Below are 112,927 nucleotides of genomic sequence, written 5' to 3' on the forward strand. Positions count from 1 at the left end.
TCCATAAGATCATAGGCGCCGATACGCTCAACGTGGTAGGTTACGCCATCATCGTCATCATCAACGGCAGACAGGTGACGCCAGCGGGTCGAGAAGGTCAGAGGACCATCGACGTAGCTTGCGCGGGCCGTCCACTTGAACGACGGAGTCGGCTCACCACAGGTGAGACCGAATTCGCCGGCACAAGTCGTGATGTTCGTCGGATCGGTTACGTCAGGAATGGTGTCCGAAGATTCGGTCCAGGTACCCAGGAACGACAGGTTCAGGTCAGAACCGCCATTGCCCAGTACGGAGAAGCCGAGGTCGATACCGTAGTTCACCTGAAGGTCGATGCCCGAAACAGAGAACTCAGCGATGTTCGCGCCACCGAGAACCGGCGGGTTGGCACGGCTGAAAGAACCTTGCGAGTCACGCGTACCAACGAAAGTGGCACAACGCGGATCGTTAAGGTCCTGGGCCTGATTGTAGCACAGATCCAGAGCCTGCTGCAGGCTGATCGTGGTGATGGCATCTTCAACGACGATGTCGAAGTAGTCGACCGTAACCGTCAGACCAGGGATGAACTGCGGCTGCAGAGCAACACCGAAAGTCCACGAGTCAGACGTTTCTTCCTGCAGGTTCGGGTTACCACCGAACAGTGCAGCGATCTGGCCGTCAGGCTGGATCACGGCATTGTTACCGATGTTGGCAGCCGGAACACCGTTGGCCTGGCAGAGCGCCAGCAACGCACCGGTCGGAACCGGACCGCCTCCAGCACCGTCACCGGCACACGGGTCGTTTGCACCCGGGAAGCCGATTGCGGTACCCTGGAACAGTTCACCAACGTTCGGAGCACGAACAGCGCGCTGATACTGCGCACGGAACGTGATGTCTTCAACCGGCTGGAACTGTGCACCAAGTGCGTAGGTCCAAACACCGCCAACCAGATCAAGCGAGTAATCCGAGTAACGGGCAGCACCGTTGAGTTCGAAGCGCATGCCGCTTTCGGTCTCGAACGGAACATTGAGCTCGGCGAACACTTCGTTGACGTTGTAGCCACCCGAGGTCGGCTGACCGGCGTTGAAGCCGGCAACGTCACCCGAAGCGAGGAACTCGTCAGGGATGAAGCGCGAGTTCACTTCACGGTACTCAGCACCGATAGCGAAACCGACAGGTTCTGCCGCACCAAGTGCGAAGTCACCGAAAGTACCCGACAGTGCGGCCGAAGCGACCTGCAGGTCAGAGATATCGCCGTTCTGCGCCTGGATGCGGAACACATCAACCATGTCAGGCGTCAGAGTGCCTTCACCGAAGATGTTGATCTGCGTGGCACCGGTACCATTGATGGCAGCGGTGAAGCGCGAAAGCGAGGCGTTACCCTGCTGGATGTTCGCATTACGCGTACGTGAGTACATGTAATAGGCATCGTAGCTCAGGAACTCGTTGATATCACCACGAGCACCGGCGAGAACACGGAACGAGTTACGCTCGTCCAGGTTACGACGGCCACCAGCTTCTTCCAGACGACGACGTACCTGCACCGGAACGAGGCCATCATTGGCATCTGTACCGGTTTCAGTGGCGTCAAGCTGTGCGAACTGGTCGAAAGTTGCCTGGTTGATGAAGCCATCAGCCAGCAGCTGGTTGTAGTCCAGCGTGGTGTTCACCAGGATCGGAGTCGGAGCAAGCTCGGAATCAACCTGATTGTTCACGTAAGCAACTTCAGCATAAAGCTCGAGAGCGTCAGCAACTTCGTAGCTACCATAACCACCAAGCATGTAACGTTCCTGCGGAAGCTGCAGGTAGTTTACAGGCGCGTAGTTATAAAGGTCGCCCGGAGTGCGATAGTCACGCAGGTCGCCAGGTGTACCGAAGATAGCGAGGTTGTTGTTCGCTTCGAAAGCCGTACCGGTCACATCACCGTCGCCACGATAGGTCAGGCGGGTCTGCGGCGGGAGCGAGGAGCCCAGCTGCTGCAGCGGCGAACCACCAAGCGCGAAGAACGAGAAGTCACGGTCGCCCTGGAAGATTTCGTCACGGTTGTAGTATTCACCGAAGACGGTCACGTTACCGCGACCACCGGCGAAGTCAGTGCCGATTGCACCGTGGACCTGATAGCGGTCGCCATCGCCACGCTCGGTGATCGAGTACTGGCCACCGACTTCAGCGCCGTCGAGATCACGCAGGCGGAAGTTCACAACACCCGAAAGAGCGTCCGAACCGTAAACGGCCGAAGCACCACCCGTCACAACGTCAACGTTGTCCAGCAGGAACTGCGGGATAGTGTTGAGGTCGACGATCTGGTTGGTATCGTAGAACATCCAGCGGCGGCCATTGACCAGCAGCATGGTACGGGTAGCACCAAGGCCACGCAGGTTGAGCGAGGCGGTACCGTTACCCGGGTTGTTCGAGAAGGACGTGATGCCCGGAACAACCTGCGGAAGGGTGTTGACGACGTTTTCAACGTTCACGGCGCCGGCCAGCGAGAATTCTTCGCTGTCGACAACTGCGATCGGAGCTGCGGTATCAACGTTCTGACGCTGAATGCGCGTGCCGGTGACGACGATACGCTCGTCGCTCTGGGCCTGCTCATCCGAGCCGTCCTGAGCCATCGCAGGCGTCGCGATCAGCGATCCGAAGATCACCGAGCTCGCGAGAAGCGATGCCTTGGTCTTACGATTAAACATTCAAGTACTCCTGGTAAGTGGGAGAAACTGCAATGGAAGAAGGCACCTGACACGCGGGTATTCCCGCTCAAAGCTGTCTGGCTACCTGAGTCCTCCTTCCTGGAATGGACCCAAAGCATTTCACGTGGCTACACACAATCGCTGTGAGCGCCGGTTTCACACGGAACGAAATCGTGTGACATTTTTGAAACATTTTACAAAAGCCCCATTAAGGAACCGAAGAGCAATGCCCGGCTCGTTTGTTATTAATGCATTCCAATGACTTGGCTCCATGTCGAGAAATGTGTGCAGTAATATTATTTCAAAGCCAAGCCAATGCGATTCCTGAATGTTACACTACCGATTGTGGTATCTTCGCACCGGAGCGCCCTCCCCCCCGGCAATCTATCAACAGTCTCAGGCGCATCATTCGGGTGCGTAAACGCGATATTTACCAAACCCCGGCATACCTCCTGCACGAAACAGGCAGTCTGGGGGACACGCCCGATGAAGAAGATATTTTGGAAGAAGCTCTCGCAAAACGAGATCGGCGGCACGGCCATCGAATACGGCGTCGTCGCCATGCTGATCGGTGTCGCGCTTGCCGGCGTGATGCTTTCGCTCGGAGACGAGGTCGAGACGCAGTACAACACCATCGAAAGCGAATACGCCGACGCCAACAAGGACGCGGGCGGCAACTAGACTGCTTCCGGCAGCGCGATGTAAACGGCACCCCATGGCCCCGCCATCGGGTGCCTTTCGCCGTGTCAAACGAAGCCTTAACCCAATGCGCCTATAACCTGCACCATCGCCCGATATCCTGTCGCGAGCGATCCGGAATAGGGACCGACATGGCACGCACTTTCACAAGCCTTTTCAAAGATGAAACGGGCGCCACCGCGATCGAGTATGGCCTCATCGCCACGCTTGTCAGCATCGCCGCGATCACCGCCATGCAGAACCTCGGCAATGAGCTTTCCACGACCTACAACAGCGTGGAAACCAAGGTCCAGGCAGCCAACCAGCGCAACCAGTAAAAATCCTTGCTTTGCGAACCTGCGTCCGCAGGTTCGTCCTCGCTAGACGCGCAGCAAGCTGCGCCCGCTGCGGGCGGCCGTTCGGCCTTGCCCTCGGCGAGCGCCGAGCGAGCTCCGCGACACGGTAGCTATCTGGCGCTGGAATCGGGCGCGACTAGCGCACGACAGAGCCCGAACGGGCGACCGCAGGTGCCGCGCAGCGAAGCGGAGCGAATAGCACCGAGGACGAACCCGCGGAGGCGGGTTCATGAGACAAACAATCCCCCTTTCCTACAGCCCCTCCCCCTCCGCATGCCGCAGCGCATGTCCTCTCCCCACAAACCCAAGACCACCCTCCCCGCCTTTACCCCCGTCCCGCGGAAGACAGACCGTTCGAACGGCTGGAAGCCCGAAGTCCAGCTCGCCTTTATCGAGGCGCTGGCAGAGACCGGCAGCGTCACCGCCGCCGCGCGCCGCGTGAACCGCGCAGCCGTTGGCGCCTACCTCCTGCGCCGCCATCCGGAGGCCAAGAGCTTCCGCAAGGCGTGGGAGGCCGCGCTCGATATCGGCATGCAGCGGGTGGAGGATGTCGCGATGGACCGCGCGCTCAACGGCGTGGAAGTGCCCGTGTACGCCTATGGCAAGATCATCGGCACGCGCACTGTCTACAACGATCGCCTGCTCATGTTCATGCTCCGCAACCGCGCCCCCAAACGCTTTGCCGCCGATGGAGCCAAGGGCATGAACGCGCTCGACAAGCACCGCCTCGCGCAGATGAAAAAGGAATGGCGCAAGGAATGGGACCGCGAACGCCTCGCCGCGAAGAAGAAGGATAGCGGAGAAACTCTTGACCGCCTCCACGCCAAGATCGACAAAATGCGCGAGCGCCGCGACGCGCTGATGAGTCCCGAAACCCGCCGCCTGCGCGAAGCCTACGAAGCGAGCTTCGAACGCGACAAGGCCGAACCCTACGCGTGGATGGACGAGGCGGACGCGTCACCCGGCGCGGATGCGCAGGTCGACAACGACATGGGCGTGCTCGGCCCGAGCGAGGAGATGAAAAAGCATCTGCCGGGCTGGCAGGAGGCGGAGCCGGAGGGTGAGGAGGATGGACCGAGGGTGCGGCGGGTGAAGGATGATGGTTGGTGAGCGAAGACACCCAGATCGCGTTCAGGCGCTTAGACCTCGTTTCAATGTCGAGGCTGCGCACTCAACTGGGCAATCTTCCCTCGGCGGAACGCCAGCGGTGTAGTCACCGGCAACTTGCAGTGGTGATAAGAAACGCTGCCTCGATTGCAGCGTGGACTCCACACCGGCTGCATCGCGCAAGAAATCAACCGCTGTCATGAGTCCAGCAAGAAACGAAACAAATGAAATAGTCGGAATTGGTCCGTCTTGTTCTTCATCGTGGGGATGCAAGCACCCTGCGCAACCTGACGTAGAAAAATGGACGGAGGACATTGCAGCGAAATGGGAGGTGGCGCCAACGCTCATCCATGAGGGCGCCGCCCGCGCGATCAACCAACGTATCGGAATGTCATCGACGCCGACAATCACCGATTGTGCAATGTCCTCGAGGTCTTGCTCCTGAAAGTGCCGAGCAACTGGCTCAATCTTCAGCCCATTCTCGAATGCCTTGAAGAGTTCCACCTTGGACAGGCCAAGAAAGCCGCACGTCAACAGCATGTTTCGATTTCGGTTTGTTTCGTCGGATACGTCTCGATCAAATACTCGCGCAACTCCCGAGACCTGTGGCAATCTCAAGAGCGCATACAAGGTCGCATTGGTTACAGCACCTGCGCTAATCACATCGAAGCGACCGAGTTGGCTGATCTTCGGCGTGTCCTCATGAGCGAGCCTAAGGACCGAGGACTGACTATCCTCAAAAAGTTCACGAAAATGGCCTGCATTTCTGGTTGCTAACGGAAGCATTCTGCGACCTGCGACCTTGATAGCTTCCGCGGCGACAAGCGTGGCAGCAATCATCCCACCAATAGGCCAATCAGATTTCTCCGCCTTGGCGACATAAGGATAGTCGCCGAGTTCCCCTGCCCAATCCGTCCATCCTACTGAAACGACTCTTTTTGCTTTTGCAAAGCGAGCCAAATCCCGACTGCCGAAGACAAAGGCAACATCCGGTTCAAACAACGGGCAACCAATCGCGATTTCGAGGCCGTCAACAATCTGCCCTCCTTCGGCTTGAAGAGCTTCGTAGAGAGTGCTTCCATTCATTGGAGGCTGGTCTCCAATCAGTGGCGCATCGGGCAGATCCAAAAAAACCCGATGACCGGATCTCGCCATCAAGAACGCTGATGTGGTAATCGCCACCTGCCCGGACAAAGTCGAAACGGTCGCCTCGTCCGCTACCAACAGAAAACTGGCGCCGGTTAAAGCACGAAGGACAGAATCCGCATCTTTGATCCCTAGATCATCTTGGAAAAGCTGAACTGTCCGAGCGAATTGTTGAGCGCTAACCATCGATCTGTATCCTCGCCTCTATATCAACCTGTTGCCAACTGCCATCCGACTGAATCTCGGTCAGGTAAGCTCTATCAAAACCGACAGGCCCCATTGCGAAATCCGGGATAACCAAGCTCAAGAAACCGGCCTCGGGCAGCAATGGGTAGGCGTCGTCTGTAGCGGAGTGAAAAGCTTCTGATGGGTGCGTATGCACTTGTACTCGGACGCCCATTCCCCTGTCGGCTAGATCATTCCAAAATTCATTGATCCACCCACTATCGATGCTGAGCGCATACGCGGACGACAAATGGCGGGGATGCACAACTTCAAGCAATTTTAGCGGGTCATTCCAGCTGCTCACCCAGTACAATTGGCACTCGCGGCGGTTGTCGCCGCATGATCGTAGAACATGGAATGTCTCTTCGATCATGCGGCGCGGAAGCGAAAACAAAGGCATCTCAGCCGGCCTTCACAGCGGACGGGCGGAGGAGAAGCGTGTCTTTTTTCTTGACCTTCGATTGCTTGACGGTTTCGGCGTCTTTCAGTTCGGAGCCCTCTTCATCGAACAGCGACAGGATGTGCTGGTTGGACGTGATGCCAAACGTACTGATCGCCTTCTGCAGCAGAGCGCTGATCAGCTCTGCATTCGACGTTTCGACCTGCTTCGTGAGGCCATTGTACTTCACACCGATTTCGAACGGCTTGTTCTGGCCGACATCGTCGGGCCGCTTGCTCGTCATTCCATTCTCGCTCGCCATGGTTATCTCCAAATTTGCGAATCAAACAATTGATTGCTAGGAAGCAATCGGCAGCTTGATGAAGGAGACTCGCCATGATTGCAAGATCGCAATTTATTTCATTTGTGGAATTTCGTCGGTGACCGCATGAGTCCCGGCTTTAACCAAGAGGCCTTTTACGCGGCACTCGATACCGAGCGCCTATCGAGACGAAAAACTTGGAAGCAGGTTGCGGAAGAAAGCACAGTCCCAGCTTCCTCGCTTTCAAGAATGAAAAAGGGAAAAAAGCCAGATGTAGACAGTCTAGCAAAATTGATCAGCTGGTCGAATTTAAAAACAGAATATTTCATCGATCAGTCCGGAGAGGAAAATGCGTCTTCAATTGCAAGAATTACAGCTCTCTTAAGAGCCGATCCGAAATTGGATCAAACCGCCAAAGATACTTTGGAGAAGGTAATTCTTTCTACTTATAACGTTTTGCTGCCAAAGGGATAAGACGTGAAGCACGGTTTCAAGGCTCAAGCCAATCGAATTGCCCTTGAAATGAGAAGAGAGTTCGGGCTCGCGCCCGAGGCTCCCATGTGCCCTTTCATTCTTTGCGAACATTTTGAAATCCGAGTGCTGCCTCTGTCGCAATTCAGCGACGAGGCAGCCTATTTCCTTTCGGAAGGATCAAGCGCATTCTCGGCCGTCACCGTCCAACGCGGAATTAACCGCGCGATTGTTCATAACGATAGTCATTCTGTAGTTCGGCAACATAGCAACCTGATGCATGAACTCGCTCATGCCTTTCTGGGGCATCCACCTTGCGAGGCTTTCGATGAGGATGGAGAGAGGGTATATAGTTCGGACATTGAGCAAGAAGCCAACTTTCTTGCTGGGTGTCTCAAAGTCACAAACGAAGCCGCGTGGCACATTGTAAAGAATGGGCTTCAAAGTACTGCGCCAGAAATCTACAAAGTTAGCAACGCGATGCTCAATTGGCGCCTTCAGGTATCTGGCGCAAATATCCGAGCTATGAGGAGCAAGAGTAAAAGGCGAGCTAGCTAGAGGTTTTCACTCCTCCCCATCCGCAGCGCAGCGACAAACGCCTCCTGCGAAATGCTCACATTCCCCACCGGCCTACGCCGGGGCAGGCCGCCCTGCGGGCGTTCCCTCATCTTCAGACTGAGAGACTCACTCCTCCCCCATCCGAAGAGCAGCAATGAACGCCTCCTGCGGGATAGACACATTCCCATATTCCCGCATCCTTGCCTTCCCCTTCTTCTGTTTTTCCAACAGCTTCTTCTTGCGCGAGATATCGCCGCCGTAGCATTTGGCGGTCACGTCTTTGCGCAGGGCGGCAATCGTCTCCCTCGCAATAATTTTCCCGCCGATCGCGGCCTGGATGGGGATCTTGAAGAGGTGGCGGGGGATGAGGTCTTTCAGGCGTTCGCACATGCCGCGGCCGCGTTCTTCGGCCACGCTGCGGTGGACGATCAGCGATAGCGCGTCGACCGGTTCGGCGTTCACCAGGATGTTCATTTTCACGAGGTCGCCTTCGCGCAGGCCAATCTGCTCGTAATCGAAGGAGGCATAGCCGCGGCTGATGCTTTTCAGGCGGTCGTAGAAGTCGAACACCACCTCGTTCAGCGGCAGCTCATAGCTCACCTGCGCGCGGCCGCCGACATAGGTGAGGTTCGTCTGCACGCCGCGCCGGTCCTGACACAGTTTGAGGATCGCGCCGAGGTATTCGTCGGGGGTGTAGATCGTCGCCTTGATCCACGGTTCCTCGATCATCTCGATGCGGTTGACGTCCGGCCAGTCGGCGGGATTGTGGATGTCGCGCGTTTCTTCGCCCTCGTTCTTGGTCTTTGCGAGGTGCACGCGGTAAACCACTGAAGGTGCGGTGGTAATCAGATCGAGATCGTATTCGCGGCTGAGGCGTTCCTGGATGATCTCAAGGTGCAGCAGGCCGAGGAAGCCGGCGCGGAAACCGAAGCCCAGCGCGGCGGAGGATTCCATTTCGTAGCTGAAGCTCGCATCGTTGAGGCGCAGCTTGCCGATGCTCTCACGCAGCTTTTCAAAGTCCGCCGCATCGACCGGGAAGAGGCCGCAGAACACCACGGGCTGGACTTCCTTGTAGCCTTTGAGCGCCTCGGGCGCTCCGCCCTTCACCGTGGTGATCGTGTCACCCACGCGGGCCTGTTCGACCTCTTTGATCTGCGCGGTGATAAAGCCGATTTCGCCGGGGCCGATTTCGGGCAGATCGGTGCGTTTGGGGCTGAAGCAGCCGACGCGGTCGATCAGGTGCTGGGTGCCGCCCTGCATGAATTTGACGTCCAGGCCCTTCTTGATGACGCCGTCCATCACACGCACGAGGATGACGACGCCGAGGTAGGGATCGTACCAGCTGTCCACCAGCATGGCCTTGAGCGGGGCGTCGCGGTCTCCGCCGGGTGCGGGGATTTTGGCGACGACGGCTTCGAGCACGTCCTCGATCCCGATGCCGGACTTGGCGGAGGTGAGGACGGCTTCGCTGGCGTCGAGGCCGATGACTTCCTCGATTTCCTCTTTGACGCGTTCGGGCTCTGCAGCGGGGAGATCGATCTTGTTGATGACGGGGACGATTTCGTGATCGTGCTCGATCGACTGGTAGACGTTGGCGAGTGTTTGCGCCTCGACACCCTGCGCCGCGTCCACCACCAGCAGCGCGCCTTCGCACGCGGCGAGGCTGCGCGAGACCTCGTAGGCGAAGTCGACATGGCCGGGAGTGTCCATGAGGTTGAGCTCATAGGTCTGCCCGTCCTTCGCGGTGTAATTGAGGCGCACCGTCTGCGCCTTGATGGTGATGCCGCGCTCACGCTCAATGTCCATATTATCAAGGACTTGCTCGGACATTTCGCGCTCGGTCAGGCCGCCGCAATGCTGGATCAGGCGATCCGCAAGAGTGCTTTTTCCGTGGTCAATGTGCGCAATAATCGAGAAATTGCGAATGAGGGACAGGTCAGTCATGCAGCGCCCATTAGCGCGCTCTTGTGCCCCTGTCAGCAGGATTGAAAGGCACCAAAGTGTACAGCTGCAATTATCTGGCCCGAGAGGAACCGGCGCTCACGTCAACTTGCATGAAACGCGGCGTGCTGTCGGGCCCGGAATCGCGTGTCGGCATCTTGTAATTGCCCGGCGGCAGAGCCTGCAACGGCATGCCGGCAGACGCGAGCATATACGGTGAGACGCGGTGACGTGTGCAAAGGCCGCCTGCGCCATCGGTAACCAATGACGTCTCGAATGAAAGTCCCTGTGTCGCATCCTGCGAGCGCATCACCGTGCAGACCACAAGTTGCCCCTCGCCCAGATCGAGCACCAGCTGCGTACCGACAGGCACATCCACAAGCCCTTCAATGCGTGCCCCGGTCCGCGAAAGATCACGCAGCATCACGGTATAGTGATGATTTTCATGAATTACGCTGATCCGGCGGAACAACGTGCGGCGATCCGCCCGGCTTTTGGCAGGTCCGATAGGCTCGTATTTTAGCTCACCCGCCTCAAGCTTGGCGAGCACATCGGCCTGCGGCACGGCTCGTGAGAAGATGAAGCCCTGAACCATGTCGGCGTCGAGCGCAGCAATCTTGTCGAGCTCATCGAGAGCTTCGACGCCTTCCGCGGTTGTCACCATGTCCATCGCCCGCGCTAGGCTGACGATCGCTGTAATGATGGCAGCGTTGGAATTGTCGTCTTCAGTGCAACCACGCACAAAGCTTTGGTCAATCTTGATCTTGTCGAACGGAGCGCGCCGGAGATAGGCCAGCGAAGAATAGCCCGTACCAAAGTCATCAAGCGCCAGCTTCACTCCAAGCTTGCTCAGCGTCTTGAACATGGCATCCGTCGCTTCGACATCACCCATGAAAACACTTTCGGTGATCTCCAGCTCGAGCTGATCCGGGTTGAGCCCCGAAGTCTGCAAGGCGCTTTGGACAACGGAAGGCAGGTTGTCGCTGACAAACTGCTGCGCGGACACATTGACCGAAACTGTCAGGTCACTGGGCCAGCTCCCGGCGTCTTCGCAAGCTTGTCGCAACGCCCATGCGCCCAGCTCGTCGATAAGGTTGCTGTCTTCCGCGATCGGGATGAATATGCCGGGGCTAACCGCGCCGTGCACGGGGTGTTCCCACCGCATGAGCGCTTCGAACCCACGCACAATATGCGTTTTGGCGTCGACAACGGGCTGGTAGTGCATTTCCAGCTCGCCGCGCACCAGCGCGTCTCGCAGATCCTCTTCGATCTCGCGGCGATCTTCCGCAGTTTCCTTGAGGTCATTGGAATAGAAACGAAACTGGCCACGACCGCCACCTTTGGCGGCATAAAGCGCAAGGTCGGTCGCCTTAATCAGTTCGTTAGGCTCAATCCCGTCGTACGGCGCGATAGCTACACCGATGGAGGTGCCGATAATCGCGCGGCTTCCCTCAATCGAATAAGGCTGCGAGATCATCGAGATAATGCGGTTTGAGAGTTCCCCCAGGTCACCGCGATCATCCATGTCGGGAATCATGATCTGAAACTCGTCACCGCCCAGGCGTCCGATTTCCGATCCTTCTGGCACGATGCGTTGCAAGCGCTGCGACACCTGGCGAAGCAGTTCGTCACCGGCCGGGTGGCCCAATGTATCGTTGACCTGCTTGAACCGGTCGAGATCGAGCATCAGCAATGCGCAGCTACGCTTTTCAACCTTGTAGGCATTAAGAATTGCGGTGAGCCTGCGGGTCATCCGGTGACGGTTTGCCAATCCGGTGAGCGAGTCATACTCTGCCATGCGCGAGGAATCGCGCTGGTCCTGATAGACTGCGGTTATATCTTTCGCAGAGCCACGATAGCCGAGGAAGTTCTCTTTGGCATCGTATTGCGGTTTGCCGGTCAAGGCCCACCAGGTTTCGCTATCTTCGGACGCGCGCCCCTCTTGAGGTTCGATGACACGGACCGGCTGTTCGACAAAGCTGGTCCGCGAGCTCAGCAAGAACGATAGAGGGCGGGTACGGCCTTCGCTTTCTGTCTCGCAAACCGTCTCGATCAGCTTGCCCAGCGGCTCGCCAATTACCGGTCGCTTGTCGTCGAAAGTCTCGACAGCAGAATCGGAAAGATAAATTAGATTGCCTTCAGGATCGGTTGCCCAAAGCCAGGCAATCCCGGCAGCTTCGAACGCATCGAGCATCTCGAGCCGTTCTTTGGCGTCAACCTTGGATATCTTGCGAGCAGCTGCTTCCGCGTCGGGCACGCTAATCGGTTCGGCACCCTGGCCGCCCAGATTCTTGAACATGCCTCGAACACCCATGTGCTCTGGCTCCCTTTACATTGCCTTGGTCAATCAACGAGTTCCCACCCGCTACGCGTTCCACCATAGGCCATTTAAACTTACTAAAGCGCTAAGCTCGTCTAACTTGCCTTCTTGAGTTCTTCCGGTTCCAGCTGTTTCGGAGGCGCCCCTTGAAGTGCCGTGATGTTGCCATCCTTGTCCTTCTGCAACGGATTGGCGAACTCCACACCCATACGATCATCAAGTGCCCAGATCACCCTGATGCCGACGGTAAAATCCTGCGCAAGCTGCAGCTGGAACTCGGTGCCCACGGGAACATTCCAGAGCCCTTCGATCATGGCTCCCGTTACCGAGAGGTTGCGGACCGTCCCGTTATAGATGTGACCACCGTGATCGAGAACGACCTTGCGCAGCATTTTCTGACGCGGCGAGCGCGAGCATTTGGGACCCTTGGCGATGGCAGTCAGATCGCCGGCAAGCCTGCTCGTGGCGACATCGAAGGTCAGGGCACGATCGTAGATAAAGCCCTGAACATGGCTGCAACCATGCGCACGGATCAGCTCCAGCTCATCATGCGTCTCAACACCCTCTGCCGTCGTATCCATGCCCAGTGATTGGGCAAGCGAAGTGATCGACGAGATGATGGCCGCGTTACGGCTCCCCTTCTCCGTCATTCCGCGCACAAAGCTCTGATCGATCTTGATCTTGTCGAACGGAGCCTTCTTCAGATAGCCGAGCGACGAATAGCCGGTCCCGAAGTCATCGAGCGCCAAGCGCACACCAATCGCCTTGAGGTTGGCGAACATGGCATCGGTGCCTTCATCATCACCCAGGAAAACGCTCTCGGTGATTTCCAGCTCTAGGCGCGATGAACGCACCCCGGCAGCGGCGATGGCATTGGCAACGATTGTCGGCAGCTGCGGGTTCGAAAACTGAACGGGTGACACGTTCACCGCCACACGCACTTCTTCCGGCCATTGTGCAAGATCGCGGCACGCCTGACGCAGGGCCCATTCGCCGATCTGCTGGATGAGCCCGCTGTCCTCGGCAATGCCGACAAAGCGTTCTGGCGAGATCCAGCCTTTGACCGGATGTTGCCAACGCAGCAGAGCCTCAAAGCCCGAAATCTTGTTCGTCGCCATGGCGACAACCGGCTGGTAGTGTAGCTCCAACTCGCCGTTGGCCACGGCGTCACGCAGGTCCTCCTCCAACTTCGCCTTCGCTTCAGCCTCGGCATGCAAGTCTTCGGAGTAGAAGTGATATCGGCCCCGGCCGCCATCTTTTGCGGCGTAAAGGGCAAGGTCGGCATTGCGGATCAGCTCTTCGGAACTGCGGCCATGATCTGGCGCAATGGCGATACCGACAGATGCGCCAATCACGACACGCTGGCCATCAATCGAATACGGTTGGGACAGCGAATGAATGATCTCGCGCCCGAGGCCAGCCAAGTCGCTTTCGGCAACCTTGGCGGGAACGATGACCTTGAATTCGTCTCCTCCCAGACGCCCAACTTGACCAAGCTTGCCAACCGCACGCTCCAGACGTTGGGCAACCTGCTTGAGCAAGGCATCACCAGCCGGGTGCCCCATCGTATCGTTGACCTGCTTGAAGCGGTCGAGGTCGAGAAGCAGAATGGCGCAGTTACGGCTGGCCTCGGAATAGGAGGTCAAGATCTTCTCGAGCGCCTGCGACATCTGCAGACGGTTAGCGAGGCCCGTAAGAGCGTCATACCGTGCCAGCCGGGTCGCCTGTTCCTGGCTCCGTTTCCGTTCGGTCAAATCGGTACCCGATCCGCGAAAACCGACGAAGTTTTCAAACTGATCGAAGATCGGACGACCCGAAACCGACCACCAGCGTTCCTCATTGTTGATCGCGGCGCGTACCGGTAGCTCTGCGAAAGCAGAACGCGCAGAAAGGTGGAACATCAGCGTGCGTTCACCTTCATCGCCGGTATCGTTCAGGTCAAAAAGACAGGTCAGTGGCTGACCGATCAACCGTTCCGGGTTGCGGCGGAGCGCCTTGGCGACCGGAGGGGAAACATAGGTGAGGAGTGAGCGCCGGTCGGTTTCCCAGAACCAGCCCTGCCCGGTTTCTTCATAGTCCGAAAGAATGTCCCGTGCACGCGTCTGGACGCGGTCCTGCGCCTCCAGCCGTTCGCGCTCCTCGCGCTGCTCGATCAGTTGTTCGCGGCTGACAAGTACTGCAATGGCAGACGCGACGAGGAGACCGATGACGCCAACTAGCGCACCCAATGCGAACACTGTTGCAGACCAGATCGCGAACTGTGCTGCAAAAATCGCTATTGGCTGGCGGCGCATGTAGGCGGTGGCAATCGCGCTTAGGCTGAGGATTCCCGCAAGCGCCACGTCCCAGCTTATCCCGCCGTTGCTTGCCCAATTGGAAATTCCGAGTCCAAGCGCGAAGAGCGGAAGCATCACGCCGATAGCAAGACCAACGCCCTGCGCCACGACACCTCGTTCCGCAACGTGATCGTAAACGCGGTGCAGTTGCATCGCCATCAACAGGGAGAACCCGAGCAAGGCCCATGTGGACATACTCGGCATTGCAACTGCGAATGCAGCACAAACGGCAACCGCTGCTACCATGCTCAGGATGAGGTAGTTCCAGCTCCTCGGAAAGAGGAGGGCCGGTTTATTTTCCTGCGTAGGTGCGTTCACAGCACGATCGACATGGGGCGTTCTGCGTGGGCCCTTGCGCCGTTCTTTTGCAAGATCGGGCCGTGCAACCTCACGCGGCACTTGGCGCGTAGCAGCATCCCCTCCCCCACGCGCGGACGTGGGAGACGGTGCGCTGGCCTTCGCGGCTTGGCGGGTCGCACGTGTCATAGGCAAAGCCATGCCATTTTCCGTTTGAAGAACGGTTAACTGCAGGCGAAATATTCTTGCGTGGTCGTAACAGGGTATAGCTGTCCACCGTGTATTGCCGCGCCTCTCAAAAAGGTTAATATCCAGCAAGCTTTCGACCATGCCACAGCTGGTGGGAGAGACCATGCGGCATATTGCTATTATCGGTTCGGGACCGGCGGGATATTACACCGCCGAAGCAGCGCAAAAGACATTTGGAGATAACGTCCGTGTGGACGTGTTCGATATGCTGCCCGTCCCCTATGGCCTGATCCGCACAGGCGTGGCTCCTGATCACCAGTCGATCAAAGGTGTTTCTCGTCGCTATGAAAAGACAGCACTGACGGAAAATGTCCGCTTTGTCGGCAACGTAGCTGTCGGGCGCGATGTGTCGGTTGCACAGTTGCAGGAACTCTACGACGCCGTGGTCCTGGCAACAGGTGCTCCCAAGGATCGGGCGCTCGGTCTTCCGGGAGAAGATCTGGACAATGTGATCGGCAGCGCGGCCTTTGTCGGCTGGTACAACGGGCATCCTGAATTCGCCGACCTTAATCCCGATCTCTCCGGCGATACCGCGGTGGTTATCGGGATGGGCAATGTTGCGCTGGATGTTGCCCGGATGCTCGCCAAGACGCCTGCCGAACTTGAAGGCAGCGATATCGTCGGCCACGCATGGGATGCGCTAAAAGCGAGCAATATCGAACGGATCGTCATCCTTGGTCGCCGCGGTCCGCACCAGATCATGATGACGCCCAAGGAGCTCGGCGAACTCGGTCAGCTGGATCGCGCCGCGCCGCATGTCGATGCCGATGACCTGCCGGAAGAAGGTGATGATGCCCTCCTGGAGCCGGGTCTGCGCAAATCGGTCACTCTTCTTCGCGAATATGCTGCCACGCCCGAACACATCCGTGCAGAAAAACCTGTGGCGATCGAGTTTGCTTTCTTCAGCCAACCCAATGCCTTACACGGAGACGGGAAGGTTTCATCGATCGAGATCGAGGAAACCGAACTGCAAAAAGGCCGTGCCGTTGGTACCGGTAAAACAACCACACTGCCTGCCAACATGGTGGTCAGTTGCATCGGCTATCGCACTGCGCCCATTCCCGGGATCCCGTTTGACGAACGGGCCGGGCGCTTTGCCAATGATGAAGGGCGCATCCTGCGTGGCCTCTATTGCGTCGGCTGGGCGCGGCGCGGTCCATCCGGAACGATCGGGACGAACAAGCCTGACGGAGTGGCCATAGTCGGCCATATCGCAGAAGATATCGAAAGCGGCACGCTTGGCCGCAGCGGCAAAAAAGGCCGTGCCGGATTTGATGCACTCGCTGCAGAAAGCGGCCTCGATGTGGTTACTTTCCAGGACTGGAAAAAAATCGAAGAGGCAGAGGAAGCCGCTGCTCGTGAAGGCGCCCCGCGCGAAAAATTCGTCGACATTGAAGCGATGATCAGAGCGGTGAACTAGCCGGAGGTAGCCTTACTTCCTGCTGCCGGCACCGCGCTCACTGTACTCGATCATTTCCGCGCCGAGACGTTGCAGACGACCGCCGAACGAATCCATCCGGTTGCCGCAAATCGTCGCGAACCGCTCCAGGTTGAGAACGACCTCTTCGGCTGCCTGCCCATTCCAGTCTTCATCAATCCCGCGCCCTGTAAGGCCTTCATATCGGCCCACAAAAAAGCCAAGCGCGACGTTGAAGCCGGTTTGCACTTCCGGGTCCTGTGCAAGCGGCGTGGACGCGATGATCGAAACCCACACAGCGCACTGGAAGTCTTCTGTCGCGCTGGCTTCGATCGAGCGATCCTGCGCAAGGACCGGCGTTGTAACCGCCATTGCTGTTGCAGCAACTAGCGAAGCAAGCGCTTTGCGCATCATCACACCCGCATCGGCATGAGAACGTAGAGCGCGGGGCTCTTTTCGTCTTCACGGATCAGCGTTGGCGCACCGGCGTCAGCGAAATGCAGTTCCACCGTATCACTGCCAAGCTGCGCCAGCACATCTTTGAGGTAGCCCGCGTTAAAGCCGATTTCTAGCGAGTCCGAACCATAACTGGAGCTGACCTCTTCCACGGCGTTCCCGTTATCGGGCGAAGTCACGGTCAGCGTCACCTTGTCGGTTTCCAGCCCCATCTTCACCGCGCGGGTCTTCTCCGTCGCGATGGTGGCTACACGATCGACACCGGCAAACAGGCTCTTCGGATCGACTTTCAGCAGCTTGTCATTCCCCGTCGGGATTACGCGGCTGTAATCGGGGAAAGTACCGTCGATCAGCTTGCTGGTGAGGACAACACCGCCCTCGCCGCCGATGGCGAAGCGGATCTTCGACGGACTGAGATCAATCTGCACATTGCCTTCGCTCGCCTCTTCCAGAAGCTTGCGCAGCTCTGCAATCGCTTTGCGCGGCACGATCACATCGGGCATGCCCTCTGCACCGGCCGGGCGGGCCAGCGTGAAGCGAGCGAGCCGGTGGCCGTCAGTGGCAGCAGCTTTCAGCACGCCGCCATCGTCATCCGCCACGTGGAAGAAGATGCCATTGAGATAGTAACGCGTTTCCTCTGTCGAGATCGCGAAACGCGTGCGGTCGATCATTTCCGCCAGGGTGGTGGCGGGAAGCTCGAAACTGGTCGGCAGGTCGCCTTCGACAATCACCGGGAAGTCATCGCGCGGCAGCGTCGGCAGCGAGAAGCGGCTGCGCCCTGCCTTGATCGTCATGCGGTTATCACCCGTCTCCAGGCTGACTTCGCTGCCATCGGGCAACTTGCGCGCGATATCGAACAGCAGGTGTGCCGAGACCGTGATCGAGCCTTCGCTCTCGACTGCATTGGCCTGCAGATTGTCGACCACCTGCAGGTCTAGGTCGGTCGCCATGATCCGCACATGTCCACCTGCCTCGGCCTCAATCAGGACGTTGGAGAGGATGGGGATCGTGTTGCGACGTTCCACCACGCTCTGCACGTGGGACAGAGAGCGAAGCAGCTCTGCGCGTTCAATGGTGACCTTCATGGACAATCATTCCCTTGTCGGGCGCTGCGGTATGCCGGGAAACCCGGAATCGCTCACCAGCGCCGGTAAATTGCTCCACTATCCTTAGCGGAGGCGCGGATACGGGCAAGCGAACCACCGCCATGAGGGCGATTCCTTGGGGAAAACTAAGAAATCATCGCCATGCCGCCATTCACGTGAATGGTCTGGCCGGTGACATAGCCTGCTTCCTTGCTTGAAAGGAACGCGACCGCGGCGCCAATATCGTCACCCTCGCCCATGCGGCCCATGGGGATGCGGCCGTTGATCGCGTCCTTCTGCTTGTCATCAAGCGCGTCGGTCATCGCGGTGCGGATGAAACCGGGCGCGACGCAATTGACGGTGATACCGCGGCTGGCGACTTCCTGTGCGAGGCTTTTGGACATGCCGACCAAGCCCGCTTTCGCCGCCGTGTAATTCATCTGACCCGGATTACCCGTCGCGCCCACTACGCTGGTGATATTCACGATGCGGCCAAAGCGCGCCTTCATCATCGGACGCACGCTGGCGCGCATCAGGCGGAAAGCGGCTTCCAGGTTGATGCTGATCACCTGCTCCCATTCCTCGTCCTTCATGCGCATCGCGAGGTTATCGCGCGTGATGCCCGCGTTATTGATGAGGATGTCGATCCCACCGAGCGTATCGACCGCTGCAGGCACCAGTTCCTCGACCTGCTGCGTGTCGGACAGGTTGCAGGTCACCTCGACATGCCCGTCATGATCGTGGTGCGCAAATTCGCTGTTCAGCTCTTCACGAAACGCCCGCAGCTTGTCACCGTTCGAACCGGACAAGGCCAGCCGTGCGCCCTGCGAAGCAAGCGCGCGGGCAATCGAAGACCCGATCCCGCCGCTGGCACCGGTAACAAGGGCGTTCATTCCTTCGAGTGAGAACATGGTCAAATCTCCTTGGACAGCGTTTCGATGTCGTCCATCGAGATAACGCTCGTGATCGTAGCATCGGGGGCAATCTTCTTGATCATCGGGCCGAGCACTTTGCCGCCCAGCTCGATAAAGTGGGTGATGCCCGCCGCATGCATCGCGGCAACGCTTTCGCGCCAGCGGACGCGGCCGGTGATTTGCTGAACCAGCAGGTCACGCTCGGTCGCAGCGTCGGTGACAGGTGCGGCGGTGACATTGGCATAGACCGGCAAGCGAAAAGTCTGAGGCTGCGTCTCGTTCAGCGCCACGTCCATGCGCTGCGCTGCCGGCTCCATCAGCGAGCAGTGGAATGGTGCTGACACCGGCAATTTGATTGCGCGCTTGATTCCGTGCTCTTTCGCAAGCTCGACTGCGCGGTCGATAGCTGAAAGGTGGCCCGACAGCACGACCTGTCCAGGGTCATTATCGTTGGCGACTTCGCAAACATCACCCTGCGCCGCCGCGTCTGCCAAAGCCTGTGCCTTCTCCAGATCGGCACCCAGCAACGCGCACATGCCGCCCACGCCAATTGGCACAGCCTCTTGCATGGCATTGCCACGAATGCGCAGCAGCCTTGCGGTATCGGCGAGCGAGAATGCACCAACTGCTGCCAGCGCCGAGTATTCACCGAGCGAGTGACCTGCAACCGCCTCGCCCTTTTCGGCGAGGCTTACGCCGCCGGCTTCGAGCACGCGAGCAACGGCGAGGGCATTGGCCATAATCGCTGGCTGCGCGTTGGCAGTGAGCGTCAGCTCGCTTTCCGGACCTTCGCTCATCAGCTGGAACAACTTCTGGTTAAGCGCGTCATCGACTTCTTCGAACACTTCGCGCGCGGCGGAGCTGGCCTCTGCCAGTTCTACGCCCATGCCGACCTTCTGGCTGCCCTGTCCGGGAAAAACGAAAGCAATCATGTGAATCTCCTTGATGGGCGCGGATTAGGCGCGCTGAAGCGTCCTCGCAACCGTCCTAGCGTGAACCGAAGGGGACAATCGCATTCTGCGCATCGTGCCCGATGTCGGCGCGGCCAAGGTAGGGGATGTCAGTCTTGTCGCACCAGAAACGGGCGATTTGCTCTTCGTCCATGCCGAAGGGGCGATCATTCTCCGGCACAGCGGAGACCCGGCCCAGCCGCAGTCCGGCGACGCCTTCTAGATGCGCGGTGACGTGGAAGAACAGCCGGTCGACAGCATAGAGATGCTCTGCCACTTCCTCGACCAGGACAACGTGATCGGTGAGATCGGGCATCATGTCGGTGCCCACCAGCATCGCGAGTGTCATCAGGTTGAACGCGACTGTCGGACGGTCATCGAGGCCCGCCTCTAGCGCAACCTCCTGACCCGAAAGGTAGCGCAGCACGCGGCGCACTGCGTCATCACCATCTTCGCGTTTGATATCGCCTGCCAGCGGGCCGTGGACAGGCTTGCCAATCTGGTTGCGATAGAGCGCACCCAGCAGCGTTCCAGCGTCCGAATAGCCGAGATAGGTCTTGCCCCGCGCGGTGTCTCCCATCGCGGCAATCGCATCGGCGGCAATGCGGTTTGAGCCGTATCCGCCCATCGCAAACCACACCGCATCCACCTCAGGATCATTGGCAGTTGTAACCAGTGCGTCGAGGCGTGTCGCGTCGTCTCCGGCGAAATGTCCATGCTCGAGGAAGCATTGTTGGTGGAAGGTCAGCTCGACCTTCGGAAACTCCGTCGCAACCAGTGCCAGCACCGCATCGGCCCGTTCACGCAGGATCGGCTTTCCGGGACAGAGACAGGTAATGCATGTTGTCATCCATTTCCCTCTAACATCCGCTTCACAAAGCGCCAGCGTGCGCATAGTCACATCCCCATGAATGATACTTCAAGCGTGACCGCCCAACCCTATTTCTTCTGTGGCATCGGCGGATCGGGCATGCTGCCGCTCGCACAGATCGTGAAGGGTCTGGGCGGCGAAGTGGCCGGGTCTGACCGCAGCTTTGACCAAGGCCGCACGCCCGAGAAGTTCGCGGCGCTCGAGGCGCAAGGCTTCACGCTCTTCCCTCAGGATGGCAGCGGAATCACCTCCGGCGAGCAGGTGCTTATTGCCTCCGCGGCGATCGAGGACACTGTTCCAGAAATCGCCAAGTCGAAAGAATTGGGCTGCGAACGGCTCACCCGTGCAGAACTGCTCGCGCGGCTGTTCAACGATGCCCCGCAATCGTTGGCTGTTGGCGGGACAAGCGGCAAGTCGACCACCACCGCGATGCTCGGCTGGATCATGGAGGCGACTGGCAATGCACCGACGATCATGAACGGTGCGGTGATGAAGAACTTCGTTTCCAAGGAACGCCCCTATGCCAGCGCGGTGGTGGGTGATGGAGGCACTTTCGTGAGCGAGGTCGACGAAAGCGACGGCTCGATCGCGCTCTACCACCCATCTGTCGCACTACTGCTCAATGTGAGTCTCGACCACAAGAGTATGGAAGAACTGCGCGAATTGTTTGGTAATTTCCTGAGCGCGGCGGATCGCGGCGTCGTGAATGCGGACGATGTCGAGGCGTTTCGGCTGGTCGCCCATGCGAATGAGCCCCTCACCTTTGGCATCGACAATTCCTGCGCCGCCTTGGGCATTGCCGAGGGCAGTATTGCCGACGGGCCGACCAAACAGGCTGCGCTGGTGGTGGACCGCCGCGATGGCAGCGAGCACGCGCTGCGCCTCGCCATGCCTGGACGGCACAACCTGTCGAACGCCCTCGCCGCGATTGCCGCTGCCAATGCCGCAGGTGTGCCGGTAGCGGATGCCGTGGCTGCACTGGCGGACTTTAAAGGCCTCGCCCGCCGCTTCGATATTGTCGGCACCAGCGCGAGCGGGATCACCGTGATCGACGATTTCGGGCACAACCCCGAGAAAGCCCGTGCGACGCTCAAGACCCTCAAGAGCCATGAAGGCCGCGTGATCGCCTTCTTCCAGCCGCACGGCTACGGCCCGCTACGCCAGATGGGGCATGAATTGGCCGAGACCTTTGCCGAGGAATTGGATGACACCGATCTTACCCTGCTATGCGACCCGGTCTACTTCGGCGGCACCGTGGATCGCAGCGTCGGCAGCGAGCGGATCATCGACATGATCCACGCTGCGGGCGGCAAAGCACTCCACATCAACACCCGCGAAGGCTGCGGCGATTTCATCGTGCAGAACGCCAAAGCCGGCGACCGCGTGGTCGTGATGGGCGCGCGTGATGACACGCTGACCGAATTCGCCGAAGACCTGCTGGCACGGCTGTGAGCACCTCAAAAATAAGCCTTTCGCAACACTTCGAGGGTTAAAGCGGGTTTCCCAATCGTCACCAGAAGGCTCCGAAAGTGCAGAAAAGTTATCGTGAAAGCGGCGTCGGCATGTTCGATGCCCATCCGGGCACCTACCTCATCTCCGCCTATTTTGACGATAATCAGGTGGATCTTGTCTACGCCAATGTTCTTGGCTGGCAGGTCGGCAAGGATCGCCGCCTAACGCCGATCACGCTCGATCCGCGCGCGGCTGACGAAAGCCCCTGGTTCGTGATGCATCCCGATGGCCGCGTTGAAAGCAGCGACGGCCGAGGGTGGGACAACAAGGACGCCTGGATAGCAGAAGAACGCAGAGTCCAACGCGCGGCCGCATAGACGCAGATTAGTGCGCGGCTGCTTCTTCGGCTTCCTCGGTATGACCCAGCCCCAGCACGTTGTGTAGCACAAACACGATCACCGCACCCAGCACCAGCCCGAGCAGCGCTGATAGCGACGCGAAGGTCAGCCAGCCGAGAACACCGCCAAGACCGCCGGCAATATGCTCGACCCAGTGCTGTGCAGAATGGATGACCTCTTCAGGGAAGAGAATGCCGAGTTCGTGCAGGCCGTGAATGATAATTCCGCCTCCGACCCAGAGCATGGCCACCGTCCCGATCAGCGAGAGCGCCGTGAGCAAATGCGGCATAGCATTGACCAGACCGGTACCGAACTTGCGCCCCGCTTCTGTCCGGCCCTCTTGCGCCAGATGCAGGCCCACATCGTCCATCTTCACGATTAGTGCCACAGCGCCATAGACGACCAGCGTGACGGCAATGCCCACCAGCGCCAGCACGCCAGCGCGGGTAATCAGCGTTTCGGTCGCCACCTCACTGAGCGTGATCGCCATGATCTCTGCCGATAGGATCAGATCGGTGCGGATGGCACCCGCCACGCGCTCTTTCTCGAACGCAACCGGGTCTTCGATTGGGCTGTCCAGGTTCTTTCCGTGCTTTGCCCCGCCCAGCTTCTCCATCACCTTTTCCGCGCCTTCATAGCAAAGGAAGGCGCCGCCCAGCATCAGGATAGGGATGATCAGCCACGGCAGGAACTCGCTCAGCAACAGAGCCGCCGGCAGCAGGATGATCAGCTTGTTGAACAGGCTGCCCTTGGTGATTTTCCAGATAATCGGCAGCTCGCGCGCTGGGGAAAGTCCCGTGACGTAGCTCGGCGTCACGGCCGCATCATCAATCACCACGCCTGCCGTCTTGGAGCCTGCACGGCCAGCGGCGGCCGCAATATCATCGACCGAAGCCGATGCCGTACGGGCGATGATGGAAACGTCGTCTAAAAGGGCGGCAAGGCCTGAAGGCATTGAAGGACACTCCCTGTTTCGTGCTTCATCCGCTGCCCTGCCTGTCAGTTTCCATTCCGGCAAGCCCCGGAGGGCCTGTTTTCGCCCCTTATTGCGCTTGCATTTCCCCCCAATCCCGCTATGTGCGCGCCTTCCCTGCGGTAATGCCGCACGGGAAACCCAAGAAAGCCGGAGGGGCACCAGCGGATTCGCCGCAGGATCGCCAGCGATCGGCATTGAAGTGAAAGGAAGCGTGCATGGCTCTTTACGAGCATGTTTTCCTCGCGCGTCAGGATCTGAGCCAGGCTCAGGTTGATGCGCTTGCTGCTGGCGCCACGGAAATCGTGGAAGGCAATGGCGGCAAGGTCGTGAAGACCGAGACCTGGGGCCTGAAGTCCCTCGCCTACAAGATTGACCGCAACCGCAAAGCCCACTTTGTGATGCTCAACATCGATGGCCCTGGTAGCCTCGTTGCCGAGCTGGAGCGTCAGAACCGCATCAACGAAGACATCATCCGTTGGCTGACCATCGCTGTTGAACAGCATGAAGACGGCCCGTCTGTGATGATGAAGAAGAACGACCGCGACAAGAAAAAGCGGTCCGACCGTGAGGAGCGTAACTGATGGCTCGTCCGTTCTACCGTCGTCGCAAGTCCTGCCCGTTTGCTGGCAAGGACGCACCGCAAATCGATTACAAAGACACGCGTCTGCTGCAGGGCTTCATGTCCGAACGTGGCAAGATCGTGCCCAGCCGTATCACTGCTGTTTCTGCCAAGAAGCAGCGTGAACTGGCCAAGGCCATCAAGCGTGCTCGCCATCTGGGCCTGCTGCCCTACATCGTGAAGTAAGGGAGAAAAGACCATGGATATCATTCTCCTCGAACGCGTTGGCGGTCTCGGCCAGATCGGTGACATTGTCACCGTGAAGGACGGCTACGCCCGCAACTTCCTGCTGCCGCAGAAGAAGGCTCTTCGCGCCAACGAAGCCAACAAGAAGGTTTTCGAAGCCAACCGCGACAAGCTGGAAGCTGAAAACGCCGAAAAGCGTACCGCTGCTGAAAAGCAGGGCAGCAAGGTCGAAGGCACCGAGATCGTTCTGATCCGCGCCGCTTCGAACGCTGGCCAGCTGTACGGCTCGGTCAACGTGCGTGACGTGGCTGCCGGTCTGACCGACAAGGGTCACGACATCGACAAGAAGCAGGTCATCATGGGCGCGCCGATCAAGACGATCGGCATGTTCGACGTGACCATTCGCCTCCACCCCGAGGTGGAAGTTCTGGTCAAGGCCAACGTCGCCCGTTCGGATGACGAAGCCGAACTGCAGAGCCAGGGCGTCGACGTCATCGCGCAGATGAACGAAGAAGAAGCTGCTGCCGACGCAGAAGCCGGCTTCCAGCACGAGCTCGACCCTGACCACGAACTGGGCGACCTGCCCGGTGCAGAGGGTGAAGAAGGTGAAGCAGCCGTTGCGGAAGAAGCTCCGGCTGAAGAAGCTGCCGAAGGTGAAGAAACCACCGAAGGCTGATCGCTTCTCACCGCGACACAGAAACAAGGGCGCTGCCAGCAATGGCGGCGCCCTTTTTCTATGGCTCCCAGCCCAGCACGCCATCCGGCTGCACAAACCCGCACCGCTCATAGAACGCAAAAGCACGCTCGCTAGGCCAGACGAGCATCAACTCTGCTTCGCCGTCAACGGCCCAAGACTTGATTTCCGACAACAGGGCTTCGCCTATCCCTCGATTGCGATGTTTCGGGAGAACATAACAATTGGTCAGGTAAAACCAGTGCCCGGATTCACCGTCCGGCGAGGGGACCTTCTGCACACGGATCACAGTCATTACTGCACCAATCTCACCGTCCAGTTCCGCAACCCAATGATGAGCCTCCTCCGGCGCACGTTCGGCACTTTCGAATCGGATAAAATGACTGACGAATTGATCAAATGCGATGCCAGTTGCGGCAGCCTCATCGCCCATTTTCAGGTGCCAGCGAAGCATAGCGACCTGGCGCAAGTCTTCACGACCTGCGACACGAATGTGAATTTCACCATTCATCACTCAGTCGATCACAGCAAGCCCATCGCCGCCCGGCCCCGTCGCAATGCGGCGGAGCACTTCGCCACTGGCGAAATCGACCTCGGCTATCGTGTCGGTTGCAGTTTCGGCTGCGTAGAGGCGCGATCCGTCCTCGCTGAACACGAGCGTCACCTGCACCGCATCGCTGCCGTCGGAAACGGGGATCGTGCGGACAACTTCGTTGGTCGCGGTGTCGATTACGGAGAGGTCTCCGGTGCCGTAATTGCTGCTCACCACGAAGTCGCCTGAGGGATGCATGGCCAAGCGGATTGGCACTGCACCCGTTGCGACCTCCGCCTGTACCTCCAGCGTCATGGCATCGAGGCGGTAGGCAGTGCTGTCGGCATTGGAGGAGACCCACAGAGTCTCGCCATCGGGAGAAAGTGCCAATGCCTCGATCTGGTCACCGATGCGAACACGGGTGGCCTCGCTTGCGCCTGAAAGATCATAGCGCACCACTTCGCCTGTCGGGATGATTGTACCCCAGGCCATCGAGCCATCGGCATTGACCGCGACGAGATGAGCGCCCGGCCCGCCGCCGCCGATTTCGGTCAGGGCAGGCGTCCCCGCGCTATCCTCGATCACGTAGAAAGAACCGCGCCCTTCCGCGCCCGCGATCACCCTGCCATCGTCAAGCCAAAGCGCGGCGTGAACACGTGCGCGTTCGCCCAGCTCAACCTCGTTGACTGGCACAAGATCATCGGTACCGTAGACCTGCACTGAACGCCCCGAATAGCATGCGACCATCACCATGCTCTCATCAGGTGACACGGTCAGCTCATGCGGGTTCTCACAGGTATCCGCCCTTTGCGTCTCCTCGCCTGTCGCCAGATCGATCCGCGAAAGACTCGCCCCGCGCTTGTTCGCGACAAACATTGTACCGGTCACACTGTCAGAGGGGACTGGCTCCTGCGGCGGAGACGCAGACGTACAGGCGGCCAGCACAACGGGTGCGACGATCAGGGTGGCAAGGCGCATGGAATTTCTCCGGCTTTATGTCCCGGAGCGCAATGTGCCGTATCAGTCTTCCAAAAGAAAGCGTGCGATTTCCACACCCAGCGGATCACCCAGAACACAGCTCATATGCGTGCCGGGAATTGTGCGTACCTGCGCATCGGGTATTGCCTCAGCCAACCGCTCTGGAGAGCCGTTGTCGCGGTCCTTATCGCCGATCAGCACGAGTGTCGGCATGGTGATTTTGGCCAGGTCCGCAACATCGATGTTGTCCACGCCGTTCACCAGAAGCTGGCGTGCAGCCACCGGGTCAATGCCCTGCGTTTTCATGAAGCTCTTGGCAATAAAGCGCGGATCGCCGTGCTTGATCTCGTCAAAATGGTCGATCATGTCGATGAAGAAAGCGGTACGCTTCTGCCAGTTGGTGAGGCCTTCCAGCCCCATACCCGTCACGATCAACTTGCGCGGTGTCAGTCCCGCAATCACGGCGCTGATCGCCGTACGCGACCCGAGCGAGAAGCCAACGAGATCGTAGTCGGTCAGACCCAGCTTCTCGACCACCGCGAAGGTGTCCTTCACCAGCACGCCAGCCGGAAATGCCGCAGCATCGGTCGGGGAGTCGCTTTGTCCATGCACACGCCAATCGGGCATAATGGCTTCAAAGCCCTGCTCTGCCAGATACGCAGCATGACCGTATTTGATCCAGTTCACATTGGCATCGGAGAACAGGCCGTGCAGCAACAGGACCGGGCGGCCACCCCCGCCCTTTGGCCCAATGCGGTGAATGGCCATGCGGGTGCCATCTGATGCGGAGATAAATTCTGGTTCTGCCATCTACTCCTCATGCCGCTCGATTAGATTGCGAGCAAGCCCAAACCAATGGGTGACCAAAGCATTGAAATTTCCAATATGCCTTGTTACGATTACATTTGTAGTCAATTGGAGTCAGGCATGAGAACGCTGGTTTGCTTCATCCTGTTGCTCACGATCGCCACTCCTGCAGCGGCAGAGCAATGGATCGTTCGCGCCGATATGTGGGGTGTTTCAGCCTACTACACGCTCAACGTCGAACGCACAGATAACAACTGGGTAGGCGATCTCGACGGCGGAGAAATTCGCGGAACCGCCGATGAGGATCGCATCACATTTTCCGTGCGGTCAGGACACGATAGCGGAGCCGTGTTTACGGGCCGGATAGTTGAGGACCGGATGAGCGGGTTTGCTACTTTCCCGGATAGGAATGGCGGTGAAGGCGCGACCACCCGCCACGAATTCTCGGCATGGCGAGTGCCCGAGCGCGCTCCAGGAGGGGTGCAAACTCACCGATATGATCCAAGTGACTTCTCCCATACATGGAATCCCGATCGCGAGCCCGTGTTGGTAATCTGGCCGGGCGATACGGTAATCACAGAAACCATCGACTCGGGCGGTATCGACAGCAACGGCAATACACAGAGCCTGTTCGGCAATCCGCAAACCGGCCCATTCTTCATCGCCGGAGCTGAGCCGGGCGATACGCTTGCTATCAGGATCATCTCTCTTACGCCCAATCGCGACTATGCCGACAGCCTCGACCACATCGTACAGCGTGTGCGCGGCCCTCAATTGACATCTGATTCCGAGCAGATCGGTCGGTTCGTCCGTTGGAATATTGATCGTGAGGCAGGTGTCGCGCGACCGGCCAATGTCAGTGATGCCCTGGCCGAACTCGAAGTCCCGCTGCGACCGATGCTGGGCGGTTTGGGCGTCGCTCCCAGTTTCGGATGGCCAGCAATTTCAACCGGCGACACCGGCCACTTCGGCGGCAACATGGATTTCTCTGAAGTGGTCGCAGGCAACACGGTTTATCTGCAAGTCCAGCGGCCGGGAGCATTGCTTTATCTCGGCGATGCTCATGCCGCACAAGGCGACGGGGAGACTACACAATTTGCGTTAGAAACGTCGATGGATGTTGTTTTTAGCGTATCTTTGATCAAGCAAAGCGCCACCCCGATGCCGCGTGTGGAGTCTCCCGATGCGATCATGGTGCTTGGTCAAGCCGGAACGATGGAAGACGCGCTCCAGATCGCTACTGGCGGTATGGTGTCATGGTTGCGCACAGACTACGGTCTCACCTTGTCTGATTCCGCCCAACTTATGGGCGCGGCAATCGAATATCGGATTGCGAACCTTGCCGGACGCAACATTGGTATTGCCGCGATTATCGACAAGTCCCTGCTCCCAGAGTCGCAAAACACACTTACCCTCGCGCCCGAGGATAGCAGGGAGGACTAGCCTCTCCCGTATAACGCCGCCTATCGCGCGATGCAGTTTTCGCCGGCCCAGAGCGCCTCGACAGCGGCTTCATCTTCGGCGCCTGCAAACACGCCGCCGATGCCTTCGCCTTGAGGGTCTCCGATCACGAATTCGTTTTCGATTGTGCTGTCTTCCAGCAGAGTGACACCCGCATCGCCGAGCATTTCGGCGCGAGGTATTTCCGGCACATAGGGTGCTTCCGCCATGTAACCGACGAAGGCATCCTCACGGAATTGCAGCGTCACGCCTGCGTAGGAGGTGTATTCCAGGCCGCAATCATTCGGCCCGCCTGTGTCGATGGCTTCACCCAGCACATTCGCGAGCGTTGCTTCGGTCGCAGAGCGGTTGGAGCCGAACGGCACATCGAGCCGCTCGAACCCGTTCTGCGGCGGCACGATCAAACCGGTTGCCTGTAGATCGAGCGATGCCTCTTCCATCACCTCAACTGGTGCCTCTGCATCACCATTTTCTGCGTCACCATCGGCCGGTTGGCAGGCTGCAAGCATCAACGGAATGGTGAGGAGAGCAGCATATTGACGCATGACGATTATCCCTTTTGCAAGTGGCGGCGGCCGAGCAGTTCGGCGATCTGCACCGCGTTCAATGCAGCACCCTTACGCAAATTGTCGCTGACACACCACAGGACGAGGCCGTTATCGACCGTCGGGTCCTCGCGCACGCGGCTGACATAGGTCGCACCGTCGCCCGCGCTTTCCACCGGAGTGACGTATCCGCCATCCTCGCGCTTATCGACCAGCATGATGCCGGGCGCTTCCCGAAGTATCTCCTGCGCTGCGTCAGCCGAAAGCTCGTTCTCGAATTCGATATTCACCGCTTCGGAATGACCGACAAACACCGGCACGCGCACACAGGTGGCGTTGAGCTTGATCCTGGGGTCGAGGATCTTCTTGGTCTCGACCACCATCTTCCACTCTTCCTTGGTGGCGCCATCATCCATGAACACGTCAATATGCGGGATGACATTGAAGGCGATCTGCTTGGTGAACTTGGCGGGCTCAACCGGATCGCCGACAAAGATCGCGCGGCTCTGATTGAACAGCTCGTCCATGCCATCCTTACCCGCGCCGGAAACCGACTGGTAAGTGCTAACCACCACACGCTTGATCTTGGCCGCATCGTGCAGCGGTTTGAGCGCCACTACCAGCTGCGCGGTAGAGCAGTTGGGATTGGCGATGATGTTCTTGGCCTTGTAGCCATCAATCGCATCGGGGTTCACTTCCGGCACGATCAGCGGCACGTCCGGATCCATACGGTAGAGCGAGCTGTTGTCGATCACCACGCAGCCGGCCTTGGCGGCCTTGGGTGCATATTCTTTCGTCGCAGCGCTGCCGCAAGCGAACAGGGCGATATCCCATCCGGCAAAGTCGAAGTGCTCGAGATTCTTGCACTTCACCATCTTGCCGGAATCGCCGATTTCGATCTCGGTCCCGGTCGAGCGACTGGAGGCAACTGCTGCCACCTCGTCCATCGGAAATTCGCGCTCAGCCAAAATGGCGAGCATCTCGCGCCCGACATTCCCCGTCGCCCCGACTACCGCAACCTTGTAACCCATCGAAACTCTGCTCCGTAAAGTGCTTGCGCGTCCCGCTGCCTATCATCACAACACTTGGCAAGGGGAAACCGATGAAAGTGGATGTGCAGGACTGGGCGAGCCGCGCCAGTCATTTTGATTTTCAGGGACACAAGATCGCCTATTGGACAGGTGGCAGCGGCCCTGCGCTGCTGCTGGTCCACGGCTTTCCGACATGCAGCTGGGACTGGTGCGAGGTGTGGGATGATCTCGCGCAGCACCACACGCTGATCGCCTGCGACATGCTGGGCTTCGGCCTGTCAGACAAACCCAAGGCGCCCTACTCGCTCTTCCGCCAAGCCGATTTGCAGGAGGCACTGCTATCGCACCTTGGCGTGACCGAGTGGGACGCGCTGGTGCACGATTATGGCGTGTCAGTCGGGCAGGAAATGCTCGCGCGGCAGCAAGAGGGATCGGGGGCCGCGAGACTCGGCTCCATGGTCTTCCTCAACGGCGGCATATTCCCGGGTGAGCACCGCCCTCGCCTGATCCAGAAGCTTGGTGCATCACCGCTCGGCCCGCTGGTGAGCCTGATGATGAACCGCAAGCGCTTCGACAAAAGCTTCGCGCCAATCTTCGGGCCTGACACCCAGCCTAGCGAGGCCGAGCTCGACGGGTTCTGGCAGATGATCGCTGCGCAGGACGGGCATCGCAACGCACACCGCCTTCTCGCCTATATGGCCGAACGCACGCGCAACAAGGCGCGTTGGGTCGGCGCGCTTGAGAAGGCGCAGGACAGGATCGGCCTGATCGATGGTGCGCTTGATCCCATCTCCGGCGAGCATGTCTATCACGTGTGGCGCAAGACGTTGCCAAACGCGTGGCACCACTTGCTGCGCCACGTCGGCCATTACCCCCAGGTTGAAGCGCCTGAGGAAGTCGCAAGGATCACGCTAGAGTGGCTGGCCGCCAAGTGCGGTTAACTTCATGCTAACCATACCTGTTAGGCTGGTCTTAACCAATGGAGCACAGTTTTGCCTTGTGTCCGCAGGCGAGTCATCCCTGGTAAACCGCCTTCGTCCACTTCATCTATGCCCTGATAAGAAGGGGCGGCTTCCCGGGTAAGGAAGCCGCCCCGATTTTCATTTCGCGGTCTGATTAGTCTTCTTCAGAAGCCTCATCAGACGGCGGCACAATCCCGTTGCGTTCAAGGAAGTTGAACACCGTGTTGTAGCGGTGCGGAGAGATTTGCTCGCCCGATACGCGGTGCGTGTACCCAGGATAGAGCATCATCTCGAACGGCACGTTGTTTTCCTGCATGACCGAAATGATCTCAGTCGCATTCTCGAACACCACGTTATCGTCCGCCATACCGTGGATGATCAGCAGTGGGTCGCTGATACCGGTCGCGTTAGGGATCGCGCTCGATGCCTCATAGGCCGCACCATCGGCCTGAGGCGTGCCCATGTAACGCTCGGTGTAGTGGGTATCGTAAAGCTCCCACCGCGTTACCGGCGCGCCGCTGATACCCGCGGCGTAAACGCCCGGTTCGGCCTGCAGGCGCTTCAGCGTCATGTACCCGCCGTAGGACCAGCCATCGATGGCGATCATTTCCGGATCGACGAAATCGAGCGTCTGGAGGAAGGCCGTGCCTGCCGCCTGGTCGCGCACTTCGACACCACCCATCGCGCGATAGATCGGCTGCTCGAAGGCGACCCCGCGATTGTTCGAACCGCGATTGTCGAGCGCGAACCAGATATAACCCCGATCAACGATGGCCTGCCGTAGTGCACCGTTCCAGCCGCGGTTGACGATCTGCGGTCCCGGTCCGCCGTAGTGGTAGAAATAGACCGGATAGCGCTGCCCTGGCTCCATCTCCGGCGTGACCATCTCCCAGTAAAGCGGTGTACCGTCTTCGGCTTCGATCGTGCCATATTGCGTAGGGCGATGGCTCGCGACGAAGGGCGCATAGGGATGGTCCGCATCCAGCGCGTTTTCCTCAACCCACGCCACGCGCTGGCCGGACTGGTCAGCAATGTAGATCTGCGGCGGTGTGTCATCGTTGGAGCGACTGATAAGCATCGTCTGACCCGATCCGTCCATGCTCGCACCGTAGGTGAAGCCCGGCTCGGTCAGCCGCTGCACTTCGCCGGGTAGCGCGAGGTCGAGGCTATAGACATGCTGTTCCAGCACATCATCGCGCGTGCCCTGGAAGAACACACGGCCGGCATCCTGATCCACACCGGCGAGTTTGGTTACGACCCACTCGCCTTCGGTCAGCTGCTGCCAGCCATCATTACCGAGCAGGTAGAGGTGCCCGAAACCATCGCGCTCGGACCACCAGATCAGGCGGCCATCATCCAGAAACTTGTAATTGTCACTGAGGTTGATCCAGTAATCCTCCACCGCAGCATTCTCGGTGAAGAACACCTCGCTTTCGCCCGTCGCCGGATCGACGCGCAACATATCGAGCACTGTCTGCTCGCGGTTCTGCCGCTGGACGTAGATCGCGCTTCCATCGGGTGCCCAATCGACACGGGCGAGATAGATGTCGGTCTCATCGCCCAGGTCCACTTCGACGCTGTTACCGCCATCGGGGTCCATCACGAAGAGCTGGACGATGGCATTGTCGCTGCCCGCGACCGGATAGCGTTGGTCGTAAACCTCGGTGCCCGTCGCGCCGATGGCCGCGCGGGTGACGATGCCGACAGGGCTTTCATCGGTGCGCTGCACAACCACGCGGCTGTCATCAGGTGACCACCAGTACCCGGTGAGACGGCTCATTTCCTCTTGCGCCACGAATTCGGCTTCACCCCAGCGGATGGTGTCAGCTTCTGCGGGCGTGATCGGCTGGGCTTCTGCGCCGACTTCACCCACCCACAGGCGGCGGTCACGCACGAAGGAAACATAGCCGCCATCGTCGCTGAGCGATGGGTTGAGCTCGCTCTCCTCGGTATCGGTCAGACGAACGACTTCGCCGCCGATGCGCGCGAGATAGAGGTCACCATCGAGCGGCACGAGCAGGCCCGTTCCGTCCGGCGTCCACTGGTAGGAGATGATACCGCGCAGGTTGCCCACGCGCGCGCGCTCACGCTGCATGCGCTCATCCTCACTCAGCTCGCGCCCGGTGCCGAGCGCCTCGCTATCGACCAGCATCGACCATTCGCCGGTCTCGCGGTCAAAGGCCCACAGGTCATACCGCTCGCGCTCGTCCTCGCGGTTGCGCAGCACGGTGAGATAGCGGCCATCGGGCGAAAGCTTTGCCTGGCGCGGTGTCGGGCCGTTGAGCGATGGGCTAGCGAAGACCCGCTCGAAAGTGAGTTCGGGCGCTGCTGCGGTAGTATCCTGAGCCATTACAGGCGTGGCCATTGTGGTTGCCGCAAGGGCGATAAGCAGGTTGCGCATGTCAGAAGGGAACCTCTCCATTTGTGTTTGGCGCCCTGCCTAAGGCGCGCACGGCCTGCTGGCAACATGGCCTATCGACATACGAAAAGGGCGGCTCTCCGCTTTAGAGAACCGCCCTTTGTTGTTTCGCTTGGAAGCGCGGCTTACGAAGCCACGTTTTCCCGACGCTCGGCGATACGAGCGCGCTTACCGGTACGGCCACGCAGATAGTACAGCTTGGCACGACGCACGACGCCGCGGCGAACCACGGTGATGCTGTCGACGATCGGCGAGTAGAGCGGGAACACACGTTCCACGCCTTCGCCGAAGCTGATCTTGCGCACGGTGAAGTTGCTACCCATGCCGCGGTTGGAGCGGGCGATGCACACGCCTTCGAAATTCTGGACGCGTTCGCGGTTGCCTTCCTTAACCTTCACGCCGACACGCAGGGTATCGCCGGGGCGGAAGTCCGGAACGTCTTTGCCGAGAGCTTCAATTGCTTCGGCTTCGAGAGTCTGGATCAGGTTCACTGGTCCGTTTCCTTCTTTTTTCGCTGCACGCCAGAGGCAGGCTGGACCGGAGCGCCACCGTGGCGTTCCCATAAATCCGGCCTGCGTAACCGAGTATCATCTTCCGCGCGGGCTTTCCTCCACGCGGCGATTTTCGCATGATCCCCTGATCGCAGCACTTCGGGGATCGTGCGCCCTTCCCATTCCTGAGGTCGGGTATATTGCGGGTATTCGAGCAAACCGTCCTCGAACGATTCCTCTGTCCCGCTGGATGGCGCGCCCATTACCCCCGGAAGCAGCCGAATGCAAGCGTCGAGTATGGCCAATGCAGCAGGCTCTCCGCCCGAGAGGACAATGTCGGCAAGGCTGACCTGCTCAATCTCCGGCCGCGCCTCGAACAGCCGCTCGTCGAAACCTTCGAAACGCCCGCACAACATTATGACGCCGGGGCCAGAGGCGATTGCGCGAATGCGATCCTGCGTGATGGGTTTCCCGCGCGGCGTCATGGCGAGAATCGGGCGTGTTACTTCCCCTCCCTTGAGGGAGGAGATCGAGGGGTAGGTGTTCGAGGTTTCTGGCGCAGAATCCCCATCACCTGCCGCACCCCCATCCCCAACCCCTTCCCCCATGGGAAGGGACTTTCCCGTGACTGAATCCAAAGCCCGCCCAAGCACATCCGCCTTCAACACCATTCCCGCTCCGCCCCCGGCAGGAGTATCATCGACATTGCGGTGCTTGTCGGTCGCGAAATCGCGGATCTGAACGGTCTCGCAAGACCACTTCGCTTCCTCTAGCGCACGCCCCGCAAGCGAGACACCCAGCGGCCCGGGAAACATCTCCGGATAGAGTGTAAGGATGGTGGCGGCGAAGGTCATCGATCAGTCGACTCAATAGTCACGAAAGTAAGTGCCATTCCGCTGGGCCTCGACTCGTCGAGCATCGAAATACGAGGCTCCAGCAGCAAACAAGCCGCCCGCGAAGAATGGCAGAGTATCGTAAAACAGATTGCGCAAAGCATAACCTGATGCGGATAGGATTCCGTCTGCCCATCCAGCGCCAGCCTGCCCAGAAAACCAGACAAACCAAAACAAAGGAACGGTCATCGCGACAACAACCAGCCGGGCAGAAATTGTATACTGGTCAAATTGCCGATGCACCCACATGCCCACAAGAAACCCCGGCGCAGCGAGAACTGCTGCAAACAAAAACGCATTCAGAAATGGCGCGATCGAGAATCCAGGATCTTCCACCGGACAGTCAAAACAAAAACTCGTCATCTCAACGGCAGCGATGGATGTAAAGCTCAAGAGTCCGCTCCCCAATTTACCCCATCCTTCGCCCGCGTTTCGACGCTCAGCTCAAACACATCGGGCCGCGAGTAGTGGCCGTCGGTGTCGAGGTTCGCCAGACCCTCGTCGCGCAGTGACAGGTCGAGCTCGGCGAACAAAGTCTCCTCGCCCTCGCCCGCTTGCGCGACTACACTCGCATCGGGTGCGGCGATCAGGGAGCCGCCGCGGTTGATCACATCGGCTTCGATGCTTTCGATGAGTTCACGGCCCTCTGCCGAGCCACCGGCACGCTCCAGCCCATCGAATACGTCGTCCTTCGTCTGCACCAATCCCGCCGCCAGCACGAAGCAGCGGCCTTCCATTGCGTAGTGGCGGCTGGCGATCGCGTAGCTTTCGCGCACGGTCGGCCATGCGGCGACGTGGACGCTTTCGCCGAGGTTGTGCATCGCCGCGCGCGCGAGCGGCATCCAGTGCTCCCAGCAGATCAGGCTCCCGACATTTCCCCATTCGGCCTGATGCACGCCGAGCGTCGAGCCGTCGCCGCGCATCCACACCAGCCGCTCGCCATGCGTTGGCACCAGCTTGCGATGGCCAAGCACTGGCAAGCCGGAGCGGAAGGTCATCTGGTTATTGTAGAGGCTCTGGCGCACTCGCTCGTGCGCACCGATGGAAATCACCGCGCCGCTTTCGTCAGCCAGTTCCTGCAAGGGCAGCAGCCGCTCGTCCCCCGGCACCACCGCCTGCTCCATCAGGATGCGGTGCAGCGCCTTGCTGCCCGGATGGTCCCACAGGGCAGCTCCCGGAGCCTCGTCCAGCCACAGCGGATAACCGCCAAGGAAGGTCTCCCCAAAGGCCACGACCTGCGCCCCGCCCTCGACAGCCTCGCGCGCCAGACGCACGGCCTTCTCGATCCCGTCCGAAATGGCGAGCGGCACAGGCGCGGCCTGACAAATGGCGACGTTGAGTTTGGTCATGGTGAGCGTTTAGGCGCGGAGTTTCGCCACGGCAACCGGCACAGATCAGCGGAACGTATCGCCTACAGGGTCTGACTTTGCGATCTTACGCGACATGATGAAGGCGCCGGGCAAAGAGGCCACTGCGCATACCGCGAAGAAAAAGAACATCGCGATAGTGCTTTCGAAAGCCGCGCTCATTCCGTCGACCGCAAGGGGACCAAGCATGGTTCCTGCGATCATCAGGCCCGAAACAGCTGAACCTGCGAGTGCGCGCTGCGTTGTGTTGCGGTTGTTCCGCCAGAAATAGAGGATCGAGACGATCCCCGCCGCCAAACCGTTGAGGATGGCAAGCCCGAAGACGAATACCGATGCGATAATGATGATGTCAGACATCGGCGAAGTCCGCATTGATCACCAGCCGTGCGGTATCCCATTCGGGCACGGCTTCCTTACGCATCGGCACCATGAATTTCTTGCCTGCCTTCGGGCCGCTGGTGCGCGCGATTTCGATCACGTCTCCCGCACCGAAATTGTGCACGGCAATGACCTCGCCAATGGCCTCTCCTGCATCGGACTCGGCAGCGAGACCGATCAGATCGGCATGGTAGTACTCGCCCTCACCCAGCTTGGGCAGAGCATCGCGCGTGACGGTAAGGACAGTGCCGCGCAGCTTTTCGGCGGCGGTGCGATCAGTGACTTCGGCAAAGCGCGCAATGGCGCCGCCCTTGTTATCGTCACGGACCTTCTTGAGGGTGAGATCACCCCCGTTGAAGCTCTTGTGCGGTTTGAAGGTCGCCAGACCCTCGCCAAACAGCTTCAGGCGGACTTCGCCCGTCACGCCGTGCGCGCCGGTGATGGCAGCAAGGGTGACGGGCTTGTCCCGAGACAAGAGGATCAGTCCTCTTTCTTCTCTTCTTCGGCTGCTTCTTCAGCCGGAGCTTCCTCTGCAGCGGCTTCCTCGGCGGGAGCTTCCTCAGCGGCAGCTTCTTCGGCCGGAGCTTCTTCAGCAGCGGGCTCTTCTGCAGGAGCCTTGGCTTCCTCTTCAGCAGCCTTCTTGGCTTCTTCTGCTTCGGCAGCCTTGGCAGCCTTTTCTTCAGCGCGTTCCTTGGCGGCTTCGCCCGGCTCGGCCTTCTGCGGGTTGTTGCGCGGCGTACGCTCCATGATACCGGCAGCATCGAGGAAGCGGAGGACGCGGTCGCTCGGCTGCGCGCCAACGCCGAGCCAGTACTTGATGCGATCTTCGATCAGCGTCACGCGCTTCTCGTCACCCTTCGGCAGCATCGGGTTGTAGGTGCCGAGCTGCTCAAGATACTTGCCGTCACGTGCACGGCGGCTGTCAGCAGCCACGATGCGGTAGTACGGGCGCTTCTTTGCGCCACCGCGCGAGAGGCGAATTGCGATTGCCATGATAGATTACCTTTCGAAATTAAACTTTTGAAATTGATATAAATTACTTCTTGTTCAACAAATTCTGGAGATCGGGCGGGAGACCTGCGCCACCACTACCGCCAGGCAGTCCGGGCATCCCGCCGGGAGCGCCGCCACCGGGCATTCCCGGCATGCCGCCCCCGCCGCCGAACATGGCGGCAAGGCCTTTCAGGCCGCCCATTTTCTTGATCTGCTTCATCGCGCGACCCATTTCCTGGTGCATCTTGAGGATCTTGTTGACCTCTTGCACGCTGGTGCCGCTGCCAGCCGCCACGCGCTTTTTGCGCTTGGCGTTGAGCAGCTGCGGATGGGTGCGTTCCTTCTTGGTCATGGAGCCGATGATGGCATCCATGTGAAGCAGAACCTTGTCGTCCATGTCGGCATTGGCCATCGCGGCCTTGGCCTTCTTCATGCCTGGCATCATGCCTGCCAGCATGCCGAGGCCGCCCATGTTCTGCATCTGCTGAAGCTGTTTGCGCAGGTCGTTCATATCGAACTTGCCTGCCATCATCTTCTTGGCGAGCTCTTCGGCGTCTTCCGCCTTGATCGTCTCCGCCGCCTTTTCGACTAGCGAAACGACATCGCCCATGCCGAGGATGCGATCGGCAACACGCGCCGGGTGGAAACGCTCGATCGCGTCGAGCTTTTCGCCAGTGCCTGCAAACTTGATCGGCTTGCCCGTGACAGCGCGCATCGAAAGCGCCGCGCCGCCGCGCGCATCGCCATCCATACGGGTGAGCACGACGCCGGTCAGCGGAACTTCATCGGTGAAGCTCTGCGCGACGTTCACCGCGTCCTGACCTGTCAGGCTGTCGACAACGAGCAGCACTTCTGCAGGATCGGATGCGCCCGCGACAGCCTTCATTTCGGCCATCAGCGCTTCGTCGACATGCAGGCGGCCTGCGGTGTCGAGCAGCAGCACGTCGATATTTTGCAGCTTTGCCGCGTTCAGCGCGCGCTTGGCGATGTCGACCGGCTGCTGGCCGGGAACGATGGGGAGCGTTGCGACGTCCGCCTGCTCGCCCAGAACAGCCAGCTGTTCCTGCGCTGCCGGACGGTTGACGTCGAGCGAGGCCATCATGGCCTTCTTGCCTTCTTTCTCCTTCAGCAGCTTGGCGATCTTGGCGGTGCTGGTGGTTTTACCCGAACCCTGCAGGCCGACCATCATGACCACGGCTGGCGGAGTGACGTTGAAGTTGAGCGGCGATGCTTCGCCGTCCGACTCTTCACCGCCGAGCATATCGATCAGCTCGTCATTGACAATCTTGATGACCTGCTGGCCCGGTGTGACCGATTTCAGGACTTCCTGACCAATGGCGCGCTCGGTTACGCGGTTGATAAATTCGCGGGCGACGGGAAGCGCGACATCGGCTTCGAGCAATGCCACGCGCACTTCGCGCATGGCATCGCGCACGTCCTGTTCGTTCAATGCCCCGCGACCGCGCAGGCGATCGAAAACATTGGTCAAACGATCAGACAGCGTATCAAACATGCGCGTCTCTACTCCTCAATTTGGACATCCCACCCGGCCCATATGGGTAGAGGGAAGCCAAATGCCAAAAACGCCGGCGGACGAGAACTCGTCGGCCAGCGTGAGCCCGAAACCTTGGGCCCGCTCAATAATCGTGCCGCAGAATACCACGGCGGTGTTCAGAACATCCATCGCGTCGGATTTCGGTTCAGGGTGGAAGCGAAAATGGTGGAGTGCGAGAACCGGAGCGCAGCGGGCATCAAGCCCGTGAGCACCGGAAGCGCAGCGATCCGCCATTTGCAGCCCGCCCTGGGCCGAAAGACGATGCGATGGTGGAGCCTAGCGGGATCGAACCGCTGACCTCAACACTGCCAGTGTTGCGCTCTCCCAGCTGAGCTAAGGCCCCGTATCCATCGATGTCTGCACCCCGTTAGGAGTGCGGAGTGGCCCTTTATGCCTGAGTGGCGTGAGAGGCAACCCCTTTTGTTTTTCGAAGCCGCCTCCGCGGCTTCGTCCTCGCTAGATGTATTGCTTGTTTAGCCTCAAGCGCCGGCGGTCGCGTCCGCTCCCTTAGGCTTCCGCCCTACCGGGCGGCGCGCAGTCGCGCGCTGTCGGTCGCTAGTCGCGCCCGATTCCAGCGCAGGACAGCTACCGTGTCGCGGAGCTCGCTCGGCGCCTAGCCGAGGGCAAGGGCGACTGCCCGCCCGCAGCGGGCGCGCAGCGAAGCGGAGCGCGTCTAGCGAGGACGCATCGACGGAGGTCGATGCGCAACACAAGTGGCCTTAATTATCATCTTCCTTGCCATCAGAGGCATCAGCGGTATCGACACCAAGGTCGTCATCGCCGCCAAGGTCAACGTCATTGTCCGGCGAATCGTCATCTTCATCGATATCGTCCAGATCATCATCGGCGAGATCGGAATCCTTCTCGTCGTCTTTCTTCTTCTTGTCGTCCTGTTCGTCGAACGGGATCGGCTGCTTGGACTTGAGCACAGGCTCCGGCGTCCATTCGTTGCCGCATTCGATGCAGGTGACCGGGTCTTCATTGCCCAGGTCATAAAAGCGTTCACCGCATTTGGGGCAGCTGCGCTTGGTACCCCATTCTGGCTTGACCATTTCGTTGTGTCCTTAATCCATCCGGAGAGCTTCTCCGGGAAATTCGTATGCGATTGCCGATAGTGCGGAATCACGAGCGGGCGCGCCTTGCCATAGGGCACACCCCCTGTCAAAGCGCCGATGAGAGACGCGATCAAATAGGTAGCCCGTTGAGCCATTCCAACACCCCCTCCCCCAAACGCTTTGCAAGCAGCGGCGCGCTGACCGGGCGGATCGCTGTGCCGGGCGACAAATCTATCAGCCACCGTTCGCTAATGCTGGGTGCGCTGGCGGTAGGCGAAACGCGGGTTTCCGGTCTGCTGGAAGGCGAAGACGTACTCGCTACTGCCGCCGCCATGCAAGCGATGGGGGCAACGATCAATCGCGGTAATGACGGCACATGGGGCATTCACGGCGTGGGTGTCGGATCGCTGCTCCAGCCCGAGCAGGCGCTCAACATGGGAAACAGCGGCACAAGCACGCGGCTGCTGATGGGCCTTGTCGCCAGCCACCCGATCCGCGCGGCCTTCACTGGCGATGCCAGCCTTTCCAATCGACCGATGGGCCGTGTGATTACTCCGCTCAGCCAAATGGGCGCGAGCTTCGAAGCAAGCCCCGGTGGCACCCTCCCGCTGATGCTGCGCGGTATCTCGCCCGCAGTACCGATCACTTACCGCCTCCCCGTTGCAAGTGCACAGGTGAAGAGCGCCGTTCTGCTCGCAGGTCTCAATACCGCTGGCATCACCCGCGTGATTGAGCCAGTGCCGACGCGCGACCACTCAGAGCGCATGCTGCGCGGCTTTGGTGCCAAGCTGGAAGTTGGCGAGGAGAACGGTGAGCGCGTTATCGAAATTCACGGTGAGGCTGATCTTCAGCCGCAGACCATTACTGTGCCGGGCGATCCTTCGTCCGCCGCCTTTTTCACCGTCGCCGCATTGCTGGTACCGGGCAGCGACCTTGTGATCGAAAATGTCGGTCTCAACCCCACACGCGCTGCGCTGTTCGATGTGCTGCGCGATATGGGCGGAAGCATCGAGGAGCTGGACCGGCGCGAGGTCGGAGGCGAGCCGGTCGCGGACTTGCGTGTGAAGCATTCAGCACTCACCGGGGTGGAAGTCGATCCCGCAGTCGTTCCCGCAATGGTCGACGAATTCCCGATCCTTTTCGTCGCTGCTTCGCTTGCCCAAGGCACCACAATCACTCGCGGCCTCGAAGAATTGCGCGTCAAGGAAAGCGACCGCCTTGCCGCGATGGCTGCCGCGCTGACTCTGGCAGGTGCGAAGGTGGAAGAGTACGGCGACGGACTGGTGATCGAAGGCACCGGAGGCGATCCGCTCCCTGGCACGGCAGACGACACCTGCGTGACCACCCATCTCGACCACCGCATCGCCATGAGCATGGCCGTGGCGGGTCTTGCCAGCGACAACGGTGTGGAAGTGGACGATACCGCGCCAATTGCGACCAGTTTTCCGACCTTTGAAACACTACTTGCAGACGCTACCTCTGGCTGAACCCCATTCAAACGGAGACCTAACCCATGATCCGCCGCTTTATCGCCCCCGCCTTGCTCACCCTCGCCGCGTGCTCCAGCGCGGTGCAGGCCGCAACATACGAGATGTTCCGAGATCCCAATTGCGGCTGCTGCGAGCAGTGGGCCGACCATGTCCGCAGCGAAAACGAAGTAACTGTCAGCGAAGTCGAGACTGCGCAGATAAACGCGGTCAAGACATCCAATGGCGTGCCGCAGGACCTTTGGAGCTGTCACACAGTGCTGGTCGATGGCTACGTAATCGAAGGCCACGTGCCCGCCGAACAGATCGCCCGACTGCTCGAAGAACGCCCCGCCGGCGTGCGCGGCCTCGCCGTTCCGGGCATGCCCGTCGGTTCTCCCGGCATGGAAATGGGTGACCGTGTGGACGCCTATGACGTGATTGCCTTCACCGATACCGGCGAGCGCTACGTTTTCGCGAGCTACGGCGCTTCGTGAACACACCGCTCGACATCTATTCGATCATCGGTTTCATCGGTACAGCCTGCATTATCGGGGCCTATTTCTACCTGACTGCGGTCGAGAAGCCGAACCCGTGGGTACTCCACGGCACCAACCTGACAGGCGCCGCTCTGCTCACCATTTCGCTGCTGGTGCACACCAATTGGCCGAGCCTTGTGCTTGAGGGTTTCTGGGCGGCGATTGCGCTGTGGGGGCTTTGGAAGGCGTGGTCCGCGCATCAAAAGCGCGCTGAGGAGAGCCAACCATGATCATCGCCGTCGACGGGCCTACCGCCTCGGGTAAAGGTACGATCGCCAAGGCGCTCGCCGCGCATTTTGGCCTGCCGCACCTCGACACGGGCCTGCTTTACCGCGCGGTGGGCAAGCAGGTTGCCATCAATGGCGGCGATCCGGATTCTCCCGATGACGCGCTGGCAGCAACCACCTTTCCCGATAGCCTGCTCGATGATCCCGAGCTGCGCAGCGAGGCGACCGGCGGCCTTGCGAGCCGTGTCTCGGTCCATCCGGCAGTGCGCCAGGCGCTATTCGAGCGGCAGCGCGCGTTCGCCATGCAGGATGGCGGCGCTGTGCTCGACGGTCGTGATATCGGCACCGTCGTTGCGACCGATGCCGATGTGAAGCTGTTCATCACCGCCAGCGTGCAAGCGAGGGCGAAGCGTCGCTGGCTGGAAATGCAGGGCAGGGAAATGGAAATCACGCTTGATGCAATCGAGCAGGACATTGCCGCCCGCGATGCGCGAGATACCACGCGCAAGGATGCGCCGTTGCGGATTGCCGAAGGTGCGCTGGTGATAGACACCACTGCTCTCGGCAAGGATGAGGCGATTGCGGCTGCGATTGCGGCTGTTGAGGCTGCCAAGGCCTCCTGACCAGACCTTACTCCGCCGGTTGCGGCTCCATCAGGCTGTGGACCTCTGCCTTGAGCCCCTTGGCCAGCCCAAGCGCCCACAAACCCTCAACCGCCATGAACAGTGGTCCGTGCAGCAATCCGCGCAGGTCATCGACGAAGGCAGGTTTGCGCCCTTCCCAGTGGTGACCGAGGAACTGGAACGCCCAGCCCACTACGAAGAGGCCGATACCTCCGCCAATCCACGCGGTGGTGGAGACTGCGGCAATTTGCACACCCACGGCATAGAACAGCGCCAGCAGAACGGTCATCATCAAACCGGCCTTGGTGTCGAGCTGGAGATACCAGACGGCGGCTAGCACATTCACGATAAGCGCCGGAGTGGCCGCCACGCCCAGCAACGGCACCATGAAAACCGGTCGCGCGAGCAATACATCAATCGCCAGCACGATCATGGGAACGCCGACGGCATGGGTCAGCACATTGCGACGGTCACGGTGATATTCGCCGTAATTGGCGAGAGTCTGTGCAAGTGTCATTTCACTTTCCTACACGCAAAATGCGCTGGCAGGAAATGCGCATATGGAAAAACCGCCCCGCCGCTGTCCTGTCAAAGTGTCAACTTCGCCCTTGACCGTGTGTCCCGCGCAATTCTGCCAATTATGCGGATTTGGCGGCATCGTCACGATGTCAACTTCGTCAATTTTGTGGCTGGCGAAAACGACCAGGCCGATTCCTTCGCCAAGACACTGTAACAGGTGTAACAGGTTAGCCTTGGTAAGATCCGCGGCACGCCTGCACGCCCCACCCCATTTCGCTTGCCTTTCCCCTCCGTATCGCCTAGGCGCGCGCCCGTCTCTTGCATCACTGGATGTACATGGACCCGGGCGGTGGCATTCGGCTTCGCACGGAATTCGGCCTCTTGCCCCGTACACCTTTGCAATGGTGCGAAGGAGACGGACCAAGACCCGGGGAAAACCCGTGGCCGGTAGCAAATGTGAACAGGAACTCTAACCTATGGCAACTTCTGCCAATCCAAGCCGCGACGATTTCGCGGCAATGCTCGACGAACAGCTCGGTGGAGCTGATGGCGGTTTCGAAGGCCGCGTCGTCAAGGGCACCGTGACCTCTATCGAAAATGGCATGGCCATCATCGATGTCGGCCTCAAGAGCGAAGGCCGCGTAAACCTCAAAGAATTCGAACGTGGCGATGACGCGCACGGCCTCGAAATCGGCAGCGAAGTCGAAGTCTTCGTTGACCGTGTCGAGAATGCCGACGGCGAAGCCATGCTCAGCCGCGACCGCGCGCGCCGCGAAGCCGCCTGGGACAAGCTGGAAAGCGAATTTGGCGAAAACTCCCGCGTGGAAGGCCGCATCTTCGGCCGCGTGAAGGGTGGCTTCACCGTCGATCTCGACGGCGCCGTGGCCTTCCTCCCCGGTTCGCAGGTCGATATCCGCCCTGTGCGCGACGTCACTCCGTTGATGGACATGCCGCAGCCGTTCCAGATCCTGAAGATGGACCGTCGCCGTGGCAACATCGTCGTTTCGCGTCGTGCAGTTCTCGAAGAGACGCGTGCGGAACAGCGCAGCGAACTGATCGACAAGCTGGCTGAAGGCCAGATCACCGATGGTGTCGTGAAAAACATCACCGATTACGGTGCCTTCGTCGACCTCGGCGGTATCGACGGCCTGCTGCATGTCACCGACATGAGCTACAAGCGCGTCAACCACCCGAGCGAAGTGATCGAGATCGGCCAGACCGTGACTGTCCAGATCATCCGCATCAATTCCGATACGCAGCGTATCTCGCTGGGCATGAAGCAGCTGGAAAGCGATCCGTGGGAAGGCGTTGGCGCCAAGTATCCGGTCGGCGCGAAGGTCACCGGCCAGGTCACCAACATCACCGAATACGGCGCATTCGTGGAACTGGAAGCCGGCATCGAAGGCCTCGTCCACGTTTCCGAAATGAGCTGGACGAAGAAAAACGTCCATCCGGGTAAGATCGTCTCGACCTCACAGGAAGTCGAAGTGATGGTTCTGGAAGTGGATGCCGAAAAGCGTCGCATCAGCCTTGGTCTCAAGCAGGCCCAGCGCAACCCGTGGGAAGAGTTCGCCGAAGCGAACCCGGTTGGCGCAACGGTTACCGGTGAAGTCAAGAACGCGACCGAATTCGGTCTGTTCATCGGCCTTCCGGGCGACGTCGACGGCATGGTCCACATGTCCGACATCGCATGGGGCATCTCGGGTGAAGACGCCCTCGCCCTGCACCGCAAGGGTGAAGAGGTTCAGGCCGTTGTTCTCGATGTCGACATCGAGAAGGAACGCATCAGCCTCGGCATGAAGCAGCTCGAAAAGGGCGCACCGGCAGAAGGCGGCGCTGGCGATGCCTTGCGTCGTGGCCAGGTTGTCACCGTCACTGTTCTCGAAGTTCGCGATGGCGGCCTCGAAGTTCAGGTTGGCGACGATGGTGCTACCGGCTTCATCAAGCGCTCGGATCTCGGCCGTGACCGTGACGAGCAGCGTCCGGACCGTTTCCAGACCGGCCAGAAGGTCGATGCCATGGTCACCGGTTTCGATCGTTCGAAGAAGCCGAACTTCTCGATCAAGGCACACCAGATCGCCGAAGAGAAGGAAGCAGTTGCACAGTTCGGTTCGGCCGACAGCGGCGCTTCGCTCGGCGACATCCTCGGCGCCGCTCTGAAGGGCGACGACGACAAGAAGTAAGAGCTCAGCTCTTCTTCCCGAAAGGGATCAGGAAAGGCCCGTCTGCGAAACCCGCAGGCGGGCCTTTCCTACATCTGCCGGATGTGTAAGCTTGGCGGCATGGCCCTTGAAATCCACCAGTTCCCCTGCCTGTCCGACAACTACGGCTTTCTCGTTCACGATAGCGAGAGCGGCGAGACGGCCTGTATCGATACGCCCGATGGCGAGGAATACTTGAAACAGGCCAAAGCCAAGGGCTGGACGATTACGGCGATCTGGAACACGCACTGGCATCCCGACCATGCGGGTGGAAATGAGGCGATCAAGGCCGCAACCGGCTGTACGATCATCGCGCCGCAGGAAGTCGAGCGGATCTCGACTATCGATCATGTCGTGAGCGACGGGGACACGGTGTCACTTGGAGCCCATGAAGCGCGCATCATCGATGTTGGGGGCCATACAAACGGCCATATCGCGTACCATATGCCTGATAGCTCACTCGCCTTCGTTGGCGACAGCGTGTTTGCCCTCGGCTGCGGTCGGATGTTTGAAGGCACGCCAGAGCAATTCTGGGCCAGCTTGGAGCGGCTCAAGGCGCTTCCTGCGGACACTGCCCTCTACTGCGCGCACGAGTACACACAGGCCAATGCGCGCTTCGCTCTACATGCCGATCCTGGCAACGATGAGCTGGTGGCTTACGGGCAGGAGATCGGCCGCAAGCGTGCGGCAGGAACACCCACGGTGCCGACAACGCTGGAGCGCGAGTTGGCTACCAACCCCTTCCTGCGTGCCGACGATCCCGACATGATGGCCCGCTGGGGCGGTGATGCCCCACACGAGACCTTTGCTGCTCTCAGAGCAGCAAAGGACGCGTTTTGACTTAGTCGTTCAGGACGAAAGTGATCTTGAGCGTACAGCGCCATTCGGTAATGGCATTGTCGTTCACCGTGCACTTGATGTCACTGACCCAGACGCCGGAAATGTTGTTGAGTGTCTTGGAAGCCCGGGCGACGCCCTGCTTGACGGCATCTTCGATCCCTACGGTCGAGGAACTGATAACTTCGGTAACTTTTGCAATAGACATAGCTTTTCTCCCTTGAGTTGATGGATATCAACTCAAGGGATAGCTCGCGGTAACGTTCCCGAAATTACAGCTTGTTACAGGCTGTCGATCACGTCGTCTGCCAGCGCCTTGTCGGCGTCGGCATCGTGGTTGGCAGCGATCAGCGCGGCAGCAGCAGCGGTCGAGGCATTGGCAGCTTTCGCCTTGAGCTCGTCCACTGCGGCACGCTCGGCCGCGGCAATCTTGTCCTGCGCCATACGCTCGCGGCGAGCGACCATTGCAGCGGTGTCTTCCTTCGCCTTCTTGACGATACCGTCCGCCTCTTTCTTGGCGTTATCGAGCATGGCCTCGGCGTCCTGTTCTGCACCGGCAATCTTGTCGGCATATTCCTGACGGAGTGCCTCGGCTTCGGCGCGCAGCTGCTTGGCTTCTTCAAGGTTGTCCTTGATCGCCTGGATCTTGCTGTCGAGTCCGCCAGCGATGGTCTTGTGAACCTTTGCCACAAAGAACACGAACAACAGCAGGACGGCCATGGAGATGGACACCCACTGGTAAGGTTCGAGGCCAAGCAGCGTCGGATCGACGTGGCCTGTGCTCTGCCCGTGTGCCGCTTCGATGAATACTTCCGCGGGCTCGGTCTCGAAGACTTCTGGCGTGCTGGTATTAGACACGGCTCATCGCCTCCTTCACGGCGGACTTGGCAGCCGCCTTGGTCGCTTTCACACCGGCGAGGCGCTTGGCGATATCCTGCGCAGCTTCGGTCGCCACAGCCTCGATCTCGGCACCAGCTTCCTTGCGGCTTGCTTCGATGCGCGCCTCGGCCTCTTCAAGCTGCGTATCAATCGCAGCCTGCACCTTGGCGAGCTTGGTGTCAGTGGACTTCTGCGCCTTGGCCTTGGCCTTGTTCACAAGATCCTGAGCCGCTTCGCGATTGGCGTTTTCACGCTGGCGCCAGGCTTCCTCAGCCTCATCCGCCGCATCGCGAGCTGCCTGCGCAGCTGCAAGGTCATCCGCGATCTGCTTGTCGCGCATGCCAACAGTATCCATCACCTTGGGGACCATGCCCCGACCGATGACGAAAAACACGAAGCCGAAAGTGATCAGCAGCCAGAACAGCTGGCTCGACCAGATTTCGAACATTTGATCTATCTGAGGCATGGACGGATTCCGCCTATTGGCAACAAGTCAGGTCAAAACCGGCCGGACGCGAACCGCTCGGCCAGTCAAAGTCGATTAGACGAAGAGGATGATCATCGCCACGACGAAAGCCAGCAGGCCGAGAAGTTCGGCTGCGGCGAAGCCGATGAACAGGCGACCCTGCTGGCCGTCTGCTGCACCCGGGTTACGCAGTGCGCTTTCGAGGAACGAGCCGAACACGTTACCCACACCGATGGCGGCCATGCCGGCACCGATAGCGGCGAGACCAGCACCGAGCATCTTTGCAGATTCGAGATCCATTTGAATTTCCTTTCAGAGGTAAACTTGTAAGCGATTAATTCGGGTTGAACTTAGTGCAGATGCTCTGCGTCATTTATGTAGAGCGACGAGAGCAGCGCAAAAACATAGGCCTGGATACCGGCAACGAGGATTTCCAGCGCGGAAATGCCGATCATCAGAACGAAACTTGGCACGCCCACCAGCACGCCGTATCCGGCGCCAGCATTCCAGCCGTTGATCACAAAGCCCGACAGCACCTTCAGAAGGATATGGCCGGCCATCATGGCAACGAACAGTCGCAGCGCGAGGCTGAACGGGCGGAACAGGAACGAGACGAACTCAATCGGCGCGATCACGAAGACCATCGGCAGCGGCGTACCTGCAGGTACGAACAGGCTGAAGAAGTGCAGCCCGTGCTTCCAGAAACCGACGATGAGGACGATCGCGAAGCTCATGATCGCGAACACGCCAGTCACGGTGAAGTGGCTGGTGAAGGTGAACGGGTGAACGCCGATAAGGCCGACCGGTAGCAGACCGAGCAGGTTAGCGAAGAGGATGAACATGAACAGGCTGAAGATGTAGGGCACGTATTTGCGCCCTTCCTTGCCGATGTTCGCATCCAGCATATCATCGATAAAGCCGGTAAAGGTCTCCACCATCATCTGCCAGCGACCGGGCACAAGCTCGCGCTTCATTCCACCAAGCATGAAGACGAACAGCACCACAGCGGTGATCGTCATCCACAGCGCGGAATTGGTGAAGGCAATGTTGTAACCCGCAATATTCCAGTCCTGGCCGAGCAGAGGCTCGACGGTGAACTGGTACATCGGGTCGACCTTGGCTGATTCAGCTGCCACGTCTGTCTTGTCCCTTGCGCTTCTTAACTGCCGCTGCCCGCAGAGGGGCCGCTGCCTGAATTACGAATAATGTTCCTGAAGGCGACCACGATCCCGAGGAACAGGCCAACCAACAGAGCCCAAGGATTGACATCGAAAAACCATCCAACGGTCCAGCCGACTACCAATCCACCGAAAACACCACCGACCAGATCTGCCAATGCCCGATTGCCGGCTTTCTCGCTGGCAGAGGCACCTTTGACCCGTGGCTGGTTGCGTTGATCTTCTCGCTCGCGTGCAGCTTTCAGCCGCTCTTCGAGCGCGTCAATCCGCGCATCCTCACCGATGGGTTCCCGTGCGGGTTTCTCGTCGCTCATGCCTTCTCCTTCGTGTAAGGGTTATGGCACGGGCAAAGAGGTGCCCGCCAAGGGCGCCGCCCCCTTAGAAGGGGGGTGTTGGCGAGTCAACACGTCCAAAGGTGGAAAAGGACCTTATCGGGGAAATAAAATTGTCATCGTGGCCGGTCGTAATCACTCGGCTACGGCGCCGTCCTGCGCAGCGTCGTCATCTTCGCTTTCGTTCGGCTCCCAGTTATCCTGCTCGCACAGATTTACAGCCTCGGGATTCCCGCTAGCGCGCGCTTGCAGACAGGCGCCTGCCGCCTGCGAGTAGAGACGTCCGTCGACCGGTTCGGTCGGCATGTCGCAGCCATTGGCCTCAAGCAGCGTGAGCATATTTGCCAGCCGCGCCTCGTAGTGGACGACCGAGAACTGCGCGAGTGCAGTCGGATCAATGTCTGGATTGTCAAGCGCACCCTGCGCGCGCATCTGGTTGAGCATCACGGCTTCACCCAACTCGCCTGAAGCCCGCTTTTGCAGACTGACAAGGTCTTCCTGCAGGGATTCGCACACAGCGATCTGCTCATCTGTCAGTGCAGGCTCACCAGCCTGGTTGCAGGCGGAAAGGACCAGCGCGGTGAGACCGAGGGCGGGAATGGCAAGAAGCGACGTGCGCATAGAAAATACCTTTGGGTGTCTGAAAAGTCACCCGCGGGCTACGCGTCATGCCAGTGGGTTTCAACCCCGGCTACGGACACCGCGGGTCGCGCAGCGGAGCACCCTGCCCGCGCTGCTGCCAGGTTCCGTCAGGAGCCTGATACATCTCGCCCGGTGTCGTGCGTGCGATGGCGAGACAGCCAGCGGTGAAGGCGTATTCTTCCAGCGTTGCATTCTCCGCCTGCGCACGCTCGGCATAGACCGCACGGCGGCGAATGTTGATGTCGTCCACCATCGCCTGCAGCGACGGGTTGGATGCGCCGACGATGCCAAGATAGCCATCCATCTTCTCGCCGACCTGCCCGTTATCGCGGGCAGCCTGATAGGCAGGATCGCGCTGCGCGGAGGCAGGTGAAGCCACAAGACCAATGGCAAGCGCCGCAGCGGTTGCGGCAATAAGGCTTTTGCGCGTCATCATCAGTCCAACTCCAAGTCGCCGATCAAAAAATATCGGCATTTTCGTCAATCGTGTTTTCGGCATCATCTGCCAAGCGGTAGATGACTTCCTGAGTTATATTGATGTTGAGCTCGATCACGATCGGCTCATCAGGTGCTTCAAGATTGATACACCCGCCGAGCGCCAATGCACCCAACATCGCTACCAGTCCCATGATCCGCTTTGCCCCGTTCATGGCGGGACTATGCGCATCCCGGGCGCAGGTCGTCAATTTCGCAAATGTCATCGCATGGCCTCGCTTTCGGGGGGCTGAATAGTCTCGTCTGGTGATTGTTCACGTCGGCGTTCGTCAGGTGGCACCAGCGCATCGCTTAGTTCGCGTGCGGCTTCCTCGGCGGCAGCCTCGTCCTGTGCGTCCACCGTCTCTTGATCCACGGCATCGCGAGCGCGGGTGCCATCGCTGAGTATCAAGCCGAGATCGCGCGGGTCGCGAACACTGGCAGGATCATAGAGCGCGCGCAGCGAACTCATGAGTTTGAAGAATGGTGCGCGGATATTGATCCGCAGCTCTATCGGCAGGTCCGCGATGGCGCGGCTGACGAAATTTCTGCTGGCACTCGGTCCCTGGCTGATCCCTTCGAAGCGGACCTGCGTCACCAGTTCCCCGGTTAGCGGGCCGTTCATGTCGATTTCCATGCGGTCGTAGGCGAGATCGCGCAAGGTCTGGAACGCGTAATTGGCGAAGAAGCCCATATCCTCGTAAGTCAGTTCACCAATGTAGGAGAGGTTGCCGCCGGGTTCTCTCGAAATGAGCTGACCGCCGACAAGATGGCCATTGCCTTCCGGGTCAAAAATGATGGGTATCGTGCCGTCGAACGTACCGCTCGCGGCAAGATTGCTCATCTCCATCCGCTCGATGAAGCGCGCAGCCTGCAAGCCTTCGATCTCCATTGTGTATGTGCGGTATTCCTCCACACCGATATTGATGTCGACGGGGTGCATCCGCAGCGTCCCGCCCATGAATGGCCAACTCCCGCCAGTCACGGCGAGCGTCTCTCCATTGATCAGCCGGAAGCCTACTTCCCCGTCATAGACCTCGATGCCCGGGTTGATGGCGGCGAGCCGGATACGCTGGTCAGGAGCGGTCGTGCGGCCCAGCAGATCGGTGAAGACGACCGCACCGCTCGCACCCTGAACCGGTCCGAATGGCGCCGCCAGATCGAGCGAATCCGTGGAAAATTCACCGGAGCTTGTTACCGCCTCGGGCGTCCACTCGATCCGCCCCTCGCCGGTAACTGTCCCCTCCATATTCGCCACCACGCCCAGCGCGAGCTGCGTAAGGTCGGTGATTTCGAGGCGTTCTCCAAAGGTGATGCCGGGTACAGCGAGCCTCGCGTTGCCCGTGGCGGTGGCAAGGTCGTGTGCGATGGTGACATCTGACACCACGCTGTCGCTACCCGGATGGCGCAGCAGTGCGTCTGCCGTGATGCGGTTGTCCGCCAACGTCAGGCTTGCACCGCGGGCATAGAGCGGCTGGAACCGGTCGACCTCTTCGCGGTCCTCCAGCATGAAGCGGACCTCGTCGATCTCCAGACGGCTGTCGGCGTAACGCCAGGTCCCGCTGGCCTCCAGAACATCGAGTGGTACTGCCCCGAGGAAAACATCCACTCCGGAGAACTCACCACCGATATCCTGTGCGAACAGATTCGCCCGCAGGTCCGAGATCACGAAATTCTGCCCGCTCTCCTGCGGTCCGAGACCGATCTGCATGTCCCGCGCTGCGAGAGCCCCCGGATAGGCAAAACCGATGGGGCCACTTGCAACCCGCAGAGGCGTTTCTGCCAACTCGCCAACCAGATTGAGCGCGTTGGTCCCCGCAGCCAGACGCAATCCGGAATTGTCATAGCGCAGGATCGGTTGACCCTGCGCGGGACAAAGCCGGAGCGCCTGTCGCGCAAGTGTAAGGTTGGAATAGGCCAGCCGGTCGAAACGCATGTCACGGCAACCGTTCCAAAGCGCAATCGCGCCATCGCCATTGACCGTTCCATCCACCGGCAGCCGCAGGTTGTCCGCAAAACCGCCCGGAAGAGGGCCGCTCGCGAGCACTTCCCCGTCCAGCACGAATCTATCACCGGTTCCTTGCGAAATCGCCATTCGGGGCACTGCAAGACGCGCCTCACCAGCCGCATATTCGCGCATGGTCATGCGGAAAACGAGCGCACCGCCACGTGCCTGCTCCATCCGGCCGGAAATCTGCGGCAAGCCTGTGCCACCGGTCAGCACATTGCCGGAGAATGCAGGCAGACCGCCTTCGCCTAGACTGACGGTGGTGCGTGAAAGGGCGAGAATGCTTGCGCCGCTCGATCCACGCAATCGCGCCTCGGGAACCACGACACTGGTCAACTCGCCCATTCGCCGCGCATCGAAACGTGCGCTCAGCTCGCTCCCGGCCAATTCGCGCCCAAGGTTGCGGCGCAACCGCGTGAGAAGCGGCGCAGCAAACGTGCCTTCGCTCGATACGGCAAGCCCTGCGAGCTGTGTGTCGAGCGCCTCGCCCAACTCGATGGCTTCTCCGGCAACATCTCCCTCTACGTCGACCCGAGCGAAGCTATCGGTCGCGCGCACTCTCCCGTCGACGGAAAGCAAGCCCGCACTGACCGCCCCCGTCGCGAGATCGCGCAGCCCAAGATCATAAAGCGCCACGAGCGCTCCATCCCGCCAGCTGAAACGCCCTTCTCCAGTGATCTCGCCCGAACGCGTATCGCCAACCGTTGCGCCGGCGAGAGCGAGGCCATAATCCCCTTCAAAGTCGACGAAGTTGCGATGGGTGAGCACATCCAGTTGCACTGCAGCGCCTTGCAGCGCCAATTCGGTGTCGGGACAATCAAGCGCATCAAACCGCAGCGGACCCACGAAATGTGGGCGTTCGGCATCGATAGAGGCGGTACCGTAAATGCTTGGCGCTTCGAGAAAGCAACCGCCTAACACGACATCTTCGCCAACCGCCGCAAGCTCTGCATTGAACCCGCCGCGCAAGTGACCGCCACCGTCCAGCCGGAAGCCGACCCGTCCGAAGTCGGCATCGAGCATTCCCCGACCGTCCTCGATGAACAGTTCCATGTTGGGAAATTCGCCTTGTGCCTCATCCTCGGTGAAGATCAGCGGATCGAGCGCCCCGAAACTCAGCGTGCCGTCACGATAGGTGCCGTAGAGGCGCGGCCGCACGATCCGTAGCTCGGCAATATCGGGCAGACCCCAACGCGGCGAAAGGCTGAGCTCAAGCCGCTCTATGGTCATGTCAGGTTCGTCAGGATCGCCAATCACAAGGTTGGTGAGCACTTGCCGCGTCGGTCCGATTTCTTCAATTTCGTATGTTGCCGGCAAGCCGCTTTCGGCCAGTGCGTCGGTAATCAGGCCATCGGCGATCTGCTCGCGTTGGAACCAGCCGATTGCAAGCGTAACGAGCAGCAAGAGCAACGCTCCGCGCAGACCATTGCGCAGCCAGCTGCGCTTGCGACCCTTCTTCGGAGACCCGGTTTCGTCTGCAGCATCCTGCGCCATTATGCATCAGGTCTTGCGCGAGCTTGCCCGTAAAGGCAATGCACCATTGCAAGGGGGCATGCGAAGAACATGGCGCAAGGTGCCGAAAATCCGCCGAAAAGCACTCCGCAGGGCGCAGCGGGCCACCGTGCGCGCCTGCGCGAACGGCTGCTTTCGGGCGGAGCAGAGGCGCTCGCGGACTACGAAGTGCTCGAATATCTGCTGTTCGGCGCGCTTGCTCGCGGCGACACCAAGCCGCAAGCGAAGGCACTGCTCGACCGCTTCGGGTCGCTCGCAGGCGTACTGAATGCCGATGCCGGCGCACTCAAGCAGGTAAAGGGCGTGTCCGATGCGAGCGTCGGTCAGATCAAAATCGCCGCGCTTGTTGCCCGGCGCATGGCCCGCAGCCAGGTGGCAGACAAACCCGTGCTGGGCAGCTGGCAAGCGCTGCTCGACTACCTCGCGATCGACATGGCGCACCTCAATGTGGAGCGCGTGCGCGTGCTTTACCTCAACACCAAGAATCGCCTTCTGCTCGATCACCTTGTGGGGGATGGCACGGTGGACGAAGCCGCTATCCACCCACGCGAAGTGATCAAACGCGGCCTCGATTGCGGCGCGAGCGCCCTCATCCTCGTCCACAACCACCCGAGCGGGAACCCGGAGCCCAGCCGAGCCGACATCCAGATCACCAAGGCGATTGCAGAGGCCGGACGTCACGTGGGCATCACCGTGCACGACCACGTGATCGTGGGCAGCGAGGGCCATGTGAGCCTTCGCGCGAAGGGCGTGATTTAGACCCGCCCCATTATCGCGGAGGAACAATTCCGTGACGACTGTAGATCGCCTCCAGCTCGGGAGCGATCAACAGGCCCGTCGCGATATCCTCTTCACCGCCTTCGTCGCCCGCATGCAGCCGCACGACGCCGCGCAGATAGTGCGATGCAGCCTGCCCCGGCTCCATCGCCAGCGCCTGATCGAGATCAGCAATAGCCTGGCCGAACTGACCAAGCCGGAAATAGATCAGCGCGCGGCTATCAATGGCGTTCGCCGGATTGGCCGCACGTTCGACAGCCTGCGTGCAGCGATCCAGCGCGGTGTCTAGCGCGAAGGCAAAAAGGCCGCGGAACCAGCAGTCGCCGTTCAGCGCGCTAGAATTCTGCGGGAAGGCGGCGATCATATCGACGATTATCGCATGGCCGCCCGCTACATTTCCGCCCATCGCAATGGCAGTGCCAATATCATCGTCGTGATAAGGCCGCTCATCCTCGCTCACCGGCAGGTAATCGAGCAGTTCGATCGCCTCATCGGTATTTCCTGCATAGGAAAGCAGGTCGGCCAGACCGCGCGTATTGCTGGCGTCGGGGTCAAGATCATAGGCAGCGCGCATGTCTGCAATGGCCTGATCCATATTACCAAGCCGGCGATGCAGCAGTGAACGCTGGCGATAGACCCACACTGACGGTTGTTCTTCCACCAGCATGTCGAAATCAACCAGTGCCGCATGGTAATCGAACATGCTCATCAGAAACATGGCGCGAGCGCGTTGTACCGAGTAATCGTCCTCGTCGGTAATGGAGATGGCATCGTTGTAGGCGTCAAGAATCGGCGCGGCGCGTTGCAAGCGCTGGTCTTCGGTCAGTTCCCATCGCCAGATTACGTTTTCCGGCACCGTGATTTCCGGAACTTCGCCCGCCAAGCGGCGCGCTTCACGCTTTAGGCGTGGCAGCTCGCTCGCAGGAATCTCTCCCAGCGTCGCAAAAATCTCGCTGTCGATCCTGATCGTATCGCCTTCGAGTGCGATCGTTTCGACATTCCGGACATTGGCAAGGTTGTATTCGCTGCGACCAGCATCTTCGACGATGAAGCCGGCCCCGTCCTGCGGCAGCCTGGTGACGATACTCGTCCGCACACGACCGGGACCGGACGTGGCGACGGGGATATCACGCCATTCTGGTCGGGCGCGATCGGGATTGAATGAAAACTGCTCCAGCGAATTGTCATCGGCCCAGCGCAGGCGGCCGTCCTGCCATTCGAAGCCGGTTTCGCCGATGCCTTCCACGCGGATTATCGCCGCAGCCAGATCCACATCGTAATCGATAGATATGTCACTTACCCGGGCAGATTGCGAACCGCTGAAAGATCGTGCGAGCCGTCGCATGTTTTCCGGATCGTTGGCATCGACCATCGCCTGAATAGACGCTGCCGCCGGGCCGGTTGCATGCATGTCGAGCGTAAATAGCGGCGGGAAGTCGACACCCGCCGAATGGTCCACCGTCATGGTCATCGTCATTTGCGGTTCTGCCAGATCGCGCTGGGTCATGGGAACGAGTTCCGACCCGCCTTCGCGCAGGGGCAAGGCATAGTGGAAGGGCGGAACATCGGCGAGGTTGGCAAGACGCGTCGCCGTGCTCGTCCCGTCGAGCCAGTATTCCACGCCATCGATCTCCGCCCGCACGATCATGTGATCGAATGCAGCGGGAAGCGGCAGCAATTCGGGTACGGCATCGCCAGCACGCGAACTTACCAAAACCACTTCGGAGGAAATGCCCATTTCGCGCAGCAGCGAGAGCAGGAGCACCGACTTTGCCTTGCAGTCGCCGTAGCGGATATCCCAAGTCTCATCGGCGCTTTGGGGCAGGTAATTGCCGCCATCAAGACCGTTGAGCAGGTAGCTGATTTCATCCTGCACAAGGCGCACGGCCATCGCGGTGCGGGCGCGCGGGTCATCTGTTGCGGCCATGATCTCGGCAGCGCGCTCTCGGATTGGCGAACCATCGGCGAGCTGTGCAGCCTGCTCGAAATGCGGCAGCATCACGCGGCTGAGCTCGCTCCAACTGTCGAAACTGCCGACGCGAAGGACAGGGGGACGACGGAACCGGAAGGGTGCGTCGCTTGGCATCTGGTCAGCCTCTGCCAAGGGGAGATTCACTGTCAGGTAGAGGAAACCGTCTTCCTCCACCGGATCAGTTAGCGCAACGCGATCTTCAGCACGCCAGTACATCTCCTCGTCCGCCGGCCAGCTCATCACTGTGCGCGAGAAGCCAACCTGCCAGGGTGCGCTGCGTAACCATTGGGTTGCCTGTACCTCGTCGCCAAGCGCCTGGTCATCAGTCGAAACCGAGTGTGCGATGCGCAACACGTCACCTTCGCGCAGACCGGGGACAGAAACGCTGGCCGTCAACTGGCCGTCGAGCAGGCGCTGTTCCAGCCCGCGTTCGCGGCGCAGTACATCGAATGCCACACCTTGCGCGACCAGATCAATTACCTCGCCGTCACGGTGAATTTCAAAGCGATGGACAGTCAGGTCACCCTTGTCCGGCAGCCAGGTGAGCGTCTGCGTGTTCTGCGCCATCAGAGCCTGCGGGTTGTCGATCCGGATCGCGGCATCGTGATAGGCAACGACCACACCGTCTTCGATGCGATACTGCCAGTCCCGCAGCAATTCGGCAGGCGCATCATCGTCTGCGAGCAGACCATCAAGGTCAGCTTCTTCCACCCATTCAGGCGTAGCGCCGTAGAGCGGATCTTCGCCTGCCTGCGCGGTGCTGCTCATAAGGACTGCCATAAGCGACATTGTCGCCAGCGAATTGCGCATTCAGATTTCCCCTGTCATCAGACGCTTAGTCGCCTACGCCATCTTTATGGCAGCGCCGTGTCCACAATTGCAATCCCTCACTATTACCCTATCCGACTTGCCAATCGCGCGCACCTGACCTAGCCGCGCTCGCAACCGCAAACATCACTTCCGGAGTCTTTCATGGTCCCCCGTTATGCCCGCCCGCAGATGACAGCGATCTGGGAGCCGGAATCGAAGTACGAAATCTGGTTCCTGATTGAAGCGCATGCGACGCAAAAGCTCGCCGAGCTGGGCGTGGTGCCCGAAAGCGGGGCGAAGGCGCTGTGGGACTGGTGGAAGACCAATCCCGGCATCGATGTCGCCGCGATTGATGCCAAGGAAGCAGTACTCAAGCACGACGTGATCGCCTTCCTCGACTGGGTGGCCGAGCAGGTTGGCCCCGAAGCGCGCTTCATGCACCAGGGCATGACCTCCTCCGACGTGCTCGATACAACGCTGGCAGTGCAGCTTGTCCGCGCTACCGACTTGCTGCTCGAAGACATGGATGCGTTGCTTGCCGCGATCAAACGCCGCGCGGAAGAACACAAGTACACCGCCACCATCGGCCGTAGCCACGGCATCCACGCCGAGCCGACCACCTTCGGCCTCAAGCTGGCCCAGGCCTATGCCGAGTTCGACCGCTGCCGCGAGCGTCTGGTCGCCGCGCGCGCCGAAATCGCGACCTGCGCCATCAGCGGCGCCGTGGGCACCTTCGCCAATATCGATCCTTCGGTTGAGGAATATGTCGCCGAGCAGCTTGGCCTGACGGTCGAGCCGGTGAGTACGCAGGTTATACCGCGCGATCGCCACGCGGCCTATTTCTCCACGCTCGCGGTGATCGCCTCCAGTATCGAGCGTCTCGCAGTGGAAGTACGTCACTTGCAGCGCACCGAAGTCCTTGAAGCGGAGGAGTATTTCTCCCCCGGCCAGAAGGGTTCATCGGCCATGCCGCACAAGCGCAACCCGATCCTGACCGAGAACCTGACCGGTCAGGCGCGCATGATCCGCAGCTACGCCATGCCTGCGCTTGAAAACGTGGCACTGTGGCACGAGCGCGATATCTCGCACTCTTCGGTCGAGCGGTTCATCGGACCGGATGCCACTATCACGCTCGACTTCGCCCTCGCCCGTCTTACCGGCGTGATCGACAAGCTATTGGTTTACCCTGACCGCATGCAGAAGAACCTCGACCGGATGGGCGGCCTCGTCCACTCACAGCGCGTGCTGCTGGCGCTCACGCAGGCCGGGATCACCCGCGACAACGCCTATCGTCTTGTCCAGCGCAACGCGATGAAGGTGTGGGAATCGGACGGCCAGCTTTCGCTCCTCGAGCTGCTGAAGGCAGATGAGGAAGTCGCGGCCGCGATGAGCGAGGAAGAGCTCGAGGACAAGTTCAACCTCGATTACCATTTCAAGCACGTGGACACGATTTTCGCGCGGGTGTTTGGCGAATAAGCGCCCCCTTCCCATAGCGGCGAGGCTCGCCTAGCATCGCGGCAATTGTTGGGTTTTGAGGAATCGACTAATGCAAATTGTACGCACTGTGATTTGGGTTCTCTTGCTCGTTGGGCTGCTGCTCTTCTCGATTGCCAATTGGGATCCGACCGTCACAGTGCGAATCTGGGATGATATTGTGGTCGACACGAAGATCCCGGCGATTGTAATCGTGTCCTTCATGATCGGCTTCGTACCGATGTGGCTCTACCACCGGGCCAGCAAGTGGGCGATGCAGCGCAAGGTTTCGAGCCTCGAAAGCGCAGCGCGCACCGCCGCAGCTACCCCCGTTGCCCCGCCGCAAGAAGAAGAGCCCGCACCGAGCCCGGCGCCAGCACCCGCGCCTGACGTTGAAGAGCCCAGCAGCGAACTCAGCCCTCCGGACGATTCCGCGAGCAGCGATAAGGCATGAGCAACCCGGTCTATCTCGCGCTCGATGTCCCGCAACTCGATGCCGCGAAGGCGCTCTGCGAGAAGGTGAAAGGCCACATCGGCGGGGTGAAGCTGGGGTTAGAATTTTTCTGCGCCCACGGCCACCACGGCGTGCACGAGATTTCGCATCTCGGCCTTCCCGTTTTTCTCGACCTGAAGCTGCATGACATCCCCAACACCGTTGCGGGTGCGATGCAGTCTATCCACGTGCTCGAGCCTGCCATCGTGACTGTTCACGCCAGTGGCGGTCGCGCGATGATGGAGGATGCCAAGGCGGCGGCAGGAGAAGACTGCAAGGTTGTTGCCGTCACAATGCTGACCAGTCTCGACGAGCGAGACTTGGAACGTACCGGCGTTGGCGGGACTCCGCACGACCATGTGATGCGTCTGGCCGACCTTGCGCATGATGCCGGGCTCGACGGGATTGTCTGCTCGGGTCAGGAAATCAAATCGGTCCACGATCAGTGGAAGGATGGTTTCTTCGTCGTCCCTGGCCTCCGCCCCGGCGGCAAGGCCGCAGGCGACCAGAAGCGCGTTGTGACACCGAGACAAGCACGCGACGATGGCGCAAGCTGCCTCGTGATAGGCCGCCCGATCAGTCGCGCGGACGATCCGCTGGCGGCAGCGAGAGAAATTGAGGGGACGCTATAATGAATCGTATGGGCAACTTTCTGGTGGCGGCGATGGTGGCGATTGGCTTGGCTACGCTTGCACAACCCGGGCACGCGCAATCAATGCGCGGTCTGGGTGCGTTTGCGATGGACCCCGCCAACGATGGCAACGCCATTCTCAGCATCACAGGCCGTGGTAGCGTCCCCAGCCCGCCGGATGTTGCCGTTTTCACTGCCGGTATCGAAACGACCGGCGCAACCGCTCAGCAAGCGCTCGCGGAGAATTCACGTGTCGCACAGCGACTGATGTCAACTCTTGATCGAGCTGGCATTGCGCCAAGGGACATTCAGACCAGCCGCATCTCGCTCCGTCCGATAATGAGTAACGAGCGTAACTCTTACGCCCGCAACTATCCGACAATGATGATGGATGGGGCCAACGAAGCGGCCATCGTAGCCGAAATGGTAATGGCTGATGCTGAAGCGAACGCAGCTGCCATGGTTTCCGCAGCAGAGGGCGAGGAGCCTCGCATCATTGGTTATCGCGCAAGCAATACAATCACCATCCGTCAACGCAATCTGGAGGAGTATGGCTCGCTCGTCGATGCGCTCGTGGCTGCCGGCGCTAACACCGTGAATGGGCCGCGCTTCACGCTGGAAGACAGCGAAAGCGTAGAGCGCGAGGCACGCGATCTCGCCATTGCAAACGCGCGTCGGGAAGCAGAGGAGTATGCGGCAGCCGCCGGCTTGCGCGTCTACCGCATCATGATGATCGAACAGGGTCAGACGAGCGGGCTATCGTCGAGCTCAAACGCGCAGTTCGGCTTCTATGAGGCGATGTCCTCAGATGCGATGTATGCGCCGCCTCCACCATCAGCACCTGGTGAGCTCAATGTAACCGTTTCTGTCGGAATCCTTTTCGAACTCACTCCCACCTAAACCCTACTCTACCGGCTCCACAGCAGGTCGCTCATCGTCGGGCCGGTATTCGTCCGCACCCTCTGGCGCGGTGTAACCGTTCAGCAGGTCGCTTTCGACATAGTAGTAGAAGATCTTCTGCTCCTCTCCGTGACCGCGCAGGAAGAATTGCTCGACACCTTCACCATTGGCGAACTGCGTGCGCATCATGATGGTCGTTGTCGTCACACCGTTCTGGGTGTTGATGTTGAAACTCTCGCGTTCGGTGCTTTCGACTTCGCCCAGCACGCCGCCAAAATCGCCCATAACCTTGTCAAACTGTTGCTGCGTGAGTCCGGTGCGGAATTCCGGGTGAGTCGCATGCCACATGGCATCAAGATTGCCCGCATTCCAGTGATCGTGGAACTGCTCGATTGCAGTGTCGCTATCGCCCATGACCTCCACCGGATTGCACGCCGACAGGCCCAGTACCGCCGTCATCAGAAGCAAATTGCGCATGATCCCTCCAAAACCTTCAATGTTCACATGAATGCCCCACTTCCCCTGTCCTGTCGAATCGCATAACAGGCTCCCCTATGCCGAAGACGCTTATCAAGATTTGCGGGCTTTCTACGCCCGAAACGATCGATGCTGCAGTGGATGCTGGGGCGACCCACGTGGGCCTCGTCCATTTCGAAAAGAGCCCGCGCCACGTTTCCATCGCCGATGCTGCAAAATTGCGCGCCCGTGCGCCGAAGGGCGTGAAGGTCGTACTGCTGACGGTGAACATGGAGCCCAAGGCGATGGCAGCGGCGCTGCAGGAAGTTCAACCCGATGTCATCCAGATGCATGGCGGCGAAACACCTGAATGGCTGGGGCTTATCAAGGGCAATTCGAAGCTGGAGGTGTGGAAAGCCATTGGTGTGAAAAGCCGTACCTCGCTCGAAAACACCGCCAAATTCGTCGATGCGGCGCACCGTCTTATCTACGATGCCCCCGCAGGCGCGCTTCCCGGTGGCAACGGGCTGGCACTCGATTGGCGCTTGCTGATGAACTTCCGCCACCTCATGCCGTGGGGGCTGGCTGGTGGCCTCAATGCAGACAATGTCGCCGATGCGATCCGATATACAGGCGCAGAACTGGTTGACGCTTCCTCCGGGCTCGAAAGCGAGCCGGGTGTCAAGGATACAGCCAAAATACGCGCTTTCTGTGAAGCGGCGCTTGGCGCTAAGGCGTCGGCATGACCGAAAGCACACCCAACTCCTTCCGCAACCAGCCTGATGATCGCGGGCACTTCGGCCAGTTTGGCGGGCGCTATGTCGCCGAAACGCTGATGCCGCTGATTCTCGATCTGGAGAAGGAATACCGCGCAACACAGGGCGATCCGGCGTTTCAGGAGCAGTTTGACGACCTGCTGACGCACTATGTCGGCCGCCCCAGCCCGCTCTATTTCGCCCCTCGCCTGACCGAGGAGCTAGGCGGCGCGCAGGTGTGGTTCAAGCGCGACGAACTCAACCACACGGGCGCGCACAAGATCAACAATTGCATCGGGCAGATCCTGCTCGCGATCCGCATGGGCAAGACGCGAATTATCGCGGAGACCGGCGCGGGCCAGCACGGCGTGGCGACCGCCACCGTGTGCGCGCGTTTCGGCCTCCCCTGCGTCGTGTACATGGGCGCAGAGGACGTGCGGCGGCAATCTCCGAACGTGTTCCGCATGAAGCTGCTCGGCGCGGAAATCGTGCCGGTGGAGGCTGGACGCGGCACGCTGAAGGATGCCATGAACGAGGCGCTGCGCGACTGGGTCGCGAATGTGCACGACACGTTCTACATCATCGGCACCGCTGCGGGCCCACACCCCTATCCCGAGCTTGTCCGCGACTTCCAGAGCGTGATCGGGCGAGAGGCGCGCCAACAGATGCTCGACCGCGCGGGCAAGCTGCCCGACCTGTGCGTCGCGGCCATCGGCGGCGGCTCCAACGCCATCGGCCTGTTCCATCCCTTCCTCGATGATAAAGACGTGAAACTCCTCGGCGTAGAGGCGGCAGGCAAAGGGCTGCACGGAGATGAACACGCAGCCAGCCTCGCCGGCGGCTTCCCCGGAGTCCTCCACGGCAACAAGACCTACCTGCTGCAGGACGAAGACGGCCAGATCACCGAAGGCCACTCGATCAGCGCGGGGCTCGACTATCCCGGCATCGGGCCGGAGCACGCATGGCTGAAGGAAACGGGCCGCGTGGAGTATACTTCGGCCACCGATACTGAGGCGCTCGACGCCTTCCAGCTGCTCTGCCGTACCGAAGGCATCATCCCTGCGCTGGAGCCGAGCCACGCCATCGCCGCAATAGCCAAACGCGCGCCGGAGATGCCGAAAGACTCGATCATCCTCGCAAACCTGTGCGGGCGCGGGGACAAGGACATTTTCACCGTGGCTGACGCGCTGGGAGTGGAGATTTGACGGCCACGGTAAAAACGAACCGTGAAAGATTGCAAAACTGGCTTTCGCACGTAGGCGTCTTATTGCTGTTTTGGTGGTTGTCGATGACCGCCTTCTGGCTGTTTGGACGCGTCAACCCTGAAATAGCGCGACACCAAGCCTATCCGTCAGATGTTTACTGGTTTATGGCCGATCCACTGACGCTCTACATCCTATGGCTTCCGATCATCCTGATCTGGCATGGAACAAATCCTCCGAAAACTGGGAAGCTCTCCTCGCTACTTTTGAGCTTCCGACCTTTTCTAGCAATTTCTACAATCGGCATGGCCGCCCATTCGGTCGCCAGCTCCGGTATACTGACGGGCGAGAGATGTCCGGACGTGCCAAGAGGATTTGATGGAGAAACTTCGTTCGGCTTTATCAATTGCTCTTATGGACCGCCGAGTTGGCTCTCTCTATTGGTCGTAGGGCCGCTTATTTTCGCGTCATTTATGACTTTATCCAAGACAATCATAGCAATCCTGATTCTCAATCGACAACGCAAATGACCCGCCTTTCCAACGCCTTCTCCGCTCCCCACCCCGCCCTTGTCGCCTTTATCACCGCTGGCGATGGCGACACTGCAGCCAATCTCGATGCACTCGTTGCGGGCGGCGCTGATGTGATTGAGCTGGGCATGCCCTTCACCGATCCGATGGCCGACGGCCCCGCGATTCAGGCGGCGAATATCCGCGCTCTCGGCAATGGCACGACCACCGCCGATGTCTTCGCGCTCGCCACCGCCTTTCGCCAGCGCCACCCGGACGTTCCGCTGGTGCTGATGGGCTATGCCAATCCAATGATCCGACGCGGACCTGAGTGGTTTGCCGATGCTTGTGAACAAGCGGGCGTTGACGGTGTGATCTGCGTTGATCTCGCGCCCGAAGAGGACGGGGACCTTGGTCCTGCCCTGCGCGACAAAGGCATTGCCCCAATCCGTCTTTCCACCCCCACCACGTCGGACGCGCGGCTGCCTGCCGTGCTCGATGGATCGGGCGGTTTCCTCTACTACGTCAGCGTCGCAGGGATCACCGGCAAGCAGGCTGCTGCAATCGAGAGCATCGAGGCAAACGTTAGCCGCATCAAGTCGCACACCGATCTGCCCGTCGCGGTCGGATTCGGCGTGCGCGAGCCGGAACAGGCCGAGGCAATCGCCAGGGTCGCCGATGGCGTTGTTGTCGGTTCGGCCTTCATCGACCTCGTCGAAAAGCACGGGAAAGATGCTCCGGAACACTTGCGCGAACTCACCGCAAGGCTTGCCAAAGCCGTGCATTCTGCCCGATAGGCTCAGCCCATGTCCTGGTTAACCCGAGTCCGTGAACGTCTGCCGTTCATCAACAAGCGCGAAACGCCCGACAACCTCTGGGTGAAATGCCCACGCTGCAAGGAAATGATCTTCGCCAAAGAGTACGAGGCGAACCTCTCGGTCTGCCCCAAGTGCGATCATCATGGCCGGATCGGTGCGGACGAACGGCTGGCGCAGTTGCTGGATGAGGGTTTCGAACTTCTGCCTGCACCGGAAGTCACCGAGGACCCGCTCAAGTTCAAGGATTCCAAACGCTACACGGATCGCCTGAAAGCCGCACGTGCGGCCAATCCACACCACGATGCTTTCACCTCGGGCTTCGGAACGATCGAAGGCAAGCCTGCGGTGGTTGGCGTGCAGGACTTCACTTTCATGGGCGGCAGCATGGGCATGGCGGTGGGCGATGCCTTCATCACCGCCGCGCAGAAGGCTCTCGACAACAAGTGCGGCTTCGTCTGCGTGACCGCTGCAGGCGGCGCGCGCATGCAGGAAGGCATCCTGAGCCTGATGCAGATGCCGCGCGCGACCGTAATGACGCGCCGCCTGCGTGAGGCTGGCCTTCCCTACATCGTCGTGCTGGCAGACCCGACCACGGGCGGCGTCACCGCCAGCTACGCCATGCTGGGTGACATTCACATTGCCGAGCCCGGTGCCCTGATCGGCTTTGCCGGCCAGCGTGTGATCCAGGAAACCATTCGCGAGCAATTGCCCGAAGGTTTTCAGCGCGCCGAGTACTTGCACAAGCACGGCATGGTCGATCTGGTGGTTAGCCGTCAGGACCTGAAAGGCACGCTTGCTGAACTGCTCGACTATCTGACGCCTGCAAAGGCGGCCTAGTGGCACATCGTCATCCCAGCGAAAGCTGGGATCGCTTGCAGAATCGTCTCAGCTTGCCGAGAGAGATCCCAGCTTTCGCTGGGATGACGGTGATATGAAAGACTTCGCCATTTCCGATAACGCAGCGGTCCAGAAACAACTGGACCGCCTCGCCGACCTACCGCTGCCACGTGGTGGGCTTGGCCTCGACACCATCCGCGAAATGTGCGCACGGCTGGGTAATCCCGAACGCGACCTGCCGCCCGTGTTCCACGTTGCTGGGACCAACGGCAAAGGCTCCACATGCGCCTTCCTGCGCGCCATGCTGGAGGCCGACGGCAAGCGGGTCCATGTCCACACCAAGCCGCATCTGGTGCGCTATAACGAACGTATCCGCATCGCTGGCGAGCTGGTTTCCGATACGGAGCTGGCGAGCCTGCTGGAAGAGGTACTCGACGCCTCCGCTGATCTCACCCCAAGCTTTTTCGAAGTCACCACCGCCGCCATGTTTCTCGCTTTCGCGCGCCATCCGGCGGATGCCTGTGTGATCGAGGTCGGGCTTGGCGGACGCTTCGATGCAACGAACGTACTGGGGCCGGAGGTGCTGGTCGCCTGCGGCATCGCCTCGCTCGGGGTCGATCACGATCATTTTCTGCTGCAGCCGGACCCGACCGCCCCCTCGTCCGAGAACAAACTGGTGCGGATCGGATTCGAAAAGGCAGGCATCGCCAAGCTGGGCGTTCCGCTGGTCACGCAGGGCTACGCCGACGACATCGCTGCACAAATTAGCGAATGTTCGCATCAAGCCGGAGCGCCGCTCTATGCGTGTGACCAGCAATGGTCAGCGCAGGCGAACGATACCGGTATTGCCTACCGTGACGCATGGGGCACGCTTGACTTGCCGCTCCCCACAATTCCGGGCGCGCATCAGGCGGAAAATGCCGCCCTCGCCGTGGCGATGATTCGGCACCAGAATGTCGTAGAAGGTTCCGAGGACACGTTCGCCGATGGTATCCGCAACGCAAGCTGGCCCGCCCGCTTGCACGAACTTGGGCCGGGACCGCTCACGGAAATGCTGGCTGGCCGCAAGGTCATTCTGGACGGCGGGCACAATCCCGACGCCGCGCGGGCGATGGCGGCTTTCCTCGCAGGCGCCGAAAAGCCAGTGCACGCGATTGTCGGGATGATGGCGGCAAAGGATGCAGGCCAATTCCTCGAGATACTCAGTCCGCACTTGGCCAGCGTAACGGGCATCCCGATTGCCGGGCACGATAGCTTGAGCAGCGAGGAAATCGCAAAGCTGGCCGGTGAGCATGTGTCTGAGGCGACGAGCGCTCCCGATATGACATCGGCAGCGGCACTATTGGCTGAGCGCACCGAAGCTAGCGGAACGCTGCTGATCGCAGGCTCGCTCTACCTCGCCGGGCAAGTATTGAAGCTCAACCGCGAGTGGCCTGACTAAGCCGCGGCCTCCGGCGCAACAACACCGCTGTCTTTGCCAGCACGCTTCTGCCTGATCCATTCGAAAATACACAGGACAACCGCCACACCGCCGATCAAGGTCGTCAGGATGAAGACGTCAAAATAGCCGCGATCTTCGATCATTTCGCCTAGCGCGCCGCGGCCCAAAGTGCCCACCAGCAGCGTGAGTGAGGAGAGCAGCGCGTATTGCACGGCGGAATACTTCTTCGACACGATTGAGCTGAGCCACGCGACATAGGCTGCACCGGCGATACCGATGGCGAGGTTCTCCCACATGATCGTGAAGGTCAGCCGCGGCAAAGCCTCTGAACCGAACGGTGCCATGAAGTTGATCAGAGCGGAGAAGCCGATTGCATCGCTGGCCGCCTGCATGTTCGCCCCGCCGATTGCCATATCGGCGTAGAGCAGATTGGTCAGCGCGGCGATCAGCGCACCGAAGGTTAGCGTCGCCATTCGGCCTACAACGGTAAGCATGTAGCCGCCCAGCGCCAGCCCAGCGATGATCGCACCCACGCCGAAGAACTTGGAAGCGAAGGCCACCTCGTCGTTCGTGTAGTTCAGTTCACCCAGATAGAACGGATAGGCAAAGGTGCCCCAGATCGCGTCGCAGATGCGATAGGTCAGGACGAGCGAGAGGATCAGCACAAGCGACCAGCCCATGCGGCCGACAAATTCGACCAGCGGCATCACCAGCGCGCGGTAGAGATGGTCGATGGCAAACGAACCGCCCTCGCCTGCAACCATGTCTTCGGTCATCACGTTCTCGCCCTTGCGCTTTTGCGAAGCGAGCCAGCCGGCAATGAAGGCCGGAATCACCACCGTCGCCACGATGATCCACGGACCGAAGTTCACCGTGAACTCAGTCGGATTCGGTCGCTCTTCGGGCGAATAGGCGAGCGACATATACATGAACGTCAGCACCGTCCCGATGGCAACCGCCCAAAGCAGGCCGACCGCGCCCAGCGCTTTGGCGCGGACCGATGGCTTAAGCTCACCCGCTTTACGAAGGCTCAGGAGAAGCTCGTCTTCTTCACCCTCACCCGCTTCGCTGACCTTGGTATCCGGCGCCCAAAGACCCGCGATGCCGATGGCGAGCAGGATGCCGCCCATGATCAGGTAAGTCTGCGGCCAACCGATGCGCGCCGCAATGATGAGGCCAAGCGCGCCGCCGACGAGTGCGGCAAGTCGGTAGCCCATCTGATAAACGGTCGAGAGGATATCTAGTGTCGCCTCCTCATCCGCCACATCGATACGCCAGGCATTGATCGCAATATCCTGCGTCGCACTCGCGAGTGCCCCGATGCCGGCGAGCAGGCTGAACCAGCCGATTGCCTCGTTGGTCGGGTTGGACAGGCTCAACGCTATCAGGATCACGCCAAGAAGGATCTGTGCAGGTACGATCCATTGCTTGCGCTTGCCAAGCCTGGAAAAGCCGGGGATCGAAACCTTGTCGATCAGCGGCGACCACAGGAACTGGAAAGCATAGGCAAGGCCGATAAGCGAGAAGACACCCATCGTCTCCAGCTCTACCTCTGCTTCGGAAAGCCAGGCGTAGAGCGTGCCGAGGAACAGCGAGAACGGCAGGCCGCTGGCGAACCCGAACAGCGCGGTGTATCCGCTCTTCGGATTACGCAGGCTCCTGAACAGCGTGCCCCAACCGGGCTTTTTCTTGGTCGTTTCAGCTGTGGCTTCGGCCATTGAGGCGCTCCCGTATTATCTTCCCTCTCCCGCATTACCGCTAAACCATCGCAATGGAAGGCTAGATGAACGGGCAATCACCGCCTATGGCGCTGCTCATGTCGAATGAACCACGTCCCGAAGGCGATCGGATCGCCAAATTGCTCGCCCGTGCGGGTGTCGCCAGTCGCCGCGAGATCGAGCGGATGATCGAGGCGCGCCGGATCAAGATCGGGAACGAGCTGGTGACCACGCCCGCCACCTTCCTCACCAGCCTGAAGGGTGTGACGGTGGACGGCAAACCTGTCGGAAAGCCCGAACGCACGCGGCTATTCGCCTTTCACAAGCCCACCGGCCTGCTGACGGCGGAGCGCGATTTCTCGGGTCGCCCAACCATCTACACCGCACTCCGCAACGCTCTGCCCAAGGACACGCCCCGCCTGATGCCTGTCGGACGTCTCGATATGAATACCGAAGGCCTGCTGCTGCTTACCAACGATGGTGAGTTCAAGCGCACGCTGGAGCTGCCATCCTCTGAAATCCCTCGCACCTACCGCGCGCGCACATTTGGCGAGATCACGCAGGAACAGCTTGAAACGCTGATGGAGGGGATCGAGATCGAGGGCATGCGCTACGACCGTATCGATGCCAACCTCGAACGCCGTACTGGGCGCAACCAGTGGATCGAGCTGACGCTGACCGAAGGCAAGAACCGCGAGGTGCGCCGTGTGCTCGAACATTTCGGGCTGGAAGTCAGCCGCCTGATCCGTACCGCTTACGGACCGTTCGGCCTTGCCGATCTGCCGAAGGGCGCTACGCAGGAAATTCGCAAGGAAGACATTGAGCGCTTCCGCTCCGCATTGAAGCGGGGTGACGCGTGAGAATTATCGCGGGCGACTGGAAGCGGCGGCCATTGAAGGCTCCGCAAGGTGATGCAACACGCCCCACAGCGGATCGCACCCGCGAAACGCTGTTCTCAATGCTCACCAGCCGCCTCGGCACCTTTTCAGGGCTTCGCTGTGCTGATCTGTTCGCCGGTTCGGGCGCGCTTGGATTAGAGGCACTAAGCCGCGGTGCAGAGCATTGCCTGTTCGTCGAGCAGGACGCCGCTGCAATCCGCGCCCTACGCAGCAATATCGCCGCCCTGCGCGCGCAGCAGCAGTGTGACGTGGTCGCCGGTTCTGCCCTATCACTCGGTCCGGCAAAGGCGCCGCTCGACCTGATCATGCTCGATCCGCCCTACAAGACCGGCGCGGGCGCAGTTGCCATCGACAAGTTGGTCCGTCTCGGCTGGGTCGGCCCGGGTACATGGGTGACGCTGGAGATCAGCGCGAAAGAGGATGCGGACGTGCGCCGCATGGAAGTCGAAAGCGAGCGCAAGGTGGGCGCGGCAAAGCTCGTGTTCCTCAGACTGCCTGAATAAGCCTTCCCGCGCTCTTGCGGCCCGTCGCCGCGTTCCCTAACTGTTCGCAAGTGACCCAGACCCCCGCCACCACTGATACCGCACCCGAGTGGCTGAGCCATCTCAACGCGCCGCAGCGCGAAGCTGTGATGACGACCGAAGGGCCGGTGCTGATGCTGGCAGGTGCCGGGACTGGCAAAACCGCCGCCCTCACTCATCGGCTGGCGCATATCGTGCGCGAGCGGCTTGCATGGCCGAGCGAAATCCTCTGTGTCACTTTCACCAACAAGGCTGCGCGCGAGATGCGCGAGCGTGTGGGCAAACTGACCGGTGGTGCACTGGAAGGGATGCCGTGGCTTGGCACTTTCCATTCGATCGGTGCCAAGATGCTGCGCCGTCATGCCGAGCTGGTGGACCTCAAGAGCAATTACACGATTATCGATACCGACGATCAGCTGCGGTTGCTCAAGGCGCTCATCCGTGAGCATGATGTCGATGAAAAGCGCTGGCCGCCTCGGCAACTCGCTGGGCTGATCGACAGCTGGAAGAACAAGGGGCTCAACCCCGATGATCTGACGCCGGTGGACAATGAAAGCTACGCCAACGGTAAGGGGCAGGAGATGTACCGCCTCTATCAGGCACGGTTGCGCAGCCTGAACGCCTGCGATTTCGGCGATCTGCTGCTCCATATGCTCAACATTTTCCGCAAGCACCGCGACGTGCTGGAACAGTACCAGAAGCGCTTCAAATATGTACTGGTGGATGAGTATCAGGATACCAACGCCGTGCAGTACCTGTGGCTGCGGCTGATCGCGCAGGATCGCAAGAACATCTGCGTGGTGGGCGACGATGACCAGTCGATCTATTCGTGGCGCGGGGCGGAAGTCGCCAACATCCTGCGCTTCGACAAGGACTTTCCCAACGCCAAGGTCGTGCGGCTGGAGCAGAACTATCGCTCGACCCCGCAAATTCTCGCCGCTGCCGGTGGGCTGATTGCTGCCAACTCGCAGCGGCTCGGCAAAGAGCTGTGGACCGAGCTGCCACCGGGAGAGAAAGTGCGCGTGATCGGCGTGTGGGACGCGCCCGAAGAAGCCCGCCGCGTGGGCGAGGAGATCGAGCGGCTGGAAAGCGAAGGCGCGCCACTCGAACAGATCGCCATCCTCGTGCGCGCGCAGTACCAGACGCGCGAGTTCGAAGACCGCTTCATCCAGATCGGCCTATCCTACCGCATTGTGGGCGGTTTCCGCTTCTACGAGCGCGCCGAAGTACGCGATGCCCTCGCCTACCTGCGGGTGATCGCACAACCGGCGGACGATCTTGCGTTCGAACGGATCTACAACACCCCCAAGCGCGGCATTGGTGCCAAGACGCTGGAGAAGATGCACGCGCACGCCCGCGCGACCGGACAGCCGCTCGCCGCAGCCGCGCTGGAACTGGCCGATAGTGACGAACTGCCCCCGCGCGCGCGCAACACGATTGCCGAACTGATGCGCAGCTTCCTCAAGTGGCGCGAAATGGCCGAGGCGGTGACGCCGTCCGAACTCATGCGCGTGGTGCTGGAAGACAGCGGATATGATGCGATGCTGAAGGCCGACCGCACCAGCGAAGCCGCAGGCCGCGCGGAAAACCTCACCGAGCTCACCCGCGCGATGGAAGAATACGAAACGCTGGGCGATTTCCTCGAACACGTAGCCCTCGTCATGGACAATGACGCACGCGATGATGAGGAAAAGGTGACCATCATGACGATGCACGCCGCGAAGGGGCTGGAATTCGACCATGTCTTCCTGCCCGGCTGGGAAGAGGGCGTATTCCCCAGCCAGCGCTCGCTCGACGAAGGCGGGCTTGCCAGCCTGGAGGAAGAGCGCCGCCTTGCTTACGTGGCTATCACCCGCGCGCGCCGTCGCTGCACGATCCTGCACGCCGCCAATCGCCGCATCTTCGGCCAGTGGAACAGCTCGATCCCCAGCCGTTTTGTCGAGGAGCTGCCCGAAGAGCATGTGGCCGTCGAAACAACCATGAGCGGCGGACGCTCTCTATGGCAAGCGAACTGGAGCGAAAGCGAAGACCCCTTCGCCCACGTCAGCCAGTCCCGCCCCGACCGCTCCGGCGCACGCGGCCCCGGCTGGCAACGCGCGCTCGCCAGCGGATACGAAACGAAGCAGAAACGCGTAAAGGAAAGCACCCGCAGCGCCGCCAGCTTCGCCGCCAAACCGCGCACCGACATCACCGTGGGCGACCGCGTCTTCCACGAGAAGTTCGGCTACGGCGAAGTCATGGGCCAAGAAGGCAACAAGCTGGTGATCGAATTCGACCACGCAGGCGAGAAGCGGGTGATTGATAGCTTTGTGAGTTTGGCGTGAGGGGTGCTGTCAAAACAAGCTGAACCAACAGGCTAGCGTTCAGTCCGGTTTAGTCTCAAGATTGACTGATGAGAGACCTCCTGCTTAGCTAGTTTAAGATTTAGGTGGCACAACTATCGAGTGAGATCATCAATGAGCACCGATATCAAAAAGAGCCACTTCTTCTGCACTGCCTCTGGTCCACTTCTATGCAATAACGAATCTGAGACAATGCGTGTCGCGAGCGCGTCGAAGCCTGCGCTCATGCTGGCGTTCTTGATCAAGTACTCCGACCTGATCGATGGCAAGGTCTACGACAGCGCAGGGATTGGCCAAGCTATTTGTCATGGACCGTTTGACCCGAAGAGCAGTACAGCATGGAAGGTGCTGGAAGGCACGACTGCTACATACTCAGTCGACAAAATAGTCGTCAGGAATCTTGCCACATTGATGGGTGCGTGGAGCTTTGCGGAGATCGCTGCAGCAATGATGGCCCCAGACGCCCAATCCATTGAGAATGCGATTAGATCTATAGGTTTGAATAAAAACGACTTTGACTCGCCAGTATACAACTCCGCAACCAACTTGGCGATGCTGGCATTGGGTGGGCCGGCAGGAGCAAGCAGCGCTATTGCAAAATTGGGCTTCGACGGCGCGGGCGACATAATTTTCAACAGGTACATGTGGGAACCCCGAGCCAACATCGCTGACGACAATACCGCGACAGCAAAATCGCTGGCTCACATGATGCAGTTCATCAATTGTTACGAAGGAAAGATCGGAACCACCGCGAAAAACGCGCTTAATGCACAGTCGGCACCTTTCTCCAAAAACGGTATCCTCAAATCCCTTCCTCCCGTCCACGCAATGGCCAGATGCATCGAGCATTCTGGCACCAAAATTTTTTACGGGATGATCTACAATGTGCCTTCCTCTTCGACGCTTGATTATGCTGCCCTCGAAACGGAATTCAAGAATGATGAAAGCATCCTAGTGGATGAAGCGAAGGCGCTTCTGTAAACGTAGACTTGCGAGTATTCAGCACCTCTTCTGGAATGCGGATCGTCCTGCGTGTTCGTCACGCTGTTGCATTCTCCTGCACAAGCCCGAAGATCTCACCAGCCTACATGTCCACTTGCTCTAGAGAAGCCTTTACCGAGTCAAATCAGCAACTCTGGGTTGGGCCTGATCAACTCTCAAAAACCCCGTTGGCACGGGATCATATTTGGCGGCCTAAGCGACCTATGAAACAGCCTTTTCACTAACAATGGTCGACTCCAAATCATCTGACCCAGTCTCCAACGGCCGTATCAGCTCACCAAAAAACCCCCGCGTGCCTTCGGCAATCCCCGTCTCGCAGTTCAGGTACGGCGCGGGATCGCGGTAGGTACCGAACAGCTTGTCCCACAGGGTGATGGTGTTGGCGTAGTTGTATCCCATCAGCGCCTCGTCACGGATGTGGTGCAGGCGGTGTGCTGCGGGGGACATCAGAACCTTGCCGATCGGACCGAGCGTCCAAGGCAGATCGCAGTGCAGGAAGTGCCCCCACCAGCTTCGGATGAGGGTCGACAGCAGGATCGCCCAGACAGGCATGCCCATCAGGATGACTAGCGTCAGGTCAATCAGCATCGACATGACCTTCTCGACCGGGTGCTTGCGTTGCAGAGTTAGCCAGTGGATCGCAGTGTCCGAGTGGTGGGTCGCGTGAAAACGCCAGAGCTGCGGCATATGCTGCAGGCGGTGGCGCCAGTAGCTTGGCAGGTCGGTGAACACCACGCACAGCGCCACGGTAACAACGGCGGGCACCTGGTCCCACATCGCGCTGTCAATCGGACTGATCGTCGACAGGCCAAGCTCCAGCAGAAGGAAGGGGTAGAGGAACAGCGGGCCGATGATCAGCGCATTGGTGGCGGCGAGCAGCAAGTTGGTGGTGGCTTCGTTCCGGCACTTGCCCAGTGCGGCGACAATTGCGCCGCGTTTGAGCACAAGCGCGAGCACGCCGAAGACGAACGCCATCGGCGCGATTTCGCGCAGGAAGCCCACAACAGGATCGACAGCCCATTCCATGCTGCCAGCCATGCGCGAATAGTGCTAATTTCGCTTTAACATTTGCCCGATTGCGGTGTGTCCCAGGGTGCGAGGACTACGCGATCAATCGAAGCCTACGCCGAGGAAGCCGGGCTTCGGGCCGTTCCATTCGCCGGCAGGGACCGGCTCATCATCAGCATCGCGGCGGCGCGATTGCTTCTTGGGCTTGTCCTGCTTGGAAGACGTGTTGTCCTTGCGCGGCTTCTTCTCGCGCTTCGGTTTGTCCTCGGCATCGGCTTTCTTCGTGCGCGAACGCTTGGGCTTTTCCTCGCGCCCTTCCTGATCGCCCTCATCCTTCTTCGGCGCAGCCTTGGGAAGGTCAACGCGCACGTCCTTCTTCCCGAACACGGGCACCTTGCTGCCGGTCAGCTTCTCGACGTTCTCGATCGCTTCAGCGTCTTCGGGCGAGACAAAAGTGAAAGCGCGGCCTTTTGCTCCAGCGCGCCCGGTGCGGCCAATGCGGTGGACGTAGTCATCCGGGTGCCACGGGGTGTCAAAGTTGAACACGTGGCTCACACCCTTGATGTCCAGTCCGCGCGCGGCAACGTCGGATGCGACGAGAATGTTGATCTCGCCATCTTTGAACCGCTGCAGTTCCTTGTTGCGCTGGTTCTGGTCGATATCGCCGTGGATCTCTCCGCTGGCAAAACCGTGGCGCTGCAGGCTCTTGTTGAGTTCGCGCACTGTCGTCTTGCGGTTGGCAAAGATAATCGCGGTTTCGACATGATCGTTGCGCAGCAGCCAGCGCAGCGTCGAGCGCTTTTCACGGTTTGGCACCGGAATTTTGAACGCGGTGATGTTCTCGTTGGTCGAGGCCGCGCGACTCACTTCGATCCGCTTGGGATTGCTGAGGAATTTCTTCGCGAGCTTCTCGATGGGCGGCGGCATGGTGGCAGAAAACAGCATGGTCTGCCGCGTTTCGGGCAACTTGTCGCAGATGAACTCGATATCGGGGATGAAGCCCATGTCGAGCATCCGGTCAGCTTCGTCGATCACCAGCAGCTCGCAGCCGTTGAGCATGATCTTACCACGCTCAAACAAGTCCATCAGGCGGCCCGGCGTGGCGATCAGAACGTCGACACCTTCATTAAGCGCCTTCAACTGCTCGCCCATCTGCACGCCGCCGATCAGCAGCGCCATGGTGAGATCATGGTTCTTGCCGTACTTCTCGAAGTTCTCTGCCACCTGCGCGGCCAGCTCGCGCGTCGGCTCCAGAATAAGCGAGCGCGGCATCAGCGCGCGGCGACGACCGGCGGCCATCACGTCGATCATCGGCAGCACGAAGCTGGCAGTCTTCCCTGTGCCCGTCTGCGCGATGCCGATCATGTCCTTCATCATCAGGACGGCAGGAATGGCCTCTGCCTGGATCGGCGTAGGCTCGGTATAACCCGCAACGTCCACCGCTTTGAGAAGTTCAGGCGAAAGGCCGAGATCGGCAAAAGTGGTCAAATCGTGTGTATCCGGAAAATAGAATGCCCTGCTGCAATGCAACAGAGCCGCAAATGCTGCGCGCGCCCTACGCAGCACAGGGGCAAAGAGTCAAGATTTACGGATAGTTTGACGGAACTCCGCCCACATGTTGTGCCTAGTTGGCAACGGCGACTAGGCGGGAGAAATCCTCAATCTGGCAAGTGCCTCCGGCGCGCGACTGCAAGCGGTCACGCGCTACGCAAAGACGCCTGTCTTCGCTGCGCTCTACAAAAAATCCCGCATAATAGGCACGGGCCGAGCAACCATCTTCCAGTTCCGCCGCCAATATCTGCCTGGTGTTGGTGAAAAAGAGCAGACGATTGTCATTGGTCGGCTGCACCCCGATGATGCTTTCGGCGTCAATACAGTCGCCATGATCGACTTCTTCGAAACGCGTGCTCATCCGGCGGCGCGGCAATTCGGAAAGCATTTCAGTCCGGCGTACAGAGGAAGCCGGGCTGACTCGGATCACCACGCGGCCTTCGATGCGTACCTGATGCTGGATCCGCGGGCTTCGGGAACGCTCGAGCAGGTCGAACGGCGGGGCACTATCGGGATCAAAGCCCAGCACCTGCGGCGCGCTCTGGCCCGGTCTTGCGGGCGTAGCATCCTGCGCTCCGGCAAAAAGCGGAGCGACAAGAGCAACCGGGGCAAGGAGGGCAAGAAGGCGTTTCATCAATCCGTCAGCGCTGCGTCGCGGATTGTTTCATCCGCGTCAATGTTGCGCCGTCCTACCAGTCAGGATTGAATGGCGGCTTAACCCGCCGTGCAGCATGCGTGACAAGGCGTGGCAGAACGGGCATCAGACGCGCCATGAGCAGCACAGACGCTTTTCTTGCCGCAGCACAGGAATTGCTGGGGCCACGTGGCCTTTCGACCGATCCGGAGATCGTGACGCCGTGGCTGACCGACTGGAGGGGACGATATACCGGCCGTGCCCTTGCACTCGCTTCGCCCGGGGACACAAGCGAGGTCGCCGCGCTGATCAAACTTTGCCAGCAATTTGAAGTGCCTGTGGTTCCGCAAGGCGGTAACAGCGGAATGTCCGGCGGGGCAACGCCCGATGACAGCGGCAAGGCAGTGGTGCTTTCCCTGCGGCGGATGAACCGGGTGCATCAGTTCGATACGGAGGCGCATCAGATCACCTGCGATGCCGGGCTGATCCTGCAGACATTGCATGAAACGGTTGAGGCAGAAGGGCTGCGCTTCCCGCTGACGCTTGGCGGCAAGGGCTCTGCCACCATCGGCGGACTTATTTCGACCAATGCCGGCGGCACGCAGGTGCTGCGCCACGGCAGCATGCGCGCGCAGGTGCTAGGCGTAGAAGCAGTGATGGCGGACGGTTCGGCGTTCGATTCGCTCACACCGCTCAAGAAGGACAACCGCGGGTTTGACCTGAAGCAACTGCTGATCGGATCGGAAGGCACCCTCGGCATTGTCACCGCAGCAACGCTGCGGCTTGTCCCTGCTCTGGCAGACCGCGCGGTACTTTGGGCAGGACTTTCCAACATTCGCGATGCGCGCAAGTTGCTGTTGTTTGCGCAGGCCTATGCCGGAGACGCGCTCGAAGGCTTCGAAGTGATGCCGCGCCATGCTTTGCAGTCTGTGCTGGTCTACAATGCGAAGGCACGCGCGCCGCTGGAACAACAATATGAATGGAATGCGCTGATCGAGCTTGCGGCGGACAGCTCCGGCGCAGAAGCCCTCCCCGCGCTGGCGCAATCGTTTCTCGAAGCGGCTTTTAGGCAGGGTCTGGTTGAGGATGCCACCATCGCCGCGAACGAAGCACAGGCAGAGCAGTTCTGGACGCTTCGGGATGAAATCTCGCCTGCGGAACGCGCACTGGGCCCTGCGATGCAGCACGATATCTCCGTCCCCGTCGCGCGCATGGCGGATTTCGTCGCGGAGACGGTGCCCAAGGTCGAGAACGCTTTTGCGGGCACAACCGCCATTGCTTTTGGCCATCTGGGCGACGGTAATGTGCATTTCCACGTCCTCGCCCCGGCAGGCGCAGTACCCGGCGAGTGGGAAGAAGCCGACGGCAAGCTTATCAGCCGCTTTGTCCATGACGAGGTTACGCGCTGGGACGGATCGATCAGCGCAGAACATGGCATCGGGCAGATGAAACGCGACGAACTGGCCCGCCTTGCAGACCCGGTTCACTTGTCCATCTTGCGGCAGGTGAAAACAGCGCTCGATCCGAAGGGTCTGCTCAATCCGGGCAAACTGATCTGACAAGCCCCGCGCAAATTGCACCACGCAATTTGCACCGCAGGGCGCAGAGGAGCTTGCTTCGCAAGGCTCCAGCCTCTAAGGCCGCGCCCTGACATTTATGGGGCGATCACCGAGACGCAAAATCCGGCCGATCAACTCCAGAACGACCATCCATTTCGGAGAGACAATATGGCCAGCGCGCCGAAAGCATCTATGCCCGTTCTTTACAAGGAACTCGTTCCGCTCAACAGCAATGATCACGGCACCTGGAAGGGCCGCACGACGGACAAGGCTCCGTGGATTGCCGGTCAGCACGCCATCCCGCTGACGGTGGAAGAATTCCCGATCGCACAGCGCGATTTCCCGATTGTCTTTTCCTCCGGTGATCGTCCGGTCCCGTTGGCTCTGATGGGCCTCAACGAAGGCGTGAACGTGTTCTTCAACGAAGACGGTTCGGCTATCGGCACACCATACATCCCCGCCTATGTTCGTCGTTACCCCTTCCTGCTCGCCAAGCTGCAGCCGGAATCGGACAACCTGTCGCTCTGCTTCGACCCGACCAGCGAACTGGTTGGCGAATTCGACGAAGGCAATGCGCTGTTCACCGAAGACAAGGAACCGAGCGAGCACACCCAGCAGCTGCTCAACTTCTGCGAGAAGTTTGAAGACGCCGGCAACAAGACGCAGATGTTCATGAAGGAACTAGAAGATCACGACCTGCTGATGGACGGCGAAATCTCCATCCAGCGTCGCGACAATCCGGACCAGCCGTTCGTCTACCGCGGCTTCCGCATGGTCAATCAGGAAAAGCTGCGCGAACTGCGCGGTGACCAGCTGCGCAAGTGGAACGAAAACGGTCTGCTGCCGCTGATCTTCGCACACCTGTTCTCGCTTGAGCTGATGCGCACTGTTTTCGCCAAGCAGGTGGAAATGGGTAAAGGCCCGAGCATGGATGGCGCAGCCAACGGCACGATGCCGCAGGCCTAAGCCAGGCACCAAGCTTACGAAAGAGGGGCGCGGTCCGGATGGGACCAGCGCCCCTTTTTCATGTCTTGAACAGGCTAGAACGCGCCTTATCTAGGAATCGTCCGGTCGGCGCTCCCCTCATGGCCTGGCCGGATAGGTGCACAATCCCCCCGTGCATCTCCTCCCTGAACCTTGGCCGCCTCGTGCATCGCGCACGGGGCGGTTTTTTCATCTATTCAGCGGCTTGGGCGAAATTGGTGTCGACGAATTCATCGGCCAGTCGGCGCACAAGGCTCGCCACAAGGTGCACCACCTCACCCAGCCCCTCGCCCGGTTCCCGCAAGTGCTGGTCGAGATAGGTCGAACGGCAAATTTCAAGCTGCATGGCGTTGATATTGCGATTGGGCGCACCGTGCCTGTCGAGCACGTAGCCGCCCGCATAAGGCCGGTTGTGCGCGGCGCTCGCCCTGTACGCTTTGAAATGCCTGAACGCGACCGAGGTCAGCCTGCTTTCGCAAGATCCGCCGAACCTGTCTCCGATCACGAAGTCTACTGCTGCGTTGATGCCTCTCTTCGGACCGAGCGGCGGCATGGAGTGCAGATCAATCAGCAGCGAGCCGCCCCATTTGTCGCGCATGGCCTCCAGCGTCTTGGCAAGCGCAGCGTGATAGGGCTGATGGATCTGGTCAATCCGCTCTTGCAATGCCGCAGCACTCAGCCGCGCGTTCCAGAGTTCGCCCATTCCAGGAAGCCGTCGCGGGACAAGGCCAAGCCCGCTGCGCGCTCTTCTTCCGGCGGCCAGGCGACGTGCGGGCGGAGGCGCTGTTCCATCGACCATCTCCCAGTCCACATCATCGGGAGAGCGGTTGAGATCGATCATCGCACGCGGTGCGTGGGCGACCAGCAGAGCTGCGCCAGTCTCTTTGGCCACGGCATCGGCGACCAGATCAACGTAGCGGTCTTCCAGTCGCAGACTCGCCTCACATGGCGCGCGCATCCGCTCTGTCAGTGCCGCGGGATAGTGTCTTCCCGCATGCGGAACCGCGATGAGAATCGGCAGCGACAAGGGCCTTGGACGACGGAGCGAATAGGCCGGAGCCCCCTCTCCGCCGGGAATAAGTCCGCCGCCGCGATTAAGCGAATCACCCTGGGATGTATCGTTTCGGTTCATTCACCATGATTGCTGGCCGCGATTATCCCCTGTGTCAAAGCTGGCCACTCCGCATTGGATGCAAGACTTTGTTACAAATTGCTGCGTAAAGGAGCTTCAGATTCGCAAACACACCGATATTGGGGAAGAGAGCATGATCCGCATCCTGCTGGCCGAAGACGATGAAGCGATGCGCGCATACCTGACGCGTGCGCTTGAACAGGCCGGCTATTCCGTGGTTGCAGTGGGTTCAGGCACCGAAGCCCTGCCGATGCTCAAGACCGAAATCTACGATCTGCTTTTGTCCGACATCGTGATGCCGGAAATGGACGGGATCGAACTCGCACAACGCTGCAACGAGCTCAGCCCGAGCACGAAGGTGATGTTTATCACCGGATTCGCTGCCGTATCGCTGCGCGCAAGCCGCGAAGCACCGCAGGCCAAGATGCTGTCCAAGCCGTTCCACCTGAAGGATCTGGTAATGGAAATAGAGCGCATGTTCGAAGACGTGGCAGCTGCTTCGCTCTAAGAAAACGCCTCGCGCTTCAATTACACTTGAAACCCTATCAAGGCGGCGCTAGATGGCCCGCCTGCCCTCCACGCGAGGGCACCCGAATGGTGCGGGCGTATAGCTCAGTGGTAGAGCACTATGTTGACATCGTAGGGGTCCCAAGTTCGAACCTTGGTACGCCCACCATTCGAAACTTCTGACAGGAAAATTCCCGCTCAACCATGGTCCATAGTGTCGATGCGCTCTTGCGCTTCGGTATGCATCTGCTTGAGCTCGCGAATGGTCTGGTCGATGGCATCGCGGTGCTCTTCCAGCTCGGTCAGGCGCTGGTGAATCTGGTTTTGCAGGTGGCGCATCTGTTCGACCTTGCCGCCTTCCTCGTTGTCGTAGAGGCTTAGGAACTCGCCGATTTCGCGGATAGAAAAGCCCAGGCGCTTGCCGCGCATGATCAACTGCATCCGTCCCATTTCACGTTTGGAGTAGGCGCGCATGGTACCAACGCGTTGTGGTGAAATGAGCCCCTTGTCTTCGTAGAAGCGCAGGGTCCGCTGGGTGACGCCGAGCGCCTCTGCGGCTTCGGCAATGCTCTTGAGCGGATCGCTCCCCTGCGCTTCGTTCATGTTGGCAACGCTATCAGGCATCAGTCCCCCCTTCGCCTTTCGCAGCTTCACGTTTGGCTTTTTCCTCGGCGACGAGCGCCTTCTTCTCGAGCTTGCCGACGAGCGTCTTGGGCAACTCGTCGCGGAATTCGTACGCGTCGGGCATCTCGATCGGGTTGAGCCGCATCTTGAGGAATGCATCGAGCGTGCCCGCATCCAGCTCCTCTCCTTCGTGCACCGCAATGAACAGCTTGGGCGCCTCGCCGCGGTAATCGTCGGGAATGCCGATGGCGATGGCTTCTTTTACTGCCGGATGTTCGTATGCGGCATCCTCGATCATGCGCGGGTAGACGTTGTAGCCGCTGCAAAGGATCAGGTCCTTGATGCGGTCGACAATGAACAGATAGCCGTCCTTGTCGAGATAGCCGATATCGCCGGTGCGCAGGCTCTCGCCAAAGAAGGTGTCCTTTGTCGCACCGGGGCGGTTCCAGTAGCCTTTCATCACCTGCGGGCCGCGCGCGCAGATTTCGCCGCGATGGTCTGGTCCGATGCCTTCTACCAGATTGCCCTCTTCGTCGCGCAGTTCGAGGATCGTCTGCGGGAACGCGGGACCGGCGGAGTTTTCTTTTACCGGCTGTCGGCCAAGCAGGGGATTACTGGTGATGATCGGACTTGCTTCGGTGAGACCATAACCTTCCGACACGAGCGAGCCGGTGCGCTCTTCAAACTTGGTTCGGACGTCCAGCGGTAGCGGCGCACCACCAGAACAGCTTGTCAGTACCATAGAAAGATCCGGCAGCTTGTCGTCCGGTAGCGAACCAAGCGCATTGTATATTGTCGGCACGCCGAACATCTGCGTTGGCGGCTTGCGCTTCACCGTCTTGAGCACTTCGTCCATTTCGAAGCGCGGCAGCAGCACGAGCTCGCTCGCGGTATCAACGCCGAAGTTCATCACGCAGGTAAGCGCGAACACATGGAACAGCGGCAGCACGCCGAGTGTGCGCTCCTGCTGGTCCCGCTCGACACCCACATGCAGCATCATCTGCGCCGAGTTGGCCGTGAGGTTCGCATGGGTGAGCATCGCGCCCTTGGGGCGGCCCGTGGTGCCGCCGGTGTACTGCAGCACCGCCACGTCGTCCGGCTCCATTTCCACCGGCTTGGGTTCCGGCGCGTGGGCTGCGAGATCGCGGTAGTCGATATAATCGATGCCCGCCTGCTTCTTTGCCAGCGCGGACCGCTTGAGCGTGCGCAGACCGACCGACTTCCAGAACGGCAGTACGTCCGCCATCGGGCACAGCACGATCTTCTCGAGCGGCTTGTTGCCGTCTTCATCAGCCTTGCCCACCGCTGCCGCGACCTTTCCGTGCAGCAGCTCCAGATCGGGCACGGCGACCATCTTGGCACCAGCATTGGTGATCAGGAATTCGACTTCACTCTCTGAATAGAGCGGGTTTATATTCACCACCATGGCGCCCGCGCGCAGCACTGCAAAATACATGATCACCGAGTATGGCGTGTTGGGCAGGCACAGGCCAAAGCGGTCACCCTTCCCCAAGCCCTGCTGCTGCAGTCCGGTAGCGACGCGGTCCACCAGATCTCCGATCTCGGCATAGGTCCATTCGCGGCCAAGGAAGTCTACACACACGCGATTCGGGTACCTGGAAACGGCATGATCGAGAGGCTCGGTCAGCAGGCGCGGACGAATCTTTCCATCGGCGTCCAGAAACCGGCTCGTGTCCATCAGACGGAACCCTTCGGGCACCTCGACCATGAAATATCCTTTCTCCATCCCTTGCCCTGATTTTGCCGAACAAAAAGTCTAGCCAGCCTTCGAGAGCATCTTGATTCCCGTTTACTTAACGTATACGTCAAGCAACAGACTTTATCGTAATCAATCGGCGCGAAAGGTCAATCGACCATTCGAATCGGACAAGAAAGGCAGTTGGAACCATGAGTGATGTCGTCATTGCGGGCTATGTCCGCTCCCCCTTCACCCTCGCTTACAAAGGTGCGCTGGCGAAGACACGGCCGGACGATCTGGCAGCGAACACGATTCGCGGTCTGATCGAAAAGACCGGTGTGAAAGCGGAAGACATTGAAGACATCGTGATGGGCTGCGCTTTCCCCGAAGGTGAGCAGGGCTTCAACATCGCACGACTCGTTGGCCTGCTGGCTGACCTGCCGCTGGATGTCGGCGGCATCACCATGAACCGTTTCTGCGGTTCCTCGATGAGCTCGATCCACTACGCCGCTGGCCAGATCGCTATGGGCGCGGGCGAAGTGTTCATCGCTGCCGGCGTTGAAGGCATGAGCCGCGTTCCGATGACAGGCTTCAACCCGATGCCGAACCCCGAACTTGCCAAGAAGAGCGCCGCCTACCTTGGCATGGGCGACACCGCAGAAAACGTCGCCAAGAAGTACGACATTTCTCGCGAAGAGCAGGAAGCATTCGCAGTGCGCAGTCAGGAAAAGGCAGCTGCCGCGCTCGAGAAGAATGCGTTTGATGACGAGATTGTCCCGTTCACGCTGCCCGACGGCACCGTTGTCGATAAAGACGGCACACCCCGCCCCGGCACGACTGCCGAAGACCTCGCTGGTCTGAAGCTCGCCTTCGACGAAAACGGTACGGTAACCGCTGGCACGTCCAGTCCGCTGACCGATGGCGCCACCGCCGTGCTGGTCTGCTCGGCTGACTATGCCGCAAAGAACGGCCTCAAGGTCATGGCGAAGATCAAGAGCATGGCGATTTCCGGCTGCGCGCCTGAAATCATGGGCATTGGCCCCGTCGGCGCGAGCCAGAAGGCGCTCGAGCGTGCTGGCCTGACCATCGACGATATGGACGTGATCGAGCTGAACGAAGCCTTCTCCAGCCAGTCGATCGCAACGATCCGCGATCTCGGCGCGAATATGGACAAGATCAATATTGATGGCGGCGCGATTGCCATCGGCCACCCGCTGGGTGCAACCGGTGCGCGCATCGTGGGCAAGGCAGCCAGCCTGCTCCAGCGTGAAGGCGGCAAGTATTCGCTGAGCACCCAGTGCATCGGTGGCGGCCAGGGCATCGCTACGATCCTGGAGGCCGTGTAATGTCAGACAAGTCCATCAACAAAGTCTGCGTGATCGGCGCCGGCACGATGGGTGCTGGCATTGCGGCGCAGGTCGCCAATGCCGGTGTCCCCGTGCTGCTGCTCGATATCGTCCCGAAAGAGGGCGACAATCGTAACGCCGTGGCCGAAGGTGCCGTGGCGAATATGCTCAAGACGAGCCCCGCGCCGTTCATGAGCAAGCGTGCCGCCAAACTGGTCGAAACCGGCAATATCGAAGATCATCTCGACAAGGTTGCCGAGTGCGACTGGATCGTGGAAGCGATTATCGAACGCCTCGACATCAAGCAGGATCTCTACGCCAAGCTGGAAGAAGTCCGCACCGCTGGCACGGCCGTATCGTCGAATACCTCGACGATCCCTCTCGCCCAGTTGACCGATGGTCGCTCGGACGCGTTCAAGAACGACTTCCTGATCACCCACTTCTTCAATCCGCCGCGCTACATGCGCCTGATTGAAATCGTTGCCGGCCCGCAAAGCGATGCCGCAACCGTTGCGATGGTCAGCGACTTTGTTGATCGCAAGCTCGGCAAGAGCGTTGTCGATGCCGAGGATTCGCCCGGCTTTATCGCCAACCGCGTCGGCACCTTCTGGATCCAGCAGGCAGTGAACGCTGCTTTCGATCTAGGTGTGACCGTTGAAGAAGCCGACGAAATCGGTGGCCGCCCGATGGGTGTGCCCAAGACCGGCCTGTTCGGCCTCATTGACCTGATCGGTATCGACCTGATGCCGCACCTGATGAAGTCGCTCACCAGCACCCTTCCGAAGGACGACTGGTATCAGAAGATCGCGCGCAGCGAGCCTATGATCGAAGCGATGATCGAGGAAGGCTACACTGGCCGTAAGGGCAAGGGCGGCTTCTATCGCATCAACCGCGAAGGCGGTGGCAAGGTGAAGGAAGCCAAGGACCTGAAGTCCGGCGAGTACCGCAAGGCCGCTCGTTCCAGCCTCGTGCGTGGATCTGCCGCCAAGGGTGACCTCAAGAAACTGATCTCGCTCAAGGGCAAGGCCGGCGACTACGCCTGGGCCGTGCTCGGCCCGACGCTCAGCTATGCCGCCAGCATCGTTCCCGAAGCGACCGCAACCGTGGTCGGCGTCGATGATGCGATGAAGCTAGGCTACAACTGGAAGCGTGGTCCGTTCGAGATGATCGACGCCATTGGCGCCGCACACCTCGTCGAGCGGCTGAAGGAAAGCGACTATCCGGTCCCGCCGATCCTTGAGCAGGTGGGCGACAATACCTTCTACCGCGTGGAAGACGGGCAGCTGCAGTATTTCGGTACGGATGGTGAATACCACAATGTCGAACGCCCCGAAGGCGTGCTTCTGCTCGAAGACGTGAAGCGCACGAGTGAGCCGCTGCTCAAGAACGGCTCTGCCGCGCTGTGGGATGTGGGCGACGGTGTTGTCGCGCTCGAATTCACTGGCAAGATGAACGCGCTCGACGAGCAGGTCATGAAGCTGATCCAGAAGGCGATCCCGCTGGTGAAGTCGGACTACAAGGCGCTGGTCGTTTACAACGAAGGTTCCAACTTCTCCGCCGGCGCCAACCTTGGCCTCGCCATGTTCGCGATCAACATCGCGGCGTGGAGCGAAGTCGAAAAGTCGGTGCGCGGTGGTCAGACAGCCTACAAGGCGCTCAAGTACGCCCCCTTCCCTGTCGTCTCCGCTCCGTTCGGAATGGCACTGGGCGGCGGCTGCGAAATCTGCCTCAACTCCGATGCCATCCAAGCGCATGCAGAGACCTATATCGGCCTCGTCGAAACCGGTGTGGGCATCATCCCTGGCTGGGGCGGCTGCGGCGAGATGATCTCTCGCTGGCAGGAAAACCCGCGCCACCCGAACGGCCCGATGCCTGCAGTATCGAAGTCGTTCGAGACAATCTCGACGGCAACTGTCGCCAAGTCGGCTGCCGAGGCGAAGGAACATGGTTTCCTGCGTCACAGTGACGGCATTACGATGAACCGTGATCGCCTGCTCTTCGATGCGAAGCAGCGTGCGCTCAGCATGGTTGATGGCTATGAAGCTCCTGAGAAGCCCGAGTATCGCCTGCCCGGCCCGTCCGGCGCGGCGGCGCTCAAGCTGGCGGTGGAAAGCTTCCACAATCGGGGCATGGCGACCGATCACGATGTGACGGTGGCAGAAGAGCTCGCCTACGTACTCACCGGCGGCAATACCGATCCGGTCGAGATCACCACGGAAGCCGACATGCTCAACCTCGAAGTCGAGGCGTTTATGCGCCTCGTCCGCAATTCCAAGTCGCAGGCCCGTGTCGAGCACATGCTCGAAACCGGCAAGCCGCTGCGCAACTGATCCAGGGAGAATAAGACATGCAAGTCTATGAAGCCCCCATCCGCGACATGCGCTTCGTTCTCGAAGAACTGCACTCTGACGATGGTTTCGGAAATCTCGAAGGGTTCGAGGATTTCGATGAAGACATGACAGCGGCTATTCTTGAGGAAGCGAACAAGCTGTGCCGCGACGTGTTGCTGCCATTGAACTGGTCAGGTGATCAGGAAGGTTGCCGCATCGAAAACGGCGTCGTCCGCACTCCCAAAGGGTTCCAGGAAGCCTACAAGCAGTTCTGCGAAGGCGGCTGGGCCGGCCTCGCTGTGGATCAGAAATGGGGTGGCCAGGGCGCACCGCACGCCCTCGCCAAATGCGTCGAGGAAATGAGCTGTTCGACCAACCTCTCTTTCGGTCTCTACCCGGGCCTGACGGGCGGCGCGATGGTCGCTCTGGAAGCCTATGGCAGCGAGGATCTGAAGAACTTCTACATGCCCAAGATGGCCAACGGCGAATGGGCGGGCACCATGTGCCTTACCGAAAGCCACTGCGGCACCGATCTCGGCATGCTGCGCACCAAGGCGGTGCCGCAGGAAGACGGTAGCTTCCTTGTCACCGGCAACAAGATCTTCATCTCGGCCGGTGACCATGACCTGGCGGACAACATCGTCCACCTCGTCCTTGCTCGCCTGCCTGACGCGCCAGAGGGTGTGAAAGGCATCAGCCTGTTCCTGGTGCCCAAATACCTGCCGAACGACGATGGATCGCTTGGCGATCACAACAATGCCGGCCCCACGGCAATCGAGCACAAGATGGGCCTCAAGGCTTCGGCGACCTGTCAGATGAGCTTCGAGGATTCCAAGGGCTGGATCATCGGTGAGCCGAACCGCGGGCTGGAAGCCATGTTTGCGATGATGAACACCGAACGTGTTGCGGTCGGCATCCAGGGCCTCGGCGTGGGCGAGATCGCCTACCAGAGCGCTGTGTACTACGCGAAGGACCGCCTGCAGGGCCGCTCGCTTTCGGGCGTGAAGAACCCGGACGGCCCCGCCGATCCGATCATCGTGCACCCGGACGTGCGCCGCATGTTGATGACTATGCGCGCGTATAACGAAGGCTGCCGTTCGGTTGCCGCATGGGTCAGCCGTGCGCTCGATGCCGAGCATGCCTCGCCCGAGCCCGAAACCCGCGAACGCGCCAAGGATTTCATCGCGCTGATGACGCCGGTGGTGAAGGCGCTCTTCACCGATCTCGGTCATGAAAGCGCACATCTTGCGGTGCAGGTCTATGGCGGCCACGGCTACATTCAGGAATCGGGCGTGGAACAGTTCGCGCGCGACGCCCGTATCGCGATGATCTACGAAGGGACCAACGGCATTCAGGCGCTCGACCTTGTCGGCCGCAAGCTGCCTGACCGGATGGGCCGCAACCTGCGTAGCTTCTTCCACCCTGTCTCGCAGTTCATCGAAGACAATGGCAGCGATGCAAACATCGGCAAGATGGTCGCCGCGCTTGGCCAGAGCTTTGGCGCGCTGCAACTTTCAACCGGCTTCATCGCCCAGAAGGGCCTGAAAGATCCGGAAGAAGCAGGTGCGGCTGCAACCGATTACCTGCGCCTGCTCGGCTTCGTGGCCATGGGTTACTGCTTTGCAAAGGCAGCCAAGGTCGCTCACGCCAAGCTGGCTGAAGGCACCGGGGATGAGCAGTTCTACAAGAGCAAGCTGATCACCGCGCAGTACTTCTTCGACCGCCTGCTGCCGCCCGCAACGGCGCAGTTCATGGCGATCAAGAGCGGTAAGGCGAGCATGATGGACATGCCGGAGGACGCGTTTTGAGCGGTCCCAACCAGCGCGTCCTAGACTTCAAGGCGCGGTGTCGCATTCCCGCAATTGCGGCACCGATGTTCCTGTGCTCCGGCCCCGATCTCGTGGTGGAGAGCTGCAAGGCCGGTATCGCCGGGACCTTCCCCGCCCTCAACCAGCGCACCAGCGAAGGTTTCGAGGACTGGCTGAAGGAAATACAGGACAGGCTAGGCGATGATGACGCACCCTATGGCGTCAACCTGATCGTCCACCCGTCCAACCCGCGCGTACAAGCCGATCTGGAATTGTGCGTGAAGCACAAGGTGCCGCTGATCATCACATCGCTTGGCGCGGTGCCCGATCTGGTGAATGCGGTGCATTCCTATGGCGGCATCGTGTTTCACGACGTGATCAAACGTCGCCACGCCGAAAAGGCCGTGGAAGCGGGTGTCGATGGCATCATCGCCGTGGCAGCCGGTGCCGGTGGCCACGCCGGAACCTTCAGCCCCTTCGCACTCGTCAGCGAAATCCGCGAGTTCTACGACGGCGCAATCGCCCTTTCGGGTTGTATGACCCACGGCGGCCATGTCCTCGCCGCAGAAGCTATGGGGGCGGACTTCGGCTATATCGGCAGCCACTTCATCGCCGCGCAGGAAAGCATGGCAGTGCAGGGTCAGAAGGACATGATGATGGAATGCAGTGCGCAGGACATCACCTACACCGACAAGGTCACAGGCGTTGGTGCAAACTTCCTCACCCCCAGCCTTGAAGCGGCCAGCATCGAGCATGCGCCGGGTGAAATGTCGCTCAACGAAGAAGCCAAGGCGTGGAAGACCATCTGGTCTGCCGGCCATGGCGTCGGCGCGACGAAGGAGAGCTTGCCAGCCAAGGCCATCTGTGAGCAACTGATTGCCGAGTATGACGCTGCCAAAGCCAATATCTGCGGGTAATTTATCCCACATTCCAATGCGGTGGCCGTTGCGATGAGCGATAGCCACCGCATTTGCGTTTCCCCCCGCATCAACGCGATCGGCACTGCGGTGCCCCTTTGCGATGTGCATGCGCGTTACACCGCATGGGCAGAAAGGCAGCTGGACAAGCGCAGCGCAGCGATCTTTGCGCGGATGGAGCAGCGCGGCGGCATCGCGCACCGTTATTCGGTACTCACAGGCGCAGATGCAGCGATGGATTTCGGCAGTTTCTACATGGGTGATGAACAGCCCGGCACCGCGGCGCGGATGGCCCGCTATGCCGAAGCTGCGCCCGGCCTTGCGCTGGAAGCGATATCGCGGCTGCCTTCGCTCGACGGCGTGACGCATCTGGTGGTGGCAAGCTGCACCGGCTTCATGGCCCCCGGACTCGATCAGGTGATCTCGCGCAAGCTGGGCCTTGCGGCCAATGTCGAGCGTGTCAGCATCGGCTTCATGGGCTGTTATGCGGGGGTCACTCTGCTCCGCACGGCGGCGCATATCGTGCGATCACAGCCCGACGCAAAGGTGTTAGCGGTCTCTGTCGAACTCTGCTCATTGCACTTGCAAGCGACAGACGATCTCGAAAGCCTGCTGGCCATGGGGCAATTTTCCGACGGCGCCGCCGCCGTTCTGGTGAGCGCCAATGGCGAAGGGCTGGCGTTGGGTGAAGGCATTTCCGCCGCTCTGGAAGAGAGTGAGGAGCTCATCACATGGACCGTGGGCGATACGGGGTTTGCCATGCACCTGTCGGGCGCAGTGCCCGGGCGGCTGGCTGATGCGCTGGACGATCCGGACCTGCAGCAGACCATTAATGGAGATGCACCTCCACAGGCCTGGGCGGTCCACCCCGGCGGTCGATCGGTATTGGATGCGGTGGAGCGAGGACTGGCATTGCCGGCAGATGCACTCTCGGCATCACGCAGCGTTCTCAATGATTGTGGCAACATGTCCTCTGCCACCGTGCTGTTTGTGCTCCAGCGTCTGATGGAACAGAAACCGGCAAACGGTATCGCGCTGGCCTTCGGGCCGGGGCTGGCGATGGAAGGCGTTCGTTTTGGCTGGGAGAGCGCCGATGCTTGAGAAGCGTCTCGAAACCGAAGAATTGATGGACGATCCGAACCTGCCGGAAGAGACCTACCACGAAGTGCTGGCCGATCTGGCTAAGGTCAATCGTGTGACCATGGCTTACCGCCCTACCCTGCAATTCCTTGAGCGTGCTGTCGGGAACCGGAAAAGCTTCAAGCTGCTCGATGTGGGTTATGGCCAAGGTGATATGCTGCGCGAAATTGCCAAATGGGCCAAGGCGCGTGGGATCGAGGCAGAGCTGGTTGGTGTCGACCTCAATCCGCGCAGCGAAGCGGCGGCCAAGGCGGCAACACCGCGCGATCTGCCCATCACCTATCGCACCGGCGACTATGCGGACCTGATAGACAATCGTTGGGATGTCGTGATCTCCAGTCTGGTCGCGCACCATATGAGCCATGACGAGCTGGTGCTCTTCCTGCGCTTCATGGAGGCCGAGGCACGGGCGGGCTGGTTCATCAACGACCTGAACCGCCATGCGCTGAGTCATGCAGGCTATCCGGTACTGGCCACCCTCGCCCGCTGGCATCCCATTGTCCGCGCCGATGGCCGCACTTCCATCGCCCGATCTTACCGCCCGGATGAATGGCAGGCACTTCTAACTGAAGCGGGAGTAACGGGTGCCGAGGTCCAACGCGTATTCCCCTTCCGCCTATGCGTTTCGCGCATCCGCTGATCATCGGTGCCGGCCCCGCAGGCTGTGCGGCGGCGATTGCCTTGCGACAGCTTGGCGCGGACTGCACGCTGATCGAGCACCATCAGGAGGTCGGCGATCCTCTGTGTGGAGGCTTCCTGAGTTGGCGCACCGCCGAGCAACTTGGCGTATTGGGTGTGGACTTGGCGAAACTGGGTGCACACCGCGTGAACAAGCTGCGCCTTTTCGCTGCGGGCCTCACGGCAGAGCTTGACCTTCCCCAGCAGGCATTCGGCCTCAGCCGCCACGCGCTGGACACCGAAATGCGCCGCGTTGCACTGGCACAGGGCGCAGAGATCCTCTTCGACAGCATTCGGGGCTTCGACAAGAATCGCGCCAAGGGCCGTCGCGACAATTACGATGCGCCCGCGCTGTTCCTCGCGGCGGGCAAGCATGATGTGCCTAGGGCCGGACGCCCGCGCAACGCGAAGGATACGACGGCGGGATTGCGATTGCGGCTGCCAAGCTCGCCTGAGCGGGACGCCCTTTTAGGCGGCGTCATTGAGCTGCACCTGTTTAAGGGCTGCTACGTCGGGATTGTCCTGCAGGAGCATGGATCGGCCAATGTGTGTCTCGCGGTGCGCAAGCCGGCGCTCACGACAGCCGGTGGCTCACCCGTGCAGTTGTTCGGGCAGCTGGCAGAGCAAAGCCCCGTCCTTGCGCAGCGCCTTGGCAGCGATTGGAAAGGGACCAAAATCGATGCCATCGGCTCCGTCCCTTATGGTTATATCTGCCACGAAACGCGTGAGGACCTGTATCGCTTGGGCGATCAGGCAGCGGTTATCCCCTCGCTCGCCGGTGAGGGCAATTCCATAGCCGTGGCCAGCGGCGTGGCGGCAGCCGAAGCCTTTGTGCACGGCGTGGACGCGTCGGCGTTCCAGCGTCAGTTCGCCAAGCGCGCACAGCGTCCTGTCTGCCTCGCCTCGGTCATGTGGCACACGGCTGAACACCCTATCGGCGCACGCATTGCCCTCACACTCGCCCGTCTGGCACCGGGAATTATCGCCAATTTCGCCGACTGGGCGCGCATTCCGCCTTCGACTCCACTTGCACGGCCATAGGGGTCTGCTAACAGGCGGCCAACTTCACACACATTCTGGTTGAGAGAACAGGGAAAACCCCATGGCGAAAATTCAGGTCAAGAACCCCGTCGTTGAAATCGATGGCGACGAAATGACGAAAATCATCTGGCAGTGGATCCGCGAGCGTCTGATCCTGCCGTACCTCGATATTGACCTGAAGTATTACGATCTATCGGTCGAAAAGCGTGACGAAACCGACGACCAGATTACTATCGACGCCGCCAATGCGATCAAGGAACACGGCGTCGGCGTAAAGTGCGCCACCATCACGCCCGACGAAGCCCGTGTGGAAGAGTTCAACCTCAAGCACATGTGGCGTTCGCCCAATGGTACGATCCGCAACATCCTTGGCGGCGTGGTTTTCCGCGAGCCAATCGTGATCGACAACGTGCCGCGCCTCGTTCCCGGCTGGACCGATCCTATCGTTGTGGGCCGCCACGCTTTCGGTGACCAGTATCGCGCTACCGACACGCTGATCCCGGGCGCTGGCAAACTGCGCCTCGTTTTCGAAGGTGCCGACGGCCAGAACATCGACCTCGACGTGTTCGAATTCGAAAAGCCCGGCATCGCCATGGGCATGTACAACCTTGATGAGAGCATCCGCGACTTCGCGCGCGCCAGCTTCAACTACGGCCTCGACCGTGGCTGGCCGGTGTACCTCTCGACCAAGAACACCATCCTCAAGAAGTACGATGGCCGTTTCAAAGATCTGTTCCAGGAGATCTTCGACGCGGAATTCGCCGACAAGTTCGAAGAAGCAGGCATCCACTACGAACACCGCCTGATCGACGACATGGTCGCCGCCGCGCTCAAGTGGAACGGCAAGTTCGTCTGGGCCTGCAAGAACTACGACGGCGACGTACAGTCGGACATCGTCGCACAGGGCTTCGGCTCGCTCGGCCTAATGACTTCGGTTCTGATGACGCCGGATGGCAAGACCGTGGAAGCGGAAGCTGCGCACGGCACCGTGACCCGTCACTATCGCCAGCACCAGCAGGGCAAGGCAACTTCGACCAACCCGATTGCCTCCATCTTCGCGTGGACGCGCGGCCTGATGTATCGTGGCCGCTTCGACAACACGCCTGATGTTGTGGCCTTCGCCGAGACGCTTGAGCGCGTCTGCATCGAATGCGTCGAAAGCGGCAAGATGACGAAGGACCTCGCGCTCCTCATCGGCCCGAGCCAGAGCTGGATGACGACCGAGCAGTTCTTCGAAGCCATCGTTGAAGGCCTCGAAGCCAAGATGTCCGAACAGGGCCTCGGCTAAGCCAGCAAATTCCAACGTACTGGAAACGAAACCCCCGGTGCGCCATTAGTCTGGCGTAACGGGGGTTTTTTCGTTTTATGACCAAAGCACGTCTCGAAGTCCGTCAGGCCGAAACCGGCGACATCCGCCGCATCGCTGCGCTGGCGAAGCGCGTTTACGAGGACTTCGCGCCCTACACGCAGGGCGAAATTCGCGGGCAGCTGAACAACTATCCCGAAGGCTGCTTTGTCGCGATTCTCGATGACAAGCTCGTCGGCTACTGCGCCACCATGCGCATCGGCGGCGACAAGGCTTTGCGCCCGCATACATGGGACGAGATTACCGGGAACGGCTACGGCAGCCGCCACGATCCCAACGGTGACTGGCTCTACGGCTATGAAATGGTCGTTGATCCCAAGGTCCGCGGGACGCGGCTTGGTCGCCGTCTTTATGAGGAACGCCGTTTCCTCGCCGAACAGCTCGAACTGAAAGGCATCGTCTTTGGCGGACGTATGCCGAATTTCCTGCGCTCACGCCGCCGGGTGAAGACGCCGGAAGAATACCTCGAGCAGGTCATCGCCGGGAAGATCCACGACCCCGTCCTGCGCTTCCAGCTCGCCAACGGATTCGAACCGATTGGCGTGCTCAACAAGTACCTGCCCGAAGACAAGAAAAGCCGCGGCAATGCCGTGCACATGGTCTGGCGCAACCCGTGGGTCGATCAGGAAGCGAGCCCGCAGGCCCGCGTTCCGCGCGGTGTCGAGAACGTCCGCGTTGCCACCTGCCAGCTGCAGGCGCGCGCGGTGAAGGACTTTGACGAATTTATCGGACAGGTGCGATATTTTGTAGATGTTGCAGCAGATTACGAAGCAGACTTCATCTTGTTTCCCGAACTGTTCACGCTGATGCTGCTAAGCGCAGAGGAAGAAGAACTCTCCCCGCTCGAAAGCATCGAACGCCTTTCCGAATACACTCCGCGCATCCGCGAGGCGCTTTCCGAAATGGCGCTCAAATATAACATCAACATCATCGGCGGATCGCACCCGACACGCATGGATGATGGTGACATCCACAATGTCGCGATGGTGTGCCTGCGCGATGGATCGATTCACGAGCAGGAGAAGATCCACCCCACCCCGAACGAGGCATACTGGTGGAACATCCGCGGCGGCGATGCGGTGGACGTTATCCAAACCGACTGCGGCCCCATCGGCGTGCTCATCTGCTACGACAGCGAATTCCCCGAACTGGCCCGCCGCCTGACAGATGAAGGCGCGCGCATCATCTTCGTGCCGTTCTGCACCGACAGCCGCCAGGGCTATATGCGCGTGCGCTATTGCTCGGCCGCGCGGGCCATCGAGAACCAGTGCTACGTCGTGATGAGCGGCAATGTCGGCAACCTGCCCAACGTCGCCAACATGGACATCCAGTACGCCCAAAGCTGCATCCTCACCCCATGCGACTTCCCCTTCGCCCGTGACGGTATCGCCGCCGAGGCAACCGAGAATGTCGAGACGCTGACGATCAGCGATGTGAACTTGGCTGACCTAGCCTGGGCACGCGCTGAGGGCACAGTGCGGAACCTCGCGGACAGGAGGTTCGATCTCTATCGCATTGAGTGGGAGCAAAAGGGTTCGGGCGAAAGCGGCGGCGAACTCAGCGGCCCTCCGCCGATGCACCAGCACGGGCCGGGTGGGGGTTAAACCCTTTCACGTCACCCCGGGCTGCGGTGCTTCTTTCAAATAATCAGATGGATGCGGAGACACATGGCGGCTGGGTCTATATCATGACCAACCGCCATCGAGGTGCTCTCTATGTGGGCGTGACCAGCAATTTGGCTAATCGCGTCGCCTTGCATCGCTCCGGACAAGGTTCCGACTACTGCGCGCGGCGCGGCCTCACCCGCCTCGTGTGGACGGATTTTATCGAACCGATCGACATGGCTGTGGCACACGAGAAGCGAGTGAAGCGTTGGCGTCGCAGTTGGAAATTTGATTTGATCGAGAAGGCCAATCCTGACTGGAACGACCTTTACGATCAGCTAATTTGAAGAAGAAATCACCAGCCCCGGATCAAGTCCGGGGTGACGCAGATGGATGAGCTCCCTTCGCCGTCACCAAGCTCACCACCCAAATCGCCAGCCAAGCCGCAACAAAGCCCGGAATGATCTCGTAGACGCCCTCACCGCCGAGGAAACTGCTGTTCCACTCTAGCGCGATCCACGCCATCACCACGCCAGCACCCGTCACAAGTCCCGCCACAGCGCCTGCGCCGGTCATGCGCTTCCACGTGAGCGACAAAATGATCAGCGGGCCGAATGCCGCACCAAAGCCTGCCCATGCGTTCGAGACCAGCGACAGAACCCCACTGTCCGGATTGCTCGCGATCACGATGGCGGCCACCGCCACCAGCGCGGTGCTGATGCGGCCGACGGTCACGGCTTCGCGCTCAGTCGCGTCTTTCTTCAGGAACAGGCGGTAGAAGTCTTCGGTGAGTGAGCTGGAGGAGACCAACAGCTGGCTCGAAATCGTCGACATGATCGCTGCCAGCAACGCAGCCAGAAGGAAGCCGGTCACGAACGGGTGGAACAGCGTGTTGGCGAGCAGGATGAAAATCGTCTCCGAATTCTCCAGCTCCAGCCCGTTCAGCTCGACATGCGCGCGGCCCAGCACGCCTACGCCCACTGCGCCAATCAGCGCGACCAGCATCCATGCGAGGCCAATATTGCGCGCGGCTTTCACTCCGCCTTCGCGGATCGCCATGAAGCGCACGATGATATGCGGCTGCCCGAAATAACCGAGGCCCCATGCAATCAGACTAAGGAACGCAATCACGCTCATGTCGCTTGCCAGACTCAGGAATCCCGGGTCGATTTCGCGCAGCGCCGCAGCGCTTTCTGCCGCGCCATCGCCGAACAGCACGACCAATGGCATCACCACCAGCGCGGTGACCATGATCAGGCCCTGCACGAAGTCGGTCAGGCTCACAGCGAGGAAGCCGCCCACCATTGTATAGGCGAGCACCACCAGCGCGGTTATCAGGACGCCCGCCATGTAGGGGCTCATCCCCATGATCTCGCCTTGGAAGAAAGTGCTTTCGAACAGCAGTCCGCCCCCGACGAGACCCGCTGCGGAATAGACCGCGAAGAACACAACGATGATAATCGCCGACACCACGCGCAGAGCGACAGCCTGATCAGGGAAGCGGTTGGCAAGGAATTGCGGGATGGTGAGCGCGTTGCCGTATTGCACGGTCTGCTCGCGCAGGCGCGGGGCCACAACGATCCAGTTGACCACTGCGCCGATGAATAGGCCGATCCCGATCCATGCTTCAACCAAGCCGCTTAGGTAAAGTGCGCCTGGCAGACCAAGCAGCAACCAGCCGGACATGTCGCTCGCACCTGCAGACAGTGCGGCCACAGCGGGCGAAAGGTTGCGACCGCCAAGCAGATACCCCTCGCTATCGTCGGTCGAACGCTTCCACGCGTAGAGGCCGATGCCGATCATAAGGATGAAATAGAGGGCGAGCGCGATAATCGTGGCTGTCTGCATGGGTGCCATGCATAGCGGTTGAGGCTGTGATGGCTAGGGGTTGGAGCGGGCTTTCCTACACGGTGCCGATGTACTCGGACTCGGAAATGATGTTGAGCGCCCCGATTTACCCCGCGGAAAATCTCCTTCAGGACACTGTAACAGGTGTAACAGGTTGCCTGCATGCGGATGCGGCTAACCGGCATTTGGACGTTGCGGCTGTGCCCCAAGCTCTGTCATAGGAACGCACATGCATCACGCTGAAATCTCGCCCATGATGTCGAACGCGCTGGTGATCCTCGGTGCGACGGGGATCGTCATTCCGCTGTTCGCACGCTTCCGAGTTACGCCGATCATCGGGTTCATCCTGGTTGGACTGCTCGTCGGGCCGTTTGGCCTGGGTAAGCTGGTGGACGAGATGCCGTGGCTCTCCCACGTGACGATCTCGGACGCGGAAAGCCTCTCACTCTTCGCCGAATTCGGCATCATCCTGTTGCTGTTCACCATCGGGTTGGAGCTCAGCTTCAACCGCCTGTGGCAGCTGCGAAAGCTGGTATTCGGCCTGGGCGCACTGGAGATCCTCGTGATCGGCGCGCTGTTGGCTGGCGCTCTCTACGCTCTTGGGCAGCCGTGGACGGGTGCACTGGCATTGGGCCTAGCCCTCGCCTTCTCCTCTACTGCACTCGTGCTGCCGATATCAGGCACCAACACACCCGTAGGCCGCGCCTCGCTCTCGATGCTGCTGTTCGAAGACATCATGATTGTGCCGATCATCTTCCTCCTCGGCGCATTGGCCCCCAATGCAACCGGAGACGGCTGGAGCGGGCTGCTCGACACGCTATGGAAGGGCGCACTGGTGGTTGCGGTGATGATGATAGCCGGCCGGTTCCTGCTTCCGCACCTGTTCGCACAAGCCGCGCGCACCAAGAGCCCGGAGCTGTTCCTCGCCGCATCCATGCTGGTCGTGATTGGCGCCAGCCTTGCAACCGCACTTGTCGGCCTGTCACCTATCGTCGGAGCACTGATTGCAGGTCTGCTGATCGCAGAGACCGAGTATCACACCGAGGTCGAAGGCATTATGAACCCGTTCAAGGGCCTGGCGCTGGGTGTGTTCCTCATCACTGTCGGCATGGGCATCGACATCATGATGATCTGGGACAACCTCTGGGCGATTGCTGCGGCTGTAGTGGGCGTGCTGACGCTTAAGGCAGTGGTGACTGGCGTGTTGCTGCGCCTTATGGGCGCACGCAAGGCAACCGCGATCGAGACGGGCATCCTGATGGCGAGCCCTTCCGAAACGACCCTGATCGTGATGGCGGCCGCGACCAGCGCGATGCTCGTGTCGCTGGAAACCGCGCAGTTCTGGCAGATTGTCACTGCCATCGGCCTCACCATCACGCCGCTTCTGGCATCGCTCGGCAAGTCGGTCGCAAGGCGCGCGGAACCAGCGCCTACGCTGGACGAACTGGATGAAGGGGAAAGGGATGCACCCCGCGTCGTGATCGTCGGCCTCGGCCGGGTTGGTCGGCTCGTCGCCCAGATGCTAAAGCGGCACGATGTCGCCTACGTGGCCATCGATTCCGACCCCGACCTGATCGAACGTGCACGGCGCGACGGGTACTATGCGGTGTTCGGCAACGCACTTCGCGAAGATGCGCTCGACAGCCTTGGCATCGACACAGCTCCAGCCGTCATCTTGACCATGGACGAGCACATTCTCGCCCAGCGTATGGTGCGCAAACTGCGCAATGCTCATCCGGAATTGCCGATCATCGCCCGCGCGCGCGACAGCTTCCACGCGGCAGAACTCTATCGCAGCGGCGCGAGTACAGCGGTCCCGGAAACACTCGAAAGCTCGCTGCAGCTATCCGAAGCGGCACTGGTCGACATCGGCGTGCCGATGGGACCGGTGATTGCCAGCATCCACGAAAAGCGCGACGAGTTTCGCGAGCGTATTCAGGAAGATGGCGCACTTGAGACCAAGCCCAAACTGCGCACTAGTACTGCCGAGAACTAACCGGCCAGCACGCCTTTGATGGCTGCGATTGCTGCTGCACCCTTGTCGCCATCAGGGCCACCGCCCTGTGCCATGTCAGGCCGACCGCCGCCGCCTTTGCCGCCAACGGCTTCGACGCCCGCGCGAACCAGATCAACCGCGCTGACCTTGTCTGTAAGGTCGTCTGTTACGCCAACCGCAACTGCGGCCTTCCCATCATTGACCGCCACAATCGCCGCAACACCGGAGCCCATGCGGTTCTTGGCATCATCCAGCAGACCGCGAAGCTCCTTGGGGTTCATCCCGTCGAGCACCTGCCCGCTGAAGGTCACGCCACCCACGGCTTCGTCGGCTACAGCGGAAGCTCCGCCGCCTCCGCCAAGGGCAAGCTGCTTCTTCGCTTCGGCCAATTCGCGCTCGAGCTTCTTGCGCTCGTCCACCAAGGCAGCCACACGCTCTTCAACCTCATCCGGAGCGGTCTTTAGCGTTGCTGCAACAGACTTCAGTGCTTCCTCGCGACCCACAACCCACTTGCGAGCCGCCTCACCGGTCAGCGCTTCAATGCGGCGCACGCCTGACGACACCGCGCTCTCGCTGACAATCCGGAACAATCCGATATCGCCCGTTGCACGAACATGCGTTCCTCCGCACAGCTCGACCGAGTAGGTCTTACCGCTACCATTCCAGTCGCCCGAGCCGATGGAAAGCACGCGCACTTCCTCGCCGTACTTCTCTCCGAACAATGCCATCGCCCCGGCCTCGATCGCATCATCGGGGCTCATCAAGCGCGTGACGACCTCATCGTTTGAACGGATCTCCGCATTCACCTCGGCTTCGATTACCGCCATTTCGGATGCTGCGAGCGGCTTGGGGTGCGAGAAGTCAAACCGCAGTCGATCCTCCGCCACCAGTGAGCCCTTCTGCGTCACGTGATCGCCCAGGTGATTGCGCAAGGCGGCATGAACAAGGTGCGTAGCCGAGTGGTTCGCGCGCACAGCATCGCGGCGCGCAACGTCGATCTTCAGATGCACGGTATCACCAACCGCAATCTTGCCCGCGGTGATCTTGCCCTGATGGGCGTGCAACCGTCCAAGCGGCTTTGTAGTATCGCTGATAGCTATCTCAAGACGATGATCGCCCGTGATCGTACCCGTATCGCCCATCTGGCCACCACTTTCTCCGTAGAACGGCGTCTGGTTGGTCAGCACGGTGACCTCTTGCCCGCTATCGGCGGACTGCACTTCCTTGCCGTCCACGATCAGTGCGACGACCCGGCCTTCACCCTCGGTCGAGCTGTATCCGGTGAACTCGGTCGCACCTTCACGCTCGGCAATGTCAAACCACAATTCGTCATCCGCAGCCGCGCCAGAGCCCTTCCATGCTGCGCGGGCAGCAGCTTTTTGCTGTTCCATTGCGGCATCGAAGCCAGCCTTGTCGACGCCGATACCGCGGTTGCGCAGCGCGTCTTCGGTCAGATCGTAGGGGAAACCATAGGTGTCGTAGAGCTTGAAAGCGGTTTCGCCGGGCAGGCTATCGCCCTCGCCCAGATCACCGCTTTCCTCGTCGAGCAGGCGGAGACCCTTCTCCAATGTCTGGCGGAAACGCGTTTCCTCCCGCTCTAGCACTTCGGTGATCAAGGGCTGCGCACGACCAAGGTCCGGATAGGCCTGCCCCATCTCGCTCACCAGTGTCGGGACGAGGCGGTGCATCAAGGGCTTGTCTGCCCCGAGGAGATGCGCATGCCGCATGGCTCGGCGCATGATCCGGCGCAGCACGTATCCACGGCCTTCGTTGGACGGCAGTACGCCGTCGGCGATCAAGAAGCTTGTTGAGCGCAGGTGATCGGCAATCACACGATGGCTGGCAATCGTATCCTCTGTTGCTGTGGCCTTGAGCAGCTCCTCACCGGCATCGATGATCGTGCGGAATGTGTCGGTCTCAAACACATTGTGCACGCCCTGCATGACGGTGGAGATACGTTCCAGCCCCATGCCGGTATCGATACTGGGGCGAGGAAGGTCGCCCGTAATCTCGTCCGCCGACTGCAGGTGCTGCATGAAGACAAGGTTCCAGATCTCGACGAAGCGATCACCGTCTTCATCCGGCGAGCCGGGAGGGCCTCCGGCTACCTCGGGACCATGATCCCAGAATATCTCCGAGCAAGGGCCACAGGGGCCGTCTGAACCCATTGCCCAGAAGTTGTCCTTCGTCGCGATCCGGATGATACGATCATCAGGAAGACCGGCGATCTTCTGCCACAAGCCATATGCTTCATCGTCAGTGTGATAAACGGTGACGGTCAAGCGATCCTTGGCAAGGCCCAGCTCTTTGGTGACCATTCCCCAGGCGAGCTCGATAGCACGTTCCTTGAAGTAGTCGCCAAAGCTGAAGTTGCCGAGCATCTCGAAGAAGGTGAGATGACGAGCGGTATAGCCGACATTGTCGAGATCGTTGTGCTTGCCACCGGCGCGCACGCACTTCTGGCTGCTGGCAGCGCGCGATGCAGGAGGAGTTTCCACGCCAGTGAACACGTTCTTGAATGGCACCATACCCGCATTGACGAACATGAGGCTCGGATCATTGTACGGAACGAGCGGAGCCGAGGGCACGACCTGATGGTCATGACCTGCAAAGTAGTCGAGAAAGGCGCGGCGGATATCGTTGGTCGAATGCATGGCAAGCGAGTTAGGCGCTGGAGGCCGCTGCGACAAGCGGATTGAACCACTTACAGTGCGCGGAATTGCCGATGATCGCGTCTATGCGGCAAGAGTGCACCAACTACGCCTTTCTTGCGGTGACAATCCATGCTGCGGCGGGAAGCGACACGACTCCTTCGTGCATGTTCCGCTCAGCCATTGCCCGGATACGTCCGAAGAAACGGTCGCGGGCGAGCGTATCCATGTCTCGTGCGGCCCTCGCGGCCGGACCGATGCGTTTGAAATAGGCGATGGCTTCCGCGACCGGATCCTCACCTACTCCAGCGATCATGGGGAAATCGAAGGGTTCGCATCCCACATCTTGCCAACCTGCTTTCGCTAGGATCGAACGCACATAGTCGGCATCGGCAAAGGCGAAGGGACCTGGTGCGCGTGGATCGCCTTTGTCCGGCAATTCGGGAAGCTGGCGGATGACTTCGGTGAAGAACGGATTCTCTTCCAGTGAGCGGAAGCACGAGAAGAGGATTGCAGCCTCATCGCTAGACTGATCTGCCAAATGCCCGAAGGCGGCTGGAGGATCATCGAAGAACATGACGCCGTGGCGGGAGATGAGGAGCTCCGGCGAACCATCGCCTTGCCAATCAGCCGCATCGGCCAGCTCGAAGGAACAATTGGCCAGACCGGATCCGCGCTCCCGCGCGACCGCGACCAAATCAGGTGACACGTCCACGCCGGTGACGGCCACGTCCGGCCGGCCCCTTGCAACGGCTAACGACAGTTCACCGGCACCACAACCGATATCGAGCACGTTCTTGAAGCTGAACTGGCGGGTCTGCGCGAGCAGGTGCTCGGTCAACAGAGTGAAACTGCGATCTGTCCGGCGGTATTCGTCGGCCCAGCTTTCACCCACTGTGCCTTGCCATTCACTCTTCTCGGCCATTCACCTGCTCGTCTCATTCGTTTCGTGTGCGCTAGCAGGCTTTGCACCTGTAGGACAGCACGCGCGAAGAAGCCGGCATTGGCGGATGGAGGTCCGCCTTTGCCGGCTCCGGTTTCGCAAGGTCGGGCTAACCTGTTACACCTGTTACAGTGTCCTGAGGAGAAATGTTTCTCCCGCCCGCCTTCTTGAGGATCAGTCTTCGGATTCCGCGTCCGGACCCGTCATCATCTCCTCGGCGACCTCGTCGGTGCGGCCGCGAATTGCGGCTTCCAACTTGGCGCACATCTCTGGATTCTCTTTCAGGAAGGTCTTGGCGTTCTCACGACCCTGGCCGATGCGTACGCTATCGTAGCTGAACCAGGAGCCGGACTTCTCGACCAGATCGGCCTTCACGCCGAGATCGAGAATCTCGCCGATCTTCGAAATACCTTCACCGTACATGATATCGAATTCGACCTGCTTGAACGGCGGTGCAACCTTGTTCTTCACCACTTTCACGCGGGTCGAGTTGCCGATCACCTCGTCACGATCCTTGATCTGGCCGGTGCGGCGAATGTCGAGGCGGACCGAAGCGTAGAACTTGAGCGCGTTACCGCCCGTCGTCGTTTCGGGATTACCGTACATCACACCGATCTTCATGCGCAGCTGGTTGATGAAGATCACCATGCACTTGGAACGGTTGATCGAGCCGGTCAGCTTGCGCAGCGACTGTGACATCAGACGGGCCTGCAGACCGACATGGCTGTCACCCATCTCGCCTTCGATTTCAGCGCGCGGCACCAGCGCAGCAACCGAGTCCACCACCAGCACGTCAATCGCGTTGGAGCGCACCAGCGTATCGGTGATTTCGAGCGCCTGCTCACCCGTATCGGGCTGCGAGACAACCAGTTCATCGATATCAACGCCCAGCTTCTTGGCGTAAACCGGATCGAGCGCGTGCTCGGCATCGACGAAAGCGGCGGTACCGCCAGCCTTCTGCGCCTCTGCAATGCAGTGCAGTGCAAGCGTCGTCTTACCCGAGCTTTCCGGGCCGTAGACTTCGATCACGCGGCCCTTGGGCAGGCCACCGATGCCTAGCGCAATATCAAGGCCGAGCGAGCCGGTAGAGATCGCCTCCACCTCCATCGCCTCTTTACTGCCCAGCTTCATGGCCGAGCCCTTGCCGAATGCGCGATCAATCTGCGCGAGGGCGGCATCTAGCGCCTTCTGACGGTCCACTTTGGATTCCTTCTCAACGAGTTTCAGGTTCGCACTTGCCATGACATGGCCTCCGTCAGTTCGCCAGAGGTGGTTACAGTCTTTTCAACCGCCTCTGCTGTTGCTCTTGAGACAGCTTGTACCCATTTTGTTCTAAGAGAACAAGAGTGGAACACAATTTTTCTGGAGAAACCCGGAAAACGGCAGAAATCCGCGCCTCTCAGCTCTTTTCGTCGTCTGCCTGAGGTGGCCGGGTCTCCCATTCGAGAACGCGGCGGCCATTGGCAGGAACGCGAATTTCGAATGTTTCCAGGCCATCGCGAATCTCCGACCGCACACCGCGAATCTCGAACTGCAGCGGCGAGCTTGTCTGCACGCGTACCATCACCGGCTCTGCATTGGCGTTGGTCAATTCCAGCTGCATCGCCGTCCAGCTTGTCCGCCAGTCATTGACTGACCGATCCGCGCCCCAGGTGCAGGTGGCGAACACCTGATTGCTACTGCCCAGCGGCAACTCAACATCCTGCCCGCGCGCATAGTCACGCAGGTTCACATCGCGAATCCAGAATTCACCAAGCGCAGATTGCTCGAACACGCTCACCTGCCCCGATGGCAGGGCAACGCCGAGGCCGCTGTCCTCGTCATTCACCGTTTCGATGAGCATGCTTGCCGGACGCGGAGCGGGCTGCGCATTCCAGGGAAAGCACTGGGTTTCATAAGCGAGCTCGCCCTCGATATTGTCTTCCTGCAGGAACATGACCTGCTTCAACCCTTGCGCATTCACATCCATGCGCACGGGAATGCGGTAGAGCTTGAGATCGCCGAGGTTCTCTTCGCCCGCCACAACCGGCGGAGGAGGTGGTGGAGCCGGAGCAATTGGAGCGGCCATTTCCATCGCCGCATCACGCGCAATGCGTGAGCCGGTGACAACGATGGCGTCCGACTCTTCGCTTTCCCCATACTGGTTGAAATCGGGCACCGGAGACCCTGTTGCCGTGCTCCCGCGCGGCCAGCAGGTCAGGCGCAGCGGCTCCGCTCTCGGCGGTGAAGCGAGCTGACGGAAATTGCTCACCACATTCAGCCGCCCGGCCACGGCCATAACTTCGGCATTGGCGAAGCTCTGCCCGTTGTCATTGAGGATGGTGAGCCAGCTCGTCATGTCGAAGCGCAGATCATCACTATCGCCACCTTCGTGCACGCTGGTGACATAGTTGGCTTGCCAGTCGAAACCCCACGAAAGGTAAGAAAGGGTGACGGTGTATGTGCCTCCCGTGTCGCTTGCCGTATCGATGGTGAAAACCGGATTGGCTGACAGGCCGCCGGGTACCCGGTCGAAAGTCAGCCGCTCGGGCAACCCCGAACAGCGCACGGCCTCGTACCCGTCTTCGGTTTGCAGCACGAGACCGCCGTCGGCGCGGGTCCGGACAATAGCGTCTTCGCTCTCCGGCTGTCCGGTCGCGGGATTGGTGCGGGTGATGGTGACGCGGTTGCCCAGCGTTCCATCGACCAATGCGCCGGGGCTCAGCAGTTCGGCATTGCGATTTTTCTCGATCGTACCGCCGGGAAGCCCGGTAACGATGGCGCTGACCGCCACCATGCCTTCAGACACGCCATCGAAACGGATGGTCGATTCACCGGGCGGCAGAGTCACCGTGCGCGTTTCGCTGATCATGGCGAAGCCGCGCGGGTTGAAGCGGTTCAGTTCCTGCCAGGGCTGGCGATTGGGGTCGCGATAGACGGTGACAGCAAGATCGGTCGGCTCCGATGCCTCCACTACCGCGCGATCCTGCGCATGGGCAGGTGAAGCCGCCAGAAATGCGGCTGCGCTCAGAAGCAAAGAGGTGCGGCGCACGGCCCCGCCCCTTACCAGCGCGACTCGTAAGTGACGCGCACGACCCGCTCGCTGTTAGCAGGCACCGTCACACGATAAAGACGGTTGCCGTAGTTGATCTGTTCGCCTTCGACGTCCTCGGAAATGACGCGGAAATCACGGCCCCACCAGCCACGGTCCAGTCCGCCCTGCATCATCTCGACCGTCACCGGCTCATCCTTCGCATTGGTGAAGGTGTAGCGCATGGTGGTGCGGTAATAGTCGACGCTGCGATCAACCTCGATCGTGCGGGTCAGCTCACCATCCTCGTAAACGCGGTAACGCGCGCTGCGCTCATACTCGGCGGCGGTGATGACCTCGCGGTCCTCCACTTCGGCCTGCATGAACACATCAAAGGCATCGCCGGTCCGCAGCGAAAGCGTACTACCCATCGGGGTGTGGCCGATGCCGTTCTCGCCGATGAATTGCGGATTGCCCTGGCTATCGCGCTGGTAAAAACGCACCGTGCCTGCGGGCAGCGCGTCACCCAGCCCGCCGTCACTGCTCGAGCTGAAACTGATCGCAGAGCTCGCCGGGCGGAAATCGCGGTCGCTCTGCAGCCAGTTGCTGCTGATGGAATAGACGCGGCGGGCTGGCACCCCTTGGACATCAAGGAAACTCACCTGCTTGGTCTGCGCGTTGGCGATCGTGGTGCGGCCTTCGATCGGGTAGAGGTAGAAGTCACCCAGCTGCTCACGATCTGCAGTTTCGGTGCCGGGGCGAACCATGTCGCGGCGCGGACCGCCGTTGCCACCGGTAGGGTTACCCGCGACAAGCAGGGTATTGGCATCGTGGAAGGTGGTGCCGGTGTTGTTGGTTAGCGTCACCCAGCCCTGCATATCGACGGTACCGTCGACCTCGTTGTAAAGCGCGACATAGTCAGAGCTCCAGCCAAGGCCCGGGGTAAGGTAGCGGATCTGCGCTGGGCGCGTACCGCTTTGCGAGCTTTGCAGTGTGACGGACAATGTCGGCCGCGCGCGAAGGTTCTCGGGCACGCCATCGAACACGACGCGCACGGGCAGGCCGTCATCGCGCAGCACCTCAATCCGGTTGCCGATCCGCACGACGACGCCGCCAACCACCGAGAGGACTTCGGCGCGCTCGCGAACTTCGGCGCCAGTAGCAGGGTTGGTGCGGACGAGCGTTACGGTTGAGCCCACCGCCTTTTCCATCAGCTTTTGCGGGGTAAGCAGATCGAAATCGAAATTCTGTTCGACGATGGAGGTGCCCGCCGCGTTGAAGCTGAGCGTTTGCGGGCGGATCATTGCAGAGACATCGGGGAACTCGATCCGGCTGGTGCCGCGACTGATATTCAGGTCGCGGATATCCTGCACTAGCGCCTGGTTGTTCTGGTAAATGGTGACCGAGACATCGCCCTGCGCAGTCTCTCCGGTGGGATCCTGCTGCGCCACTGCGGGGCTGCTGGCCGGCAAGGCGATGGCGGCGGTGGCAAGCAGTGTGGTTGCCAGAAGACGCGTGATCATGATGGAAGTCCCTCCCCAATCGATAAGGCCCAGGATATAAAGTATCCTCACCTGTATTTCGGCTGAATGGAGCATGCGCCGGTGCTGATCGCAGCGCAACCGATTCACGCTGTTTATTCAGGAATTCAGCGATTTCAGGGATATGCTCCTGTTACTTGCGCGTATTTTTGCGCAGCACGCCGCCGACCATCTCGCCGATCTGCTTCACACTGAACGGCTTGGCGATGAAGTGCATGTTCTCGATATCGATCTCGCTGCGCAGCTGTTCTTCGGCATAGCCAGACATGAACAGGATCGGCAGACGCGGGCGACGCTTGCGGACTTCCTTCGCCATCGCCGGGCCATCCATGCTCGGCATCACCACATCGGTGACGACCAGGTCGAACTTGCCTTCATCGGCGAGGAATTCTTCGAGACCTTCATCCCCGTCGCTTGCGGTAACGATAGTGTAGCCTTGCCGTGCCAGCGCACGTTCTGCCACCGCACGGACCATGTCCTCATCCTCAACCAGCAGGATCGTGCCGCCGCCCGACCAGTCACGCGCCTCTTCCGCAATTTCCTCTTTCTTGAGGTCTTCCTCGGTCACGTGGTGGACCGGCAGATAGATGGTGAAACGCGCGCCCTTGATGCTGCCGTCCGGCGCCTTGGCATTGCTGGCAAAGATGAAGCCGCCCGACTGTTTCACAATGCCGTAAACGGTAGAGAGGCCGAGGCCGGTCCCCTTGCCCTGCTCCTTAGTGGTGAAGAACGGCTCGAAGAGCTTGCCGATGATTTCCTGCGGAATGCCGCCGCCATCGTCTTCCGCGATCAGAACCGTGTAGTCGCCCGCCGGGATGATCTCGCTGCCCATGCGGCGGATATCCTTCGCCTCCACCCGGCGCGTGGCGAAGGCGAGCGTCCCGGCCGCCCCTTCCCCGCCACCGTGGGACTGGATCGCGTCGCGCGCGTTCACCGCCAGGTTGATAATCACCTGCTCGAGCTGGCGCGGATCGGCGCGCACTGCGCCGAGGTTCCGGTCATGCCGCACCTTGAGAGTAATCTTCGCGCCGAGCAGCCGCTTCAGAAGCTGGCTCACTTCGGAGAGGATATCGGGTAGCTGGATGATTTCGGGCTGCAAGGTCTGCTGGCGGCTGAAGGCGAGCAATTGCCGCGTCAGGCTGGCGGCGCGGTTGGAATTCGCCTTGATCTGCTGGATATCGTCGTAGTCGCTATCGCCCGGCGTGTGCCGCAGCAGCATGAGGTCGCAATAGCCGATGATCGCGGTGAGCACATTGTTAAAGTCATGCGCGACCCCGCCAGCGAGCTGGCCAACGGCCTGCATCTTGGTCGCCTGCGCTACCTGCCGCTTGAGCCGCACTTCCTCGGTCGTATCGGCAAGGCTGAGCAGCACCGCCGCCTCCCCAAGGCCGCGCACAGCGGCAAGGCCCATGCTAACAGGCTCGTCCGGCTCGTTGCGCAGCCGAATGGCAATGTCGCCGCTAGACGCCGGCCCCTGCCCGTGGCGACGCACCGCATCAGACATCGCTGTCTTGTCCCGCGCCACAACGATGTCGCTCGGATAGGGTGGCAGGTCGCCATTGCCGATGCCCGCAGCACGGCGGAAAGCGGGGTTGGCGAAGAGGAAATGCCCGTCACGGTCGGTCGTTGCGAGGCCCAGCGGCAATTGTTCAAGCAGCGCCTGCAACTGCGCCGCCTGGCCGCCCTTGGCCTCTGCCCCCCAACCGCCAAGGCCTATACCCGCATCAATCAGAAGCATCAGCGAGGGCGATTCCGCAGCAGTCTTTCCAGGCACCTTTTCGCTCGCGACGAGATCGGGGTCGGCCAGCGGCACCTGCACCAGCGTTTGCGGCGATCCCTTCTTGCCTTCGCGCGCAAAATATATCCGCTCGCGCTCGTCGGAGCGGAGCAACTGGACAAATTCCTGTCCCGCCATGCGTGCATTCTCGTCTCCAAACGCGCGCCGCGCCAGCGCCGGATTCCCCGCGCGCACCGTGCCATCGGGAGAGACCAGCGCGACCGAGATTCCTGCAGCGCCCAGCAATTTGCCGAACAGGCCGGTGATGTGCTTGCCAATCGCGGCGATCGGCTCGGTCCGCACGACCGGAGCAAAGCGCCAGATCAGGTAGTCATCGCTACGCCCCGCGCGGGTGGCGGTCGCAGTCCAGCTGTTGCCTTCATCGGCGACGGTTACGGCTTCGCCCTTCCCGTCCCGCCATGCTGCGCGGGCCAGCTTGTTGAGCTTGTCCGCACTGCTGCCATCCACCGGAATGTTAGGCGGACCATTGCTGGAATCGAACCACAGTTCAAAAGCCGAATTGGCACAGACCAGCCGGTTGGCGCGATCTGTAATGGCAATGGCAAGATCGGGCTGCTCCACCGCGGCAACCGTGACAGACCAGTCGATCGTCTCGCTCTCCGTCGTCGCCGGGCGATGCGCCTGGATGCGGCCACCCACAAAGGCGACTAGCCCCAGCACCACCAGACCGCCCGCGTAGGCCAGCGTTGCTGTCAGGCTTTCGGTCGCGAACTGCACAAGCGTGACGCTGGCCAGTACGGCGGCCGCCACGGCCAGTCCGTCTACCAAACGCCGGGATTTCTGCATTTCCGCGAGATTCATGGGCAAGAGTTTAGGGGCGGTATCCCGCTGCCGCAACGCCGCTCATCGCGCTTTCAGACCTTTACTGCGTGTTTGTGGACTGCGCGCGCATGAATTTGCGGTTACCCGACCGACGTTCCCATTTCCGGGCCACCACAAAGCGCCAGAAAAAGCTGGAGAGCAAGTACCCCAAAGCGGCGGAAACGACCGACAAGACCACAAACCCGAACGCTGTGACACCTGCGGTCTGCAGCCACCAGCCGAACTGCACCCACCAGCCATCCTCAAGTGCAGCCTTCGCCGTTTCCATCGTTGCCGGATCAACCTTCAGCGTAAACTTGCCGACCTTGTTCGCCACCACCAGCCAGAACGGCACGGTGAAGGGATTGGTCACGAAGGTGATCACCGCAGCAACGGGTACGTTGGCCCGCGCCGGAAGCGCAAGGAATGCGGCAAGAAAGATCTGTCCGACCGGAATGATGAAAGCAGCAAAAAGGCCAAGTGCCGCACCGCGCGGGACGGAACGCCTTGTAAAGCGCCATAATTCGGAACGCAGGAAGCGGTGTGCAATGGGCGCAAGCCATTTGTTGCGGGCCATTTCGTCCCGCTCGGGCATTTTCGGCATGTGCGCCGCCAGCCAGTTGATTGCACGCTTAACCATGATTCCTGCGAGCGCCTCTACACCTTTCGCGCTTTAACGTAAGGTGGTGATAGACGAGTAGTTAACAACCGTCGCTTAACGGCAGGCACGAAATTTTCGCGATCCTGCCAACGCGCGTTCAAGCCTGAACGGGCTGCCCGATCACGAATTCTCTTTCATGATCCGCGCCTTGTCGCGCTTCCAGTCCCGGTCCTTCATGGTCTGGCGCTTGTCGTGTGCCTGCTTGCCCTTGGCCAGAGCCAGCTCAACTTTCGCGCGCCCACGGCCATTGAAATAGATAGACAGCGGGACAAGCGTCATCCCCTTGCGCTCCACAGCGCCGAACATCCGGTCCACTTCGCGCCGATGGAGCAGCAGTTTGCGCGGTCGCTTGGGCTCATGATTGAACCGGTTGCCGTGGCTGAATTCGGGAATGTTGGCATTGACGAGAAACACCTCGCCATCGCGCACTTCCGCATAGCTTTCGGCAATCGTGCCCTGCCCCGATCGCAACCCCTTCACCTCGGTCCCCTGCAAGGCGATCCCCGCCTCGAAAGTATCCTCGATATGGTAATTGAACCGCGCCTTGCGGTTCTCAGCGACAACCTTTTGCTTGTCGAAAGTTGCATGTTTGGGGCGAGCCATAAGGTTGGCGGATGTAGACCTATGCGCGGCGAGATCAAGTCTTGGGAAACCAGTGGCCTCCAATGATCAGGTGTGTCTGGCTATCACAACTCTCGCTGTTCAGGTCGACTGGGGTGTAGCCCGCGGATCTGGCCCATATCGATTAGGCCCCTGCGTTGGCGGCCAGAAAATTAGTGCTACCAATGAAAGTACCAGACCTAGCATCAATATCGCGTGCAAAATCTGCCAGTCATCCTCAAGAAAACTGAACGCCCAAGCCACAGGAAAAATCAGAAGGTACCAGTCGGACTTCCCTTGGTCGTGAAGCCGGCGGACGAACCAAGCAATCAATGGCAGTTGGATAATCATGATCAGCACTTCGAAAGCTTGAAGCTTGGCGGCAACTGGAATCAGATCATTACCGATCATCGAACTGGCGAACTGAAGGACTGTCACAAAAAGTACCACTAGGAAGTAATACAAAATCCCGTCAGTTCGCTGTGCCCTACCCTTGAAATTGAGCGATCCTTTGAGAACACGAACCACGGGCGCAAACGGATCATGGCGATGGGCTTCAGCCATCACTCAATCCCGGCCCCTGCCATCGCCTCGTCCACCGCAGCCTTTGCAGCATCACTGCATGGCGCAATCGGCAGACGCACATCGGGGCTGAACCAGTCGAACAGCTTGCTCAGCGCGTACTTCGCGGGAGCGGGAGAGGCATCGGCGAACATCGCCGCATGGAGCGGATAGAGCTTTTCATTCAGCGCGCGGGCGGTCTCGAAGTCACCGCTCGCAGCCGCCGTGTGAAAGTCTGCGCACAACTTCGGCGCGACATTGGCGGTCACCGAGATGCAGCCCACTTGCCCAAGCGCATAGCCCGCAAGAACCAGCGGATCATCGCCCGAAAGCTGGCACAGGCCCGGCGCCCCCATGCGATGGGTCACGACGCGGGAGAGGTCTCCGCTCGCATCCTTCAGCGCGACGATCTTGTCAGGGAAGCGGCGGTGCAGTTCGACCACGGTCTCGGCTTTGATATCGGTCACCGTGCGGCCGGGCACATTGTAGAGCACAATGGGCAGATCAATCCGCTCCGCCAGATAGCTGAAATGCGCCAGCAGCCCTTCCTGCGAGGGGCGGTTGTAATAGGGCGCAACCAGCAGCAGCGCGTCG

The 112,927-nt window shown here is 60.2% G+C and carries 108 protein-coding genes and 2 tRNA genes (2 of these 110 running past the window's edge); 49 read left to right on the top strand and 61 right to left on the bottom strand.

Annotated features, from left to right (window positions below; genetic code table 11):
* Positions 1-2,666: the 5' portion of a TonB-dependent receptor domain-containing protein gene (locus tag OOZ52_RS11300; protein WP_274698632.1), read on the bottom strand. It extends 232 nt beyond the left edge of the window; only the first 2,666 of its 2,898 coding nucleotides appear in the window; the start codon lies at positions 2,664-2,666; its stop codon lies beyond the left edge, outside the window.
* A 486-nt stretch (positions 2,667-3,152) separates the two neighbouring features.
* Between OOZ52_RS11300 and OOZ52_RS11305 the strand changes: the two genes are divergently transcribed.
* From OOZ52_RS11305 to OOZ52_RS11315, 3 genes are all read left to right on the top strand, one after another.
* Entirely contained in the window at positions 3,153-3,347 is a 195-nt protein-coding gene (locus OOZ52_RS11305) for a Flp family type IVb pilin (protein ID WP_274698633.1), read from the top strand.
* Positions 3,348-3,496: 149 nt separating this feature from the next.
* Entirely contained in the window at positions 3,497-3,682 is a 186-nt protein-coding gene (locus tag OOZ52_RS11310) for a Flp family type IVb pilin (RefSeq protein WP_274698634.1), read from the top strand.
* 303 nt (positions 3,683-3,985) lie between these two features.
* Positions 3,986-4,810, top strand: coding sequence for a hypothetical protein (locus OOZ52_RS11315; RefSeq protein ID WP_274698635.1), 825 nt, complete (start codon positions 3,986-3,988; stop codon positions 4,808-4,810).
* A gap of 21 nt (positions 4,811-4,831) precedes the next feature.
* Here OOZ52_RS11315 and OOZ52_RS11320 read toward each other — a convergent pair whose 3' ends face one another.
* From OOZ52_RS11320 to OOZ52_RS11330, 3 genes are read right to left on the bottom strand one after another with little or no spacing between them, the layout of a single operon-like run.
* A complete protein-coding gene (locus tag OOZ52_RS11320; protein ID WP_274698636.1) occupies positions 4,832-6,139 on the bottom strand; it encodes a hypothetical protein in 1,308 nt (435 codons plus the stop codon).
* Complete coding sequence (locus tag OOZ52_RS11325; RefSeq protein ID WP_274698637.1) at positions 6,132-6,551, bottom strand: hypothetical protein; 420 nt, start codon at positions 6,549-6,551, stop codon at positions 6,132-6,134. Before OOZ52_RS11325 ends, OOZ52_RS11320 begins: the two co-directional genes overlap by 8 nt.
* A gap of 28 nt (positions 6,552-6,579) precedes the next feature.
* A complete protein-coding gene (locus OOZ52_RS11330) occupies positions 6,580-6,879 on the bottom strand; it encodes a DUF2604 domain-containing protein (protein ID WP_274698638.1) in 300 nt (99 codons plus the stop codon).
* 78 nt (positions 6,880-6,957) lie between these two features.
* Between OOZ52_RS11330 and OOZ52_RS11335 the strand changes: the two genes are divergently transcribed.
* Positions 6,958-7,353: a helix-turn-helix domain-containing protein gene (locus OOZ52_RS11335; RefSeq protein WP_274698639.1), complete on the top strand. Its 396-nt coding sequence runs from the start codon at positions 6,958-6,960 to the stop codon at positions 7,351-7,353.
* A 3-nt stretch (positions 7,354-7,356) separates the two neighbouring features.
* On the top strand, positions 7,357-7,908 hold the full coding sequence (locus OOZ52_RS11340) for an ImmA/IrrE family metallo-endopeptidase (RefSeq protein ID WP_274698640.1): 552 nt from the start codon (positions 7,357-7,359) through the stop codon (positions 7,906-7,908).
* Positions 7,909-8,034: 126 nt separating this feature from the next.
* Here OOZ52_RS11340 and lepA read toward each other — a convergent pair whose 3' ends face one another.
* From lepA to OOZ52_RS11355, 3 genes are all read right to left on the bottom strand, one after another.
* A complete protein-coding gene (gene lepA / locus OOZ52_RS11345) occupies positions 8,035-9,852 on the bottom strand; it encodes a translation elongation factor 4 (protein ID WP_274698641.1) in 1,818 nt (605 codons plus the stop codon).
* A gap of 70 nt (positions 9,853-9,922) precedes the next feature.
* Positions 9,923-12,163: a putative bifunctional diguanylate cyclase/phosphodiesterase gene (locus OOZ52_RS11350; RefSeq protein ID WP_274698642.1), complete on the bottom strand. Its 2,241-nt coding sequence runs from the start codon at positions 12,161-12,163 to the stop codon at positions 9,923-9,925.
* Between the two features lie 101 nt (positions 12,164-12,264).
* Positions 12,265-14,709, bottom strand: a complete 2,445-nt coding sequence (locus OOZ52_RS11355; RefSeq protein ID WP_274698643.1) for an EAL domain-containing protein — start codon at positions 14,707-14,709, stop codon at positions 12,265-12,267.
* 445 nt (positions 14,710-15,154) lie between these two features.
* On the opposite strand from OOZ52_RS11355, the gene OOZ52_RS11360 reads away from it, so the two are divergent.
* A complete protein-coding gene (locus OOZ52_RS11360) occupies positions 15,155-16,471 on the top strand; it encodes an FAD-dependent oxidoreductase (protein WP_274698768.1) in 1,317 nt (438 codons plus the stop codon).
* 12 nt (positions 16,472-16,483) lie between these two features.
* Here OOZ52_RS11360 and OOZ52_RS11365 read toward each other — a convergent pair whose 3' ends face one another.
* From OOZ52_RS11365 to OOZ52_RS11385, 5 genes are all read right to left on the bottom strand, one after another.
* Complete coding sequence (locus OOZ52_RS11365; RefSeq protein ID WP_274698644.1) at positions 16,484-16,882, bottom strand: hypothetical protein; 399 nt, start codon at positions 16,880-16,882, stop codon at positions 16,484-16,486.
* A complete protein-coding gene (gene dnaN, locus OOZ52_RS11370; protein WP_274698645.1) occupies positions 16,882-18,009 on the bottom strand; it encodes a DNA polymerase III subunit beta in 1,128 nt (375 codons plus the stop codon). The genes OOZ52_RS11365 and dnaN overlap by 1 nt, the downstream gene beginning before the upstream one ends.
* Before the next feature lie 146 nt (positions 18,010-18,155).
* Complete coding sequence (gene fabG / locus OOZ52_RS11375) at positions 18,156-18,920, bottom strand: 3-oxoacyl-[acyl-carrier-protein] reductase (protein ID WP_274698646.1); 765 nt, start codon at positions 18,918-18,920, stop codon at positions 18,156-18,158.
* A 2-nt stretch (positions 18,921-18,922) separates the two neighbouring features.
* The gene (gene fabD / locus OOZ52_RS11380) at positions 18,923-19,855 is read right to left on the bottom strand and encodes an ACP S-malonyltransferase (RefSeq protein ID WP_274698647.1); all 933 of its coding nucleotides are present in this window, start codon (positions 19,853-19,855) and stop codon (positions 18,923-18,925) included.
* Positions 19,856-19,910: 55 nt separating this feature from the next.
* Entirely contained in the window at positions 19,911-20,723 is an 813-nt protein-coding gene (locus OOZ52_RS11385) for an LD-carboxypeptidase (RefSeq protein ID WP_274698648.1), read from the bottom strand.
* 57 nt (positions 20,724-20,780) lie between these two features.
* Between OOZ52_RS11385 and OOZ52_RS11390 the strand changes: the two genes are divergently transcribed.
* Positions 20,781-22,196 (top strand): glutamate ligase domain-containing protein, encoded by a 1,416-nt coding sequence (locus OOZ52_RS11390; protein ID WP_274698649.1) that lies wholly within the window; start codon positions 20,781-20,783, stop codon positions 22,194-22,196.
* A 77-nt stretch (positions 22,197-22,273) separates the two neighbouring features.
* Complete coding sequence (locus OOZ52_RS11395; protein WP_274698650.1) at positions 22,274-22,573, top strand: hypothetical protein; 300 nt, start codon at positions 22,274-22,276, stop codon at positions 22,571-22,573.
* Between the two features lie 7 nt (positions 22,574-22,580).
* Here the strand turns inward: OOZ52_RS11395 and OOZ52_RS11400 are convergent, their stop codons facing one another.
* Positions 22,581-23,549 carry a DUF808 domain-containing protein gene (locus OOZ52_RS11400; protein ID WP_274698651.1) on the bottom strand — a complete coding sequence of 323 codons (969 nt, stop codon included), beginning with the start codon at positions 23,547-23,549 and terminating at the stop codon, positions 22,581-22,583.
* A 236-nt stretch (positions 23,550-23,785) separates the two neighbouring features.
* Here OOZ52_RS11400 and rpsF point away from each other — a divergent pair, with 236 nt between their 5' ends.
* From rpsF to rplI, 3 genes are read left to right on the top strand one after another with little or no spacing between them, the layout of a single operon-like run.
* On the top strand, positions 23,786-24,151 hold the full coding sequence (rpsF, locus tag OOZ52_RS11405; protein ID WP_274698652.1) for a 30S ribosomal protein S6: 366 nt from the start codon (positions 23,786-23,788) through the stop codon (positions 24,149-24,151).
* Complete coding sequence (gene rpsR, locus OOZ52_RS11410) at positions 24,151-24,375, top strand: 30S ribosomal protein S18 (RefSeq protein ID WP_197921053.1); 225 nt, start codon at positions 24,151-24,153, stop codon at positions 24,373-24,375. Before rpsF ends, rpsR begins: the two co-directional genes overlap by 1 nt.
* A gap of 13 nt (positions 24,376-24,388) precedes the next feature.
* Positions 24,389-25,051, top strand: a complete 663-nt coding sequence (rplI, locus tag OOZ52_RS11415) for a 50S ribosomal protein L9 (protein ID WP_274698653.1) — start codon at positions 24,389-24,391, stop codon at positions 25,049-25,051.
* 58 nt (positions 25,052-25,109) lie between these two features.
* On the opposite strand, the gene OOZ52_RS11420 is transcribed toward rplI, so the two are convergent.
* Genes OOZ52_RS11420 through OOZ52_RS11430 form a run of 3 tightly spaced genes read right to left on the bottom strand, consistent with a single transcriptional unit; the run spans position 25,110 to position 27,389 of the window.
* Positions 25,110-25,580: a GNAT family N-acetyltransferase gene (locus OOZ52_RS11420; RefSeq protein WP_274698654.1), complete on the bottom strand. Its 471-nt coding sequence runs from the start codon at positions 25,578-25,580 to the stop codon at positions 25,110-25,112.
* A 3-nt stretch (positions 25,581-25,583) separates the two neighbouring features.
* A complete protein-coding gene (locus tag OOZ52_RS11425) occupies positions 25,584-26,579 on the bottom strand; it encodes a YncE family protein (RefSeq protein WP_274698655.1) in 996 nt (331 codons plus the stop codon).
* Positions 26,580-26,621: 42 nt separating this feature from the next.
* Positions 26,622-27,389, bottom strand: coding sequence for an alpha/beta fold hydrolase (locus tag OOZ52_RS11430; protein WP_274698656.1), 768 nt, complete (start codon positions 27,387-27,389; stop codon positions 26,622-26,624).
* A 45-nt stretch (positions 27,390-27,434) separates the two neighbouring features.
* Here OOZ52_RS11430 and OOZ52_RS11435 point away from each other — a divergent pair, with 45 nt between their 5' ends.
* Positions 27,435-28,829 carry an acetamidase/formamidase family protein gene (locus OOZ52_RS11435; protein WP_274698657.1) on the top strand — a complete coding sequence of 465 codons (1,395 nt, stop codon included), beginning with the start codon at positions 27,435-27,437 and terminating at the stop codon, positions 28,827-28,829.
* A 20-nt stretch (positions 28,830-28,849) separates the two neighbouring features.
* On the opposite strand, the gene OOZ52_RS11440 is transcribed toward OOZ52_RS11435, so the two are convergent.
* Together OOZ52_RS11440 and OOZ52_RS11445 are read right to left on the bottom strand one after the other, a co-directional pair.
* Positions 28,850-29,392 carry a hypothetical protein gene (locus tag OOZ52_RS11440; RefSeq protein WP_274698658.1) on the bottom strand — a complete coding sequence of 181 codons (543 nt, stop codon included), beginning with the start codon at positions 29,390-29,392 and terminating at the stop codon, positions 28,850-28,852.
* Between the two features lie 5 nt (positions 29,393-29,397).
* Positions 29,398-30,423 carry an aspartate-semialdehyde dehydrogenase gene (locus OOZ52_RS11445; RefSeq protein WP_274698659.1) on the bottom strand — a complete coding sequence of 342 codons (1,026 nt, stop codon included), beginning with the start codon at positions 30,421-30,423 and terminating at the stop codon, positions 29,398-29,400.
* Positions 30,424-30,494: 71 nt separating this feature from the next.
* Between OOZ52_RS11445 and OOZ52_RS11450 the strand changes: the two genes are divergently transcribed.
* Entirely contained in the window at positions 30,495-31,364 is an 870-nt protein-coding gene (locus tag OOZ52_RS11450) for an alpha/beta fold hydrolase (RefSeq protein WP_274698660.1), read from the top strand.
* Between the two features lie 175 nt (positions 31,365-31,539).
* Here OOZ52_RS11450 and OOZ52_RS11455 read toward each other — a convergent pair whose 3' ends face one another.
* The 12 genes from OOZ52_RS11455 to OOZ52_RS11510 all read right to left on the bottom strand — a co-directional run bounded on the left by OOZ52_RS11455 (position 31,540) and on the right by OOZ52_RS11510 (position 40,533).
* Positions 31,540-33,807 (bottom strand): DPP IV N-terminal domain-containing protein, encoded by a 2,268-nt coding sequence (locus OOZ52_RS11455; RefSeq protein ID WP_446698128.1) that lies wholly within the window; start codon positions 33,805-33,807, stop codon positions 31,540-31,542.
* A gap of 122 nt (positions 33,808-33,929) precedes the next feature.
* Positions 33,930-34,295, bottom strand: coding sequence for a 50S ribosomal protein L19 (rplS, locus tag OOZ52_RS11460; RefSeq protein ID WP_274698661.1), 366 nt, complete (start codon positions 34,293-34,295; stop codon positions 33,930-33,932).
* Complete coding sequence (trmD, locus tag OOZ52_RS11465; protein WP_274698662.1) at positions 34,292-35,149, bottom strand: tRNA (guanosine(37)-N1)-methyltransferase TrmD; 858 nt, start codon at positions 35,147-35,149, stop codon at positions 34,292-34,294. The genes rplS and trmD overlap by 4 nt, the downstream gene beginning before the upstream one ends.
* A gap of 12 nt (positions 35,150-35,161) precedes the next feature.
* Complete coding sequence (locus OOZ52_RS11470; protein WP_274698663.1) at positions 35,162-35,581, bottom strand: hypothetical protein; 420 nt, start codon at positions 35,579-35,581, stop codon at positions 35,162-35,164.
* A complete protein-coding gene (locus OOZ52_RS11475; protein WP_274698664.1) occupies positions 35,578-36,537 on the bottom strand; it encodes a carbon-nitrogen hydrolase family protein in 960 nt (319 codons plus the stop codon). Before OOZ52_RS11475 ends, OOZ52_RS11470 begins: the two co-directional genes overlap by 4 nt.
* A 45-nt stretch (positions 36,538-36,582) precedes the next feature.
* The gene (locus OOZ52_RS11480; RefSeq protein ID WP_274698665.1) at positions 36,583-36,912 is read right to left on the bottom strand and encodes a hypothetical protein; all 330 of its coding nucleotides are present in this window, start codon (positions 36,910-36,912) and stop codon (positions 36,583-36,585) included.
* Positions 36,905-37,408: a ribosome maturation factor RimM gene (rimM, locus tag OOZ52_RS11485; RefSeq protein ID WP_274698666.1), complete on the bottom strand. Its 504-nt coding sequence runs from the start codon at positions 37,406-37,408 to the stop codon at positions 36,905-36,907. The genes OOZ52_RS11480 and rimM overlap by 8 nt, the downstream gene beginning before the upstream one ends.
* A 5-nt stretch (positions 37,409-37,413) precedes the next feature.
* Positions 37,414-37,926 carry a 30S ribosomal protein S16 gene (gene rpsP, locus OOZ52_RS11490; protein WP_274698667.1) on the bottom strand — a complete coding sequence of 171 codons (513 nt, stop codon included), beginning with the start codon at positions 37,924-37,926 and terminating at the stop codon, positions 37,414-37,416.
* Between the two features lie 43 nt (positions 37,927-37,969).
* Entirely contained in the window at positions 37,970-39,439 is a 1,470-nt protein-coding gene (gene ffh, locus OOZ52_RS11495) for a signal recognition particle protein (protein ID WP_274698668.1), read from the bottom strand.
* Positions 39,440-39,454: 15 nt separating this feature from the next.
* Positions 39,455-39,715 carry a hypothetical protein gene (locus OOZ52_RS11500; RefSeq protein WP_274698669.1) on the bottom strand — a complete coding sequence of 87 codons (261 nt, stop codon included), beginning with the start codon at positions 39,713-39,715 and terminating at the stop codon, positions 39,455-39,457.
* Between the two features lie 33 nt (positions 39,716-39,748).
* A tRNA-Ala gene (locus OOZ52_RS11505) sits at positions 39,749-39,824 on the bottom strand.
* 376 nt (positions 39,825-40,200) lie between these two features.
* Positions 40,201-40,533: a TIGR02300 family protein gene (locus tag OOZ52_RS11510; protein ID WP_274698670.1), complete on the bottom strand. Its 333-nt coding sequence runs from the start codon at positions 40,531-40,533 to the stop codon at positions 40,201-40,203.
* Positions 40,534-40,682: 149 nt separating this feature from the next.
* On the opposite strand from OOZ52_RS11510, the gene aroA reads away from it, so the two are divergent.
* From aroA to OOZ52_RS11530, 4 genes are read left to right on the top strand one after another with little or no spacing between them, the layout of a single operon-like run.
* Positions 40,683-42,023, top strand: a complete 1,341-nt coding sequence (aroA, locus tag OOZ52_RS11515; RefSeq protein WP_274698671.1) for a 3-phosphoshikimate 1-carboxyvinyltransferase — start codon at positions 40,683-40,685, stop codon at positions 42,021-42,023.
* A 26-nt stretch (positions 42,024-42,049) separates the two neighbouring features.
* Entirely contained in the window at positions 42,050-42,499 is a 450-nt protein-coding gene (locus tag OOZ52_RS11520; protein ID WP_274698672.1) for a DUF411 domain-containing protein, read from the top strand.
* Entirely contained in the window at positions 42,496-42,771 is a 276-nt protein-coding gene (locus OOZ52_RS11525) for a CBU_0592 family membrane protein (RefSeq protein WP_274698673.1), read from the top strand. Before OOZ52_RS11520 ends, OOZ52_RS11525 begins: the two co-directional genes overlap by 4 nt.
* On the top strand, positions 42,768-43,391 hold the full coding sequence (locus tag OOZ52_RS11530; protein ID WP_274698674.1) for a (d)CMP kinase: 624 nt from the start codon (positions 42,768-42,770) through the stop codon (positions 43,389-43,391). The genes OOZ52_RS11525 and OOZ52_RS11530 overlap by 4 nt, the downstream gene beginning before the upstream one ends.
* A 7-nt stretch (positions 43,392-43,398) precedes the next feature.
* Here OOZ52_RS11530 and OOZ52_RS11535 read toward each other — a convergent pair whose 3' ends face one another.
* Positions 43,399-43,908, bottom strand: a complete 510-nt coding sequence (locus OOZ52_RS11535) for an Mpo1 family 2-hydroxy fatty acid dioxygenase (RefSeq protein ID WP_274698675.1) — start codon at positions 43,906-43,908, stop codon at positions 43,399-43,401.
* A 478-nt stretch (positions 43,909-44,386) separates the two neighbouring features.
* Here OOZ52_RS11535 and rpsA point away from each other — a divergent pair, with 478 nt between their 5' ends.
* Positions 44,387-46,093, top strand: a complete 1,707-nt coding sequence (rpsA, locus tag OOZ52_RS11540; RefSeq protein WP_274698676.1) for a 30S ribosomal protein S1 — start codon at positions 44,387-44,389, stop codon at positions 46,091-46,093.
* A gap of 99 nt (positions 46,094-46,192) precedes the next feature.
* Positions 46,193-46,951 (top strand): hydroxyacylglutathione hydrolase, encoded by a 759-nt coding sequence (gloB, locus tag OOZ52_RS11545; RefSeq protein ID WP_274698677.1) that lies wholly within the window; start codon positions 46,193-46,195, stop codon positions 46,949-46,951.
* Between the two features lies 1 nt (position 46,952).
* Here gloB and OOZ52_RS11550 read toward each other — a convergent pair whose 3' ends face one another.
* The 10 genes from OOZ52_RS11550 to OOZ52_RS11595 all read right to left on the bottom strand — a co-directional run bounded on the left by OOZ52_RS11550 (position 46,953) and on the right by OOZ52_RS11595 (position 54,421).
* Entirely contained in the window at positions 46,953-47,156 is a 204-nt protein-coding gene (locus OOZ52_RS11550; RefSeq protein ID WP_274698678.1) for a dodecin family protein, read from the bottom strand.
* Between the two features lie 74 nt (positions 47,157-47,230).
* Positions 47,231-47,806 carry a F0F1 ATP synthase subunit B family protein gene (locus OOZ52_RS11555; protein ID WP_274698679.1) on the bottom strand — a complete coding sequence of 192 codons (576 nt, stop codon included), beginning with the start codon at positions 47,804-47,806 and terminating at the stop codon, positions 47,231-47,233.
* Positions 47,799-48,293, bottom strand: coding sequence for a F0F1 ATP synthase subunit B family protein (locus OOZ52_RS11560; RefSeq protein WP_274698680.1), 495 nt, complete (start codon positions 48,291-48,293; stop codon positions 47,799-47,801). Before OOZ52_RS11560 ends, OOZ52_RS11555 begins: the two co-directional genes overlap by 8 nt.
* 75 nt (positions 48,294-48,368) lie before the next feature.
* Positions 48,369-48,593 carry a F0F1 ATP synthase subunit C gene (locus OOZ52_RS11565; protein ID WP_274698681.1) on the bottom strand — a complete coding sequence of 75 codons (225 nt, stop codon included), beginning with the start codon at positions 48,591-48,593 and terminating at the stop codon, positions 48,369-48,371.
* A 50-nt stretch (positions 48,594-48,643) separates the two neighbouring features.
* Positions 48,644-49,429 (bottom strand): F0F1 ATP synthase subunit A, encoded by a 786-nt coding sequence (locus OOZ52_RS11570; protein ID WP_274698682.1) that lies wholly within the window; start codon positions 49,427-49,429, stop codon positions 48,644-48,646.
* A 23-nt stretch (positions 49,430-49,452) separates the two neighbouring features.
* Positions 49,453-49,785 carry an AtpZ/AtpI family protein gene (locus OOZ52_RS11575; protein ID WP_274698683.1) on the bottom strand — a complete coding sequence of 111 codons (333 nt, stop codon included), beginning with the start codon at positions 49,783-49,785 and terminating at the stop codon, positions 49,453-49,455.
* Between the two features lie 153 nt (positions 49,786-49,938).
* Positions 49,939-50,424, bottom strand: coding sequence for a hypothetical protein (locus OOZ52_RS11580; RefSeq protein WP_274698684.1), 486 nt, complete (start codon positions 50,422-50,424; stop codon positions 49,939-49,941).
* Between the two features lie 70 nt (positions 50,425-50,494).
* The gene (locus OOZ52_RS11585; RefSeq protein ID WP_274698770.1) at positions 50,495-50,878 is read right to left on the bottom strand and encodes a YdbL family protein; all 384 of its coding nucleotides are present in this window, start codon (positions 50,876-50,878) and stop codon (positions 50,495-50,497) included.
* A gap of 25 nt (positions 50,879-50,903) precedes the next feature.
* Positions 50,904-51,095 (bottom strand): YnbE family lipoprotein, encoded by a 192-nt coding sequence (locus tag OOZ52_RS11590; RefSeq protein WP_274698685.1) that lies wholly within the window; start codon positions 51,093-51,095, stop codon positions 50,904-50,906.
* Positions 51,096-51,142: 47 nt separating this feature from the next.
* Positions 51,143-54,421 carry an intermembrane phospholipid transport protein YdbH family protein gene (locus OOZ52_RS11595; protein ID WP_274698686.1) on the bottom strand — a complete coding sequence of 1,093 codons (3,279 nt, stop codon included), beginning with the start codon at positions 54,419-54,421 and terminating at the stop codon, positions 51,143-51,145.
* A gap of 69 nt (positions 54,422-54,490) precedes the next feature.
* On the opposite strand from OOZ52_RS11595, the gene radC reads away from it, so the two are divergent.
* On the top strand, positions 54,491-55,198 hold the full coding sequence (gene radC / locus OOZ52_RS11600) for a RadC family protein (protein ID WP_274698687.1): 708 nt from the start codon (positions 54,491-54,493) through the stop codon (positions 55,196-55,198).
* Positions 55,199-55,208: 10 nt separating this feature from the next.
* Here the strand turns inward: radC and OOZ52_RS11605 are convergent, their stop codons facing one another.
* Entirely contained in the window at positions 55,209-57,956 is a 2,748-nt protein-coding gene (locus OOZ52_RS11605) for a DUF3857 domain-containing protein (RefSeq protein ID WP_274698688.1), read from the bottom strand.
* Positions 57,957-58,160: 204 nt separating this feature from the next.
* On the opposite strand from OOZ52_RS11605, the gene purB reads away from it, so the two are divergent.
* The 4 genes from purB to OOZ52_RS11625 all read left to right on the top strand — a co-directional run bounded on the left by purB (position 58,161) and on the right by OOZ52_RS11625 (position 61,495).
* Positions 58,161-59,474: an adenylosuccinate lyase gene (purB, locus tag OOZ52_RS11610; protein WP_274698689.1), complete on the top strand. Its 1,314-nt coding sequence runs from the start codon at positions 58,161-58,163 to the stop codon at positions 59,472-59,474.
* An 88-nt stretch (positions 59,475-59,562) separates the two neighbouring features.
* On the top strand, positions 59,563-59,925 hold the full coding sequence (locus OOZ52_RS11615; RefSeq protein WP_274698690.1) for a LapA family protein: 363 nt from the start codon (positions 59,563-59,565) through the stop codon (positions 59,923-59,925).
* Positions 59,922-60,596 (top strand): orotidine-5'-phosphate decarboxylase, encoded by a 675-nt coding sequence (gene pyrF / locus OOZ52_RS11620; protein ID WP_274698691.1) that lies wholly within the window; start codon positions 59,922-59,924, stop codon positions 60,594-60,596. The genes OOZ52_RS11615 and pyrF overlap by 4 nt, the downstream gene beginning before the upstream one ends.
* The gene (locus OOZ52_RS11625) at positions 60,596-61,495 is read left to right on the top strand and encodes an SIMPL domain-containing protein (RefSeq protein ID WP_274698692.1); all 900 of its coding nucleotides are present in this window, start codon (positions 60,596-60,598) and stop codon (positions 61,493-61,495) included. The genes pyrF and OOZ52_RS11625 overlap by 1 nt, the downstream gene beginning before the upstream one ends.
* Before the next feature lie 3 nt (positions 61,496-61,498).
* Here OOZ52_RS11625 and OOZ52_RS11630 read toward each other — a convergent pair whose 3' ends face one another.
* On the bottom strand, positions 61,499-61,972 hold the full coding sequence (locus tag OOZ52_RS11630) for a hypothetical protein (RefSeq protein WP_274698693.1): 474 nt from the start codon (positions 61,970-61,972) through the stop codon (positions 61,499-61,501).
* Positions 61,973-62,049: 77 nt separating this feature from the next.
* On the opposite strand from OOZ52_RS11630, the gene OOZ52_RS11635 reads away from it, so the two are divergent.
* The 6 genes from OOZ52_RS11635 to OOZ52_RS11660 all read left to right on the top strand — a co-directional run bounded on the left by OOZ52_RS11635 (position 62,050) and on the right by OOZ52_RS11660 (position 67,513).
* Positions 62,050-62,697 carry a phosphoribosylanthranilate isomerase gene (locus tag OOZ52_RS11635; RefSeq protein WP_274698694.1) on the top strand — a complete coding sequence of 216 codons (648 nt, stop codon included), beginning with the start codon at positions 62,050-62,052 and terminating at the stop codon, positions 62,695-62,697.
* On the top strand, positions 62,694-63,911 hold the full coding sequence (gene trpB, locus OOZ52_RS11640; RefSeq protein ID WP_274698695.1) for a tryptophan synthase subunit beta: 1,218 nt from the start codon (positions 62,694-62,696) through the stop codon (positions 63,909-63,911). Before OOZ52_RS11635 ends, trpB begins: the two co-directional genes overlap by 4 nt.
* Entirely contained in the window at positions 63,908-64,438 is a 531-nt protein-coding gene (locus OOZ52_RS11645; RefSeq protein WP_274698696.1) for a hypothetical protein, read from the top strand. Before trpB ends, OOZ52_RS11645 begins: the two co-directional genes overlap by 4 nt.
* Complete coding sequence (gene trpA / locus OOZ52_RS11650) at positions 64,435-65,214, top strand: tryptophan synthase subunit alpha (RefSeq protein WP_274698697.1); 780 nt, start codon at positions 64,435-64,437, stop codon at positions 65,212-65,214. Before OOZ52_RS11645 ends, trpA begins: the two co-directional genes overlap by 4 nt.
* Positions 65,215-65,223: 9 nt before the next feature.
* On the top strand, positions 65,224-66,072 hold the full coding sequence (accD, locus tag OOZ52_RS11655; protein WP_274698698.1) for an acetyl-CoA carboxylase, carboxyltransferase subunit beta: 849 nt from the start codon (positions 65,224-65,226) through the stop codon (positions 66,070-66,072).
* A gap of 94 nt (positions 66,073-66,166) precedes the next feature.
* Entirely contained in the window at positions 66,167-67,513 is a 1,347-nt protein-coding gene (locus OOZ52_RS11660) for a bifunctional folylpolyglutamate synthase/dihydrofolate synthase (RefSeq protein ID WP_274698699.1), read from the top strand.
* On the opposite strand, the gene OOZ52_RS11665 is transcribed toward OOZ52_RS11660, so the two are convergent.
* Positions 67,510-69,231, bottom strand: coding sequence for an AmpG family muropeptide MFS transporter (locus tag OOZ52_RS11665; RefSeq protein WP_274698700.1), 1,722 nt, complete (start codon positions 69,229-69,231; stop codon positions 67,510-67,512). The genes OOZ52_RS11660 and OOZ52_RS11665 overlap by 4 nt on opposite strands.
* A 98-nt stretch (positions 69,232-69,329) precedes the next feature.
* Between OOZ52_RS11665 and OOZ52_RS11670 the strand changes: the two genes are divergently transcribed.
* The 4 genes from OOZ52_RS11670 (at position 69,330) to OOZ52_RS11685 (ending at position 73,974) form a co-directional block, all read left to right on the top strand.
* Positions 69,330-70,091 (top strand): pseudouridine synthase, encoded by a 762-nt coding sequence (locus OOZ52_RS11670; RefSeq protein ID WP_274698701.1) that lies wholly within the window; start codon positions 69,330-69,332, stop codon positions 70,089-70,091.
* A complete protein-coding gene (rsmD, locus tag OOZ52_RS11675) occupies positions 70,088-70,633 on the top strand; it encodes a 16S rRNA (guanine(966)-N(2))-methyltransferase RsmD (protein ID WP_274698702.1) in 546 nt (181 codons plus the stop codon). Before OOZ52_RS11670 ends, rsmD begins: the two co-directional genes overlap by 4 nt.
* A 50-nt stretch (positions 70,634-70,683) precedes the next feature.
* A complete protein-coding gene (locus OOZ52_RS11680; RefSeq protein WP_274698703.1) occupies positions 70,684-72,975 on the top strand; it encodes an ATP-dependent helicase in 2,292 nt (763 codons plus the stop codon).
* Positions 72,976-73,107: 132 nt separating this feature from the next.
* Complete coding sequence (locus tag OOZ52_RS11685; protein WP_274698704.1) at positions 73,108-73,974, top strand: hypothetical protein; 867 nt, start codon at positions 73,108-73,110, stop codon at positions 73,972-73,974.
* Between the two features lie 222 nt (positions 73,975-74,196).
* On the opposite strand, the gene OOZ52_RS11690 is transcribed toward OOZ52_RS11685, so the two are convergent.
* From OOZ52_RS11690 to OOZ52_RS11700, 3 genes are all read right to left on the bottom strand, one after another.
* A complete protein-coding gene (locus OOZ52_RS11690; protein ID WP_274698705.1) occupies positions 74,197-75,033 on the bottom strand; it encodes a sterol desaturase family protein in 837 nt (278 codons plus the stop codon).
* Between the two features lie 72 nt (positions 75,034-75,105).
* Positions 75,106-76,491, bottom strand: a complete 1,386-nt coding sequence (locus OOZ52_RS11695; RefSeq protein ID WP_274698706.1) for a DEAD/DEAH box helicase — start codon at positions 76,489-76,491, stop codon at positions 75,106-75,108.
* A 136-nt stretch (positions 76,492-76,627) separates the two neighbouring features.
* The gene (locus tag OOZ52_RS11700) at positions 76,628-77,188 is read right to left on the bottom strand and encodes a hypothetical protein (protein ID WP_274698707.1); all 561 of its coding nucleotides are present in this window, start codon (positions 77,186-77,188) and stop codon (positions 76,628-76,630) included.
* Positions 77,189-77,325: 137 nt separating this feature from the next.
* Between OOZ52_RS11700 and OOZ52_RS11705 the strand changes: the two genes are divergently transcribed.
* The gene (locus OOZ52_RS11705; protein WP_274698708.1) at positions 77,326-78,747 is read left to right on the top strand and encodes an FAD-binding oxidoreductase; all 1,422 of its coding nucleotides are present in this window, start codon (positions 77,326-77,328) and stop codon (positions 78,745-78,747) included.
* A gap of 168 nt (positions 78,748-78,915) precedes the next feature.
* Complete coding sequence (locus OOZ52_RS11710; RefSeq protein WP_274698709.1) at positions 78,916-79,713, top strand: SapC family protein; 798 nt, start codon at positions 78,916-78,918, stop codon at positions 79,711-79,713.
* Between the two features lie 211 nt (positions 79,714-79,924).
* On the opposite strand, the gene OOZ52_RS11715 is transcribed toward OOZ52_RS11710, so the two are convergent.
* Positions 79,925-80,863: an N-formylglutamate amidohydrolase gene (locus OOZ52_RS11715; protein WP_274698710.1), complete on the bottom strand. Its 939-nt coding sequence runs from the start codon at positions 80,861-80,863 to the stop codon at positions 79,925-79,927.
* A gap of 133 nt (positions 80,864-80,996) precedes the next feature.
* Between OOZ52_RS11715 and cpdR the strand changes: the two genes are divergently transcribed.
* Both cpdR and OOZ52_RS11725 read left to right on the top strand, forming a co-directional pair.
* Positions 80,997-81,371, top strand: coding sequence for a cell cycle two-component system response regulator CpdR (gene cpdR, locus OOZ52_RS11720; RefSeq protein WP_274698711.1), 375 nt, complete (start codon positions 80,997-80,999; stop codon positions 81,369-81,371).
* 93 nt (positions 81,372-81,464) lie between these two features.
* A tRNA-Val gene (locus OOZ52_RS11725) sits at positions 81,465-81,539 on the top strand.
* A gap of 29 nt (positions 81,540-81,568) precedes the next feature.
* Here the strand turns inward: OOZ52_RS11725 and OOZ52_RS11730 are convergent.
* Positions 81,569-81,994: a MerR family transcriptional regulator gene (locus OOZ52_RS11730; protein WP_274698712.1), complete on the bottom strand. Its 426-nt coding sequence runs from the start codon at positions 81,992-81,994 to the stop codon at positions 81,569-81,571.
* Positions 81,987-83,741, bottom strand: coding sequence for a long-chain-fatty-acid--CoA ligase (locus tag OOZ52_RS11735; RefSeq protein ID WP_274698713.1), 1,755 nt, complete (start codon positions 83,739-83,741; stop codon positions 81,987-81,989). The genes OOZ52_RS11730 and OOZ52_RS11735 overlap by 8 nt, the downstream gene beginning before the upstream one ends.
* 161 nt (positions 83,742-83,902) lie before the next feature.
* Between OOZ52_RS11735 and OOZ52_RS11740 the strand changes: the two genes are divergently transcribed.
* The 10 genes from OOZ52_RS11740 (at position 83,903) to OOZ52_RS11785 (ending at position 96,270) form a co-directional block, all read left to right on the top strand.
* The gene (locus OOZ52_RS11740; protein WP_274698714.1) at positions 83,903-85,039 is read left to right on the top strand and encodes a thiolase family protein; all 1,137 of its coding nucleotides are present in this window, start codon (positions 83,903-83,905) and stop codon (positions 85,037-85,039) included.
* Entirely contained in the window at positions 85,039-87,369 is a 2,331-nt protein-coding gene (locus OOZ52_RS11745; RefSeq protein WP_274698715.1) for a 3-hydroxyacyl-CoA dehydrogenase/enoyl-CoA hydratase family protein, read from the top strand. The genes OOZ52_RS11740 and OOZ52_RS11745 overlap by 1 nt, the downstream gene beginning before the upstream one ends.
* Before the next feature lie 17 nt (positions 87,370-87,386).
* Positions 87,387-89,177 carry an acyl-CoA dehydrogenase C-terminal domain-containing protein gene (locus OOZ52_RS11750; RefSeq protein WP_274698716.1) on the top strand — a complete coding sequence of 597 codons (1,791 nt, stop codon included), beginning with the start codon at positions 87,387-87,389 and terminating at the stop codon, positions 89,175-89,177.
* A 65-nt stretch (positions 89,178-89,242) separates the two neighbouring features.
* Entirely contained in the window at positions 89,243-90,094 is an 852-nt protein-coding gene (locus tag OOZ52_RS11755; RefSeq protein ID WP_274698717.1) for an NAD(P)H-dependent flavin oxidoreductase, read from the top strand.
* Positions 90,095-90,127: 33 nt separating this feature from the next.
* A complete protein-coding gene (locus tag OOZ52_RS11760; RefSeq protein WP_274698718.1) occupies positions 90,128-91,195 on the top strand; it encodes a type III polyketide synthase in 1,068 nt (355 codons plus the stop codon).
* Entirely contained in the window at positions 91,188-91,874 is a 687-nt protein-coding gene (locus OOZ52_RS11765) for a methyltransferase domain-containing protein (RefSeq protein ID WP_274698719.1), read from the top strand. The genes OOZ52_RS11760 and OOZ52_RS11765 overlap by 8 nt, the downstream gene beginning before the upstream one ends.
* Positions 91,853-92,953: an NAD(P)/FAD-dependent oxidoreductase gene (locus OOZ52_RS11770; protein ID WP_274698720.1), complete on the top strand. Its 1,101-nt coding sequence runs from the start codon at positions 91,853-91,855 to the stop codon at positions 92,951-92,953. The genes OOZ52_RS11765 and OOZ52_RS11770 overlap by 22 nt, the downstream gene beginning before the upstream one ends.
* Positions 92,954-93,014: 61 nt before the next feature.
* Positions 93,015-94,241, top strand: coding sequence for an NADP-dependent isocitrate dehydrogenase (locus OOZ52_RS11775; RefSeq protein ID WP_274698721.1), 1,227 nt, complete (start codon positions 93,015-93,017; stop codon positions 94,239-94,241).
* A gap of 77 nt (positions 94,242-94,318) precedes the next feature.
* Entirely contained in the window at positions 94,319-95,923 is a 1,605-nt protein-coding gene (locus OOZ52_RS11780) for a bifunctional GNAT family N-acetyltransferase/carbon-nitrogen hydrolase family protein (protein ID WP_274698722.1), read from the top strand.
* Between the two features lie 47 nt (positions 95,924-95,970).
* Positions 95,971-96,270: a GIY-YIG nuclease family protein gene (locus OOZ52_RS11785; protein ID WP_274698723.1), complete on the top strand. Its 300-nt coding sequence runs from the start codon at positions 95,971-95,973 to the stop codon at positions 96,268-96,270.
* A 22-nt stretch (positions 96,271-96,292) separates the two neighbouring features.
* Here the strand turns inward: OOZ52_RS11785 and putP are convergent, their stop codons facing one another.
* Positions 96,293-97,771: a sodium/proline symporter PutP gene (gene putP, locus OOZ52_RS11790; protein WP_274698724.1), complete on the bottom strand. Its 1,479-nt coding sequence runs from the start codon at positions 97,769-97,771 to the stop codon at positions 96,293-96,295.
* Between the two features lie 229 nt (positions 97,772-98,000).
* On the opposite strand from putP, the gene OOZ52_RS11795 reads away from it, so the two are divergent.
* Positions 98,001-99,767 carry a cation:proton antiporter domain-containing protein gene (locus tag OOZ52_RS11795; RefSeq protein WP_274698725.1) on the top strand — a complete coding sequence of 589 codons (1,767 nt, stop codon included), beginning with the start codon at positions 98,001-98,003 and terminating at the stop codon, positions 99,765-99,767.
* On the opposite strand, the gene alaS is transcribed toward OOZ52_RS11795, so the two are convergent.
* The 10 genes from alaS to dapA all read right to left on the bottom strand — a co-directional run.
* Positions 99,764-102,421: an alanine--tRNA ligase gene (alaS, locus tag OOZ52_RS11800; RefSeq protein WP_274698726.1), complete on the bottom strand. Its 2,658-nt coding sequence runs from the start codon at positions 102,419-102,421 to the stop codon at positions 99,764-99,766. The genes OOZ52_RS11795 and alaS overlap by 4 nt on opposite strands.
* A gap of 103 nt (positions 102,422-102,524) precedes the next feature.
* Positions 102,525-103,343, bottom strand: a complete 819-nt coding sequence (locus tag OOZ52_RS11805) for a class I SAM-dependent methyltransferase (RefSeq protein WP_274698727.1) — start codon at positions 103,341-103,343, stop codon at positions 102,525-102,527.
* A gap of 192 nt (positions 103,344-103,535) precedes the next feature.
* Positions 103,536-104,603: a recombinase RecA gene (recA, locus tag OOZ52_RS11810; RefSeq protein WP_274698728.1), complete on the bottom strand. Its 1,068-nt coding sequence runs from the start codon at positions 104,601-104,603 to the stop codon at positions 103,536-103,538.
* Between the two features lie 157 nt (positions 104,604-104,760).
* Entirely contained in the window at positions 104,761-106,392 is a 1,632-nt protein-coding gene (locus tag OOZ52_RS11815) for a DUF4139 domain-containing protein (RefSeq protein ID WP_274698729.1), read from the bottom strand.
* 11 nt (positions 106,393-106,403) lie between these two features.
* Positions 106,404-107,894, bottom strand: a complete 1,491-nt coding sequence (locus tag OOZ52_RS11820) for a DUF4139 domain-containing protein (RefSeq protein ID WP_274698730.1) — start codon at positions 107,892-107,894, stop codon at positions 106,404-106,406.
* Between the two features lie 151 nt (positions 107,895-108,045).
* Complete coding sequence (locus tag OOZ52_RS11825) at positions 108,046-110,511, bottom strand: response regulator (RefSeq protein ID WP_274698731.1); 2,466 nt, start codon at positions 110,509-110,511, stop codon at positions 108,046-108,048.
* 61 nt (positions 110,512-110,572) lie between these two features.
* A complete protein-coding gene (locus OOZ52_RS11830) occupies positions 110,573-111,151 on the bottom strand; it encodes a DUF2062 domain-containing protein (RefSeq protein ID WP_274698732.1) in 579 nt (192 codons plus the stop codon).
* Positions 111,152-111,292: 141 nt separating this feature from the next.
* On the bottom strand, positions 111,293-111,775 hold the full coding sequence (gene smpB, locus OOZ52_RS11835; protein WP_274698733.1) for an SsrA-binding protein SmpB: 483 nt from the start codon (positions 111,773-111,775) through the stop codon (positions 111,293-111,295).
* Between the two features lie 99 nt (positions 111,776-111,874).
* The gene (locus OOZ52_RS11840; RefSeq protein ID WP_274698734.1) at positions 111,875-112,336 is read right to left on the bottom strand and encodes a DUF805 domain-containing protein; all 462 of its coding nucleotides are present in this window, start codon (positions 112,334-112,336) and stop codon (positions 111,875-111,877) included.
* Positions 112,336-112,927, bottom strand: the 3' portion of a protein-coding gene (gene dapA / locus OOZ52_RS11845) for a 4-hydroxy-tetrahydrodipicolinate synthase (protein ID WP_274698735.1). 287 nt of this gene lie beyond the right edge of the window; 592 of the gene's 879 nt are visible here — the last part of the coding sequence; its start codon lies off the right edge, out of view — the gene reads right to left on this strand; it ends in the stop codon at positions 112,336-112,338. The genes OOZ52_RS11840 and dapA overlap by 1 nt, the downstream gene beginning before the upstream one ends.

The organism is Aurantiacibacter sp. D1-12, assembly GCF_028858515.1.
GTDB lineage: Bacteria > Pseudomonadota > Alphaproteobacteria > Sphingomonadales > Sphingomonadaceae > Alteraurantiacibacter.

What these genes read in the sequence shown, in the direction of transcription:
- rpsA (WP_274698676.1), top strand. Translation starts at nt 44,387, where the DNA reads ATGGCAACTTCTGCCAATCCAAGCCGCGACGATTTCGCGGCAATGCTC.
- OOZ52_RS11700 (WP_274698707.1), bottom strand. Translation starts at nt 77,188, where the DNA reads ATGAAACGCCTTCTTGCCCTCCTTGCCCCGGTTGCTCTTGTCGCTCCG.
- OOZ52_RS11355 (WP_274698643.1), bottom strand. Translation starts at nt 14,709, where the DNA reads ATGCCGAGTATGTCCACATGGGCCTTGCTCGGGTTCTCCCTGTTGATG.
- OOZ52_RS11435 (WP_274698657.1), top strand. Translation starts at nt 27,435, where the DNA reads ATGGGTGACCAAAGCATTGAAATTTCCAATATGCCTTGTTACGATTAC.
- OOZ52_RS11715 (WP_274698710.1), bottom strand. Translation starts at nt 80,863, where the DNA reads ATGAACCGAAACGATACATCCCAGGGTGATTCGCTTAATCGCGGCGGC.
- lepA (WP_274698641.1), bottom strand. Translation starts at nt 9,852, where the DNA reads ATGACTGACCTGTCCCTCATTCGCAATTTCTCGATTATTGCGCACATT.
- OOZ52_RS11755 (WP_274698717.1), top strand. Translation starts at nt 89,243, where the DNA reads ATGTTCCTGTGCTCCGGCCCCGATCTCGTGGTGGAGAGCTGCAAGGCC.
- OOZ52_RS11690 (WP_274698705.1), bottom strand. Translation starts at nt 75,033, where the DNA reads ATGGCTGGCAGCATGGAATGGGCTGTCGATCCTGTTGTGGGCTTCCTG.
- OOZ52_RS11480 (WP_274698665.1), bottom strand. Translation starts at nt 36,912, where the DNA reads ATGTCTGACATCATCATTATCGCATCGGTATTCGTCTTCGGGCTTGCC.
- OOZ52_RS11730 (WP_274698712.1), bottom strand. Translation starts at nt 81,994, where the DNA reads ATGCCTGATAGCGTTGCCAACATGAACGAAGCGCAGGGGAGCGATCCG.
- OOZ52_RS11795 (WP_274698725.1), top strand. Translation starts at nt 98,001, where the DNA reads ATGCATCACGCTGAAATCTCGCCCATGATGTCGAACGCGCTGGTGATC.
- OOZ52_RS11590 (WP_274698685.1), bottom strand. Translation starts at nt 51,095, where the DNA reads ATGAACGGGGCAAAGCGGATCATGGGACTGGTAGCGATGTTGGGTGCA.
- OOZ52_RS11665 (WP_274698700.1), bottom strand. Translation starts at nt 69,231, where the DNA reads ATGGCCGAAGCCACAGCTGAAACGACCAAGAAAAAGCCCGGTTGGGGC.
- OOZ52_RS11605 (WP_274698688.1), bottom strand. Translation starts at nt 57,956, where the DNA reads ATGAGCAGCACCGCGCAGGCAGGCGAAGATCCGCTCTACGGCGCTACG.
- OOZ52_RS11770 (WP_274698720.1), top strand. Translation starts at nt 91,853, where the DNA reads ATGCGTTTCGCGCATCCGCTGATCATCGGTGCCGGCCCCGCAGGCTGT.
- radC (WP_274698687.1), top strand. Translation starts at nt 54,491, where the DNA reads ATGGCGCAAGGTGCCGAAAATCCGCCGAAAAGCACTCCGCAGGGCGCA.
- OOZ52_RS11660 (WP_274698699.1), top strand. Translation starts at nt 66,167, where the DNA reads ATGAAAGACTTCGCCATTTCCGATAACGCAGCGGTCCAGAAACAACTG.
- cpdR (WP_274698711.1), top strand. Translation starts at nt 80,997, where the DNA reads ATGATCCGCATCCTGCTGGCCGAAGACGATGAAGCGATGCGCGCATAC.
- OOZ52_RS11390 (WP_274698649.1), top strand. Translation starts at nt 20,781, where the DNA reads ATGAATGATACTTCAAGCGTGACCGCCCAACCCTATTTCTTCTGTGGC.
- OOZ52_RS11475 (WP_274698664.1), bottom strand. Translation starts at nt 36,537, where the DNA reads ATGACCAAACTCAACGTCGCCATTTGTCAGGCCGCGCCTGTGCCGCTC.
- OOZ52_RS11560 (WP_274698680.1), bottom strand. Translation starts at nt 48,293, where the DNA reads ATGCCTCAGATAGATCAAATGTTCGAAATCTGGTCGAGCCAGCTGTTC.
- OOZ52_RS11305 (WP_274698633.1), top strand. Translation starts at nt 3,153, where the DNA reads ATGAAGAAGATATTTTGGAAGAAGCTCTCGCAAAACGAGATCGGCGGC.
- ffh (WP_274698668.1), bottom strand. Translation starts at nt 39,439, where the DNA reads ATGTTTGATACGCTGTCTGATCGTTTGACCAATGTTTTCGATCGCCTG.
- OOZ52_RS11765 (WP_274698719.1), top strand. Translation starts at nt 91,188, where the DNA reads ATGCTTGAGAAGCGTCTCGAAACCGAAGAATTGATGGACGATCCGAAC.
- rpsR (WP_197921053.1), top strand. Translation starts at nt 24,151, where the DNA reads ATGGCTCGTCCGTTCTACCGTCGTCGCAAGTCCTGCCCGTTTGCTGGC.
- OOZ52_RS11840 (WP_274698734.1), bottom strand. Translation starts at nt 112,336, where the DNA reads ATGGCTGAAGCCCATCGCCATGATCCGTTTGCGCCCGTGGTTCGTGTT.
- OOZ52_RS11785 (WP_274698723.1), top strand. Translation starts at nt 95,971, where the DNA reads ATGGATGCGGAGACACATGGCGGCTGGGTCTATATCATGACCAACCGC.
- OOZ52_RS11585 (WP_274698770.1), bottom strand. Translation starts at nt 50,878, where the DNA reads ATGACGCGCAAAAGCCTTATTGCCGCAACCGCTGCGGCGCTTGCCATT.
- OOZ52_RS11635 (WP_274698694.1), top strand. Translation starts at nt 62,050, where the DNA reads ATGCCGAAGACGCTTATCAAGATTTGCGGGCTTTCTACGCCCGAAACG.
- OOZ52_RS11565 (WP_274698681.1), bottom strand. Translation starts at nt 48,593, where the DNA reads ATGGATCTCGAATCTGCAAAGATGCTCGGTGCTGGTCTCGCCGCTATC.
- accD (WP_274698698.1), top strand. Translation starts at nt 65,224, where the DNA reads ATGTCCTGGTTAACCCGAGTCCGTGAACGTCTGCCGTTCATCAACAAG.
- OOZ52_RS11710 (WP_274698709.1), top strand. Translation starts at nt 78,916, where the DNA reads ATGGCCAGCGCGCCGAAAGCATCTATGCCCGTTCTTTACAAGGAACTC.
- OOZ52_RS11400 (WP_274698651.1), bottom strand. Translation starts at nt 23,549, where the DNA reads ATGCCTTCAGGCCTTGCCGCCCTTTTAGACGACGTTTCCATCATCGCC.
- OOZ52_RS11350 (WP_274698642.1), bottom strand. Translation starts at nt 12,163, where the DNA reads ATGGGTGTTCGAGGCATGTTCAAGAATCTGGGCGGCCAGGGTGCCGAA.
- alaS (WP_274698726.1), bottom strand. Translation starts at nt 102,421, where the DNA reads ATGCATTCGACCAACGATATCCGCCGCGCCTTTCTCGACTACTTTGCA.
- trpB (WP_274698695.1), top strand. Translation starts at nt 62,694, where the DNA reads ATGACCGAAAGCACACCCAACTCCTTCCGCAACCAGCCTGATGATCGC.
- OOZ52_RS11575 (WP_274698683.1), bottom strand. Translation starts at nt 49,785, where the DNA reads ATGAGCGACGAGAAACCCGCACGGGAACCCATCGGTGAGGATGCGCGG.
- OOZ52_RS11450 (WP_274698660.1), top strand. Translation starts at nt 30,495, where the DNA reads ATGAAAGTGGATGTGCAGGACTGGGCGAGCCGCGCCAGTCATTTTGAT.
- trmD (WP_274698662.1), bottom strand. Translation starts at nt 35,149, where the DNA reads ATGACCTTCGCCGCCACCATCCTTACACTCTATCCGGAGATGTTTCCC.
- OOZ52_RS11625 (WP_274698692.1), top strand. Translation starts at nt 60,596, where the DNA reads ATGAATCGTATGGGCAACTTTCTGGTGGCGGCGATGGTGGCGATTGGC.
- pyrF (WP_274698691.1), top strand. Translation starts at nt 59,922, where the DNA reads ATGAGCAACCCGGTCTATCTCGCGCTCGATGTCCCGCAACTCGATGCC.
- putP (WP_274698724.1), bottom strand. Translation starts at nt 97,771, where the DNA reads ATGCAGACAGCCACGATTATCGCGCTCGCCCTCTATTTCATCCTTATG.
- OOZ52_RS11550 (WP_274698678.1), bottom strand. Translation starts at nt 47,156, where the DNA reads ATGTCTATTGCAAAAGTTACCGAAGTTATCAGTTCCTCGACCGTAGGG.
- OOZ52_RS11385 (WP_274698648.1), bottom strand. Translation starts at nt 20,723, where the DNA reads ATGACAACATGCATTACCTGTCTCTGTCCCGGAAAGCCGATCCTGCGT.
- OOZ52_RS11595 (WP_274698686.1), bottom strand. Translation starts at nt 54,421, where the DNA reads ATGGCGCAGGATGCTGCAGACGAAACCGGGTCTCCGAAGAAGGGTCGC.
- OOZ52_RS11775 (WP_274698721.1), top strand. Translation starts at nt 93,015, where the DNA reads ATGGCGAAAATTCAGGTCAAGAACCCCGTCGTTGAAATCGATGGCGAC.
- OOZ52_RS11735 (WP_274698713.1), bottom strand. Translation starts at nt 83,741, where the DNA reads ATGGAGAAAGGATATTTCATGGTCGAGGTGCCCGAAGGGTTCCGTCTG.
- OOZ52_RS11740 (WP_274698714.1), top strand. Translation starts at nt 83,903, where the DNA reads ATGAGTGATGTCGTCATTGCGGGCTATGTCCGCTCCCCCTTCACCCTC.
- OOZ52_RS11820 (WP_274698730.1), bottom strand. Translation starts at nt 107,894, where the DNA reads ATGATCACGCGTCTTCTGGCAACCACACTGCTTGCCACCGCCGCCATC.
- OOZ52_RS11825 (WP_274698731.1), bottom strand. Translation starts at nt 110,511, where the DNA reads ATGAATCTCGCGGAAATGCAGAAATCCCGGCGTTTGGTAGACGGACTG.
- OOZ52_RS11510 (WP_274698670.1), bottom strand. Translation starts at nt 40,533, where the DNA reads ATGGTCAAGCCAGAATGGGGTACCAAGCGCAGCTGCCCCAAATGCGGT.
- OOZ52_RS11430 (WP_274698656.1), bottom strand. Translation starts at nt 27,389, where the DNA reads ATGGCAGAACCAGAATTTATCTCCGCATCAGATGGCACCCGCATGGCC.
- OOZ52_RS11705 (WP_274698708.1), top strand. Translation starts at nt 77,326, where the DNA reads ATGAGCAGCACAGACGCTTTTCTTGCCGCAGCACAGGAATTGCTGGGG.
- gloB (WP_274698677.1), top strand. Translation starts at nt 46,193, where the DNA reads ATGGCCCTTGAAATCCACCAGTTCCCCTGCCTGTCCGACAACTACGGC.
- OOZ52_RS11315 (WP_274698635.1), top strand. Translation starts at nt 3,986, where the DNA reads ATGTCCTCTCCCCACAAACCCAAGACCACCCTCCCCGCCTTTACCCCC.
- fabG (WP_274698646.1), bottom strand. Translation starts at nt 18,920, where the DNA reads ATGTTCTCACTCGAAGGAATGAACGCCCTTGTTACCGGTGCCAGCGGC.
- OOZ52_RS11310 (WP_274698634.1), top strand. Translation starts at nt 3,497, where the DNA reads ATGGCACGCACTTTCACAAGCCTTTTCAAAGATGAAACGGGCGCCACC.
- OOZ52_RS11440 (WP_274698658.1), bottom strand. Translation starts at nt 29,392, where the DNA reads ATGCGTCAATATGCTGCTCTCCTCACCATTCCGTTGATGCTTGCAGCC.
- OOZ52_RS11330 (WP_274698638.1), bottom strand. Translation starts at nt 6,879, where the DNA reads ATGGCGAGCGAGAATGGAATGACGAGCAAGCGGCCCGACGATGTCGGC.
- OOZ52_RS11630 (WP_274698693.1), bottom strand. Translation starts at nt 61,972, where the DNA reads ATGCGCAATTTGCTTCTGATGACGGCGGTACTGGGCCTGTCGGCGTGC.
- OOZ52_RS11320 (WP_274698636.1), bottom strand. Translation starts at nt 6,139, where the DNA reads ATGGTTAGCGCTCAACAATTCGCTCGGACAGTTCAGCTTTTCCAAGAT.
- OOZ52_RS11805 (WP_274698727.1), bottom strand. Translation starts at nt 103,343, where the DNA reads ATGGCCGAGAAGAGTGAATGGCAAGGCACAGTGGGTGAAAGCTGGGCC.
- OOZ52_RS11325 (WP_274698637.1), bottom strand. Translation starts at nt 6,551, where the DNA reads ATGATCGAAGAGACATTCCATGTTCTACGATCATGCGGCGACAACCGC.
- OOZ52_RS11455 (WP_446698128.1), bottom strand. Translation starts at nt 33,807, where the DNA reads ATGGAGAGGTTCCCTTCTGACATGCGCAACCTGCTTATCGCCCTTGCG.
- OOZ52_RS11365 (WP_274698644.1), bottom strand. Translation starts at nt 16,882, where the DNA reads ATGATGCGCAAAGCGCTTGCTTCGCTAGTTGCTGCAACAGCAATGGCG.
- trpA (WP_274698697.1), top strand. Translation starts at nt 64,435, where the DNA reads ATGACCCGCCTTTCCAACGCCTTCTCCGCTCCCCACCCCGCCCTTGTC.
- smpB (WP_274698733.1), bottom strand. Translation starts at nt 111,775, where the DNA reads ATGGCTCGCCCCAAACATGCAACTTTCGACAAGCAAAAGGTTGTCGCT.
- OOZ52_RS11750 (WP_274698716.1), top strand. Translation starts at nt 87,387, where the DNA reads ATGCAAGTCTATGAAGCCCCCATCCGCGACATGCGCTTCGTTCTCGAA.
- purB (WP_274698689.1), top strand. Translation starts at nt 58,161, where the DNA reads ATGGTCCCCCGTTATGCCCGCCCGCAGATGACAGCGATCTGGGAGCCG.
- OOZ52_RS11745 (WP_274698715.1), top strand. Translation starts at nt 85,039, where the DNA reads ATGTCAGACAAGTCCATCAACAAAGTCTGCGTGATCGGCGCCGGCACG.
- OOZ52_RS11500 (WP_274698669.1), bottom strand. Translation starts at nt 39,715, where the DNA reads ATGGCGGATCGCTGCGCTTCCGGTGCTCACGGGCTTGATGCCCGCTGC.
- OOZ52_RS11445 (WP_274698659.1), bottom strand. Translation starts at nt 30,423, where the DNA reads ATGGGTTACAAGGTTGCGGTAGTCGGGGCGACGGGGAATGTCGGGCGC.
- OOZ52_RS11580 (WP_274698684.1), bottom strand. Translation starts at nt 50,424, where the DNA reads ATGCGCACGTCGCTTCTTGCCATTCCCGCCCTCGGTCTCACCGCGCTG.
- rpsP (WP_274698667.1), bottom strand. Translation starts at nt 37,926, where the DNA reads ATGGCAATCGCAATTCGCCTCTCGCGCGGTGGCGCAAAGAAGCGCCCG.
- OOZ52_RS11425 (WP_274698655.1), bottom strand. Translation starts at nt 26,579, where the DNA reads ATGCGCCTTGCCACCCTGATCGTCGCACCCGTTGTGCTGGCCGCCTGT.
- recA (WP_274698728.1), bottom strand. Translation starts at nt 104,603, where the DNA reads ATGGCAAGTGCGAACCTGAAACTCGTTGAGAAGGAATCCAAAGTGGAC.
- OOZ52_RS11760 (WP_274698718.1), top strand. Translation starts at nt 90,128, where the DNA reads ATGAGCGATAGCCACCGCATTTGCGTTTCCCCCCGCATCAACGCGATC.
- dnaN (WP_274698645.1), bottom strand. Translation starts at nt 18,009, where the DNA reads ATGAAGGTCACCATTGAACGCGCAGAGCTGCTTCGCTCTCTGTCCCAC.
- OOZ52_RS11670 (WP_274698701.1), top strand. Translation starts at nt 69,330, where the DNA reads ATGTCGAATGAACCACGTCCCGAAGGCGATCGGATCGCCAAATTGCTC.
- OOZ52_RS11360 (WP_274698768.1), top strand. Translation starts at nt 15,155, where the DNA reads ATGCGGCATATTGCTATTATCGGTTCGGGACCGGCGGGATATTACACC.
- OOZ52_RS11830 (WP_274698732.1), bottom strand. Translation starts at nt 111,151, where the DNA reads ATGGTTAAGCGTGCAATCAACTGGCTGGCGGCGCACATGCCGAAAATG.
- OOZ52_RS11520 (WP_274698672.1), top strand. Translation starts at nt 42,050, where the DNA reads ATGATCCGCCGCTTTATCGCCCCCGCCTTGCTCACCCTCGCCGCGTGC.
- OOZ52_RS11685 (WP_274698704.1), top strand. Translation starts at nt 73,108, where the DNA reads ATGAGCACCGATATCAAAAAGAGCCACTTCTTCTGCACTGCCTCTGGT.
- rplI (WP_274698653.1), top strand. Translation starts at nt 24,389, where the DNA reads ATGGATATCATTCTCCTCGAACGCGTTGGCGGTCTCGGCCAGATCGGT.
- OOZ52_RS11780 (WP_274698722.1), top strand. Translation starts at nt 94,319, where the DNA reads ATGACCAAAGCACGTCTCGAAGTCCGTCAGGCCGAAACCGGCGACATC.
- fabD (WP_274698647.1), bottom strand. Translation starts at nt 19,855, where the DNA reads ATGATTGCTTTCGTTTTTCCCGGACAGGGCAGCCAGAAGGTCGGCATG.
- OOZ52_RS11530 (WP_274698674.1), top strand. Translation starts at nt 42,768, where the DNA reads ATGATCATCGCCGTCGACGGGCCTACCGCCTCGGGTAAAGGTACGATC.
- OOZ52_RS11420 (WP_274698654.1), bottom strand. Translation starts at nt 25,580, where the DNA reads ATGAATGGTGAAATTCACATTCGTGTCGCAGGTCGTGAAGACTTGCGC.
- OOZ52_RS11535 (WP_274698675.1), bottom strand. Translation starts at nt 43,908, where the DNA reads ATGACACTTGCACAGACTCTCGCCAATTACGGCGAATATCACCGTGAC.
- rpsF (WP_274698652.1), top strand. Translation starts at nt 23,786, where the DNA reads ATGGCTCTTTACGAGCATGTTTTCCTCGCGCGTCAGGATCTGAGCCAG.